The 110,834-nt window shown below is 68.8% G+C and carries 114 protein-coding genes and 2 tRNA genes (1 of these 116 only partly in view); 37 read left to right on the top strand and 79 right to left on the bottom strand.

The genetic code is table 11. The annotated features are described in order from the left end of the window. The 3 genes from MXC99_RS16265 to MXC99_RS16275 all read left to right on the top strand — a co-directional run. Nucleotides 1-788, top strand: the 3' end of a protein-coding gene (locus MXC99_RS16265) for an alkaline phosphatase D family protein (protein WP_247726459.1). It extends 1,294 nt beyond the left edge of the window; 788 of the gene's 2,082 nt are visible here — the last part of the coding sequence; its start codon lies beyond the left edge, outside the window; the stop codon is at nt 786-788. A gap of 118 nt (nt 789-906) precedes the next feature. Further along, a complete protein-coding gene (locus MXC99_RS16270; protein ID WP_247726460.1) occupies nt 907-1,758 on the top strand; it encodes a class I SAM-dependent methyltransferase in 852 nt (283 codons plus the stop codon). A gap of 93 nt (nt 1,759-1,851) precedes the next feature. Continuing rightward, nucleotides 1,852-2,892: a porin gene (locus tag MXC99_RS16275; RefSeq protein ID WP_247726461.1), complete on the top strand. Its 1,041-nt coding sequence runs from the start codon at nt 1,852-1,854 to the stop codon at nt 2,890-2,892. 102 nt (nt 2,893-2,994) lie between these two features. Here MXC99_RS16275 and MXC99_RS16280 read toward each other — a convergent pair whose 3' ends face one another. The 3 genes from MXC99_RS16280 to MXC99_RS16290 all read right to left on the bottom strand — a co-directional run bounded on the left by MXC99_RS16280 (nt 2,995) and on the right by MXC99_RS16290 (nt 4,894). Beyond that, on the bottom strand, nt 2,995-3,408 hold the full coding sequence (locus tag MXC99_RS16280; protein WP_247726462.1) for a type II toxin-antitoxin system HicB family antitoxin: 414 nt from the start codon (nt 3,406-3,408) through the stop codon (nt 2,995-2,997). Continuing rightward, a complete protein-coding gene (locus MXC99_RS16285) occupies nt 3,405-3,650 on the bottom strand; it encodes a hypothetical protein (protein ID WP_247726463.1) in 246 nt (81 codons plus the stop codon). Before MXC99_RS16285 ends, MXC99_RS16280 begins: the two co-directional genes overlap by 4 nt. Nucleotides 3,651-3,820: 170 nt before the next feature. Beyond that, entirely contained in the window at nt 3,821-4,894 is a 1,074-nt protein-coding gene (locus tag MXC99_RS16290; RefSeq protein ID WP_247726464.1) for a porin, read from the bottom strand. A 271-nt stretch (nt 4,895-5,165) separates the two neighbouring features. Between MXC99_RS16290 and rpoH the strand changes: the two genes are divergently transcribed. Continuing rightward, on the top strand, nt 5,166-6,017 hold the full coding sequence (gene rpoH / locus MXC99_RS16295) for an RNA polymerase sigma factor RpoH (RefSeq protein WP_247726465.1): 852 nt from the start codon (nt 5,166-5,168) through the stop codon (nt 6,015-6,017). A 56-nt stretch (nt 6,018-6,073) separates the two neighbouring features. Here the strand turns inward: rpoH and MXC99_RS16300 are convergent, their stop codons facing one another. The 12 genes from MXC99_RS16300 to MXC99_RS16355 all read right to left on the bottom strand — a co-directional run bounded on the left by MXC99_RS16300 (nt 6,074) and on the right by MXC99_RS16355 (nt 15,307). Further along, nucleotides 6,074-6,730: an SCO family protein gene (locus tag MXC99_RS16300; RefSeq protein WP_247726466.1), complete on the bottom strand. Its 657-nt coding sequence runs from the start codon at nt 6,728-6,730 to the stop codon at nt 6,074-6,076. Nucleotides 6,731-6,905: 175 nt separating this feature from the next. Beyond that, on the bottom strand, nt 6,906-7,802 hold the full coding sequence (cyoE, locus tag MXC99_RS16305; protein ID WP_247726467.1) for a heme o synthase: 897 nt from the start codon (nt 7,800-7,802) through the stop codon (nt 6,906-6,908). After that, nucleotides 7,799-8,890 carry a COX15/CtaA family protein gene (locus MXC99_RS16310; protein ID WP_247726571.1) on the bottom strand — a complete coding sequence of 364 codons (1,092 nt, stop codon included), beginning with the start codon at nt 8,888-8,890 and terminating at the stop codon, nt 7,799-7,801. Before MXC99_RS16310 ends, cyoE begins: the two co-directional genes overlap by 4 nt. Nucleotides 8,891-8,970: 80 nt before the next feature. After that, on the bottom strand, nt 8,971-9,657 hold the full coding sequence (locus MXC99_RS16315) for a hypothetical protein (RefSeq protein WP_247726468.1): 687 nt from the start codon (nt 9,655-9,657) through the stop codon (nt 8,971-8,973). Continuing rightward, entirely contained in the window at nt 9,623-10,543 is a 921-nt protein-coding gene (locus tag MXC99_RS16320) for an SURF1 family protein (RefSeq protein ID WP_247726469.1), read from the bottom strand. The genes MXC99_RS16315 and MXC99_RS16320 overlap by 35 nt, the downstream gene beginning before the upstream one ends. A 31-nt stretch (nt 10,544-10,574) precedes the next feature. Then, the gene (locus tag MXC99_RS16325) at nt 10,575-11,450 is read right to left on the bottom strand and encodes a cytochrome c oxidase subunit 3 (protein ID WP_247726470.1); all 876 of its coding nucleotides are present in this window, start codon (nt 11,448-11,450) and stop codon (nt 10,575-10,577) included. Between the two features lie 65 nt (nt 11,451-11,515). Continuing rightward, nucleotides 11,516-11,743: a DUF2970 domain-containing protein gene (locus tag MXC99_RS16330; protein WP_247726471.1), complete on the bottom strand. Its 228-nt coding sequence runs from the start codon at nt 11,741-11,743 to the stop codon at nt 11,516-11,518. Continuing rightward, nucleotides 11,740-12,360, bottom strand: coding sequence for a cytochrome c oxidase assembly protein (locus MXC99_RS16335; RefSeq protein WP_247726472.1), 621 nt, complete (start codon nt 12,358-12,360; stop codon nt 11,740-11,742). Before MXC99_RS16335 ends, MXC99_RS16330 begins: the two co-directional genes overlap by 4 nt. Further along, nucleotides 12,357-12,476 (bottom strand): cytochrome oxidase small assembly protein, encoded by a 120-nt coding sequence (locus tag MXC99_RS16340; protein ID WP_247726473.1) that lies wholly within the window; start codon nt 12,474-12,476, stop codon nt 12,357-12,359. The genes MXC99_RS16335 and MXC99_RS16340 overlap by 4 nt, the downstream gene beginning before the upstream one ends. A 5-nt stretch (nt 12,477-12,481) precedes the next feature. Beyond that, entirely contained in the window at nt 12,482-14,059 is a 1,578-nt protein-coding gene (gene ctaD / locus MXC99_RS16345; RefSeq protein ID WP_247726474.1) for a cytochrome c oxidase subunit I, read from the bottom strand. Nucleotides 14,060-14,106: 47 nt separating this feature from the next. Continuing rightward, nucleotides 14,107-14,931: a cytochrome c oxidase subunit II gene (gene coxB / locus MXC99_RS16350; protein ID WP_247726475.1), complete on the bottom strand. Its 825-nt coding sequence runs from the start codon at nt 14,929-14,931 to the stop codon at nt 14,107-14,109. 61 nt (nt 14,932-14,992) lie between these two features. Then, entirely contained in the window at nt 14,993-15,307 is a 315-nt protein-coding gene (locus tag MXC99_RS16355; RefSeq protein ID WP_247726476.1) for a hypothetical protein, read from the bottom strand. Between MXC99_RS16355 and MXC99_RS16360 the strand changes: the two genes are divergently transcribed. Next, nucleotides 15,302-16,915: a Na/Pi cotransporter family protein gene (locus tag MXC99_RS16360; protein WP_247726477.1), complete on the top strand. Its 1,614-nt coding sequence runs from the start codon at nt 15,302-15,304 to the stop codon at nt 16,913-16,915. The two genes, MXC99_RS16355 and MXC99_RS16360, sit on opposite strands and share 6 nt — an antisense overlap. Before the next feature lie 117 nt (nt 16,916-17,032). Then, a complete protein-coding gene (gene recQ / locus MXC99_RS16365) occupies nt 17,033-18,883 on the top strand; it encodes a DNA helicase RecQ (protein WP_247726478.1) in 1,851 nt (616 codons plus the stop codon). A 37-nt stretch (nt 18,884-18,920) separates the two neighbouring features. On the opposite strand, the gene MXC99_RS16370 is transcribed toward recQ, so the two are convergent. The 15 genes from MXC99_RS16370 to MXC99_RS16440 all read right to left on the bottom strand — a co-directional run bounded on the left by MXC99_RS16370 (nt 18,921) and on the right by MXC99_RS16440 (nt 36,629). Next, a complete protein-coding gene (locus MXC99_RS16370) occupies nt 18,921-19,268 on the bottom strand; it encodes an FKBP-type peptidyl-prolyl cis-trans isomerase (protein WP_247726479.1) in 348 nt (115 codons plus the stop codon). A 36-nt stretch (nt 19,269-19,304) separates the two neighbouring features. Next, nucleotides 19,305-19,871, bottom strand: coding sequence for a peptide-methionine (S)-S-oxide reductase MsrA (gene msrA / locus MXC99_RS16375; protein WP_247726480.1), 567 nt, complete (start codon nt 19,869-19,871; stop codon nt 19,305-19,307). Nucleotides 19,872-19,894: 23 nt separating this feature from the next. Next, on the bottom strand, nt 19,895-23,926 hold the full coding sequence (locus MXC99_RS16380) for a translocation/assembly module TamB domain-containing protein (protein ID WP_247726481.1): 4,032 nt from the start codon (nt 23,924-23,926) through the stop codon (nt 19,895-19,897). Nucleotides 23,927-23,938: 12 nt separating this feature from the next. Further along, on the bottom strand, nt 23,939-24,739 hold the full coding sequence (gene trpC / locus MXC99_RS16385) for an indole-3-glycerol phosphate synthase TrpC (protein WP_247726482.1): 801 nt from the start codon (nt 24,737-24,739) through the stop codon (nt 23,939-23,941). Then, a complete protein-coding gene (gene trpD / locus MXC99_RS16390; protein ID WP_247726483.1) occupies nt 24,736-25,776 on the bottom strand; it encodes an anthranilate phosphoribosyltransferase in 1,041 nt (346 codons plus the stop codon). Before trpD ends, trpC begins: the two co-directional genes overlap by 4 nt. A gap of 18 nt (nt 25,777-25,794) precedes the next feature. Then, a complete protein-coding gene (locus tag MXC99_RS16395; protein WP_247726484.1) occupies nt 25,795-26,382 on the bottom strand; it encodes an aminodeoxychorismate/anthranilate synthase component II in 588 nt (195 codons plus the stop codon). Nucleotides 26,383-26,484: 102 nt separating this feature from the next. Continuing rightward, the gene (gene trpE, locus MXC99_RS16400) at nt 26,485-27,957 is read right to left on the bottom strand and encodes an anthranilate synthase component I (protein WP_247726485.1); all 1,473 of its coding nucleotides are present in this window, start codon (nt 27,955-27,957) and stop codon (nt 26,485-26,487) included. A gap of 292 nt (nt 27,958-28,249) precedes the next feature. Beyond that, nucleotides 28,250-28,933 (bottom strand): phosphoglycolate phosphatase, encoded by a 684-nt coding sequence (locus MXC99_RS16405; protein WP_247726486.1) that lies wholly within the window; start codon nt 28,931-28,933, stop codon nt 28,250-28,252. After that, the gene (rpe, locus tag MXC99_RS16410) at nt 28,930-29,625 is read right to left on the bottom strand and encodes a ribulose-phosphate 3-epimerase (RefSeq protein WP_247726487.1); all 696 of its coding nucleotides are present in this window, start codon (nt 29,623-29,625) and stop codon (nt 28,930-28,932) included. Before rpe ends, MXC99_RS16405 begins: the two co-directional genes overlap by 4 nt. A gap of 62 nt (nt 29,626-29,687) precedes the next feature. After that, nucleotides 29,688-32,054 (bottom strand): GspE/PulE family protein, encoded by a 2,367-nt coding sequence (locus tag MXC99_RS16415; protein WP_247726488.1) that lies wholly within the window; start codon nt 32,052-32,054, stop codon nt 29,688-29,690. Between the two features lie 51 nt (nt 32,055-32,105). Next, nucleotides 32,106-32,873, bottom strand: a complete 768-nt coding sequence (locus tag MXC99_RS16420) for a 3',5'-cyclic-nucleotide phosphodiesterase (protein ID WP_247726489.1) — start codon at nt 32,871-32,873, stop codon at nt 32,106-32,108. A 120-nt stretch (nt 32,874-32,993) separates the two neighbouring features. Continuing rightward, nucleotides 32,994-33,653, bottom strand: coding sequence for an FHA domain-containing protein (locus MXC99_RS16425; RefSeq protein WP_247726490.1), 660 nt, complete (start codon nt 33,651-33,653; stop codon nt 32,994-32,996). Between the two features lie 126 nt (nt 33,654-33,779). Beyond that, on the bottom strand, nt 33,780-34,673 hold the full coding sequence (sucD, locus tag MXC99_RS16430) for a succinate--CoA ligase subunit alpha (RefSeq protein WP_247726491.1): 894 nt from the start codon (nt 34,671-34,673) through the stop codon (nt 33,780-33,782). Between the two features lie 12 nt (nt 34,674-34,685). After that, nucleotides 34,686-35,846 (bottom strand): ADP-forming succinate--CoA ligase subunit beta, encoded by a 1,161-nt coding sequence (gene sucC, locus MXC99_RS16435; RefSeq protein WP_247726492.1) that lies wholly within the window; start codon nt 35,844-35,846, stop codon nt 34,686-34,688. A 228-nt stretch (nt 35,847-36,074) separates the two neighbouring features. Next, nucleotides 36,075-36,629 (bottom strand): DUF2889 domain-containing protein, encoded by a 555-nt coding sequence (locus MXC99_RS16440; RefSeq protein ID WP_247726493.1) that lies wholly within the window; start codon nt 36,627-36,629, stop codon nt 36,075-36,077. A gap of 193 nt (nt 36,630-36,822) precedes the next feature. Between MXC99_RS16440 and MXC99_RS16445 the strand changes: the two genes are divergently transcribed. Beyond that, nucleotides 36,823-37,914: a type IV pilus assembly protein FimV gene (locus MXC99_RS16445; RefSeq protein WP_247726494.1), complete on the top strand. Its 1,092-nt coding sequence runs from the start codon at nt 36,823-36,825 to the stop codon at nt 37,912-37,914. Between the two features lie 32 nt (nt 37,915-37,946). Here MXC99_RS16445 and MXC99_RS16450 read toward each other — a convergent pair whose 3' ends face one another. Then, entirely contained in the window at nt 37,947-38,699 is a 753-nt protein-coding gene (locus MXC99_RS16450; RefSeq protein WP_247726495.1) for a Nif3-like dinuclear metal center hexameric protein, read from the bottom strand. Nucleotides 38,700-38,788: 89 nt separating this feature from the next. On the opposite strand from MXC99_RS16450, the gene MXC99_RS16455 reads away from it, so the two are divergent. Continuing rightward, nucleotides 38,789-39,946 carry a Do family serine endopeptidase gene (locus MXC99_RS16455; RefSeq protein ID WP_247726496.1) on the top strand — a complete coding sequence of 386 codons (1,158 nt, stop codon included), beginning with the start codon at nt 38,789-38,791 and terminating at the stop codon, nt 39,944-39,946. A gap of 22 nt (nt 39,947-39,968) precedes the next feature. Here MXC99_RS16455 and tatC read toward each other — a convergent pair whose 3' ends face one another. From tatC to hisB, 10 genes are all read right to left on the bottom strand, one after another. Continuing rightward, nucleotides 39,969-40,793 carry a twin-arginine translocase subunit TatC gene (gene tatC, locus MXC99_RS16460; RefSeq protein WP_247726572.1) on the bottom strand — a complete coding sequence of 275 codons (825 nt, stop codon included), beginning with the start codon at nt 40,791-40,793 and terminating at the stop codon, nt 39,969-39,971. Then, complete coding sequence (gene tatB, locus MXC99_RS16465) at nt 40,793-41,290, bottom strand: Sec-independent protein translocase protein TatB (RefSeq protein WP_247726497.1); 498 nt, start codon at nt 41,288-41,290, stop codon at nt 40,793-40,795. The genes tatC and tatB overlap by 1 nt, the downstream gene beginning before the upstream one ends. 97 nt (nt 41,291-41,387) lie before the next feature. Beyond that, entirely contained in the window at nt 41,388-41,627 is a 240-nt protein-coding gene (gene tatA, locus MXC99_RS16470; protein ID WP_075147116.1) for a Sec-independent protein translocase subunit TatA, read from the bottom strand. A 10-nt stretch (nt 41,628-41,637) separates the two neighbouring features. Beyond that, entirely contained in the window at nt 41,638-41,985 is a 348-nt protein-coding gene (locus MXC99_RS16475; protein WP_247726498.1) for a histidine triad nucleotide-binding protein, read from the bottom strand. Then, nucleotides 41,982-42,323, bottom strand: a complete 342-nt coding sequence (locus MXC99_RS16480; protein WP_107219980.1) for a phosphoribosyl-ATP diphosphatase — start codon at nt 42,321-42,323, stop codon at nt 41,982-41,984. The genes MXC99_RS16475 and MXC99_RS16480 overlap by 4 nt, the downstream gene beginning before the upstream one ends. Next, nucleotides 42,320-42,715, bottom strand: a complete 396-nt coding sequence (gene hisI, locus MXC99_RS16485) for a phosphoribosyl-AMP cyclohydrolase (RefSeq protein ID WP_107219979.1) — start codon at nt 42,713-42,715, stop codon at nt 42,320-42,322. Before hisI ends, MXC99_RS16480 begins: the two co-directional genes overlap by 4 nt. Beyond that, nucleotides 42,712-43,470 carry an imidazole glycerol phosphate synthase subunit HisF gene (gene hisF, locus MXC99_RS16490; RefSeq protein ID WP_247726499.1) on the bottom strand — a complete coding sequence of 253 codons (759 nt, stop codon included), beginning with the start codon at nt 43,468-43,470 and terminating at the stop codon, nt 42,712-42,714. The genes hisI and hisF overlap by 4 nt, the downstream gene beginning before the upstream one ends. 34 nt (nt 43,471-43,504) lie before the next feature. Then, nucleotides 43,505-44,254 (bottom strand): 1-(5-phosphoribosyl)-5-[(5-phosphoribosylamino)methylideneamino]imidazole-4-carboxamide isomerase, encoded by a 750-nt coding sequence (hisA, locus tag MXC99_RS16495; protein ID WP_247726500.1) that lies wholly within the window; start codon nt 44,252-44,254, stop codon nt 43,505-43,507. Between the two features lie 47 nt (nt 44,255-44,301). Continuing rightward, nucleotides 44,302-44,940, bottom strand: coding sequence for an imidazole glycerol phosphate synthase subunit HisH (hisH, locus tag MXC99_RS16500; protein WP_247726501.1), 639 nt, complete (start codon nt 44,938-44,940; stop codon nt 44,302-44,304). 88 nt (nt 44,941-45,028) lie between these two features. Further along, nucleotides 45,029-45,616 (bottom strand): imidazoleglycerol-phosphate dehydratase HisB, encoded by a 588-nt coding sequence (gene hisB, locus MXC99_RS16505; protein ID WP_247726502.1) that lies wholly within the window; start codon nt 45,614-45,616, stop codon nt 45,029-45,031. Nucleotides 45,617-45,763: 147 nt separating this feature from the next. On the opposite strand from hisB, the gene hisC reads away from it, so the two are divergent. Beyond that, entirely contained in the window at nt 45,764-46,837 is a 1,074-nt protein-coding gene (hisC, locus tag MXC99_RS16510; protein WP_247726503.1) for a histidinol-phosphate transaminase, read from the top strand. A gap of 16 nt (nt 46,838-46,853) precedes the next feature. Here the strand turns inward: hisC and hisD are convergent, their stop codons facing one another. Both hisD and hisG read right to left on the bottom strand, forming a co-directional pair. After that, complete coding sequence (gene hisD / locus MXC99_RS16515) at nt 46,854-48,188, bottom strand: histidinol dehydrogenase (protein WP_247726504.1); 1,335 nt, start codon at nt 48,186-48,188, stop codon at nt 46,854-46,856. Between the two features lie 10 nt (nt 48,189-48,198). After that, nucleotides 48,199-48,843, bottom strand: coding sequence for an ATP phosphoribosyltransferase (gene hisG / locus MXC99_RS16520; RefSeq protein ID WP_247726505.1), 645 nt, complete (start codon nt 48,841-48,843; stop codon nt 48,199-48,201). Between the two features lie 150 nt (nt 48,844-48,993). Between hisG and rnk the strand changes: the two genes are divergently transcribed. Beyond that, complete coding sequence (gene rnk, locus MXC99_RS16525; protein ID WP_075147106.1) at nt 48,994-49,401, top strand: nucleoside diphosphate kinase regulator; 408 nt, start codon at nt 48,994-48,996, stop codon at nt 49,399-49,401. A 123-nt stretch (nt 49,402-49,524) separates the two neighbouring features. On the opposite strand, the gene murA is transcribed toward rnk, so the two are convergent. Genes murA through MXC99_RS16575 form a run of 10 tightly spaced genes read right to left on the bottom strand, consistent with a single transcriptional unit; the run spans nt 49,525 to nt 56,651 of the window. Beyond that, nucleotides 49,525-50,775, bottom strand: coding sequence for a UDP-N-acetylglucosamine 1-carboxyvinyltransferase (gene murA / locus MXC99_RS16530; RefSeq protein WP_247726506.1), 1,251 nt, complete (start codon nt 50,773-50,775; stop codon nt 49,525-49,527). A gap of 7 nt (nt 50,776-50,782) precedes the next feature. After that, nucleotides 50,783-51,040 (bottom strand): BolA family protein, encoded by a 258-nt coding sequence (locus MXC99_RS16535; RefSeq protein ID WP_075147104.1) that lies wholly within the window; start codon nt 51,038-51,040, stop codon nt 50,783-50,785. Nucleotides 51,041-51,051: 11 nt separating this feature from the next. Further along, nucleotides 51,052-51,873 carry an ABC transporter permease gene (locus MXC99_RS16540; protein ID WP_247726507.1) on the bottom strand — a complete coding sequence of 274 codons (822 nt, stop codon included), beginning with the start codon at nt 51,871-51,873 and terminating at the stop codon, nt 51,052-51,054. Next, nucleotides 51,866-52,762: an ABC transporter ATP-binding protein gene (locus tag MXC99_RS16545; RefSeq protein ID WP_247726508.1), complete on the bottom strand. Its 897-nt coding sequence runs from the start codon at nt 52,760-52,762 to the stop codon at nt 51,866-51,868. The genes MXC99_RS16540 and MXC99_RS16545 overlap by 8 nt, the downstream gene beginning before the upstream one ends. Continuing rightward, nucleotides 52,759-53,052 (bottom strand): STAS domain-containing protein, encoded by a 294-nt coding sequence (locus tag MXC99_RS16550; protein ID WP_247726509.1) that lies wholly within the window; start codon nt 53,050-53,052, stop codon nt 52,759-52,761. The genes MXC99_RS16545 and MXC99_RS16550 overlap by 4 nt, the downstream gene beginning before the upstream one ends. Then, nucleotides 53,049-53,672 (bottom strand): MlaC/ttg2D family ABC transporter substrate-binding protein, encoded by a 624-nt coding sequence (locus tag MXC99_RS16555; RefSeq protein ID WP_432654261.1) that lies wholly within the window; start codon nt 53,670-53,672, stop codon nt 53,049-53,051. The genes MXC99_RS16550 and MXC99_RS16555 overlap by 4 nt, the downstream gene beginning before the upstream one ends. A gap of 15 nt (nt 53,673-53,687) precedes the next feature. Beyond that, entirely contained in the window at nt 53,688-54,533 is an 846-nt protein-coding gene (locus tag MXC99_RS16560) for an MlaA family lipoprotein (protein ID WP_247726510.1), read from the bottom strand. A gap of 32 nt (nt 54,534-54,565) precedes the next feature. Beyond that, a complete protein-coding gene (gene mlaD, locus MXC99_RS16565) occupies nt 54,566-55,042 on the bottom strand; it encodes an outer membrane lipid asymmetry maintenance protein MlaD (RefSeq protein ID WP_247726511.1) in 477 nt (158 codons plus the stop codon). Further along, the gene (gene mlaE / locus MXC99_RS16570) at nt 55,042-55,833 is read right to left on the bottom strand and encodes a lipid asymmetry maintenance ABC transporter permease subunit MlaE (RefSeq protein ID WP_247726512.1); all 792 of its coding nucleotides are present in this window, start codon (nt 55,831-55,833) and stop codon (nt 55,042-55,044) included. The genes mlaD and mlaE overlap by 1 nt, the downstream gene beginning before the upstream one ends. After that, entirely contained in the window at nt 55,830-56,651 is an 822-nt protein-coding gene (locus tag MXC99_RS16575) for an ABC transporter ATP-binding protein (RefSeq protein ID WP_247726513.1), read from the bottom strand. Before MXC99_RS16575 ends, mlaE begins: the two co-directional genes overlap by 4 nt. Nucleotides 56,652-56,897: 246 nt before the next feature. Between MXC99_RS16575 and MXC99_RS16580 the strand changes: the two genes are divergently transcribed. The 7 genes from MXC99_RS16580 (at nt 56,898) to MXC99_RS16610 (ending at nt 65,570) form a co-directional block, all read left to right on the top strand. Further along, the gene (locus MXC99_RS16580; RefSeq protein WP_247726514.1) at nt 56,898-58,535 is read left to right on the top strand and encodes a type II secretion system protein GspD; all 1,638 of its coding nucleotides are present in this window, start codon (nt 56,898-56,900) and stop codon (nt 58,533-58,535) included. Beyond that, nucleotides 58,532-60,217: a GspE/PulE family protein gene (locus tag MXC99_RS16585; protein ID WP_247726515.1), complete on the top strand. Its 1,686-nt coding sequence runs from the start codon at nt 58,532-58,534 to the stop codon at nt 60,215-60,217. The genes MXC99_RS16580 and MXC99_RS16585 overlap by 4 nt, the downstream gene beginning before the upstream one ends. After that, nucleotides 60,214-61,413: a type II secretion system F family protein gene (locus MXC99_RS16590; RefSeq protein ID WP_247726516.1), complete on the top strand. Its 1,200-nt coding sequence runs from the start codon at nt 60,214-60,216 to the stop codon at nt 61,411-61,413. The genes MXC99_RS16585 and MXC99_RS16590 overlap by 4 nt, the downstream gene beginning before the upstream one ends. 3 nt (nt 61,414-61,416) lie before the next feature. Continuing rightward, nucleotides 61,417-62,826 carry a hypothetical protein gene (locus MXC99_RS16595; RefSeq protein WP_247726517.1) on the top strand — a complete coding sequence of 470 codons (1,410 nt, stop codon included), beginning with the start codon at nt 61,417-61,419 and terminating at the stop codon, nt 62,824-62,826. Continuing rightward, on the top strand, nt 62,823-64,142 hold the full coding sequence (locus MXC99_RS16600; RefSeq protein ID WP_247726518.1) for a hypothetical protein: 1,320 nt from the start codon (nt 62,823-62,825) through the stop codon (nt 64,140-64,142). The genes MXC99_RS16595 and MXC99_RS16600 overlap by 4 nt, the downstream gene beginning before the upstream one ends. Beyond that, the gene (locus tag MXC99_RS16605; protein WP_247726519.1) at nt 64,130-64,858 is read left to right on the top strand and encodes a prepilin-type N-terminal cleavage/methylation domain-containing protein; all 729 of its coding nucleotides are present in this window, start codon (nt 64,130-64,132) and stop codon (nt 64,856-64,858) included. Before MXC99_RS16600 ends, MXC99_RS16605 begins: the two co-directional genes overlap by 13 nt. Before the next feature lie 67 nt (nt 64,859-64,925). Continuing rightward, entirely contained in the window at nt 64,926-65,570 is a 645-nt protein-coding gene (locus tag MXC99_RS16610) for a prepilin-type N-terminal cleavage/methylation domain-containing protein (protein WP_247726520.1), read from the top strand. Nucleotides 65,571-65,598: 28 nt separating this feature from the next. Here the strand turns inward: MXC99_RS16610 and MXC99_RS16615 are convergent, their stop codons facing one another. Beyond that, nucleotides 65,599-67,572, bottom strand: a complete 1,974-nt coding sequence (locus MXC99_RS16615) for a monovalent cation:proton antiporter family protein (RefSeq protein WP_247726574.1) — start codon at nt 67,570-67,572, stop codon at nt 65,599-65,601. A gap of 174 nt (nt 67,573-67,746) precedes the next feature. Between MXC99_RS16615 and MXC99_RS16620 the strand changes: the two genes are divergently transcribed. The 5 genes from MXC99_RS16620 (at nt 67,747) to MXC99_RS16640 (ending at nt 71,407) form a co-directional block, all read left to right on the top strand. Continuing rightward, the gene (locus MXC99_RS16620; protein ID WP_247726521.1) at nt 67,747-68,736 is read left to right on the top strand and encodes a KpsF/GutQ family sugar-phosphate isomerase; all 990 of its coding nucleotides are present in this window, start codon (nt 67,747-67,749) and stop codon (nt 68,734-68,736) included. Then, entirely contained in the window at nt 68,737-69,312 is a 576-nt protein-coding gene (gene lptC / locus MXC99_RS16625) for an LPS export ABC transporter periplasmic protein LptC (RefSeq protein ID WP_247726522.1), read from the top strand. Then, on the top strand, nt 69,309-69,854 hold the full coding sequence (lptA, locus tag MXC99_RS16630) for a lipopolysaccharide transport periplasmic protein LptA (protein ID WP_247726523.1): 546 nt from the start codon (nt 69,309-69,311) through the stop codon (nt 69,852-69,854). The genes lptC and lptA overlap by 4 nt, the downstream gene beginning before the upstream one ends. 32 nt (nt 69,855-69,886) lie before the next feature. Then, the gene (locus MXC99_RS16635; protein ID WP_247726524.1) at nt 69,887-70,663 is read left to right on the top strand and encodes an enoyl-CoA hydratase; all 777 of its coding nucleotides are present in this window, start codon (nt 69,887-69,889) and stop codon (nt 70,661-70,663) included. Nucleotides 70,664-70,840: 177 nt separating this feature from the next. Next, nucleotides 70,841-71,407: a phasin family protein gene (locus MXC99_RS16640; protein WP_247726525.1), complete on the top strand. Its 567-nt coding sequence runs from the start codon at nt 70,841-70,843 to the stop codon at nt 71,405-71,407. A gap of 64 nt (nt 71,408-71,471) precedes the next feature. Here MXC99_RS16640 and MXC99_RS16645 read toward each other — a convergent pair whose 3' ends face one another. The 10 genes from MXC99_RS16645 to MXC99_RS16690 all read right to left on the bottom strand — a co-directional run bounded on the left by MXC99_RS16645 (nt 71,472) and on the right by MXC99_RS16690 (nt 81,974). Beyond that, complete coding sequence (locus MXC99_RS16645) at nt 71,472-72,233, bottom strand: lysophospholipid acyltransferase family protein (protein ID WP_247726526.1); 762 nt, start codon at nt 72,231-72,233, stop codon at nt 71,472-71,474. Nucleotides 72,234-72,327: 94 nt separating this feature from the next. Further along, the gene (gmhB, locus tag MXC99_RS16650; protein WP_247726527.1) at nt 72,328-72,861 is read right to left on the bottom strand and encodes a D-glycero-beta-D-manno-heptose 1,7-bisphosphate 7-phosphatase; all 534 of its coding nucleotides are present in this window, start codon (nt 72,859-72,861) and stop codon (nt 72,328-72,330) included. Nucleotides 72,862-72,893: 32 nt separating this feature from the next. Next, nucleotides 72,894-74,999: a glycine--tRNA ligase subunit beta gene (glyS, locus tag MXC99_RS16655; protein WP_247726528.1), complete on the bottom strand. Its 2,106-nt coding sequence runs from the start codon at nt 74,997-74,999 to the stop codon at nt 72,894-72,896. Next, nucleotides 74,999-75,925: a glycine--tRNA ligase subunit alpha gene (gene glyQ, locus MXC99_RS16660; RefSeq protein WP_247726529.1), complete on the bottom strand. Its 927-nt coding sequence runs from the start codon at nt 75,923-75,925 to the stop codon at nt 74,999-75,001. Before glyQ ends, glyS begins: the two co-directional genes overlap by 1 nt. A gap of 111 nt (nt 75,926-76,036) precedes the next feature. Continuing rightward, on the bottom strand, nt 76,037-77,596 hold the full coding sequence (lnt, locus tag MXC99_RS16665) for an apolipoprotein N-acyltransferase (RefSeq protein WP_247726530.1): 1,560 nt from the start codon (nt 77,594-77,596) through the stop codon (nt 76,037-76,039). Further along, the gene (locus tag MXC99_RS16670; protein WP_247726531.1) at nt 77,596-78,435 is read right to left on the bottom strand and encodes an HlyC/CorC family transporter; all 840 of its coding nucleotides are present in this window, start codon (nt 78,433-78,435) and stop codon (nt 77,596-77,598) included. The genes lnt and MXC99_RS16670 overlap by 1 nt, the downstream gene beginning before the upstream one ends. Before the next feature lie 59 nt (nt 78,436-78,494). Further along, on the bottom strand, nt 78,495-79,259 hold the full coding sequence (ybeY, locus tag MXC99_RS16675) for an rRNA maturation RNase YbeY (RefSeq protein WP_247726532.1): 765 nt from the start codon (nt 79,257-79,259) through the stop codon (nt 78,495-78,497). Next, complete coding sequence (locus MXC99_RS16680; RefSeq protein ID WP_247726533.1) at nt 79,240-80,268, bottom strand: PhoH family protein; 1,029 nt, start codon at nt 80,266-80,268, stop codon at nt 79,240-79,242. Before MXC99_RS16680 ends, ybeY begins: the two co-directional genes overlap by 20 nt. Further along, nucleotides 80,269-81,621, bottom strand: a complete 1,353-nt coding sequence (gene miaB / locus MXC99_RS16685; protein WP_247726534.1) for a tRNA (N6-isopentenyl adenosine(37)-C2)-methylthiotransferase MiaB — start codon at nt 81,619-81,621, stop codon at nt 80,269-80,271. A gap of 50 nt (nt 81,622-81,671) precedes the next feature. Further along, nucleotides 81,672-81,974, bottom strand: coding sequence for a hypothetical protein (locus tag MXC99_RS16690; RefSeq protein ID WP_247726535.1), 303 nt, complete (start codon nt 81,972-81,974; stop codon nt 81,672-81,674). Nucleotides 81,975-82,201: 227 nt separating this feature from the next. On the opposite strand from MXC99_RS16690, the gene MXC99_RS16695 reads away from it, so the two are divergent. Continuing rightward, nucleotides 82,202-82,278 (top strand) — tRNA-Met (locus tag MXC99_RS16695). Between the two features lie 241 nt (nt 82,279-82,519). Here the strand turns inward: MXC99_RS16695 and MXC99_RS16700 are convergent. The 8 genes from MXC99_RS16700 to MXC99_RS16730 all read right to left on the bottom strand — a co-directional run bounded on the left by MXC99_RS16700 (nt 82,520) and on the right by MXC99_RS16730 (nt 90,234). Continuing rightward, nucleotides 82,520-86,380 carry a DUF3427 domain-containing protein gene (locus tag MXC99_RS16700; protein WP_247726536.1) on the bottom strand — a complete coding sequence of 1,287 codons (3,861 nt, stop codon included), beginning with the start codon at nt 86,378-86,380 and terminating at the stop codon, nt 82,520-82,522. A 742-nt stretch (nt 86,381-87,122) separates the two neighbouring features. Then, a complete protein-coding gene (locus MXC99_RS17075; RefSeq protein WP_432654262.1) occupies nt 87,123-87,470 on the bottom strand; it encodes an integrase core domain-containing protein in 348 nt (115 codons plus the stop codon). A 57-nt stretch (nt 87,471-87,527) separates the two neighbouring features. Continuing rightward, nucleotides 87,528-87,734: a DUF2442 domain-containing protein gene (locus MXC99_RS16710; RefSeq protein WP_247726537.1), complete on the bottom strand. Its 207-nt coding sequence runs from the start codon at nt 87,732-87,734 to the stop codon at nt 87,528-87,530. Further along, nucleotides 87,734-87,964 (bottom strand): type II toxin-antitoxin system MqsA family antitoxin, encoded by a 231-nt coding sequence (locus MXC99_RS16715; protein ID WP_247726538.1) that lies wholly within the window; start codon nt 87,962-87,964, stop codon nt 87,734-87,736. The genes MXC99_RS16710 and MXC99_RS16715 overlap by 1 nt, the downstream gene beginning before the upstream one ends. Then, entirely contained in the window at nt 87,961-88,239 is a 279-nt protein-coding gene (locus MXC99_RS16720) for a DUF4258 domain-containing protein (protein ID WP_247726539.1), read from the bottom strand. The genes MXC99_RS16715 and MXC99_RS16720 overlap by 4 nt, the downstream gene beginning before the upstream one ends. Nucleotides 88,240-88,389: 150 nt before the next feature. Further along, nucleotides 88,390-88,506, bottom strand: coding sequence for an AbrB/MazE/SpoVT family DNA-binding domain-containing protein (locus MXC99_RS17080; protein ID WP_432654263.1), 117 nt, complete (start codon nt 88,504-88,506; stop codon nt 88,390-88,392). Between the two features lie 12 nt (nt 88,507-88,518). Then, complete coding sequence (locus MXC99_RS16725; RefSeq protein ID WP_247726540.1) at nt 88,519-89,580, bottom strand: MBL fold metallo-hydrolase; 1,062 nt, start codon at nt 89,578-89,580, stop codon at nt 88,519-88,521. 48 nt (nt 89,581-89,628) lie between these two features. Next, nucleotides 89,629-90,234, bottom strand: coding sequence for a DUF938 domain-containing protein (locus MXC99_RS16730; protein WP_247726541.1), 606 nt, complete (start codon nt 90,232-90,234; stop codon nt 89,629-89,631). Nucleotides 90,235-90,391: 157 nt separating this feature from the next. Between MXC99_RS16730 and MXC99_RS16735 the strand changes: the two genes are divergently transcribed. Beyond that, entirely contained in the window at nt 90,392-91,009 is a 618-nt protein-coding gene (locus tag MXC99_RS16735) for a hypothetical protein (protein WP_247726542.1), read from the top strand. A 29-nt stretch (nt 91,010-91,038) separates the two neighbouring features. On the opposite strand, the gene MXC99_RS16740 is transcribed toward MXC99_RS16735, so the two are convergent. The 6 genes from MXC99_RS16740 to ftsY all read right to left on the bottom strand — a co-directional run bounded on the left by MXC99_RS16740 (nt 91,039) and on the right by ftsY (nt 98,446). After that, nucleotides 91,039-92,916, bottom strand: coding sequence for an ABC transporter ATP-binding protein (locus tag MXC99_RS16740; protein WP_247726543.1), 1,878 nt, complete (start codon nt 92,914-92,916; stop codon nt 91,039-91,041). Between the two features lie 229 nt (nt 92,917-93,145). Further along, the gene (ahpF, locus tag MXC99_RS16745) at nt 93,146-94,714 is read right to left on the bottom strand and encodes an alkyl hydroperoxide reductase subunit F (protein WP_247726544.1); all 1,569 of its coding nucleotides are present in this window, start codon (nt 94,712-94,714) and stop codon (nt 93,146-93,148) included. 138 nt (nt 94,715-94,852) lie between these two features. Continuing rightward, entirely contained in the window at nt 94,853-95,416 is a 564-nt protein-coding gene (gene ahpC / locus MXC99_RS16750; RefSeq protein ID WP_247726545.1) for an alkyl hydroperoxide reductase subunit C, read from the bottom strand. Between the two features lie 158 nt (nt 95,417-95,574). Continuing rightward, entirely contained in the window at nt 95,575-96,471 is an 897-nt protein-coding gene (ftsX, locus tag MXC99_RS16755) for a permease-like cell division protein FtsX (protein WP_247726546.1), read from the bottom strand. Next, a complete protein-coding gene (locus MXC99_RS16760; protein ID WP_247726547.1) occupies nt 96,468-97,163 on the bottom strand; it encodes a cell division ATP-binding protein FtsE in 696 nt (231 codons plus the stop codon). The genes ftsX and MXC99_RS16760 overlap by 4 nt, the downstream gene beginning before the upstream one ends. Beyond that, on the bottom strand, nt 97,160-98,446 hold the full coding sequence (ftsY, locus tag MXC99_RS16765) for a signal recognition particle-docking protein FtsY (protein ID WP_247726548.1): 1,287 nt from the start codon (nt 98,444-98,446) through the stop codon (nt 97,160-97,162). The genes MXC99_RS16760 and ftsY overlap by 4 nt, the downstream gene beginning before the upstream one ends. A gap of 161 nt (nt 98,447-98,607) precedes the next feature. On the opposite strand from ftsY, the gene MXC99_RS16770 reads away from it, so the two are divergent. The 5 genes from MXC99_RS16770 to MXC99_RS16790 are packed head-to-tail and all read left to right on the top strand — an operon-like array spanning nt 98,608 to nt 102,722. Continuing rightward, nucleotides 98,608-99,981 (top strand): M16 family metallopeptidase, encoded by a 1,374-nt coding sequence (locus MXC99_RS16770; RefSeq protein WP_247726549.1) that lies wholly within the window; start codon nt 98,608-98,610, stop codon nt 99,979-99,981. Between the two features lie 31 nt (nt 99,982-100,012). Next, nucleotides 100,013-101,431: a M16 family metallopeptidase gene (locus MXC99_RS16775; RefSeq protein ID WP_247726550.1), complete on the top strand. Its 1,419-nt coding sequence runs from the start codon at nt 100,013-100,015 to the stop codon at nt 101,429-101,431. Continuing rightward, nucleotides 101,428-101,967, top strand: a complete 540-nt coding sequence (rsmD, locus tag MXC99_RS16780; RefSeq protein ID WP_247726551.1) for a 16S rRNA (guanine(966)-N(2))-methyltransferase RsmD — start codon at nt 101,428-101,430, stop codon at nt 101,965-101,967. Before MXC99_RS16775 ends, rsmD begins: the two co-directional genes overlap by 4 nt. Continuing rightward, nucleotides 101,964-102,452 carry a pantetheine-phosphate adenylyltransferase gene (gene coaD / locus MXC99_RS16785; RefSeq protein WP_247726552.1) on the top strand — a complete coding sequence of 163 codons (489 nt, stop codon included), beginning with the start codon at nt 101,964-101,966 and terminating at the stop codon, nt 102,450-102,452. Before rsmD ends, coaD begins: the two co-directional genes overlap by 4 nt. An 18-nt stretch (nt 102,453-102,470) precedes the next feature. Next, nucleotides 102,471-102,722 (top strand): YfhL family 4Fe-4S dicluster ferredoxin, encoded by a 252-nt coding sequence (locus MXC99_RS16790; protein ID WP_107219915.1) that lies wholly within the window; start codon nt 102,471-102,473, stop codon nt 102,720-102,722. A gap of 32 nt (nt 102,723-102,754) precedes the next feature. Here the strand turns inward: MXC99_RS16790 and mutM are convergent, their stop codons facing one another. Continuing rightward, a complete protein-coding gene (gene mutM, locus MXC99_RS16795; protein WP_247726553.1) occupies nt 102,755-103,612 on the bottom strand; it encodes a bifunctional DNA-formamidopyrimidine glycosylase/DNA-(apurinic or apyrimidinic site) lyase in 858 nt (285 codons plus the stop codon). A gap of 253 nt (nt 103,613-103,865) precedes the next feature. On the opposite strand from mutM, the gene MXC99_RS16800 reads away from it, so the two are divergent. From MXC99_RS16800 to ychF, 8 genes are all read left to right on the top strand, one after another. After that, nucleotides 103,866-105,584: a tetratricopeptide repeat protein gene (locus MXC99_RS16800; RefSeq protein WP_247726554.1), complete on the top strand. Its 1,719-nt coding sequence runs from the start codon at nt 103,866-103,868 to the stop codon at nt 105,582-105,584. Beyond that, nucleotides 105,581-106,159: a lipoprotein insertase outer membrane protein LolB gene (gene lolB, locus MXC99_RS16805; RefSeq protein ID WP_247726555.1), complete on the top strand. Its 579-nt coding sequence runs from the start codon at nt 105,581-105,583 to the stop codon at nt 106,157-106,159. Before MXC99_RS16800 ends, lolB begins: the two co-directional genes overlap by 4 nt. After that, a complete protein-coding gene (gene ispE, locus MXC99_RS16810) occupies nt 106,141-107,019 on the top strand; it encodes a 4-(cytidine 5'-diphospho)-2-C-methyl-D-erythritol kinase (RefSeq protein WP_247726556.1) in 879 nt (292 codons plus the stop codon). The genes lolB and ispE overlap by 19 nt, the downstream gene beginning before the upstream one ends. Nucleotides 107,020-107,063: 44 nt before the next feature. After that, nucleotides 107,064-107,140, top strand: a tRNA-Gln gene (locus tag MXC99_RS16815). An 89-nt stretch (nt 107,141-107,229) separates the two neighbouring features. Continuing rightward, nucleotides 107,230-108,180 (top strand): ribose-phosphate pyrophosphokinase, encoded by a 951-nt coding sequence (locus tag MXC99_RS16820; protein WP_247726557.1) that lies wholly within the window; start codon nt 107,230-107,232, stop codon nt 108,178-108,180. A gap of 93 nt (nt 108,181-108,273) precedes the next feature. Continuing rightward, nucleotides 108,274-108,873: a 50S ribosomal protein L25/general stress protein Ctc gene (locus tag MXC99_RS16825; protein WP_247726558.1), complete on the top strand. Its 600-nt coding sequence runs from the start codon at nt 108,274-108,276 to the stop codon at nt 108,871-108,873. A gap of 44 nt (nt 108,874-108,917) precedes the next feature. After that, complete coding sequence (gene pth, locus MXC99_RS16830) at nt 108,918-109,601, top strand: aminoacyl-tRNA hydrolase (protein WP_247726559.1); 684 nt, start codon at nt 108,918-108,920, stop codon at nt 109,599-109,601. Continuing rightward, nucleotides 109,598-110,689 (top strand): redox-regulated ATPase YchF, encoded by a 1,092-nt coding sequence (gene ychF, locus MXC99_RS16835; protein ID WP_247726560.1) that lies wholly within the window; start codon nt 109,598-109,600, stop codon nt 110,687-110,689. Before pth ends, ychF begins: the two co-directional genes overlap by 4 nt. Nucleotides 110,690-110,834: the final 145 nt, after the last annotated feature.

Genomic DNA, 110,834 nt, shown 5'->3' on the forward strand with positions numbered 1-110,834 from the left:
TCGCCGGCGCGCTGGCCGCGCCGGGCAGCGCGGCCCACGACGCCTGCCTCGAGCGGCTGCAGGCCTTCGATGCCTGGCACTACGCATGGCCGACCACGCCACCGCTGGTGGTGATCGACACCCGCACCCACCGCTGGCGCTCCGAGCTCGCCGCCCGCCGCCCCTCCGGGCTGCTGGACTGGGAGGCGCTGACCGACCTCCAGCACACCCTGCGCGGCCACCCCGCGGTGCTGCTGGTATCGCCGGCACCGATCTTCGGCGTCAAGCTGATCGAAGTGATCCAGCGCCTGTTCACCTGGCTCGGCCACCCGCTACTGGTCGATGCGGAAAACTGGATGGCGCACCGCGGCGCGGCCCAGGCGATCCTCAACATCTTCCGCCACCGCAAGACGCCGCAGCACTTCGTCGTCCTCTCCGGCGACGTCCATTACTCCTTCGTCTATGACGTCGAGCTCCGCGGCCGGGTGCGCGGACCGGACATCTGGCAGATCTGCAGCAGCGGAGTGCGCAACGAATTCCCCCCGCGCCTGCTCGCCGTGCTCGACCGCGCCAACCGCTGGCTGTATTCGCCGCGCTCGCCACTGAACTGGCTCACCCGCCGGCGCCGGATGCGGGTGATCCCGCGCACTCCGGAAGGTGCCGCCCCCGGGCGCCGGCTGCTCAACGGCAGCGGCATCGGCCTCGTCGAACTCGATGCCGACGGCGCGCCGTGGCGCATCCGCGAACTCCTCGGCGACGGCCGCAGCGTGCGCTTCCTGCGCGCGGAAGACGAGTCACGCTGGGAGTGAGGCGCCCCGCCGGGCGCGTTCCCGAGCCGCGCCGCCGGATCGGGCTTGGTCCCGCCCCCCACCCGGGAGTACAGTCCGCGCCACTCCACTCTTTCCGCACAAGCTCCAGCACCCGCCCATGACCACCGCGCCCACCGCCCCGCCCGCCGCCCATTCCGAAATCCGCCCCGGGCAGTCGATCGAACTGCTCAAACAGCTCCACATCCTGACCCGCGACGGCAAGCTCAACCAGGACAGCCGACGCAAGCTCAAGCAGGTCTATCACCTCTACCAGTTCATCGAGCCGCTGCTCGCCGAGGCGCTCGCCGCCCGCCCCGAGATCGAGCTCGTCGACCACGGCGCGGGAAAGTCCTACCTCGGCTTCATCCTCTACGACCTGTTCTTCAGGCAGCACGCGCCCGCCGGACGCATCCACGGCATCGAGACCCGCGACGAGCTGGTGATGAGCTCGCGCCGGCTCGCCGACAAGCTCGGCTTTTCCGCCGGGATGCGCTTTCACAACCTGAGCGTGGCCGACTCGATCACGTCGGCGCGCCTGCCCGCGCGCATCGACCTCGTCACCGCGCTCCACGCCTGCGACACCGCCACCGACGACGCAATCCGTTTCGCCCTCGAAAAACAGGCCCGCTTCATCGTCCTGGTGCCGTGCTGCCAGGCCGAAGTCGCCGCCGTGCTGCGCAAGCACAAAGCGCAGGCACTCAGGCACAGCCTCGCCGAGCTGTGGCGCCACCCGCTGCACACCCGCGAGTTCGGCAGCCACCTCACCAACGTGCTGCGCTGCCTGCAGCTCGAAGCGCACGGCTACCAGGTCAGCGTCACCGAGCTGGTGGGCTGGGAGCATTCGATGAAGAACGAGCTGATCATCGCCCGCCGCCACGACCAGCCCGGCCGCCGCGCCGCCGAACGGCTCGCCGAGCTGCTCGCCACGCTCGGGCTGGAAGAGCTGGAAACGCGCTTTTTCAAACCCTGAGCAAGGCCGGCCCCGGCTGTAGCACCCATGTAACACCGTGTTGCGAAACTGCCCTTCCTGATTTCATTCCTTTCATCCGGTCAAGGAGAAACCATGAAGGCCAAGCTCATCACCCTGGCGCTCGCGGGCGCCGTGTCCACGCCGCTGCTGGCGCAGTCCAATGTCACCGTGTATGGCGTCGCCGACACTTACTTCGGCTACGCCAAGTACGACGACAACAAATTCACCGGGGTCAATAGCGGCGGCCTGTCGGGTTCGCGCCTCGGCTTCAAGGGCAGCGAAGACCTCGGCAACGGCCTGAAGGCGCTGTTCACCCTCGAATACACCCTGAGCCTGGACAAGAACGAAGGCGTCGGCACCGGCGGTGCACGTCAGCAGTTCGTCGCCCTGCAGGGCGGCTTCGGCTTTCTCGGCCTCGGCCGCCAGTACGCTCCCGGCTATTTCGTGAACAAGTACGACGCCACCGCCGGCTCGAGCGCGCTCAGCCCGCAGATCCAGCTCGCCAAGGCGGCCGGGGCGACGATCGACGCCGGCAGCGGCTCGCGCTTCGACAACGCGATCAACTACAAGTCGCCCGACTTCGGCGGCTTCAGCGTCAATGCGATCTACGGCTTCAACGAGACCAACCAGGACGACGACCGCCGCCGCAACGACAAGCTCGGCCTCGGTCTCGAATACAAGAACGGCCCCCTCGCCGCCGGCCTGACCTTCCAGCAGATCGAAGGCGGCGACGAGCGCGATGACCAGAAGGAATGGATGCTCGGCGCCGCCTACGATTTCGGCGCGCTGAAAGTGCTCGGCTCCTACCAGCAGGTCAAGGACGCCATCGGCAAGGCGGGCGACACCGACAAGATCGTCCAGCTCGGCGCCGTCGTCCCCGCCGGCAGCGGCAAGGTCCATGTCGCCTGGGGCAAGCTCGACGCCGACCAGGGCAGCGACTACGACGTCAAGTCCTGGGTGCTCGCCTACACCTACCCGATGTCCAAGCGCACCACGCTGTACACCGGCTTCCTGCGCAACGACAACGGCAGCCTGACCAAGCAGACCAACCTCGCCAGCAACAAGATCGACGGCGCCGATGTCTTCGGCGAAGACAGCGACAACTTCGTCGTCGGCCTGCGCCACACCTTCTGAGCCCGGCCGCGGCCACTTCGAACGGGCGCCTGGGCGCCCGTTTTTTTCGGGGGGGAGGGACGGCAGGGGAAAGTCGTGTCCTCGTAATCCCACCCGCCTGAATCAGGCACGGCTTTCGCGCCTTCCCAGTCCTTCTGCGATCAGCGTCAGCACCAGCGTATTGAGCGACACGCCTTCGGCCCTGGCGCGTGTGGTGAGCTTGGCGTGGATGGATTTCGGCACACGAGCGACGAACTTGCCGGACGCGCCCGGCGCGGCCGCATCGTCCGGGCTGAATGACGGTGCGGGAATGTCGCGCCCCATGTCGGCAAGTGCGGAAACCACGGCAATGAACGCATCGCGCCCATGTTCGACCGCCTCGGCCTCGGTTTCGCCATCGGACATGCAGCCGGGAAGATCGGGAAAAGTAATCAGGTAGCCGCCGCCGTCCTCCGCGGCAATCGGACTGATGATGTGCGCGTAAGCCTCGAACGGCCAGGGCGGAACGACGCGGGGAATGCTCTCGACTTCGCTCATGCTTGCGACTCCTTCACTTTATCAACCAGCGCCACGAAGCGGCGCACATATACCGGCTTGATCGGTCGGTGTGCCGGGACGCTCAGCATTTCCGTCACCGCCTCATGCGAGAAGACATGGTGACTGCCACCCTCGCACCGGACCGCCATGCCCAACTGCCGTGCAACCGTCTGAAGTTGCTCGATCCGCCAATCGCGCGGGTTGTTGCGCATGGCTTCAAGTAGCTTGGTGGCGGCATTCATAAAATGATAGTACTACTTGAAATATCATCAAGTAAGAAGACTGGCGAACGCAGAGTACCCATCTGAATCGGGACCCCACCTGGAAATAGCGCCCTTCGGTTTCCGCCGCCGTAGACGACAAAACGGGCCCGAAGGCCCGTTTTGATTTTCCAAGCTGTCGGAAAGACAGATCAGAAGGTGTGGTTCACACCGACCACGAAGCTGCTGGCGTTCTCGTCGGCGCCCTGGCCCGCGGTGCTGGCGAGGAGGCTGTGCGAGGTCGCGTCGTCGTTGCTGATGCGGGCGTAGCCGGTGTACAGCGTGGTGCGCTTCGACAGGCTGTGGAAGTAATACACCGTCCAGCCGTCGGCATCGGTGTCGTCGGTGTCGTTGTCGGCAGCGGCGTAGCTCAGGCGGACCGAGCCGGCGGCGCTGACCGGGACGATGGCGCCGAGCGCCCAGACGTCGTTGGTGTCGCCATCAACCCTGGCGTCGTCGACGCTGTTGTACATACCGGTGACCTTGACGACCTTGAAGTCGTAGGACGCACCGACGAACCATTCCTTCTTGGTTTCGTCGGAGCCGGCGATCGCGTAAGTACCGGCGGTGACCGCGCTGGCATCCTGCTTGACCTGGCTGTAGATCAGGCCAACGGAGAGCGGGCCGTTGTTGTACTGGGCGCCGATCTGGGCGAGGTCGCCGGCGGTGCGGTTTTCGTCCTGGTTGACTTCGTTGAAGCCGTAGATGGCGTTCACGGTCAGGCCGCCGAAGTCCGGCGAGATGTAGTTGATCGAGTTGTTGATGCGGGACGCGCTGCCGGCCTGGATGTTGGAGCCGTTGGCGCCGACAAACTTGTGGTAGGGGCTGAGCGGGACGATCGCCGAGGTATCGTACTTGGCGACGTAGAAGTAGCCCGGGGCGTACTGACGGCCGGCGCCGACGAAGCCGAAGCCGCCCTGCAGACCGACGAACTGCTGGCGCGCACGCAGGCCGCCGGCGGTGCCAACGCCTTCGTTCTTGTCGAGGTCGATGCTGTATTCGAGGGTGAACAGTGCCTTCAGGCCATTGCCGAGGTCTTCGCTGCCCTTGAAGCCGAGGCGCGAGCCGGCGATGCCGCCGCTCTCAATGCCGTTGAATTTGTTGTCGTCGTACTTGCCGAAGCCATAGTAAACGTCGGCGATACCATAGACGGTGACGTTCGACTGCGCGAAGACCGGGGCCGAAATCAGGCCGGCGACGGCCAGCGCGATCAGTTTCTTCTGCATGTGTTTCTCCTCAAATTGAAGTTGAGACCCAGGCGTTCGCCTCGGCCCTACTCACCTCTCTGGCGAGAAGTTGCAACGATTCTGCAAACCGCCCGCCGCCCTTGCAAGCCCGAGCGCACCGAAACGCCACATTCCGGGGATTCTTGTTGCAGGCGTGCAACAGAACACCCGGGTAAGCGGTGACGCGCTACGTCTCCCCCGGAACTCATCCCCTTCTTAGCACTCCCACGCCGCGAGTGCTAATATTTGCCCGAAAGGAGGAATCAAGCCCATGTCCCAAGCCCTGATGTTTCCCGTTCCCGCCGCCGGCAGTCTGGACCAGTACATCCAGACCGTAAACCGGATGCCGATGCTCAGCGAGCAGCAGGAAGTGGAGCTGGCGACACGCTTGCGCGAAGAAGCCGATGTGGAAGCCGCACGCCAGCTGGTGATGTCGCACCTGCGCGTGGTCGTGGCCATCGCCCGCGGCTACCTGGGGTACGGCCTGCCCCACGCCGACCTGATCCAGGAAGGCAACGTCGGCCTGATGAAGGCAGTCAAGCGCTTCGACCCGGCGCGCGGCGTGCGCCTGGTGTCGTTCGCGATCCACTGGATCAAGGCCGAGATCCACGAGTACATCCTGAAGAACTGGCGCCTGGTGAAGATCGCCACCACCAAGGCCCAGCGCAAGCTGTTCTTCAACCTGCGCAGCCTGAAGCGCGACAGCACCACGCTGAACCCCGGCGAAGTCGACGCCATCGCCACCCAGCTCGGGGTCAAGCCCGAAGAAGTAGTGGAGATGGAAACCCGCCTCGGCGGGCGCGACATCCCGCTCGATGCCGGCAGCGACGACGAGGACGAGCGCTTTGCCCCCATCGCCTACCTGCCCGACCCCCACGCTGAACCGTCCGAAGTGCTGGAGCAGGCCCAGCTCGCCTACCTGCAGGACCGCGGCCTGAAGAGCGCGCTCGCCGGGCTCGACGAACGCAGCCGCGCCATCGTCCAGCGCCGCTGGCTCACCGAAGACCGCAGCGCCACCTTGCATGAGCTGGCGGCCGAATACGGCGTCTCGGCCGAGCGCATCCGCCAGATCGAAGCCAAGGCGATGCAGAAGATGCGCGGCATGCTCGCCGCGGTGGCGTAACCCAGCGCGCTTCCCGCGCAGTCTCGAAGGCCGAAAGCCGGCGCCCGCTCCGGCGCCTACTTGCCGTCGAGCAGTGCCTGGATGTCGGCGACCACCACGTCCGCGGTTTCGCCATGGCGCAGGTACAGGCGCAGTCGGCCCTGGGGGTCGAAGACGTAGGTGCCGGCGCTGTGGTCGACGGTGTAATGACCTTCGAGATCGCCGCTCTTGCGGTAGAACACACGGAATTCCTTCGCCACCGCGGCGATTTCCTCGGCGCTGCCGGTGAGGCCGAGAAAGCGCGGATCGAACAGCGGCACGTATTCGGCGAGCAGCGCGGGGGTGTCGCGCTCGGGGTCGACGGTGACGAACACCACCTGCACGCGCTCGCCGTCGGCGCCGAGGCGGCCGATAACCTCGCTCATCCCCGACAGCGCGGTGGGGCAGACATCCGGGCACTGGGTATAGCCGAAGAACAGGGTCACGACCTTGCCGCGGAAATCGGCCAGGCTGCGCACCTGGCCGTGGTGATCGGTGAGGGTGAAGCCCTTGCCGTAGTCGGCGCCGCTGATGTCGGTGCTGCGGAACACCGGTTCGGGCGGCGCGCAGGCGGCGAGCACGCCGAGCGCGAGCAGCCCGAGCGCAGCCGCGCGCAACCGGCGCAGAAGGCGCGGATAGAGGGTGGAGGGGGTGGAGGGGGTGGAGGGGGTGGAGGGGGTGGAGCTGAAACCCATGGCAGGACCTGTGCTATCGCGATTCGGCAATCGTTCGATGGTAGCCCTTTGCCGCCCGCGCCGGAACCCGGTGCGACACCGTGCCGCAGCCCTTGCCCTGCCCGCCCAGCGGTGCCAGCCCCTGCCGCGCCCCCCCTGCCGTACCGCCCCTGCCATGCCCCCCTCGCACGCGCACTCACCACCGCAGGTAGTGGTCGGCCAGCAGCGCGGCGAACAGCCCGAACAGGTAGGTGATCGAGAAGCGGAAGGTGCGCCGCGCCCGCGCGTCACTGTAGCTGCGGTACAGCTGCCAGGCGCGGCGGATGAACTCCGCCCCCAGCGCCAGCGCCACCCCGAGGTAGAGCGCGCCGCTCATCCGGGTGGCGAACGGCAGCAGGGTGACGCCGAACAGGATCAGCGTGTACAGCAGCACCGACAGCCGGGTGAACGCCGGACCGTGGGTCACCGGCAGCATCGGCAGACCGGCGCGGGCGTAGTCGGCGCTGCGGTACAGCGCCAGCGCCCAGAAGTGCGGCGGGGTCCACGCGAAGATGATCAGGAACAGCAGCAAGGCGTCGGCCGGGACTTCCCCCGCCACCGCCGCCCAGCCGAGCACCGGCGGCATCGCCCCCGATGCCCCGCCGATGACGATGTTCTGGGGGGTGCGCGGCTTCAGGAACGCCGTATACACCACCGCGTAGCCGACGAAAGTGGCGAGCGTCAGCCACATCGTCAGCGGATTGACCGCCTGGTGCAGCACCGTCAGGCCGCAGCCGCCGAGCACGCCGGCAAAGGCCAGCGCTTCGGCCGGCGCCAGTTCGCCGCGCGGCAGCGGACGGGCGCGGGTGCGCGTCATGCGGGCGTCGAGCTGCTGTTCGAGCAGGCAGTTCATCGCCGCCGCCGCCCCGGCGACGCAGGCGATACCCACGGTGGCGGCGAATACGGTGAGCGCATCGGGCAGGCCCACGGGCACGGCGAGGAACATGCCGATCACCGCGCAGAACACGATCAGGGTATTCACCCGTGGCTTGGTCAGGGCGTAGAAGGCGCGCAGGCGGCTGGCGCGGGCAGCGTCCAGGGCGAACGTTTTCATCCTCTTTCCTCCTCGATCGTGTGCAGCGCGGCGGCCCCATCCCGTGCCCCGGCGACCGGCAGCGGGCGCGGCGCGCCGAGGCGGAACACGATCCACACCATCACCCCGAGCAGCAGCGCCGCGCCGGCGTTGTGCGCGGCGGCCAACGCCAGCGGCAGCGACAGCAGCACGTTGGCGATGCCCAGACCGAGCTGGAGCGCGAGCACGGCGAGCAGCGCCGCGCCCAGATCGACGGTGGCGCGGCGCCGGCACAGCGCCATGCCGAGCACGGCGAGCGCGCCGCCGGCGACGAGCGCGCCGAGGCGGTGCGACCAGTGGATGGCGGTGAGCGCGGCGTTCGACAGCAGCTCGCCCTCGGCCGTCATCCCCAGCTCGCGGACGACATGAAAGGCATTGGCGTAGTCCGCCGCGGGCGCGAAGCTGCCGTGGCAGGTGGGAAAATCAGGGCACGCAAGAGCAGCGTAGTTGGTGCTGGTCCAGCCCCCGAGGGCGATCTGGAGGACGAGCAGGACGAAGGCGAGGCGGGCCCCGGTACGCAGCCGCTCGATCCGCTCCAGCGCCCCGGCGCGGGGCGGGCGTACCCCCGCGGGCGCAACGGTGCCGATCCACAGCGCAGCGCAGGCGCGCAGCGTCAGCCAGCCCAGCAGCGCCAGCGTCGTCAGCCCGCCGAGCAGGTGGGCGGTGACGATCGCCGGCTTGAGCAGCAGGGTCACCGTCCATTTGCCCAGCAGGCCCTGGAACAGCACCACACCGAGCAGGCCGAAGGCCAGCCCGGGCGCGGCGCGCGGGCTGGCGCGCAGACGCCAGGCGAGCGCGGCGACGGCGACGATCAGCAGGCCGAGGCTGGCGGCGAGGTAGCGGTGGATCATCTCCTTCCACGCCTTGGGCAGGCTCACCGGGCCGTCGGGTGCGGCAGCCTGGGCGTCGCGGATCGCATCCGCGGCGTGCGCCGGACTAGGGGTGCCGTAACAGCCCGGCCAGTCCGGGCAGCCGAGGCCGGCATCGGCCAGGCGCACGTAGGCGCCGAAGACGACGACGACCAAGGTCAGCGCCAGCGCCGCGAGCAGCAGCCCACGATACAGCGCCAGGGCGCCGCCAGCAGGCGCCGTACGCGCCCCGGGTGCGGCGCCTGCTGGCGGCGGCGAGCGAAGGGAGGCGGAGCGGGCGCTCACGGCCGCGCCCCCGGGGGCGTGCGCCCGAGGCCGGAATACTTGAGCAGGCGCTGCAGGTCGCGGCTCAGCGCCTGCGCCGCAGCGGTGCGTCCGGGAGCGTCGTCGAAACGCATCATCCGCTGCCCCAGTGGATCGACCAGATAGATCGTGCCCGGCGCCGCCGGTGCCAGCACCTCCAGCCAGGCGGCATCGGCCCGGGCGAGGCGCAGCCCGCCGCCAGGCGGATGGGCGGACGGGGCACCGGCGGGGGCGCTGGAAAGGTGTTCGGCCGCGGGCTCGCCGCCGTCGGTGATCAGCCACACCCGGCCGACGCGCGCCATCTCCCTGGCCTGGGCGAGGTGCGCCTGGCGCGACACGTAGAGCGCGCGGGCGCAGGCAGCGTCGCAGGCCGCAGGGGCGGTGATGAGCAGCGTCCACCGCCCTTCCAGTTCGGCCCGCGCCAGCGCCGGCTGCCCGCCGGCGCCGTCGAGGACGGTGGCGGGCAAGGGTACGGGCGCGAGCAGGGTGCCGTGGTTCACCCGTCCCTGCGGCGGCCACAGGTAGAACATCAGGTAGGACGCCAGCACCGGCAGCACGCAGACCACGGCGAGCAGCAGCAGCGTGCGGCGCGCCCGGCGGCGCACCGCGGGCGGCAGCGGGGGCGCCGGTTCAGCGTCCGGCGCGGCGAAGGTCGGGCTGGTCATGGCGTCTCCGCAAGATCAGGCGCCGGGCATGGCCGGCGGTCAGCACGGCGGCGAGCGCCGCCAGGGCATACCACTGGAAGGCGTAGCCGCGATGGCGCTCGACGCCGGCCGCGGGCGGCAGCCAGGCGCGCGCCAGGCCGTCGGCCGCAGCCGACGTCTGCTGCACGATCCACGGCGCGATGCAGCCCGGGCCGTCCGCTCCGGCACGGGCGCCGGCGCACGGCGCGAGGCTGATTCCCGGCTGCACGCCGAGTCGCGCCGGGTCGAGCACCTGCCACCGCCGCCCATCCACGTCCGGCCCGCCCCGCGCCAGGGTGAAGGGCGAAGCCTCGGGCAGGTGCAGGCGCCCTTCGAGCGCCACGCGCCCGGCCGCGGCCGGCACTTCGGGCAGTTCGCCGCGGTCGGTTCCGGCCGCCACCCAGCCGCGATCGACCAACACCACACCCGAGCCGTCGGCCAGGCGCAGCGGCGTCAGCACGTGATAGCCGGCGCGGCCCCGGTGGGTGCGGTTGTCGAGGAACACGGTGGCCGCCGCCAGCCACTCCCCTTCCAGCCGCAGGGGCTGCCCGGGGCGCAGACCGGGGGCGCCGGGAGCGGCGGCGAGCGCCGCGTCGGCCGGGGCGCTCCGGGCCGGCCCCTGCGCGACGGCATCGAGCGCGGCCTGCAGTTCGGTTTTGTCCTGCGCGCGCCGCAGCTGCCAGTTGCCGAGTGCGACGGTGAGCGTGACCATCGCCACGCCCGCCAGCAGGGCGAGGCCGTCGCGCAGCCAGGCCCGCCCCGCCCCGCCCCCTCCTGCGGTCTTCTCTCCTGAAGCCTTCCTCCTTCCGGGAGCCTTGCCGCCTGGCGTGCACCCGGGCGGCAGTCCGCTGGCGCCTGGCGTCGACATCGATGTGCCCCCCTGCCCGATCACGATCCGCTCACAGCCAATACACGACGACGAACAGGATCAGCCACACGCCGTCGACGAAATGCCAGTACCAGGCCGCGGCCTCGAAGCCGAAGTGGTGCTCGGGACTGAAGTGTCCGGCGAACGCGCGCAACAGCATCACGATCAACATCAGCGCGCCGACCGTCACGTGCAGTCCGTGAAAGCCGGTGAGCAGGTAGAAGGTGGCACCGTAGATGCCGCTGTTGAGCCGCAGCCCGAGCTCGCTCCAGGCGTGGCCGTATTCGTAGGCCTGGAGGCCGATGAACAGCAGGCCGAGGGCGATGGTCAGCGCCAGCCCGAGCTTGAGCTGGCCGCGCCGCGCCTGCAACAGGCCATGGTGCGCCCACGTCAGGGTGGCGCCCGAGCTGAGCAGGATCAGGGTGTTGAGCGCCGGGATGCCCCAGGCCCCCATCGGCGTGAAGGGGTCGGCGCCGCTCGGCGTATACGGCCCGGCGGTGGGCCAGGCACCGGTGAAGCCGGGCCACAGCAGGGCCTCGTTGGCGCCCGCGGCGAGCCAGGGCACGGCGAGCACGCGGGCGTAGAACAGGGCGCCGAAGAAGGCGGCGAAGAACATCACTTCGGAGAAGATGAACCAGCCCATCGACCAGCGGAAGGAGCGCACCACCCGCCGCCCGTAGAGGCCGGACTCGGATTCATGCACGACCTGCCCGAACCAGCCGAACAGCATGTAAGCGAGAACCGCAACGCCGCCGAAGAACAGCCACGGCCCGGACGGCGCCCGGTTCAGCCACAGCGCCGCACCGGCGCCGAACAGCAGCAGCGCGACGGCGCCGATGATCGGGTAGATCGACGGCGCGGGGACGAAATAACGCTCCGCCGAATGCATTCTGGAAGCCTGGCTCATGGTCTGCTCTCCATTGCGTTCCCCGTTTCCCTGTCGGCCCCGCACCCCTGTCCGCCCCCGGCTGGCTAGGCGGCCCCGGCGCGCGCGAGCACCCACTGCACGATCGCCACCAGGCCGAGGACGAAGGCCAGCCCGGCGAGCACGCCGGCCACCACCACCGCCCTGGGGTCGAGCCGCGCCGCGTCCTCGTGCCAGGCGCGGCCCTTGCGGATCCCGGCGAAGGACCACAGCACCGCGCGCAGCGTTGCCCAGAACCCGGCGCGGTGCGGCGGCGGCCCGTCCCCGCCGCTCATGTCGCCCCTCCCCCCGGCCCGTTCACCGCAGCGGAAGTGCTGCGCCCCTGGAGCATGAAGAAGGTGTAGGACAGGGTGATGACCCTGATCTCGTCGGGCAGCGCCGGATCGACGACGAACACCACCGGCATGGTCCGCACTTCGCCCGGCGCCAGGGTCTGCTGGGTGAAGCAAAAGCAGTCCATCTTGTTGAAGTAGCGCGCCGCCCGCTGCGGGCCGTAGCTCGGCACAGCCTGGCCGGTGACCGCCACCGCGCCGGGGTTCGACACTTCGTAATCGACGTGCACGAGCTCGCCCGGATGAACCTCGATCGAGCGCTGCCGCGGCTGGAAGCGCCATGGCAGGTCGTGGAGGTTGGCGTCGAACTGGACGAGGATGCGGCGGCTGCGATCGACCTGGGAATTTCCCGCCGCAGGGCCGGCCAGGCGCGCCGCCGCGCGCGCGCCCTGCTCGGCCTCGGGGCGGAGGAAGTTGTTGATCCCGGTGACTTCGCAGATCTGCTCGTAGAACGGCACGAGCAGGAAACCGAAGCCGAACATCACCGCCGCCGACACCACCAGGCGCAGCAGCAGGCGGCGGTTGTCGGCAGCGCGGCGGTCGCGGACAGGGGCGTTCATCGGCCGAAGACCTGGTACTTGAGGATGACGAAGACGAAGAAGGCGGCGGCCACCGCGGCGAGCATCAGCCCGGTGCGGCGGTTGGCAGTCCTGCGGTCACGGTCGCTGGGGTGCATGATATTCAGCGCACGAGCGGCGCATCCTCGAAGGTGTGGTGGGGGGCGGGCGAGGGCACGGTCCATTCCAGGCCTTCGGCACCATCCCAGGCGCGGGCGGGGGCACGCTCGCCGCCGCGAATGCACCGGATCACGACGATGAGGAAGATCAGCTGCGACAGGCCGAAGCCGAAGGCGCCGACGCTGGCCAGCGCGTTGAAGTCGGCGAACTGCAGCGCGTAGTCGGGAATGCGCCGCGGCATGCCGGCGAGGCCGAGGAAGTGCATCGGGAAGAAGGTGATGTTGAAGAACACGATCGAGCACCAGAAGTGCAGCTTGCCCAGCGCCTCGCTCGGCATGTGGCCGGTCCATTTCGGCAGCCAGTAATAGGCCCCGGCGAAAAGCGCGAACAGGCTGCCGGCGACGAGCACGTAGTGGAAGTGGGCGACGACGTAGTAGGTGTCCTGGATCTGGATGTCGATCGGCGCGATGGCGCAGATCAGCCCGGTGAAGCCGCCGATCGTGAACACGAAGATGAAACCGGTGGCGAACAGCATCGGCGCCTCGAAGCTCATCGCCCCGCGCCACATCGTCGCCACCCAGTTGAACACCTTCACTCCGGTGGGCACCGCGATCAGCATCGTCGCGTACATGAAGAACAGCTGGCCGGCGGCGGGCATGCCGGTGGCGAACATGTGGTGGGCCCACACCGCGAACGACAGGATCGCGATCGAGGCGGTCGCGTACACCATCGAGGCGTAGCCGAACAGCGGCTTGCGGGCGAAGGCGGGAATGATCTGGCTGATGATGCCGAACGCCGGCAGGATCATGATGTACACCTCGGGGTGGCCGAAGAACCAGAAGATGTGCTGGTACATCACCGGATCGCCGCCGCCGGCGGCGTTGAAGAAGTGGGTGCCGAAGTGGCGGTCGGCCAGGATCATGGTCACCGCCCCGGCCAGCACCGGCATCACCGCGATCAGCAGGTAGGCGGTGATGAGCCACGTCCAGCAGAACAGCGGCATCTTCATCAGGCTCATCCCGGGGGCGCGCATGTTGAGCACGGTGACGACGATGTTGATCGCGCCCATGATCGAGCTCACCCCCAGGAGGTGGAGGGCGAAGATCGCCAGGTCCATCCCCATCCCCATCTGCACCGACAACGGCGCGTACAGCGTCCACCCCGCGGCGGTCGCGCCGCCGGGGACGAAGAAGGACGCGAGCAGCAGGATCGCCGCCGGCGGCAGCAGCCAGAAGCTCCAGTTGTTCATCCGCGCGAAGGCCATGTCGGAAGCGCCGATCATCAGCGGGATCATCCAGTTGGCGAAGCCGACGAAGGCCGGCATGATCGCGCCGAACACCATCACCAGGCCGTGCATGGTGGTGAGCTGGTTGAAGAACTCGGGCTGCACCACCTGCAGGCCGGGCTGGAACAGCTCGGCGCGGATGGTCAGCGCCATCACCCCACCGGAGAGGAACATGACGAAGCTGAACACCAGGTACATCGTGCCGATGTCCTTGTGATTGGTGGTGGTGAGCCAGCGCATCAGGCCGCTGGGGCCGGTGTGAGGGGCGTGCAGCAGATCGTGCGGGGCGGCGGCCATGCGGAAATCCTCCTGTCGGATGGCAGCGGGAGCAAAGCGGGGACGGCTCATCGCGGCGCCCGCGCCGCGTCCGCCAGCGCGCCGGGCGCGGCCTGCTGCGCCTGCACCCAGGCGCTGTAGCGCTCGGCCGACACCACGTGCACTTCGATCGGCATGAAACCGTGGTCGCGCCCACACAGCTCGGCGCAGTTGCCGCGGAACACGCCTTCCCGGTCGGCGCGGAACCAGGTATCGCGGATGAAGCCGGGAATGGCGTCCTGCTTGACGCCGAAGGCCGGCACCCACCACGAATGGATGACGTCGTTGGCGGTCAGCAGGACGCGGACCTTCTTGCCCACCGGGACCACCAGCGGTTTGTCGACTTCCAGCAGATAGGCTTCGCCCTTCGGTGCGGTGCCTTCGATCTGGGCGCGCGGCGTAGCCAGGCTGGAGAGGAAGCGGATGCCTTCGCCCTCGCCCTGGAGATAGTCGTAGCCCCACTTCCACTGGTAGCCGGTGGCCTTGATCGTGAGGTCGGGGTTGGAGGTGTCCTTCATCTCGATCACGGTCTTCGTCGCCGGCCATGCCATGCCGAGCAGGATCAGCACCGGAACGATCGTCCACGCGATCTCGACCGCGGTGTTCTCGTGGAAATTCGCCGCCACCGCGCCGCGCGACTTGCGGTGGCGGAACACCGCCCAGAACATCACGCCGAACACGCCGATGAAGATCAGCAGGCAGATCACCAGCATCAGGGTGTGGAGGTCGTGGATCTGCGCAGCGATCGAGGTGACCGGCGCCGGGATGTTGTAGCGGGCGGGCAGATCCTGCGCGAGCGCCGGCGTCGCGGTCGCGATCGCGATCCAGCCTGCTGTGCGGCCTGCACATGTCATGGCATCACCCCCAAGTCCGCTTCATTTTCGGCAGGTGCCAACGATGGTGCCATAGCGAAAATCATCGCTGCAACACGGTTTTTTGATAAAAGTCAATATAGTGCAGCGCACGATCTGCTAGCCCCCTCGAATCGCAAGGCTTCGGCAGGGCCATTCGGGGTTTTCCCATGGGTTTGTTTGCTGCATCGCAAAATCGATCTTTCCGGCATCCGCCCGGCCCCGCTCCACAATCGGCCGCGGCCGGATTACCCTTGGCGCAAGCCACTACCGGAGCCTTGCCCTGGACCCCGCCGCCCTCCCCCTTGCCGCCTTCGACGCCTTCGATGCCGCCGCCGCCCTCGTCGGCGGCATCGGCCTGTTCCTGATCGGCATGCACATGCTCACCGAAGGGCTCAAGCTCGCCGCCGGCCGCGCCCTCCCCGCCCTGCTCGAGCGCGGCACCGCGACCCCGGCGCGCGGCCTCGCCGCCGGCATGCTGATGACCGCGGCGGTGCAGTCATCGACCGCGGTGACGGTCGCCAGCATCGGCTTCGTCAACACCGGCCTGCTGTCGCTGAAGAACGCGATGTGGGTGATCTTCGGCTCCAACGTCGGCACCACGATGAACGCCTGGCTGGTGGCGGCGCTCGGCTTCAGCTTCAGGATCGAGTCCTTCGCCCTGCCCTTCGTCGGCGTCGGCGCGGTGCTGATGCTGGCCGCGCGCAGCGTGCGCCCGCGCGCACTGGGCCAGGCCCTGTCCGGCTTCGGCGTGCTGTTCCTCGGCATCGATGTGCTCAAGGACGCCTTCTCCGGCTTCGGCGCGGCGATCAGCCTGCAGGACTACGTGCTGCCGGGGGTGGCGGGCTGGCTGACCCTGGTCGCCATCGGCGCCGTGCTGACGGTGCTGATGCAGGCCTCGGGCGCGGTCATCGCACTCATCATCACCGCCGCGCAGGGCGGGCTGATGTCGGTGGAGGCGGCCTGCGCGATGGTGATCGGGACCAACATCGGCACCACCTCGACCGCCATCCTGTCGGCGATCGGCGCCACCTCCAGCGCCCGCCGCCTGGCCGCCGCCCACGTCATGTTCAACCTCGTCACCGGCAGCGTCGCGCTGCTGATGCTGCCGCTGCTGATCGGTCTGCTCGGACTGCTGCGCACATGGTTCGAGCAGCCGGCGACGCCGGCGGTGACGGTGGCGATGTTCCACACCGCATTCAACCTCCTCGGCGTGCTGCTGATGGTGGTGCTGGCCGCGCCGATGCTGCGCTTCCTGTCGCGCCGGTTCCGCAGCCAGGAAGAGGAAATCGCCCGCCCCCGCCACCTCGACCCGCCTTCGCTGGCCGTGCCCGACCTCGCCCTCCATGCCCTGCGCCAGGAGCTGGGCCGCACTCAGTCCTTCGCCACCACCGCGCTGACGGCGGTGGCCCGGGTTCCGCCCGACGCGCCCTGGATCGAGCGCCAGGCATCGACGCTGGACACCCTCGCCCCGGCGATCACCGCCTACATCGGCAAGCTCGGCAGCGCGACCCTGCCGGCGGCGCTGGTCGAAGCCCTCGCCCACAGCCTGCGCACCCTGCAGTACCAGGAAAACGCGGTCGCCGCGGTGCGCCAGGCCGGCAGCCTGGGCGCGACCCTGGGCGCCGCGCCCGGCGCCGCTCTCGACGCGGCCGTCACCGCCTTCCGCCAGGCGGTGGCGGCACTCGCAATGAGCGCCGATGCGAGCCGCGGTGAATTCAGCGCCGCCGCGGTCGATGTCCTGCTGGAGGACGTCGAAGCACGCTACCAGGCGCTCAAGGAAGCGCTGCTGCTGCACGGCGCGCACGCCCGTCTCGACATCGCCACCATGCAGGACTGGCTGCGCCTGGCCAGCCTGCAGCGGCGCGCCACCGAGCAGGTGGCCAAGGCCGCACGCATGCTGGCGGTGCTCGACGGCGACCTGAGCCCGCAGCAGGCCGCGGAAGCAAACGCCGTCGATGACGGCAACGGCCACCCCGACAGCTGAGAGGGGGCGGCGGCACTGCGACGCCGGCCAGGCGGATGACCTTTCCTGCGGCGGCGGGGAACTCCGGCGCGCGCGGGAGCGACCGGGATGCGCCGGGACAGCGCTAGAATGCGGCCCATGTTTGCCGACACTCCCTCCCCGCCGCCGCCGGCCGACGGCGGCCGCGCCCAGCAGGTCCTCGCCCACGTTTTCGGCTATTCCGCCTTCCGCGGCGAGCAGCAGGCGATCGTCGAACACGTCGCCGCCGGCGGCGACGCCCTGGTGCTGATGCCCACCGGCGGCGGCAAGTCGCTGTGCTACCAGATTCCGGCGCTGCTGCGCGACGGCACGGCGATCGTGGTGTCGCCGCTGATCGCGCTGATGCAGGACCAGGTCAGCGCGCTGGTCGAAGCCGGAGTGAAGGCCGCATTCCTCAACTCCAGCCAGGACGCCGACACCGCGCGCGCGGTGGAGCGCGCGGCGTACATGGGCGAGCTCGACCTGCTCTACGTCGCCCCCGAGCGCCTGATGACGCCGCGCTTCCTCGACCAGCTCGACCATCTGCGCGATACCCACCGCCTGGCGCTGTTCGCGATCGACGAGGCGCACTGCGTGTCGCAGTGGGGGCACGACTTCCGCCCCGAGTACCTGCAGCTGTCGATCCTGCCCGAGCGCTATCCGGCGATTCCGCGCATCGCCCTGACCGCCACCGCCGACCGCCAGACGCGCGAGGAAATCGCCCAGCGCCTGAACCTCACCCACGCGCGCCGCTTCGTCTCCAGCTTCGACCGCCCCAACATCCGCTACACGATCGTCGACAAGGACGACCCGCGCCGCCAGCTGCTCGCCTTCATCCGCGAGGAATGTCCGGGACAGGCCGGCATCGTCTATTGCCTGTCGCGGCGCAAGGTCGAGGAAACCGCGGCCTGGCTGCGCGAGCATGGCATCAACGCCCTGCCCTACCACGCCGGCATGACGCAGGAGATCCGCGCCGAGCACCAGACGCGCTTCCTGCGCGAGGACGGCTTGGTGATGGTGGCGACGATCGCCTTCGGCATGGGGATCGACAAGCCCGACGTGCGCTTCGTCGCCCATCTCGACCTGCCGCGCTCGATCGAAGGTTATTACCAGGAAACCGGCCGTGCCGGGCGCGACGGCCTGCCGGCGCAGGCGTGGATGGCGTGGGGGGCGCAGGACGTGGTCCAGCAGCGGCGGATGATCGACGAGTCGGAGGCGAGCGAGGAGTTCAAGCGCCTGGCGCGCAACCGCCTCGAGGTGCTGGTCGGCCTGGTCGAGGCGACGACCTGCCGCCGCCAGCACCTGCTCGCCTACTTCGGCGAGGACTCCGCCCCCTGCGGCAACTGCGACAACTGCCTCTCCCCGCCGCAGACCTGGGATGCCACCGAGGCCGCGCGCAAGGCCTTGAGCTGCGTCTATCGCACCGGCCAGCGCTACGGCGCCGGCCACCTGATCGACGTGCTGCGCGGCGAGCTGACCGACAAGGTGATCGAGCGCGGCCACCAGGCCATCACCACCTTCGGCATCGGCAGCGAACTCGACGAGAAGCGCTGGCGCACGGTGTTCCGCCAGCTGGTGGCGCGCGAGCTGGTCGCCGTCGACCACGAGCGCTACAACGCGCTGCGCCTGACCGACGCCGCCCGCCCGCTGCTGCGCGGCGAGGCCGGATTCCACCTGCGCCTGGAGCGCGAACGCAGCCGTTCGCGCAGCCGCCGGCGCGCCGCGACCCCGATGGACATCCCGGGCGGCATTCCGACCACGCTCTTCGACCGCCTGCGCGCCTGGCGTGCGGCCACCGCGAAGGAGCGCAACGTGCCCGCCTACGTCGTGTTCCAGGACGCCACCCTGCGCGAGATCGCGATCGCCCGGCCACGCTCGCAGGGCGAACTGGCCGGGATCAGCGGCATCGGTGACCGCAAGCGCGAAACCTACGGCGAAGCGATCCTGGACATCGTCGCCACAACCCGCTGAACACGCCCGCCGGGCAGGCCCGGGCGGGCGGCGGAGCTTACAGCACTTTCAGCAGCTCGACTTCAAACACCAGGGTGGCATTGGGCGGAATCACGCCGCCGGCGCCGCGGGTGCCGTAGCCCAGCTCGGGCGGAATGGTCAGCTTGCGCCGGCCGCCGACCTGCATACCCTGCACGCCTTCGTCCCAGCCGCGGATGACGTGGCCGGCGCCGAGCGGGAAGTGGAAGGGGTCGTTGCGATCCTTGCTGGAGTCGAACTTGCGCCCGTCGGTCAGCCAGCCGGTGTAGTGCACCGCGACCATCTTGCCTTGTTCGGCGGTGTCGCCGCTGCCGAGCTCGAGCTCTTCGATGACGAGGCCGCTGGCGGTGGTGGTGGTCTGGGTCATGCCTGTTTCTCCTGGGGTTGGTCGAGGGGGAGGATTCTACCTGCTGGGGTTGCGGCGGCGGGCGGCGAAGCGCTCGCGGAACTTCGCGATCTTGGGCGCGACCACGTACTGGCAGTAGGGCTGGTCGCTGTTGCCGGCATAGTAGTCGTGGTGCTCGGGCTCGGCCATCCAGAACTTCGGCGCAGGTTCGACCCGGGTCGCGATCGCCTTCGGGAACAGGCGCCGCTCGCCCATCTCCTCGATCAGCGCGAGCGCGGTGTGGAGCTGCTCCTCGCTGGTGACGAAGATCACCGAGCGGTATTGCGGGCCGATGTCGTTGCCCTGGCGGTCGACGCTGGTCGGATCGTGGATCGCGAAGAAGATCTCGAGCAGCTCGCGGTAGCTGCGCCGCGCCGGGTCGAACTCGATGCGCACGACTTCGGCGTGACCGGTGCCGCCGGCGCAGACCTGGCGGTAGTCGGGCAGCTCGACGTGGCCGCCGCAGTAACCGGGCACCACGGTGACGACGCCTTCGACGTCCTTGAACACCGCCTCCAGGCACCAGAAGCAGCCGCCGCCGAGGATTGCGGTTTCGAGTACGGGGTCTTGCCGGATTTCACTCATCGGAATGGACTCCATGCACAGGTTCAGCGGAAGGAGAAACCGTAACTCAAATCGAGCGCGGTGTCGGTGCCGCCGCGCACGATCACCGACACCCGGCGCGACAGCTGGTAGCTCAGCTTGACCAGGGTCGCCGCCCCGCCCAGGCTCTGCTCGAAGGACAGGAACAGGTCCGGCCCGAGGCGCTTGCCCAGGCTCAGCACCTGGCCGCTCACCGAAGGGCCGGCGGCGATCGTCGAGCCGCTGCCGACGACCCGGCTGCTGGGCGCGCGCGCGGTGCTGGTGAGCTCGCCCTGGCCGATCGAGAACGCGTCGAAGCCCAGGCTGCGCGACAGCTCTTCGGTCATGCCGCCGCCGGGGCCGCCGAGCAGGGCCGCGGCCGCCGGCAGCAACAATCCGAGGTCGGCGCCCGAAGCGGCGTCGGGCGCACGCCCGAGCACGATCCAGGAGAGCTTCTCGGGGTCGGGAACGTCGGGCTCGGACACCAGCCGCACCTGCGGCCGCCGGGCGCTGCCGCTGACCGCGACGCCGGCCTCCACCGCCAGCCCCTTGCGCAGGGCGACGATATCGAGCCCGGGGGCATCGAGCGGTCCCTGGAAGTTGACCGTGCCGCGCTCGATCACCAGGCGCTGGCCATAGCCGCGATAGCTGCCGCCGACGGTGGAGATCGTCCCCACCGCCGACAGCGGGCGCTCGGGGTCGAGGCGGACGCGCAACTCGCCGGCGAGCCGGGTTTCCAGGCCCAGCGCCGACAGGTAGAGCGCCTCGCCCAGGCCGACGCGGACGTCGGCGGTGACGGCGAACGCGCCGCTGCCGGCCGGCGGGTCGCGGCCGAGGACGACGACGTCGTCGGACAGGCTCGGCGGCGGCGACTCGGCGAACTCGAGATAGCCAGCGTCGGCCTCGAAGCCGGCCTCCAGCGCCAGCGAACTCCAGCTGCTGCGCGCGGTACCGCGGCCCGACAACAGCATCCAGCGGTCTTCGCGCTGCAACAGCGGCAGACGGTCGGCCTCGAAGCGGAAGTCGCCCGCGCCACTGTCGAGCGCGATCTCGCCGCGGGCGGTGAAGCGGCCGGGAGTGGCGGTGAGGCGCTCGAAGGGAATGCGGCGGTCGCGCAGGCGCACCCGGTTGGGCGAGACGAACGCGAGCCGCGTCAGGCGCAGGCGGTCGTCGTCGAAGTCGAGGTCGAACTCGCCACCGGACAGGATCAGGCCCTGGTCGATCAGGGTGAAGCCGAGCTCGCGGCCCTGGAGGGTGCCGCTGGCGCGCGGCGCGGCAAGCGTGCCGGCGATTTCGAAGCGGCCGTCGATGCGCCCGGCGGTGTCGACGTTCTCGCGCACGAGCCGGCCCAGCCAGGCGATGGAAGGCATGTCGAGGCGGGCCGCAGCGCGGACCGGAGTCTCGGGCGGCACGCTCCAGCGGCCGTCGGCGCTGCGCCGGGCATTCAGGGCGGCTTCGCCGTGGACGCGGCCGAACTCGCGGCCGCGCACGTCCACCGTCAGGTCCAGGCGCTCGCCGCGCGCCGCGAGCACGGCGTCGAGCCGCTCCAGGCCGAGCCGGGTGCGGATCTCGCCTTCGACGCTGAGGTCGCCCGATTCGCGGAACAGGCGCGCCTCGCCAGCGAGCGTGCGCCCCATTTTCAGGTCCCAGCGCGCGCCCAGGGTCAGCGGGTCGGCATTGCGCCGCGGACGGCCGTCGGCGCGCTTCGAGTCCGGCGCCAGCACCAGGCCGCTGAGTTCGCCGCGCAGCACGGTTGCGGCCGGCGACCATGCCGTCTCGAGCAGGCGGATGCGGCCGCGGCTGCCGGCGTCGATCTCGGCCGCGCCCAGCATCACGCCGTCGGCGGCCAGTTCGAGCGCGGCCGGAGCCGCCAGGCGGGCGGTGAACGCCTGCGCCGGACCGGCGGGTTGCGGGCCGGCGGGTTCGGCGCCGGCGAGTTCGAGCGCGGCAAGCTCGCCGGCCCAGCGCAGGCGCGGGCCTGCGCCGATCCCGCCCTGCAGCACCAGGCGCACGCTGGCGCCCGGATCGTCGCGCCCGGCGCCGCCGGGCGCGACCGCGCTGAGTTCGAGACGGTGGCGCGCGCGCGTGCCCTCGGCGCCGAGGCGGGCGTGTTCGATCCAGTCGGACTGGGGCCGGCCGTCGTCCCCGGCGCCGGCGGGGCCGAGCCCGGACAGGCCGAGCGCGAGCGCGAAGGAGCCGTCGATGCCGGCATCGAGCCGCGCACTGCCGTTGATTCCCGCCAGGCGCAGCTCGCCCGGCAGCACCAGGTCTTCGCCGAAGAACTGCAGCTCGCCATTGGGCGCATCGAGCGTGCCGCCCACCCGCCCCTCGGCCGCGGCGCGCCCGCCGAGGCCGAAGCCGAGCGCGCCCAGCGCCGGCGCATCGAGGCGCAGCGCCAGGTTGTCGTGCGCGGCGCCGAGCGCACCGTCCGCTTCGACGGTGTTGCCCGCCAGCCGGGCGGCGAGACGCACTTCCGGCAGGCGACCGCCTTCGAGGCGCAGGCGGCCTTCGCCGCTGAGCGGGCGGCCGTCGAGGACGCTGTCGTGGATGCGGAACTGCAGCGTCGCCGCCTGCGGCAGGCCGGCCGCCGGCAGTTCGGCGGCGGCCTCCAGGTCGAGGTTCAGGCGCGCGGATGGGGCCGCGGTGGACAGTGCGCGCGGATCGATGCCGGCAAGCGCGAGTGCGGCCACGATCCGGCCGGAGTCGGAGCCGGAGTCGGAGCCGGAGTCGGAGCCGGAGTCGGAGTGGGCGTCGGCAGCCGCAGGCGGCGCGGCACCTGCGCCCTCGCCCTCCCCGCCTGCCCTGGCCGCCGCGGGCGGTTGCCAGGCGACCCGCCCGGTGATCCGCCCCGCGCCCGCCAGGCGGAGGTCGAGGGCATCGAGGGCGATCTCTTCGCGGCGCCAGTCGAGCACCGCGGAAAGGCTTTCCAGCGGAATGCCCCCGGCATCGGCCGCGGCAGGCCGGCGGTTATGCACACGGATCGGCCCGGCGAGCCGCCCCACGGGCAGCCCTGCGATCCCCTCCACGGCCGGCCCGTCCCCGCCCGCGGGCGGCGCAAGCTCGGCGTCGAGATCGAGCGCCGCACGCGGCGCGCCGTCGACGAAAGCGGCGGGGTCGAGTCCGTCGACCCGGAGCGAGAGCCGGCGCAGCGGGACGGGGTCGAAGCTCGCGGCCTCGAGCTCGACTCGGGCCTGCACGCCTTCGCCCCGGGCCTCGAGCGCGATCCGCGGTTCGAGCAGGGTATGGGCGAGGCCGAGCTGCACGGCGAGTGCGCGCCCCTCGATGACGCCGTCGAACTGTCCCGTGCCTTCGAGCGCGAACGGCGCCGCGCCGTCGACGGCGAGGGCGAGGCGGGCCCTGCCCTGGGGCAAGGTCAGCGACAGTTCGCGCAGGCGGTGGTGGCGGCCGTCGCTGTCGAGCGCGGCTTCGAGCGCGCTGAAGCGCAGGCCCGGGGCGGCATCCTCGGCGGCAGCGGCTTCAGCGGCGGGCGGCGGGTCGCCGGCGACCGCCCCGGGGGGCGGGTGCGGCGCTTCTTCCTGCGCCCCGGCGGCCGGCTCGGGCGCCGGCAGTTCGCGCATGGCAAAGGTTCCGACCGCGAGCCGGCGCAACTCGATCGCGAACGGCAGTTCGAGCGCTGCGGGGGGCCGCAGGGGGTCGGACTCCGCTTCAGCCGCGGCCCGGGCGAGGTCCACCCGGTCGACCGTCAGATGGGTGATTTCGAGCCGGCGCTCGAGCAGCGCGGCGGGCGACCAGGCGAGCGAGACGTCCTTCAGCTCGAGCTGGAGTCCGGGGCTGCGGTAGGCGAGCGTATCGATGTCGAGACGCCCGAGCACGCGCCCGCGCGCGCCCTCGACCTGCAATGCGCCGCCGCTCGCCCCGCGGGCGAAGGCAAGGCCGGCATCCAGCCCGGACTGGGTACCGAGCAGCCACGCGCCGGCCCCGAGCGCGGCGGCAAGCGCCAGCGCCACGCCCCCGCCCAGCCCCTTCAGCCCCCGCCGCCAGCGCGGCGAACGGGGCGGCGGGCTTGCCCGCGCTGCGGCCGGTGCGTTCTCGCCCATGGCCGCGGCGGCTCAGCCCCCGAACAGCGCCCGCAGCGCCGCGCCGGGGTCGTCGGCGCGCATGAAGGCTTCGCCGACGAGGAAGGTCTGGACCGCATGCGCGCGCATCAGGGCGACGTCTTCCGGCGTCAGGATGCCGGATTCGGTGACGACGATGCGCCCGGTGGCGCCGGTGGCGATGCGCGGCGACAGCTCGAGGGTAGTCTGCAGCGAAACGTCGAAGGTGCGCAGGTTGCGGTTGTTGATGCCGATCAGCGGGGTCTGCAGCTGCAGCGCACGCTCCAGCTCGGAGCCGTCATGGACTTCGACCAGCACCGCCAGGCCGAGGGCGATGGCGAGCTGCTCGAGGTCGCGCATGCGTGCGCCGTCGAGGCAGGCGGCGATCAGCAGGATCGCGTCCGCCCCCATCGCGCGCGCCTCGAACACCTGGTAGGGATCGACGATGAAGTCCTTGCGCAGCACCGGCAGCGCACAGGCGGCGCGGGCGGCCTGCAGGTATTCGGGCGCACCCTGGAAAAAGGAGCGGTCGGTGAGCACCGACAGGCAGGCGGCGCCGGCGGCCTCGTAGGCGGCGGCGATCTCGGCGGGGCGGAAATCGGCCCGGATCACGCCCTTCGACGGGCTCGCCTTCTTGATTTCGGCAATCACCGCGGGACGCCCGGCGGCATGCCGGGTGCGGATCGCGGCGACGAAATCGCGCGCCGCAGGCTGGGCCTCGGCGAGGGCGCGCATCGCGGAGAGCGGGGTGTGCGCGGCGGCGGCGGCGACTTCGGCGGCCTTGACCGCGCAGATCTTGTCCAGGATGTCGCTCATGCTGCAGCTCCGAAGCGGCGGGTAAAGCGCACGAACTCATCGAGCTTGTGCCGCGCCGCGCCGCTGGCGAGGGTCTCGCGCGCCCGCTCGATGCCGGCGCCGATCGAGTCGGCCAGATTGGCGGTGTACAGCGCCGCCCCGGCGTTGAGGGCAACGATGTCGCGCGCCGGGCCGTCGCGGTTTTCCAGCGCGCCGAGCAGCACCGCGCGCGACGCCTCGGCATCGGCCACGCGCAGGTTGCGGGTGCCGGCCATCTGCAGGCCGAAGTCTTCGGGGTGGATTTCGTACTCGTGCACCTGGCCGTCCTTGAGCTCGCCGACCAGAGTGGCGGCGCCGAGGCTGAGTTCGTCCATGCCGTCCAGGCCATGCACGACGAGGACGTGGTTGGCGCCCAGGCGCTGCATCACCCGCGCCTGAATGCCGACGAGGTCGGGATGGAACACCCCCATCAGGGTGTTCGGCGCCCCGGCCGGGTTGGTCAGCGGGCCGAGGATGTTGAAGATCGTGCGCACGCCCATTTCGCGCCGCACCGGGGCGACGTTCTTCATCGCGCTGTGGTAGTTGGGGGCGAACATGAAGCCGACGCCGGTTTCCTCGACGCAGGCGGCGACCTGCTCGGGCGACAGGTTCAGGTTGACCCCGAGCGCTTCGAGCACGTCGGCGGCGCCGGACTTGGACGACACGCTGCGCCCGCCGTGCTTGGCCACGCGCGCGCCGGCGGCGGCGGCGACGAAGATGGTGGCGGTGGAGATGTTGAAAGTATGCGAGCCGTCGCCGCCGGTGCCGACGACGTCGAGGAAGTGCTCGTGCGGCGGCGCGACATGGACCTTGGTCGCCATCTCGCGCATCACCGTGGCGGCGGCGGTGATCTCGCCGATGGTTTCCTTCTTGACGCGCAGGCCGGTGAGGATGGCGGCGGTCATCACCGGCGAGATCTCGCCGGCCATGATCTGGCGCATCAGCGACAGCATCTCGTCGAAGAAGATCTCGCGGTGCTCGATCGTGCGTTGCAGGGCTTGCTGGGCGGTCATCGTCATCGTGGGGGCTCCCGGAAGTCAGGCGGCGGCGGACAGGCGCGCGCTGCGGTCGAGGAAGTTCTGCAGCAGCGCGTGGCCGCATTCGGTGAGGATCGACTCGGGGTGGAACTGCACACCCTCGACGTCGAGCGTCTTGTGGCGCACCCCCATGATCTCGCCGTCGTCGGTCCACGCGGTGACTTCCAGACAGTCGGGCAGAGTCGACCGTTCGATGGCGAGCGAGTGGTAGCGGGTGCACGTGAGCGGGTCGGGGAGGCCGCGGAACACCCCGGCGTCGAGGTGGTGCACGGCCGAGGTCTTGCCGTGCATGAGCTTCTTGGCATGGACGATGCGCCCGCCGAAGGCGGCGCCGATGCTCTGGTGGCCGAGGCAGACGCCGAGGATCGGCAGGCGCCCGGCGAAGGCCTGGATCGCCGCCACCGAAATGCCGGCTTCGGCCGGCGTGCACGGGCCGGGCGAGATCACGAGGTGCTCGGGCTTCATCGCCTCGATCTGGCCAAGGGTGATTTCGTCGTTGCGGAACACCTTGACCCGGGCGCCGAGTTCGCCGAAGTACTGCACGAGGTTGTAGGTGAAGCTGTCGTAGTTGTCGATCATCAGCAGCATGTTGGTTCCCTTCGCACGCACCGGCCGCGAGCCGGTGCCGTCAGTATGGACGTCGATGGCGGCGCGCCAGGATGCGCGCCGCGGCAAGGCGCGGCCCCGGCCTCAGGCCCGGGTATCGAGCCCGCCTTCGGCCATCTCGGCGGCGCGCAGCATGGCGCGCGCCTTGTTGCGGGTTTCCTGCCATTCCGATTCGGGGTCGGAGTCGGCGACGATGCCGGCGCCGGCCTGGACGTGGATGTGACCGTCCTTGAGTACTGCGGTGCGGATCGCGATCGCCAGATCCATGTCGCCGTGGAAGCCGAGATAGCCGACCGCGCCGGCATACAGGCCGCGCTTGACCGGCTCGAGCTCGTCGATGATTTCCATCGCCCGCACCTTGGGCGCCCCCGACACCGTGCCCGCGGGGAAGGTGGCGCGCAGCACGGCGAGCGCGTCGAGCCCGTCCTTCAGGCGCCCTTCGACGTTGGAGACGATGTGCATGACGTGCGAGTAGCGCTCGATGGAGAACTGCTCGGTGACCTTGACCGTGCCGGTCTCGGACACCCGCCCGGCGTCGTTGCGGCCCAGATCGAGCAGTTGCAGATGCTCGGCGCGCTCCTTCTCGTCGGCGAGCAGGTCCGCTTCGAGGGCGAGGTCTTCGGCCACGCTGGCACCGCGCGGGCGCGTGCCGGCGATCGGGCGCACGGTGACGACCTCGTCCTCGAGCCGGGTGAGGATTTCGGGCGAGGCGCCGACGACGTGGAAGTCCTCGAAGTTGAAATAGAACATGTAGGGCGACGGATTGAGCGAGCGGATCGCGCGGTAGAGCGCCATCGGGCTGGCGCTGAAGGGCTTGCTCATGCGCTGCGAGAGCACGACCTGCATGACATCGCCATCGACGATGTACTGCTTGGCGCGGCGCACCGCGTCCTTGAAGGCGTCCTCGCCGAAGCTGGACTCGGCGGGCGCGGACGGCGCGCACGCATCTTCGGGGATCTGCACCGGAGCACGCAGGCGGGCGAGGAGTTCGCGCAGGCGCTTGTGGGCGCGTTTCCAGGCACCGGGCACTTCGGGCTCGGCATAGACGACGAGGGTGAGCTTGCCGCTGAGGTTGTCGACGATCGCCACTTCTTCGGACAGCAGCAACAGGATGTCGGGGGTGCCGAGGGCGTCGGGCTTGTCGGTCTTCGCCAGGCGAGGCTCGATGTAGCGCACGGTGTCGTAGCCGAAGCAGCCCACCAGGCCGCCGGCGAAGCGCGGCAGATGCTCGCGCGGCGGCACCTTGATGCGGTTCATGAACTCGGCGACGAAGTTGAGCGGGTCGCCGTAGTCGCGGCGCTCGACCAGGCGGTTGCCGGTGAGCAGCAGCGCCGAGCGGCCATAGACCTCGATCCGGGTCGGCGAGGACAGGCCGATGAAGGAGTAGCGCCCGAAGCGCTCGCCGCCCTGCACCGATTCGAGCAGGTAGGTGTAGGGCTCGTTGGCGAGCTTCAGGTAGATCGAGAGCGGGGTGTCGAGATCGGCGAAAGTCTCGAGGGTGACCGGGATGCGGTTGTAGCCCTCGGCAGCGAGGGCGTTGAATTCGTGTTCGAGCATGGGTGCTCCACTTCTGCAGGATGGACGTCGGACGGTGCGGCGGGTGCGGGAATGTGCCGGAAAGCCGGCCTCACCGGATCGGGTCGATGAGGCGCGCTGCGGCCCCGCGAGAAAGTTTCGCGTTCAGTGGCCCAAAGGCCAACGCCAGCCGCCGCGCCAGCGGGGCTGGACGGGGAGCGGAGTGGCGGGTGCGGGCCTAACCCTGGATGCGAGCGTCACGATGTCGTTGAGTCGTGGAAGTGAAGGGGGGATCCCGGTACTGCCGCAGGGCAGGCCTGGGCGCTGCCAGCCCTTATGCCGAAGCGATGTAATCGAGTGCCTGCAGCGCGTTCGATAGTAGCCCATCGCATTCGATGGTGTCCACCGGCATGCCTTCGCTGTAGCCGTAGGTGACGAGCAGCACCGGCATCCCCGCGCCCTGCGCGGCAAGCGCGTCGTTGGCCGAGTCGCCGATCATCAGCGCCTCTCCGGCGCTGACCCCGATCCGCGCGCAGGCGAGGTGGAGCACGGCCGGATCGGGCTTTTTCACCGCCAGGGTGTCGCCGCTGACCACGGTGTCGAAGTAGCCGGCGATGCCGGTGCGCGCGAGCAGCGGCAGGGTGAAGGCTTCGGCCTTGTTGGTGACCACCGCAAGGCGCAGACCGCGCGCGCGCATCGCCTGCAGGGTGGCGTCCACACCCGGGTAGAGGCGGGCGTGGATGCCATTGACCACGGTGTAATGGCGGCGGAACACCGGCAACGCGGCGGCGATCTCGGCCTCGCTCGCGGCGCTGTCTTCGGTCAGGCAGCGGCGCACGAGGTTGGGGATGCCCTTGCCGACGAAGCGGTGGATCTCGTCCTGCGGGCGCAGCGGCCGTCCCAGCTCGGCGAGCATGCGGTTGGCCGCCTCGGCGAGGTCGGCGATGGTGTCGAGCAAGGTGCCGTCGAGGTCGAACAGCACCGCGCGCGGCGCGAAGCGCGGCTTTGCCGCGCTCACGCCGCCACCTTCGCCAGCTCGGCGCGCAGCGCGGCGATCACCGAATCGTAGCGGTTGGGGTCGCTGTCGCGGCCGGCGCCGAACACCGCCGAACCGGCGACGAAGGTGTCGGCGCCGGCGCGGGCGATGTCGGCGATGTTGTCGACCTTCACCCCGCCGTCGATCTCGAGCAGGATGCGGCGTCCGCTCCTGGCCTCGTAGGCGTCGAGCCGGGCGCGCACCGCGCGCAGCTTGTCGAGCGTTTCGGGAATGAAGGCCTGGCCGCCGAAGCCGGGATTGACGCTCATCAGCAGCACCACGTCGAGCCGGTCCATGACGTGGTCCATGTGGTGCAGCGGGGTGGCGGGATTGAACACCAGCCCGGCCTGGCAGCCGGCATCGCGGATCAGCCCGAGACTGCGGTCGATGTGCTCGGAAGCTTCGGGGTGGAAGGTGATGATGTCGGCGCCGGCGCGGGCGAAGTCGGGAATGATGCGGTCGACCGGCTTCACCATCAGGTGCACGTCGATCGGCGCCGTGGTGTGGGGGCGGATCGCCTCGCACACCAGCGGGCCGATGGTGAGGTTGGGCACGTAGTGGTTGTCCATCACGTCGAAGTGGATCCAGTCGGCGCCGGAGGCGATCACGCGCGCGACCTCGTCACCGAGGCGGGCGAAATCGGCGGACAACAGGCTGGGGGCGATGCGGAACATGGACGGTCTCCGATGAAGGGGCAGGCCCGGATTCTAACCGTCCGCTCCCGCCAGCGCCCGCTTCAGCGCACGCAGACCTTGCGTACCTGGTGCATGTCGGTGATCCCGGCGAGCACTTTTTCGATGCCGTCCTGGCGCAGCGTGCGCATGCCTTCGGCGAGCGCCTGGCCGAGAATCTGGTCGACCCGGCCACGCTCCTGGATCAGGCGCTTGATCGCGTCCGAGCCGGGCATCAGCTCGTGCAGGCCGACGCGACCTTTGTAGCCCTGGGTACAGTGCTCGCAGCCGACCGCGCGGTAGAGCGTAAACCGGCCGTCCCGGTCGGCGGCTTCGGCACGCCAGCGCGCGACGATGCGGTCGCGGGCGGCGTCCGGATCGACGCGGAAATCCGGCGTGCGGTGCAGGTCCTCGCAATATTCCTCGAGCAGGCGCTGGAGCTCGTCCTTGCCGGGGTGGTAAGCCTCGCGGCACTTCAGGCACAGGCGCTTGGCCAGACGCTGGGCGAGCACGCCGATCAGGGCGTCGGCGAAGTTGAACGGGTCCATGCCCATGTCGAGCAGGCGCACGACCGACTCGGGCGCGCTGTTGGTGTGCAGCGTGGACAGCACCAGGTGGCCGGTCAGCGAAGCCTCGATGCCGACCGCCACCGTTTCGCGGTCGCGCATCTCCCCGACCATGATGACGTCCGGGTCGGCGCGGAGAAAGGCGCGCATCATGGTGGCGAAGTCGATTCCGACCTTGCGGTTGACCTGCACCTGGCGCAGGCCCTTCTGGGTAATTTCGACCGGATCCTCGACGGTCCAGATCTTGCTGTCGGGCGTGTTGATGTGACGCAGGATGGAATGCAGCGTGGTGGTCTTGCCCGCGCCGGTGGGGCCGCACACGAAGAAGATGCCGTAGGGGCGGGCGATCAGGACCTGCAGGCGCTCGAGGTTGAACGGCAGCAGGCCGAGGCGCTCGAGCGGAATCGGCTCGCTGCCGGCGAGCAGGCGCATCACCACGTCTTCCATGCCGCCCTGGGTGGGCAGGGTCGCCACCCGCAGCTCGATGTCGAGGGGGGCGAACTTGCGGAAGCGGATCTTGCCGTCCTGCGGCCGGCGGCGCTCGGAGATGTCGAGGTCGCACATGATCTTGATGCGGGTGACGAGCGCGCTGCGGTAGCTCGCCGGCACTTCGATGTAGGGCACCAGCGAACCGTCCTTGCGGAAACGGACGAGGGTCTTCTCGCGCCCCGGGCGCGGCTCGATATGGATGTCGGAAGCACCTTGGCGATAGGCTTCGACGATGATCTTGTTGACCAGCTTGACCAGTTCGTTGTCGGCCGCGGCGGTAACGTCGTCGCGCAGCGTGCCGCCTTCGTCCTCGCTTTCGTCGAGGCCGGAGAGCAGCTCGGACACCGGGGCATCGTCGAGTTGCTCGCCGAAATACTGGGCTACGGTGCGCTCGAATTCGCGCACCGTGGTGACGCGGAAAATCAGGCGCTTGTTCACGAACACGTTCTGGGCGATGCCCGAGTTGCGGATCTGCTCCGGATCGACACACAGGATCACGATCCCTTCGCCCGTTTCCTCGTAGGGCAGCCACAGGCTTTGCTCGACGTATTCGCGCTTGATGTTGCGCAGCAAGTCGATCGGTTTGACATGGTTGTCGCGGAAAGGCTGGTAGGGGACGCCGGAAAAACGCGCCGCCGCCTCGCCGAGCGCGGCCGGCGACAGGCCGAGGGCGTCGGTCAGCACCGCCTCGGTCGAGCACCCGCGGGCGCGCGCCTCGCGTGCCGCCTCGATCAGCTCGGCCGCGGTGATGCGCCCGTCCGCAACCAGTGCGTCGAAACGCGAGCGCAGCCGCGCCGCCTTGCCGCGGCGGTCGCGGAAGGCGGCCCCGAGCGTCTGCGCGAGGACCAGCGCCCCCTCCTCCGCGATCTTCGGGAAGGGCTGGCCGCTGCGCGTGTTGATGAACTGGATCACGCCCAGGATACGGCCGGCACCGGAGTCGCGGAGCGGAGCCACCAGCATCTGGCGCGAACGGAAGCCGCTGCCGGCGTCGACTTCCTTGCGGAACCGCAGCTTCGGCGAGATCCCGCGCAGCTCGGCCTCGTCATAGGCGTCGCCGATGTTGAGCAGGTCGCCACACAGGGCGGCGTAGCCGGCGATGCTGTTTTCGTCCAGCGCCAGGCGCAGGCTCCGCACTCCCTGCAACCCGGTCTTCACCAGCGTGGCGATCGAGCCGCCGCCGTCCTCCAGCGCGTAGATGCTGAGCCGCTCGGCACCGAACAGGTCGCACAGCTGCGGTGCCAGTTCGAGCACGAGGGCATCGACATCGGGGCTCGCCTGGATGCGCTGGATCAGGGCCTGGAGCCCCTTGAAAAACGCCAACCGGTGCCCGACGGCACTGGAATCCGGCTGCTGCTCTGGAGTGAAGAGATCGCTCATTGTCGATGGTTTCGCTTGCAAGATGGCGGGGCGGCGCGCCCGCGACGCGGGTCAGAATTCGAGCACCTGTCCCTGCTGCAGCTGCCGCGGCCGCAACCGCCCGCCCCCGGCGCCGATCTGCGCCATGATGCGCGCGGCACCGCCGGGCTTCAGGTGGCTGACGTGGATTTCCGGGCTGACGGTGAGTTCGGTCAGCAAGGCCTGCAACAGGCTCGGGCACAGGTGGCGGGAGGCCGCTGCCAGGTTCTGTTGCTCGTCGGGAAAAGCCGCCTCGATGACCAGGTGGCGCAGGGCCGGGCAAGCGTTGATCGCGGCGACCAGTTCCGCGCAGTACGCGGTGTCGCCGGAAAACACCAGTTGTCCGGCACCACTGTCGAGGCGGTAGCCGACCGCCGGCACGGTATGGCGGACAGGCAGCGCGGTGATCGTCCGCCCGCCCAGGCGGCGGCCTTCCCCTTCGGCGATCGGGGCGAAGCGCAAATAGGGTGCGGCACGGTCGGGAAGGGCCGAAAAATCGGGCCAGATGTGCCAGTTGAAGATATGCGCGCGGAGGATGGCGACCGTCTCCGGCGTTGCATGCACGGTCAGCGGCCGCTCGCGCAGCTCACCCACCGCTTCGATCAGCAAGGGCAGGCAGGCGATGTGGTCGAGGTGGGCGTGGGTCACGAAGACATGGTCGATGCGCAGCAGGGCCGCGAACGGCAGATCGCCTACCCCCGTCCCGCAATCGATCAGGATGTCGTCATCGGCAAGGAGGGAGGTGGTGCGCGCGTGCCGATCGCCGATGCCGCCGCTGCAGCCGAGTACCGTAAGTTTCATCGCCTTTCCCGGTCGCAGCCCCGGCTGCGACGGCGCAGCGGGGATGTCCGCCGCGCATCCTCGCAGGGTGCCACCGCGCGGGCGGACCGGGGTAGGCAGGAATTCACGCTGCGCGGCTCCTCAGGAGCGGAAAAAGAATTCCATCTTCACCCCGGCGAGTTCGACGATGTCGTGCTCGCCGAGCGGGTGAGGCCGGGCGTCGAGTGCCCGGCCATTGACGAGGGGGAAGGACGCCCCTTCGACATGGGTGATGAAGTAGCCGCGCGGCCGGCGCGTGATCACCGCGACCTGCCGACCGGGCTTGCCGAGCGTGGTGAGCGGCTTCGTCAACGGCAGCTCGCGGCCAGCGCCGGCGCCGTTCAGGATCTGGATCACGCCGATGCGGTCGGGCCCGGGGCCGGCGGCCGGGCCGGCATCGGGAATCGGACCGGACATCTCGAAAGGCTTGAGCGCGGCGGCATCGACGACATCGGCGGCGGCGCCGGGCGCGGCGCAGTCGGCGATGAACTTCAGCCGGTACTTGCCCAGCTCGATCACGTCGTTGTTCTGCAGCACCTGCTTCTTGACCGGCTGGCCGTTCAGGTAGGTGCCGTTGGTGCTGTTCCGGTCCTCGAGGAAAGCGTCGCCGAGAATGCAGGTGATGACGGCGTGCTGGCCGCTGATGGCGAGGTTGTCGATCTGGATGTCGTTGTCGGGCTTGCGGCCGATCGTCGTGCGCTCTTTGGAGAGCACAAGCTCCTTGAGAACGAGGCCGTCCATGCTGAGGATCAACTTCGGCATAGTGCTTTACCCGTGAGGTGGCTGCGCGGCGGGGTGGAAGGCCGATTCTACGCCCCCGCCGATACCCCGTGGACGAAAAAGCGCCGGACCGGCCGGCGCTTTTCGGTGCAACGGAAGAAACGACGCTTAGAGCATCGCCTTCAGCAGCTTGCCCATCTCGGAGGGGTTGCGCGTGACCGTGAAGCCGCACTCTTCCATGATCGCGAGCTTGGCGTCGGCGGTGTCGGCGCCGCCCGAGATCAGCGCGCCGGCGTGGCCCATGCGCTTGCCCGCGGGCGCGGTGACGCCGGCGATGAAGCCGACGATCGGCTTCTTCATGTTGGCCTTGCACCACTGCGCGGCTTCGGCTTCGTCCGGACCGCCGATCTCGCCGATCATGATCACCGCGTCGGTGTCGGGATCGTCGTTGAACATGCGCATCACGTCGATGTGCTTGAGACCGTTGATCGGGTCGCCGCCGATGCCGACCGCCGACGACTGGCCGAGACCGATTTCGGTGAGCTGGGCGACGGCTTCATAGGTCAGCGTGCCGGAGCGCGAGACCACGCCGATGCGGCCCTTGCGGTGGATGTGGCCGGGCATGATGCCGATCTTGATCTCGTCGGGCGTGATCAGGCCGGGGCAGTTGGGGCCGAGCAGCAGGGTTTCCTTGCCGCCCTTGGCGACCTTCTGCTTCATCTTGTTGCGCACGATCAGCATGTCGCGCACCGGGATGCCTTCGGTGATGCAGATCGCCAGGTCGAGGTCGGCCTCGCAAGCTTCCCAGATCGCGTCGGCGGCACCCGCGGGCGGCACGTAGATCACCGACACGGTGGCGCCGGTCTCGGCCGCAGCCTCCTTCACCGAAGCGTAGATCGGGATGTCGAAGATCTTCTCACCGGCCTTCTTCGGGTTCACCCCGGCGACGAAGCAGTTCTTGCCGTTGGCGTACTCCTGGCACTTCTCGGTGTGGAACTGGCCGGTCTTACCGGTGATCCCCTGGGTGATGACTTTGGTGTCTTTGTTGATCAGGATGGACATTCGAAGCTCTCCTTACTTGACCGCAGCGACGATCTTGGTCGCGGCTTCCGCCATGGTGTCGGCGGCGATGATCGGCAGGCCCGACTCGGCGAGGATCTTCTTGCCGAGGTCTTCGTTGGTGCCCTTCATGCGCACCACGAGCGGGACGGAGAGGTTCACTTCCTTGGCTGCGGCGACGACGCCGGCGGCGATGGTGTCGCAGCGCATGATGCCGCCGAAGATGTTGACCAGGATCCCCTTGACCTTGGGGTTCTTGAGCATGATCTTGAACGCTTCGGTGACTTTCTCGGTGGTGGCGCCGCCGCCGACGTCGAGGAAGTTGGCCGGCTCGGCGCCGAACAGCTTGATCGTGTCCATCGTCGCCATCGCCAGACCGGCGCCGTTCACCAGGCAGCCGATGTTGCCGTCGAGGCTGATGTAGGCGAGATCGAACTTGGATGCTTCGATCTCGTCCGCGTCTTCTTCGTCGAAGTCACGGAAATCGACGATGTCCGGGTGACGGTAGAGCGCGTTGGAGTCGAAATTGAACTTGGCGTCCAGGGCCTTGATATTGCCGTTGCCTTCGAGGATCAGCGGGTTGATTTCCGCCAGCGAGGCATCGGTTTCCATGTAGCAGGTGTACAGGCGCTTGAGCGTATCGACCGCCTTGGCGACCGAGGCCTCGGGCACGCCGATGCCGCGGGCGAGGTTCTCGGCCTGGCCGTCGGTGAGGCCGACGAGCGGATCGACGAACTCCTTGAGGATCTTCTCGGGCGTGCTGTGCGCGACTTCCTCGATGTCCATGCCGCCTTCGGAGGAGGCCATGATCGCGACCTTCTGCGTGGCGCGATCGGTCAGCGCGGCGACGTAGTATTCCTTCTGGATGTCGGCGCCTTCCTCGATCAGCAGGTTGCGCACCTTCTGACCTTCCGGGCCGGTCTGGTGCGTGACCAGCTGCATGCCCAGGATGTCGCTGGCGTGCTGGCGCACTTCGTCGAGCGAGCGCGCGAGCTTGACGCCACCGCCCTTGCCGCGGCCGCCGGCGTGGATCTGCGCCTTGACCACCCAGATCTTGCCGCCCAGCTCTTCAGCCGCCTTCACCGCCCCGTCGACCGACACGCAGTGGAAACCGCGCGGCGTCACGACACCGTACTTCCTCAGTAGTTCTTTTGCCTGATACTCATGAATCTTCATGGTTGCCCTTCGATCGAAGTCACGACGAGGCAGCCCGTCGCGAACAGGTTGATGGCATGCTTCGGAGCTTGCACTCCACGTCGGGCGCTGTCTCCCTCGAGCGCGACCCTCCGCGCCGGATCCAGGTAAACGGACCCGGTCCCCGGCGCGCGCAAAGCTGCGCGTCGACCGCAAGACCCCATAATTATAACCGGTTTTGCGCAGTGCACCGCGGAACCGATCCGCAGCTCAGACTTCGCTTCGCGCGCCCCGATACCACTTCGGGTAGTACAGCCGCACGGCCTCGGCCGAGCTCTCGAGCGCATGGCAGCGGTCGATCTGGAAGGGCCTGCCGGTGGTGTCTTCGCTGTCGCTGCGGAACGAAGCGGCGGTCTGGATCGCCGCCGTGGGCAGGGACAGCAGCATTTCGGTGAGGTGGGTGCAGCCGCGCACGTCGGCGAACATTTCCCCCACGGTGCGACGGAAGCCGCGCACCAGGTTGAGGCCGACGAGCTTGCGGTAGACCGGCCCGATGGTGTCGCACTGGCCCGGGTAGGGCACGCCGTCCGAACAGGCGGCGGCGTCGACGATGTTGAAGTCCTCGTCGAGCGTGACCCTGATCCGCATCAGGTGGACGGGTTCTCCCGCCGGCCGCAGTCCGGACCCGAGCTGGTAGTCGATGCCCTTGATGTCGGTGATCGAGGCATCGAGTTCGAGCAGGCCGTCGGCGCGCTGGAAACCTTGGATTTCGATGTTCCGGCGGTGAATCGGACGCCGGGGCAGAGCGGGGGCGGGAAGCGGCATGGTCGGCGAAACGTACGGCTGCGTATCGAAACCGGATCTTAACCGATTTCCCCGGGCGCACCGGCCGCACTCCCACCGTGGGCGCAGCGGAAAAATTCACGCTGCGGCGGAATTGCGGCATAGTCGCTGGAATCGCGCATGAGAGTCTGATAAAAGCCTTGCACCGATCAACCTGCCGCCGGACGCGCGGAACATGAACGACAGACGGATCACGCCCGCCCTCGCGCTCGCCGCGGCCCTGTTCCTGCCGGTCGCCCCGGCGGCGTCCGCAGCCCCCGCGGAAGCGGGCGGCGCAGCCGTGACGGCCGATACCGACGCGCGCGCGCGCGAACTCGCGGCCGCGATCGAGCGCAGCATCGCCGTCGAAAGCGAGCTGCTCGACCGCATCCGCGATCTCGAGGAGGCCCGAAGCGAGCTCGAGCGTCGCATCGCCGCCGCCCATGCATCCCCCGCCGTCGCCCCCGGCGCACCGGCCGCTTCGGCACCGGTGGCGGCCGCTGCCCCGCCCGGCCCCGAGCCATTTCCGCCGACAGCGCCCCCCGCCACGACCGCGGCAAGCCGCGCCCCCTACCTCCCTGGCGCGCTGGCGGCAGTCGCCCTGCTGCTGGCCGGATGGGTGTGGGTGCGGCGCCGGCGCGGCGCGGCCTTCGCCCCGGCACCTGCCGCCAGTGCAGCATCGACGCCCGCCACCGGCAGCGGCGCGCACCCGGCACCCGAGTCCGGTGCCGCCCCGTCCGTCCTCGACTGGAGCGCCCACGGCGAAACACGCAAGCCGGCGGCGCCGAGCGCGGAGCCGAACAGCGAAGAGCACAAGTCGGCGGTGGAGCTGGCGGAGATCATGATGAGCTTCGGCCGCATGCACGGCGCCGCCGAAACCCTCGCCGAATTCATCCGCGGCAACCCCCGACAGGCCGTGACGCCGTGGCTGAAGCTGCTCGAAGTGTATCGGGCCGCCGGCCTGCGCATCGAGTTCGACACCATCGCCAAGGAGCTCAACAAGACCTTCAACGTCAATGTCGTCACCTGGCAAAACTACGACGAACTGCGCGCCTCCACCACCCGCATCGAAGACATGCCGCACATCGTCAGGACGCTGCAGGAGAACTGGCGCACCCCCGCCTGCCAGCTCTACCTGCAGCAGCTGTTGCGCGACAATCGCGAGGGCACGCGGGCCGGCTTCCCGTTTACGGTGATCGACGAAATCCTGCTGCTGTCGGCGATCCTCGACGACGAACTCGGCCCCTGCCCGGCGGCGTCCGGGGCCGCTGCGGCCGGGCAGGCCTGAAGCGGCCCCGGTCCGCGGCACATCGCCGCAGCTCAGACCGGATTGGGCAGATCGACGAAATCGGCGTGCAGGCCGAATTGTTCGGCCAGGTGGCGGGCCACCGCGCGGACACCGTAACGCTCGGTCGCATGATGGCCGGCGGCGACGTAGGGCACTCCGGATTCGCGCGCCAGATGCACGGTCTGCTCGGACGCCTCGCCGGAAACGTACAGATCCGCCCCGGCGGCGATCGCCTGCTCGAAAAACCCCTGCGCCCCCCCGGTGCACCACGCCACCCGCCGCACCGCGCGCGCGCCGTCTCCCACCAGCAGGGGGTCCCGTCCCAGCCGGGCCGCGATCGAGCGCGCCAGCCCGGCGGCGCTTTCGCCTTCCCGGCTTCCCGGACTGCCGATCCAGCCCAGCGCCTGATCGGCGAAACGGCCATCCGCGCACCATCCCATCAGGCGCCCGAACTGGGCGTTGTTGCCCAGTTCGGGATGAGCGTCGAGCGGCAGGTGGTAGGCGAACAGGCTGATGTCGTTGGCCAGCAGGGTGCGCAGACGCTGGCGGCGGATGCCGGTGATGCGACCGTCCTCGCCTTTCCAGAAATAGCCGTGATGCACGAAGACCGCGTCATAGTCGCCGTCGCGGGCGAGATCGAGCAAAGCCTGGCTCGCGGTGACGCCGCACAGCACGCGCGCGACCTCGGCGCGTCCTTCCACTTGCAGGCCGTTTGGGCAATAATCCTTCAATCCCGCAGCGTCGAACAAGGCTTCCAGGCGCCTGTCCAGTTCGATGAGTCGCATTCGTTTTCCACTCCCCGGCTGTGGCCGGCGTCGATCCGCTTCGCCCGCCGCCGGCCGGTTTTCGATTCCCGCCCATTGAGCGAGTCATTATGCGCCGTCTGTGGCTGATCTTCGCGCAAGCCGTGACCGTCAGCGTCGCCGTGCTGTTCGTCGTCAATACGCTCAGGCCCGAATGGCTGCGCGATACGGCGCCGGCCTCGGTGGTCGCGATCCTGGAAGCGCCGGCCGGCACCGAGCGCACCCCCGCCGCCGGCTCCTATGCGGCGGCGGCGCAGCGCTCGATGCCCGCGGTGGTCCATGTCTTTACCAGCAAGAAAGGCCGCAGCCAGCGCCACCCCCTGCTCGACGATCCGCTGTTCCGCCACTTTTTCGGCGAACGCCTGCCGAACGCCCCGGAGCAGCGTGAATCCGGCCTCGGCTCCGGCGTCATCGTCAGCCCGGAAGGCTACGTCCTGACCAACAACCACGTCATCGAAACCGCCGACGCGATCGAGATCGCCCTCAACGACGGTCGCCAGTTTCCCGCCCGCCTGGTTGGCCGCGACCCGGAAACCGATCTCGCGGTGCTGCACATCGACGCCGACGCCGGCCTGCCGGCGATCACGTTCTCGGCCGGCGACAGCCTCACCGTCGGCGACGTCGTGCTCGCCATCGGCAACCCGTTCGGCGTCGGCCAGACGGTGACGATGGGCATCGTCTCCGCGCTCGGGCGCAAGCAGCTCGGCATCAACACGTTCGAGAACTACATCCAGACCGATGCCGCGATCAACCCGGGCAACTCGGGCGGCGCGCTGGTCGACAGCACCGGACACCTGGTCGGCATCAACACCGCGATCTATTCGCGCTCGGGCGGCTCGCTCGGCATCGGCTTCGCCATTCCGGTGTCGATCGCGCGCAACGTCCTCGAACAGATCGTCGCCACCGGCGAAGTCACCCGCGGCTGGGTCGGCGTGGAAATCCAGGAGCTGACTCCGGAGCTGGCCGAATCGTTCGGTTACCGGGATGCCGAGGGCGCATTGATCGCCGGCGTCCTGCGCGGCAGCCCGGCGGATCGCGCCGGCATCCGCCCCGGCGACGTGCTGGTCGGCCTCGACGGCAAGGAGGTGCGCGATCCGAAATCGATGCTCGACATGGTGGCCGCCCTGCCGCCCGGGCAGCGGGCCGTCTTCCGCATCCGTCGCGGCGCCCAGAAGCTCGAGCTCGCAGTCGAGGTGGGGCGGCGGCCGACGCCGCCGGCGAGCCGCTGAGCCGGCGACGGCGCGCGGCGCTTCAGCCCTTCCCGCCCGGACGGTCGTCCGCTTCGAGGCTTCGCTCCGGCTCCCCGTCCGGCCCCTGCAGCGCGGCTGGAGCCGGCACCTGTGCAGCCTCCGCTCGTGCTGCGGGCCGGGTGATCATTTTCGCCAGCACGATGCCGAGCTCGTAGAGCAGGCACATCGGCACCGCCAGCATGAACTGCGAAATCACATCCGGCGGGGTGACGATGGCGGCGATGACGAACGCGGCGACGATCACGTAGGGCCGCATCTCGCGCAGTTTGGCGACATCGACGACGCCGGCCTTCACCAGCAGGATCACCGCCACCGGAACCTCGAAAGTGATGCCGAAAGCGAGGAACATCGACATCACGAAGGACAGGTACTGCTCGATGTCCGGCGCCGGCACGATGCTCTTGGGCGCGAATTCGGCGATGAACTTGAACACCATGCCGAACACGAAGAAGTAGCAGAACGCCATCCCGATCAGGAACAGCAGCGTGCTGCCCAGCACCAACGGTAGCGCCATGCGCTTTTCGTGGGCGTAGAGGCCGGGGGCGATGAAGGCCCAGGCCTGGTACAGCACCCAGGGCAGCGCCAGCACGAAGGAAACCATCATCGTCACTTTCACCGGGACGAAGAAGGGCGTGACCACGCCGGTGGCGATCATGTTCGTGCCCTCGGGCAGCGTGTTCATCATCGGTCGGGCGAGGAGGTCGTAGATGTCGCCCGCCCACGGCATCAGGCAGACGAAGACGACGGCCACCGCGATCAGGGCGCGGATCAGGCGGTCGCGCAACTCGATGAGGTGGGCGATGAAGGTTTCCTGTTGTGCGCTCATCATGCCTTGGCCTTGTCGCCGGGGGGCGCCGGCTGCGGCGCAGCCTCGCCGAGCCCGAGGTCGAGCTGGGAGTCGTCGCTCGCCCGGGGCGGGGGCTCCTGGGGAAGGGAGGGGTGCGAAGCGGAGGCCGCTCCCGGCGGGGAGGTGCCCGCCGCGGAAGATTCGGCCTGCGGCGCCGGCTGCCCGGCGACCGAGGCCGGCAGCATCGAGCGCAGCTCGCCGACGGTGCGCCCGGCTTCGGATTCGACGCTCGCCACGCCGGAGCGTACCGAGGACTCGACCTCCTGCGCCTGCTGGCGGACCTGTTCCTGCAGCTTCTTGAGCTCCTCGAGCTGCATCTCGCGCTGGATGTCCGACTTCACATCGGACACGTAGCGCTGCACCCGTCCGAGCAGGTGGCCAGCGGTGCGCGCGACCTTGGGCAGGCGCTCGGGCCCGACCACGACCAGCAGCACGACGCCGATCACAATGAGTTCAGAAAAACCGAAATCGAACATGGCTGCTCGCCCCAGACGCGGATTGCCGCCGGCGACCCGCAGGAAAACGAAGGGGCGCTCCCGTCAGGGCGCCCCTCCCGCACTCGGAACGCAGGGATCAGGAACGGCCGTTGTCGACCTTTTCCCGCGCTTCGCCGTCGATCGTCTGGCCGTTGACGATCTTCTGCTGGGGGGCGTCGGCGGAGGAGGCGCTGCTGTCGCCTTCCTTCATGCCATCCTTGAAGCCCTTCACCGCGCCGCCGAGATCGGAGCCGATGTTGCGCAGCTTCTTGGTCCCGAACACCAGCAGGACGATGACCAGCACGATCAGCCAGTGCCAGATGCTGAAAGAACCCATACCGCTCTCCTTAACGCTTCAACATGGGCGGCAAGGGGTCGGGCCCGCCCAGAATATGGAGGTGCAGATGATACACCTCCTGCAGGCCGACCCTTCCGGTATTGACGATGGTGCGGAAACCGTCGGCACAGCCGTGCTCGCGGGCGATCCGCCCCGCTGCAACCATCAGACGCCCCATCGCCGCCTCGTGTTCCGGTTCGAGCTGGGCCATCGAGTCCACGTGCGCCTTGGGAATCACCAGGATGTGCACCGGAGCGAGCGGGTTGATGTCGTGAAAGGCGAGGATGTGCTCGTCCTCGTACACTTTCCGCGAAGGGATCTCGCCGCGCACGATGCGGCAGAAAATGCAGTCGCTCATCCCCGGACCTCCACCTGCGCGGTACGCGATTTCTTCTCGTCGATGCCGGACACGCCTTCGCGGCGGCGGAACTCGGCGATCACGTCCTCCACCGACAGGCCGTGGTGCGCCAGCAGCACCAGCGAATGGAACCACAGGTCGGTCACTTCCCACACCAGGTGCAGGCGGTCCTGGTCCTTCGCCGCCATGATTGTTTCGGCAGCCTCTTCGGCGACTTTCTTGCAGATCGCGTCGGTCCCCTTGGCGTAGAGGCTGGACACGTAGGAGGCGTCGGGGTCTGCCTGCTTGCGCGCCACCAGGGTGTCGGAGACGCGGCGCAGCACTTCGATATCGATCACTTGTAGATCTCCTGCGGGTCTTTCAAAACCGGTTCGACGGCCTGCCAGTGGCCATCGGCGAAATACTTCTGGAAAAAGCAGCTGTGCCGCCCGGTGTGGCAGGCGATGCCGCCGACCTGCTCGATCCTGAGCAGCACGACGTCGTTATCGCAGTCGATGCGGATGTCGACTACCTTCTGCACGTGGCCGGACTCCTCGCCCTTGTGCCACAGCTTGCGCCGCGAGCGCGACCAGTAGACTGCCTCGCCGGTCTCGGCGGTGCGCTGCAAGGCGTCGCGGTTCATCCAGGCGAACATCAGCACGTCGCCCGAGGACGCCTCCTGCGCGATCACCGGCACCAGGCCGTGCTCGTCCCACTTGACTTCGTTGAGCCAGCGCGTGTTCTCGCTCACAGGCGCACCTCGATGCCGCGCGCGCGCATCAGCTCCTTGGCCTCGCGCACCGTATGCTGACCGAAATGGAAGATGCTCGCCGCCAGCACCGCGTCGGCACGTCCTTCGGAGACGCCTTCGGCGAGATGCTCGAGGGTGCCCACGCCGCCGCTGGCGATCACCGGAATGCACACCGCGTCGGACACCGCGCGCGTCAGCGCGAGGTCGAAGCCGCTCTTGGTGCCGTCGCGGTCCATGCTGGTGAGCAGGATCTCGCCCGCGCCCAGGGCCTCGACCCGGCGCGCCCAGTCGATCGCATCCAGGCCGGTGTTGTTGCGCCCGCCGTGGGTGAATACCTCCCACTTGCCCAGCGCGGTCTGCTTGGCGTCGATGGCGACGACGATGCACTGGCTGCCGACGCGGCTGGCGGCGTCATGGACCAGTTGCGGGTTGTTGACTGCCGCGGTGTTCATGCTGACCTTGTCAGCGCCGGCGTTGAGCAGGCGGCGCACGTCATCGACGACGCGCACGCCGCCGCCGACGGTGAGCGGAATGAAGACCTGCTCGGCGACTTGCTCGACGACGTGGAGGATGATGTCGCGCTCGTCGGAGCTGGCGGTGATGTCGAGAAAGGTGAGTTCGTCGGCGCCCTGCTCGTCGTAGCGGCGGGCGATCTCCACCGGGTCGCCGGCATCGCGCAGCTCGACGAAATTGACCCCCTTGACGACGCGGCCGGCCTTCACGTCCAGGCAGGGAATGATGCGCTTGGCCAGCATCAGCGACACTCGGCGGAAGGGGGCATGGGAAGGCTCATTCGGTCACACCGTTCAGTTCGTCGGCACGCGCCTGGGCCGCGGCAAAATCGAGCGTGCCCTCGTAGATCGCGCGCCCGGTGATTGCGCCCATGATGCCTTCGTCCTCGACCGCGCACAGCGCGTCGATGTCGGCGAGGTCGGTGATGCCGCCGCTGGCGATGACCGGAATGCGCAGCGCGCGTGCCAGGCGTACGGTGGCCTCGATGTTGACTCCGGAGAGCATGCCGTCGCGACCGATGTCGGTGTAGATGACCGCCTCGACGCCGTAGTCCTCGAACTTCTTCGCCAGATCGACGACATCGTGGCCGGTGAGCTTGGACCAGCCATCGACCGCCACTTTGCCGTCCTTGGCATCGAGGCCGACGATGATGTGGCCGGGGAAGGCGCTGCAGGCGTCGTGCAGGAAACCGGGGTTCTTCACCGCGGCGGTACCGATGATGACGTAACTGATGCCGTTGTCGAGGTAGTGCTCGATGGTATCGAGGTCGCGGATGCCGCCGCCGAGCTGGACCGGGATGTCGTCGCCGACTTCGTCGGTGATGGCACGGATCGCGGCGCCGTTCTTGGGCTTGCCGGCAAAAGCGCCGTTCAGGTCCACCAGATGCAGGCGGCGGGCGCCACGCTCGAGCCAGTGGCGCGCCATCGCGCCCGGGTCTTCGGAAAACACCGTGGCGTCGTCCATTTCGCCCTGTTTCAGGCGTACACAGTGACCGTCCTTGAGGTCGATGGCGGGAATCAGCAGCATACCGGGATCAGTTGAAGTGAAGCGGGGTGAGAATGGGCCGCAGGCGCTCAGGGCTGCCAGCGGATGAAGTTGGCGAGCAGGCGGAGACCGGCTGCGGCGCTCTTTTCCGGGTGGAACTGGGCGGCGAAGATATTAGCCCGCGCTACCGCACTGGTAAACCGCAGGCCGTAATCGGTCTCGGCCGCAGTCAGCGCGGCGTCGGCCGGAGCGACGAAATAGCTATGCACGAAATAGAAGCGCTCGCCGTCGGCGATCCCCTCCCACAGCGGATGGGGGGCACGCTGCCAGACTTCGTTCCAGCCCATGTGCGGCACTTTCAGCCGGCTGCCGTCGGCAGCGACCATGCGCGCAGGCGGGAAACGGACGACCTCGCCGGGGAGGATGCCGAGCCCGGGCACGTCGCCTTCGGCGCTGTGTTCGAACAGCATCTGCTGGCCGATGCAGATCCCGAGGAAGGGTTTTTCCGCCGCGGCCCGGAGCACCGCCGGACGCAGGCCGCGGGCATCGAGCTCGCGCATGCAGTCGGGCATCGCCCCCTGCCCCGGGAACACGACCCGTTCGGCGGCGGCGACCCGCGCCGGATCGGAGGTAATGAAAACTTCATGGCCGGGGGCGACGTGCTCGATCGCCTTCGCGACCGAACGCAGGTTGCCCATGCCGTAATCGATGATGGCCACGGTGGTCATCGTGTGGACTCGCTATCGGGAAAATGGGCGGCCGCGGGGCGCGGCGGCCGGTTCATGGTCACAGAAAGGCTGCCCGGAACCCTGGCGCTCAGAGCGCGCCCTTGGTCGAAGGAATGGTGCCGGCAGCGCGCTCGTCATGCTCGGCCGCCATGCGCAGGGCGCGGGCGAAGGCCTTGAACACGGTCTCGCACTGGTGATGGGCATTGTCGCCGCGCAGATTATCGACGTGCAGCGACACTCCAGCGTGGTTGACGAAACCCTGGAAGAATTCGCGCACGAGATCCACGTCGAAGTTGCCGATGCGGGCCCGGGTGTAGTCGACGAAGTAGTGCAGCCCGGGGCGGCCGGAGAAATCCACCACCACCCGCGACAGCGCCTCGTCCAGCGGCACGTAGGCATGGCCGTAGCGGCGCACGCCCTTCTTGTCGCCGAGCGCCTTCGCGAACGCCTGCCCGAGCGTGATGCCGACATCCTCGACGGTGTGATGGTCGTCGATGTGGGTATCGCCCTCGCACTGGATGTCGAGATCGATCAGGCCGTGGCGCACGATCTGGTCGAGCATGTGATCGAAGAAAGGCACGCCCGTGTCGAGCCGGCCTTTTCCCGTTCCGTCGAGATCGATGCGTACGGTGATCCGGGTTTCGAGGGTATTGCGAGTGACTTCGGCTTGCCGCATGGCTGGCTGTTGGCTTCAGAATGGGAGGTTCGGGCCATGATACCATCGCCCGGCAACATGGCTGCAAAACGCGGCCTGTGCGGTGGACAGCGGCAGCGCTTCGGCGTTGCCGATTCGCCACTCGAACCCCTGACCGCAGACACATCCATGAGCCGCTACTGGAGCGCCGTCGTCCACGGCCTGACCCCTTATGTTCCGGGCGAGCAGCCCAAGCTCGACAACCTGGTCAAGCTCAACACCAACGAGCACCCCTATGGTCCCTCGCCGCGCGCTCTCGAAGCGATCCGCGCCGCCACCGGCGAGGCCCTGCGCCTGTACCCCGACCCCAACGCCGACGCCCTGAAAGCGGCGCTCGCCGGGCGCCACGGCCTCCAGCCGCAGCAGATCTTCGTCGGCAACGGCTCGGACGAAGTCCTCGCCCACGCTTTCATGGCCTTGCTCAAGCACGAGCGGGCGCTGTGGTTCCCCGACATCACCTACAGCTTCTATCCGGTGTATTGCGGCCTGTACGGCATCGCCCACCGCACCGTGCCGCTCGCCGCCGACTATTCGATCCGCGTCGAGGACTATCTGCCGCAGGGCGAGAACCGTGCCGGAGCGATCATCTTCCCCAATCCCAACGCCCCCACCGGCCGCGCCCTCGCCCTGGCCGAAGTCGAGCGCATCGTCGCCGCCAACCCGGAGGCGGTGGTGCTGGTCGATGAGGCCTACGTCGATTTCGGCGGCGAGAGCGCGATCGCGCTGGTGGACAAGTACCCGAACCTGCTCGTCGTGCACACCTTTTCCAAGAGTCGCTCGCTCGCAGGCCTACGCGTCGGCTTCGCCGCCGGCCACGCCGGGCTCGTCGAAGCCCTCGAACGGGTCAAGAACAGCTTCAACTCCTATCCGCTCGACCGCCTGGCGATCGCCGGCGCGGTGGCTTCGGTCGAGGACGAAGAGCACTTCCGCGCGAGCTGCGGCAAAGTCATCGCCACCCGCGAGACCCTGCTCGGGCAGATGCGGGCGCTGGGATTCGAAGTCCTGCCTTCGGCGGCCAACTTCATTTTCGCCCGTCATCCGGCGCGGGACGGGGCCGAACTGGCGGCCGAACTGAGAAAGCGCGCGATCATCGTGCGCCACTTCAAGGCGCCGCGCATCGACCAGTTCCTGCGCATCACGGTGGGAACGGACGCGCAGTGCGCCATCCTCGTCGGCGCACTGGCGGAAATCCTCCGCGGCTGAGCCGCCTCCGGCCCGGTCAGGGCTGCAGCCGCATCTCCGCCGAGCGCGCGTGCGCCTGCAGGCCTTCGCCATGGGCGAGGATCGACGCCACCCTGCCCAGATGCTGGGCGCCGGCCTGCGAGATATTGACGATGCTGGTGCGCTTCTGGAAGTCGTAGGTGCCCAGCGGCGACGAGAAGCGCGCGCTGCGCATCGTCGGCAGCACGTGGTTGGGACCGGCGCAGTAGTCGCCGAGCGCCTCCACCGCCCAGTGGCCGACGAAGATCGCGCCGGCGTGGCGGATGCGGTCGATCCAGGCTTCGGCGTCGTCGAGCGCCAGTTCGAGGTGCTCGGGGGCGATGCGGTTGGCGAGCGCGCAGGCCTGCTCCAGGTTGTCGACGCGGATCAGCGCGCCGCGGTTGGCGAGCGACTTCGCGATCGTGTCGCGGCGCGGCATCGTCGGCAACAGGCGGTCGATCGCGTCGTGCACCGCGTCGATGAAGGCGGCGTCGGTGCACAGCAGGATCGACTGCGCCAACTCGTCGTGCTCGGCCTGCGCGAACAGGTCCATCGCCACCCAGTCGGCATGACCGGAGCCGTCGGACAGGATCAGCACCTCGGACGGGCCGGCGACCATGTCGATGCCGACGGTGCCGAACACCCGGCGCTTGGCCTCGGCGACATAAGCGTTGCCCGGGCCGACGATCTTGTCGACCTGCGGGATCGTCTGCGTGCCGTAGGCGAGCGCCGCCACCGCCTGCGCGCCGCCAATGGTGAACACGCGATCGACCCCGGTGATCGCGGCGGCAGCCAGCACCAGCGGATTTTTCTCGCCGCGCGGAGTGGGCACGACCATGATCAGCTCGCCGACGCCGGCGACCTTGGCCGGGATCGCGTTCATCAGCACCGAACTGGGATAAGACGCGCGCCCGCCCGGAACATAGAGGCCGACGCGGTCGAGCGGCGTGACTTTCTGCCCCAGGCGGGTGCCGTCGGCCTCGGTGAAGGTCCAGGACTCGCCCTTCTGGCGCTCGTGATAGGCGCGTACGCGCTCCGCGGCGATAGAGAGCGCCTCGCGCTGCGCGGACGGCAGGCGCTCGAGCGCGGCATCGAGTTCGGCCTTCGGCAGCTCCAGCGCCGCCATCGAATGCACCTCCAGACCGTCGAAGCGGCGGGTGAATTCGACCACTGCAGCGTCACCGGTAGTGCGCACCGCGCGCAGGATCTCGGTGGCGGCGGCATCGATGCGTTCATCGGCTTCGGATTCGAAGGCGAGCAGCGCGTCGAGGGTGGAGAGGAATTCGGGCTCGCGCGCGTCGAGGCGACGAATCGCCGTGCGCGCAGACGCGGGGGTGGCGGAAATCGGACTCATCGGAGCCTCCTCAGGGCCGGATCGCGCCGGCGAAGGCGTCCAGCACCGGCTGCAGCAGTTCGCGCTTGAGCTTGAGCGAGGCCTGGTTGACGATCAGGCGCGAACTGATCGGCATGATGTCCTCGACCTCTTCGAGATTGTTCGCGCGCAGCGTGCCGCCGGTCGAGACCAGATCGACGATCGCGTCGGCCAGCCCGACCAGCGGCGCCAGCTCCATCGAGCCGTAGAGCTTGATCAGGTCCACATGCATGCCCTTGCCGGCGAAATGGGCCTTGGCGGCATTCATGTACTTGGTGGCGACGCGGATGCGCCCGCCCGGCCGGGTGGCGGCGACGTAATCGAAGCCTTTCTGCACCGCAACGCACAAGCGGCACTTCGCGATGTTCAGATCCAGCGGCTGGTACAGCCCCGCGCCGCCGTGTTCGAGCAGCACGTCCTTGCCTGCGATGCCGAGGTCGGCGGCGCCGTACTGGACGTAGGTCGGGGTGTCGGTCGCGCGCACGATGACCAGGCGCACATCGGGGCGGTTGGTGCCGATGATCAGCTTGCGCGAGGACTCGGGATTGTCGGTCGGCACGATGCCGGCGGCTGCCAGCAGCGGCAGCGTTTCTTCGAAGATGCGCCCCTTGGACAGGGCGAGCGTGATGCTGGACACGGGGAAAGCCTTGATCGATCGGGCCATCATTGTAACCCGGCGCCGCTTCTGTTAGCCTTTCGGCGACGGGCTGAACCGCAAGAGGCGGTTCGGCCTTTTGTTTTGTTCCGCGGCCGCCCCGGCGCACATTTCGAGCAGGAAACCCGTAGCATGAAACCGTCGATCATCGTCTCCAGCAGCGACCTCGAGCGCCTCGAAGGCCTGCTCACCCTTCCCGCCTTCCGCAGCCGCAGCGACCTCGACGGCCTGCGCGCGGAACTCGAGCGCGCCGACGTGCGCGAACCGGAAGAAATGCCGGCCGACGTCATCACGATGAACAGCCGCGCCCGCTTCCTGGAGGAAAACACCGGGCGCGAGTACGAGCTGACCCTGGCCTACCCCAAGGACGCCGACGCCGAAGCGCACCGGGTGTCGATTTTCTCGCCCGCCGGCAGCGCCCTGCTCGGCCTGTCCAGCGGCCAGACGATCGACTGGAAGACGGTCGACGGCAAGACGATCCGCCTGAAAGTGCTCGAAGTCACCTGGCAGCCCGAAGCCAACGGCCAGTTCGACCTCTGAGCATCCCAAGCGCCCCTCAAACAGGGGAAGGGCAGCGGAAGGCGCCCTCGAAGAAAACCCGGAATCCGGCCATATCTTTCCTTGAGCGCACTGGCCGCGACCGGGGCTGGCGCCCCGGCGGTTTCAGGTCAGGCGCCTGACCTTCGCCCCCAGCGCCGCCAGCTTGGCTTCCAGCCGCTCGTAGCCACGGTCGAGATGGTAGATGCGCTCGATCGTGGTCTCGCCCTCGGCGACCAGGCCGGCGACCACCAGGCTGGCCGAGGCGCGCAGATCGGTGGCCATCACCGTCGCCCCTTCGAGCTTCGCCACGCCCTGCACCACCGCGGTATTGCCATCGATGCGGATGTCGGCCCCCAGGCGCTGGAGCTCGACCGCATGCATGAAACGGTTCTCGAAGATCGTTTCGCGGATCATCGCCACCCCGCTGGCGACACAGTTGATCGCCATGAACTGGGCCTGCATGTCGGTGGGGAAAGCCGGGTAGGGCGCGGTGCGCAAGCTCACCGCGCCGAGCCGCGCCGGCGCCTTGAGGCGGATCGCGTCGCGTTCGGAGACGATCTCGCAGCCGGCGTCCATCAGCTTGTCGATCACCGCATCGAGATAGCACGACGACGTGCCGGTGAGCCGGACCTCGCCGCCGGTGACCGCGGCCGCGCACAAGTAGGTCCCGGTCTCGATGCGGTCGGGCATGATGCGGTGGGTCGCGCCGTGCAGGCGATCGACGCCGCGGATGCGGATCACGTCGGAACCGGCGCCGGAAATCTGCGCTCCCATCGCCACCAGGCAGTTGGCCAGGTCGACGACCTCGGGCTCGCGCGCGGCGTTCTCGATCACCGTTTCGCCGGCGGCGAGCGTCGCCGCCATCATCAGGTTCTCGGTACCGGTGACGGTGACCATGTCGGTGAACAGGCGCGCGCCCTTCAGCCGCGGCACGGTGGCGTGCACATAGCCGTGCTCGACGCGGACCTCGGCCCCCATCGCCTGCAGGCCCTTGATGTGCTGATCCACCGGGCGGGCACCGATCGCGCAGCCGCCGGGCAGCGACACCCGGGCCTCGCCGCAGCGCGCCACCAACGGGCCGAGCACGAGGATCGAGGCGCGCATGGTCTTGACCATCTCGTAGGGCGCGACCGGATTGTCGAGGCCGCCGGCGTCGAGGGTCACAGTGTGCCCCTCGCGCGCGACCTTCACTCCCATCTGCCCGAGCAGCGCCAGCAGGGTGTCGATGTCGTTGAGGCGCGGCACGTTGGTGAAGGTCACCGGCTCGGCGCTCAGCAGCGCCGCACACAGGATCGGCAGCGCCGCGTTCTTGGCGCCGGAAATGGCGATCTCGCCGTGCAGGCGGGCCCCGCCTTCGATCAGCAGCTTGTCCATGCGAATGTCACATCCCCAGCTCGCCGCGACCTTCCTCCCACTGCGCGGGAGTGAAGGTCTGCAGCTGCAGGGCGTGGATCTCGTTGCCCATCAGGGGCCCGAGGGTGGCATACACCGCCTGGTGCTGGCGCACCTTGGTCTTGCCCTCGAACGCGGCGCTGGCGACGATGCCGCGGAAATGGACGCCGTCGTCGCCCTCGATGAAGACGAACTCGCAGGGCAAGCCCTGCTCGATCAGACGCTTGATCTCGCTTGCTTCGAACATGATGAATCCTTTCAGGAACGCAGCTTGTAGCCCCGGGCAAGCATCGCCAGGGTGAGGGCCGCGAGGGAGACGAAACACAGGCACACCACGCCCAGCGACAGCCAGGGCGAAGTGTCCGATTGACCGAAGAAACCGTAACGGAAGCCGTCGATCATGAAGAAGAACGGGTTGAAATGCGATACGTCCTGCCAGAACCGCGGCAGCGAGTGGATCGAGTAGAACACGCCCGAGAGCATCGTCAGCGGCAGGATGAGGAAGTTCTGGAAGGCGGCGAGCTGGTCGAACTTGTCCGCCCAGATGCCGGCGATGACGCCGAAGGAGCCGAGGATCACCCCGCCCATCACGGCAAAGGCCAGCACCCACAACGGATGGGCGAGCGGCAGCTCGACGAACGGCGAAGCGACCGCCAGCACGCCGGCCCCCACCATCAGCCCGCGCAGGGTCGAGGCGATGACGTAGGCGGCGTAGAACTCACGGTAGGACAGCGGCGGCAGCAGCACGAAGATGATGTTGCCGGTGATCTTGCTCTGGATCAGCGACGACGAGCTGTTGGCGAAGGCGTTCTGCAGCACCGACATCATCACCAGACCCGGCACCAGGAAGCTGGTGTAGGCGACATCGCCATAGACGGTGACGTGGCGCTCGAGCACGTGGGAGAAGATCAGCAGGAACAGCAGGGCGTTGAGCACCGGCGCGGCCACGGTCTGGAAGCCGACCTTCCAGAAGCGCAGCGTTTCCTTGTAAAGCAGGGTGCGGAAGCCGGCCAGCGGCGACTCCGCCGCCAACGGCTCGATGCGCGGCGGCACGACCGCGCGCGGGGACGGTTCAGGCACGATGCATCACCTCGACGAAGACGCGCTCGAGATCGGGTTCGCCGAGCTGCAGCTCGCTCACGCCGGCGCCGGCCTCGCGCAGACGGGCGAGCAGTCGCTCGACATCGGCATAGCTGTCGAAGGCGAGCTCGATCCAGCCTTCCGCGCCCTCCACCCCACCGAGGGCAAGCGCGGCCGCCGGCGCCTCGGCGCGCACGCGCAGGGTGTGGGTGGCAAAACGCCGTAACAGATTTTCGGTGGTGTCGAGCGCCACCACCTTGCCGGCCTTGAGCATGGCGATGCGCCCGCACAGGGTTTCGGCCTCTTCCAGGTAATGGGTGGTGAGCACGATCGTGTGGCCGTCGCGATTGAGCTTGCGGATGAACTGCCACAGCCCCTGGCGAAGTTCCACATCCACGCCCGCGGTGGGCTCGTCGAGGACGATCACCGGCGGCCGGTGCACCAGGGCCTGGGCCACCAGCACGCGCCGCTTCATGCCCCCCGACAGCATCCGCATGTTGGCCCCGGCCTTGTGGCTCAGGTCGAGGCTGGCGAGGATCTCGTCGATCCAGTCGTCGTTGCGGCGGATGCCGAAATAGCCCGACTGGATGCGCAGCAGCTCGCGCACCGAGAAGAAGGGGTCGAACACCAGTTCCTGCGGCACCACACCGAGGTTGCGGCGCGCGCTGCGGTAGTCGGCGACGACATCGCAGCCCATGATCTCGAGGCTGCCGCGGTCGGCGCGCACCAGGCCGGACAGCGCCGAAATCAGCGTGGTCTTGCCCGCGCCGTTGGGCCCGAGCAGGCCGAAGAATTCGCCCTGGGCGATCTCCAGGTCCACCCCGCCGAGTGCCTGCAGCGCACCGTAGTGCTTGGTGACGCCGCGAATGCGGATCGCGGGCAGCATCATGCCTCACCTTCGCGTGGCAGCACCGCATCGAGGTCGTACAGCGCCGCGAGGCTCGCCAGCCCCTGCGGCAGGTTGCGCAATTTCAGGCTGTGCCCTGCCGCGCGTGCGGCGCGCAGCCAGTCGAGCAGCAGCGCGAGCGCGGCCGAATCGGCTTCGGTGACGGCGGCGAAATCGACGACGAGATCGCCCTCGCCCGCCCGCCGCCGCCCCTCGTCGAGCAGCGCGGGGGCGGTACGCATCGTCAACGCCCCTTGCGGGGCGAACCGCGCGGCGGCCCCGGCTCCGTTCATGAACGCTTCTGCTCGTCGACGAGCGCGCGGTTGCGCGCCTCGAGCGAGGCGATCAGGCCGTCGATGCCGCCGCTGCGGATTTCCTGGGCGAAGCTGCTGCGGTAGTTGGTCACCAAGCTCACACCAGCGACGACGACATCGAACACTTTCCAGCCCTGCGCGCCCTTTTCCAGCATGTAGTCGATGCCGATCGGCTGGGCGCCGGACTGGCGCACTTCGGTGCGGATCTGCACCCGGGTATCGGCCGGAGTGAAGCGCGAAGGCAGGAAAGCGATGACCTGGTCGCGATACTGGGTCAGCGCATTCGAGTAGGTGCGCACCAGCAGGGTACGGAAGGCTTCGGTCAGGCGCTCCTGCTGCTCGGAACTGGCCTCGCGCCAGTCGCGCCCGACCGCGAGCATGGTCATGCGGCGGAAGTCGAAATGCGGCAACACCCGCGCATCGACCAGTTCGATGACGCGCTGGGTGTCGCCGGCCTGGATCGCCTTGTCGCGACGCACGATCTCCAGCACTTCGTTCGTGACATCGCGCACGAGGACGTCGGGCGCCGTGACATCGGCCATCGCCGCCGGCAACAAGCCGGCGAACAGGAAACAGCACAGGGCAAGCAGTTTTTTCATGATCTTTCGCCTACTTCATCGATTGTGCGGAAGTGCCGCCGGCCTCGACCGCGCCCCCCGGAGCCGGGCCAGTTCCAGGCTCGCCACCGCGGCAACGGCGGCCACATCGATTCCGTCGCCGAGCGGGGATGCCGACAGGTCGTCGAAATCTTCGTACACCCGCTCCCGCTTGCCATCACTGACCTTGTAACGGCGTTGTTCGAGGTAGAAGTCGCGGACATAGGCGTATTTGTCCAGCGTCGCCTCCTCGAGCGTGCGCTCGGCACCGAGCAGGGTGTGACGGGTGTGGACGATGCGCACGCCGGTCAGGGTATTGCGCGTCGGCACGTGACCGATCCGAAGCGGGCTGTCGCCCTCGATGTCGGCCGGCAATGCCAGGGCATCGCGCACCGTGCGCGGGCCGAAGAACGGCAGCACGATATAGGCGCCCTCGCCTACTCCCCAGTGTCCGAGGGTCTGGCCGAGGTCCTCGTCGTGCTTGGCCAGGCCCGCCTCGCTGGCGATGTCGAGCACGCCGAGCACCCCCCAGGTCGAGTTGAACGCGAAACGCATGAAATCGCCCAGCGACTCGGCCACCTTGCCTTGCAGCAGGTTGTTGAGGCCGATCCAGGGGTCGGCCAGGTTGCCGAAGAAATTGCCGATACCGGTCCGCAGCGGCACCGGCACAACGGACGCGTACGCCCGGGCCGCGGGTTCGAGGGCGACCTTGTCGACCTGCTCGTTGAACGCGAACATCGCCCGGTTATAGCCTTCGAGCGGATCGCCGGGCGTCGCCGTGGTGGCGCAGCCGGCGAGCATGGCTGCCGCCAGCGCGATTGCCGCCAGGCCCCGGTGGCGAAGGAAACGGAATTGCACCTGCATCGGCGGTGATCTCCAGGATGGTCGCTGCGGGCTTACTGCGCCGTCGCCGGCGGCGTGTCCGCTGCACGATCGAACATGAACTGGCCGATCAGCTTTTCCAGCACCATCGCCGACTGGGTAATCAGCACGCGGTCGCCGTCCTTCAGCACCTCGACATCGCCCCCCGCTTCGAGGCCGACATACTGCTCGCCGAGCAGGCCGGAGGTGAGGATCGAAGCCGTGGAGTCCGCCGGGAAGGCGTAGCGGCGGTCGATCTCGAGATCGACCACCGCGCGGTAGATTTCGGGGTCGAAGCGGATGCCGGAGACACGGCCGACGAGCACGCCCGCGCTCTTGACCGGGGCGCGCACTTTCAAGCCGCCGATATTGTCGAACGGCGCCACCACCCGGTACGCGTCGCCCGCGTTGAAGCCGGACGAATTGCCCACCCGCAGCGCCAGGAAAACCAGCGCCGCGAACCCCAGCGCCACGAAAATGCCGACCCACAGGTCGAGCGCGGTACGACTCATCATAGCCCCCGGAACATGAAGGAGGTGAGCACGAAATCGAGCGCCAGGATCACCAGCGCCGAAGTGACGACCGTGCGGGTAATGGCGCGCGACACGCCTTCCGCGGTCGGATGGCAGTCGTAGCCCTCGAACACCGCGATCAGGGACACCACGAAACCGAAGACGAAGGACTTGATCACCCCGTTCACGACGTCGTAGCGGATCTCCACCGCAGCCTGCATCTGCGACCAGAAGGCGCCGTCATCGACGCCGATGACGACGACGGTGATCAGCCAGCCGCCGAACACCCCCATCGCCGAAAACAGCGCCGCCAGCAGCGGCATCGACAGCACGCCGCCCCAGAAACGCGGTGCCACCACGCGCGCGACCGGATCGACCGCCATCATGTCCATCGCCTTCAACTGCTCGGTGGCCTTCATCAGGCCGATCTCGGCGGTGATCGCCGAACCGGCACGGCTGGCGAACAGCAGCGCGGCGATCACCGGGCCGAGTTCGCGCAGCAGGGAAAGCGCCACCATCACCCCGACCGCATCGGCCGAACCGTAGCGCTGGAGGATGTCGTAGCCCTGCAGGCCGAGCACGAGGCCGACGAACAGGCCGGACACGCAGATGATCAGCAGCGACAGCACGCCGCTGAAGTACAGCTCGCGGACGGTCAGGTGGATGCGCCGCAGCGGCTGACCGGAAGCGAGCAGGACCGCGGCCAGGAAACGAGTGGCGAAACCCAGCCGCCAGATGCCGTCGATGGTGAGGGCACCGACATGGCGCAGCGCGGCGAGCACGCCGTTCATGCCGCCGCCTCGCCGAACAGGCTCTCGATCGGCGGCGCCGGATAATGGAAGGGTACGGGGCCGTCGGCCTCGGCATGAACGAACTGGTGCACGAAAGGATCGGACGAAGCCCGGATCTCGTCCGGCGTGCCCTGGGCGACGATGCTCCCGCCGGAGACGAAATAGATGTAATCGACGATCGCCAACGATTCGTGCACATCGTGGGTCACCATCACCGTCGCCGCACCGAGCGCGTCGTTGAGGCGGCGGATGAGCTGGCCGATGATGCCGAGCGAAATCGGATCGAGTCCGGCGAACGGTTCATCGTACAGGATCAGCATCGGGTCGAGCGCCACCGCGCGCGCCAGCGCCACCCGGCGCGCCATGCCCCCCGACAGCTCGCCCGGGCGGAGGCGCGCGGCACCGCGCAGGCCGACCGCCTGCAGCTTCATCAGCACCAGATCGCGCACCATGCCGGAAGGCAGCTCGGTGTGCTCGCGCAGCGGGAAGGCGACGTTGTCGAACACGCTCATGTCGGTAAACAAGGCGCCGAACTGGAACAGCATGCCCATCCGCCGGCGCAGTGCGTACAGCTCGCCCAGCGGCAGCTTGGCGACGTCGTGCCCGTCCACTTCGACGGCGCCGGCCGAAGCCCGCAACTGCCCGCCGATCAGGCGCAGCAAGGTGGTCTTGCCGCAACCGCTCCCGCCCATGATGGCCACCACCTGCCCGCGATGCACGCGCAGGTCGATGCCGCGCAGCACTTCGCGCTCGCCATACGCAAAACGCACGTCGCGCAGGGAAACCAGCGGGGAGGCCGAGACGGAAGGAGGGGACACGTCGAAATAAAGGGGATTCGTGAACGAAAAATTATATCAGAGAAGAACCGGCTCACGAGCCTCCCTGCTGCAATGCAGCAACCCTTTCCCGCACATGGTTTTCCCCGCAATGGCGGCCCGTTCATGGCCGCCGTGATCACCGCAAGAAAGCCCGGCCACCCCTCTATTTATCCTAAATAAATATTCCATTTATTTATTCACGGATATAGCATCATGCAAATGAGATGATTGTTGCGATTACACCAAATGCATATCCGGATCGCCACTGCAGCACTCGCCTTGCTTGCCGCATGCACTCCGCTCCAGCCCCGCCAGCCACCGAGCGGGCATCTGGGCAAGACAGTGGACGCGCCCCTTACGCCCGCGGCAGCCCCATCCACACGCCCTTCCCGCGCTGCCGCCCAACCGCCCGCCATCGTCGCCGCACGCCCCTCAGCCGCCTCCCCGGAGGCGGAAGCCGCCACCTATTCCGTCGCTGTCCACGACCTCCCGGTCGCCCAGCTTCTCCTCGCCATCGGGCGCGATGCCGGACTCGAGCTCGACCTGCATCCCGGCCTCGAAGGCCACATCACCCTCAATGCCATCGACCAGCCCCTCACCCGCCTGCTCGAACGCATCGCCGAACAGGCCGAAATCCGCTACCGCCTCGAAGGCCGCCATCTGGTCGTCCGACCGGACACTCCTTTCATCCGCAGCTACACGCTCGACTACGTCAACCTCGATCGCGACATGCGCGGCACCGTGGCGACCAGCACCCAGATCGCCACCTCATCCGCCGGCGCACGCACGGAAGCGACCGGCAACGCTTCCATCACCCAGATCGAGACCCGTGCCGGCAACAACTTCTGGTCTGCCCTGGAAGCGAACCTGAACACCTTCCTCGACGCCGCCGCTTCGCCCCGATGTGTCCAGGCGGACGGCTGCGGCAACACCAACGTCATGATCAACCGTGAAAGCGGAGTGCTGATGGTGCGCGCCACCGCCCGCCAGCACGAACAGCTGGCCGACTTCCTCGGCCGGGTACAGGAGGCGGCACGCCGCCAGGTCATGATCGAAGCCACGGTCGTCGAAATCACCCTTGCCGACGGCTACCGCCAAGGCATCGACTGGAGCCGCCTCGATCTTCCGGGATGGACCGTTCGCCCGCGCGGCAGTAACGACGGCACCACCGCCCAACCCACGATCGGCTACCTGTCTGCGCGCCACGACGTCCGGATCGAACTGCTGGAGACATTCGGCACCGTCAAAGTGCTGTCCAGCCCCCGCCTGTCGGTCCTCAACAACCAGACCGCGATGCTCAAGGTGGTCGAAGAGGTGGTCTATTTCATCGTCGACAGCACCACCACCGAATACGACGACCGCAAGCAGGCCCGTATCACCGCCACCACCACGCCGCAGTCGGTATCGGTCGGCATGGTGATGGCGGTGACGCCGCAGATCGCCGCCAGCGGCGACATCACTCTCAACGTGCGCCCGACCATCGCCGGCATTTCCGGCTTCAAGGATGACCCCAACCCGACGCTGCGCGACATTCCGAACCGGGTGCCGCAGATCCGCACCCGCGAGATCGAGTCCATGCTGCGCCTGCGCAGCGGCGAGATCGCAGTGCTCGGCGGGCTGATGGAGGACCGCATCGACCACGACACCGGGCGCATCCCCCTGCTCGGCCACCTTCCCCTGCTCGGCGAGCTGTTCACCCGCCGCGACAGCACCGTGCGGCGGACCGAACTGCTGATCTTCCTGCGTCCGGTGCTGATCGACGACCCGAGCACGGCGGGCGATTTCACCCCCTATGCGGCACACCTTCCGGCCGCCGCCTTCCTCGATGGCGGATCGACGCCCGCCCCCCGCCCCGCCCTCCCCGCATCCCGGAGCCGGCCATGAGCGCATCGGCCTCGCTCGGCCAGAGCCTGCTCGCCGCCCGCCTGATCGGCGAGGACCAGCTGCGCATCGCCGAACACGAGCGGCTCCAGCATGGACGCTCCCTGGGGCAGGTGCTGGTGGAGTTGGGCTTCGTCAGCGAGGCCGCGCTACGCACCACCCTCGCCGCCCGCAGCGGCCTGCCTCCGGTGGATCTGAGCAATGCCCTTCCCGCGCCCGATGCGCTCGCCCGCATCCCCCAGGCGCTGGCCCGCCGCCACCGCCTGCTGCCCCTGCACTACGATGGTGTCCGCCGCCACCTGGTCGTCGCCACCGCCGATGCCCACGACATCGTCGCCGTCGATCGCCTGCGCAGCGCCCTCGAGCCCGGAACGCAGATCGAGCTGCGCCTCGCCGGCGAAGGCGAAATCGGCCGCGCCATCGAACAGCACTACGGCCAGGCCGGCTCGATCGACGAACTCGTGCGCGCCCTCGAGCTGCGCGATGACGAGCATGCCGGCGCGCGCGACCCCGGGCTCGTCATCCGCCTCGTCGACGCCCTGCTCGCCGACGCCGTCGCCCATGCCGCATCCGACGTGCACTTCGAACCCGAAGCCGGCTTCCTCCGCATCCGCCACCGCACCGACGGCACCCTGCATCAGGTGCGCGCCCTCCACAAGTCGTACTGGCCGGAGCTGGCAGTACGGATCAAGGTCATGGCCGGGCTCGACATCGCCGAATCGCGCAGTCCCCAGGACGGGCGCATCCGCCTCGCCGTCGGCGGACGCCCGATCGACTTCCGCGTCGCCACCCAGCCCACGCTGCACGGCGAAAACATCGTGCTGCGCATCCTCGACCGCGACAAGGGCATCGTCGCGCTCGACGCCCTCGGACTGGATGCACCCCAGCACGCCGCGCTCGGGCGCATCCTCGACCGCCCCGAGGGGCTGGTGCTGGTCGTCGGCCCCACCGGCAGCGGCAAGACGACGACGCTGTACTCGATCCTCAGCCACCTCAACAGCGAGGCGGTCAACATCATGACCCTCGAAGATCCGGTCGAATACCCGCTGGCGCTGATCCGCCAGACCCAGGTCGGCGAGGCCTCCCGCCTCGGCTTCGCCGACGGCGTGCGCGCCCTGCTGCGTCAGGACCCAGACATCCTGCTGATCGGCGAGATCCGCGATGCCGACACCGCGACGATGGCCCTGCGCGCCGCGCTCACCGGCCACCAGGTGTTCGCCACCCTCCATGCCAACTCCGCGCTCGGCGCACTGCCGCGCCTGTTCGACATCGGCCTGCGCGCTGCGCTGCTCGCCGGCAATCTGGCCGGCATCATCGCCCAGCGCCTGCTGCGCCGGCTCTGTCCGGCCTGCCGCGAAACGGTCGCCGCATCGCCTCAGGACTGCGCCCGCCTCGGCCTTCCCGCCGACGCCCCGCCGCCGCTGTACCGGGCGCGCGGCTGCCCGGAATGCGACTTCCGCGGCTACCGCGGACGCTTCGCGATCATGGAAGTGCTTCCTTTCGACCGCCACCTCGACGCCCTGCTCGCCGCCGGTGCCGGCACCGACGCGCTGTACACCGCCGCCCGCGAGCGCGGCTGGCGGACGCTGGCCGAGGACGGCATGCGCCGCGTCCTCGACGGCAGCACCTCGGTGTCCGAACTCGCACGCGTCGTCGACCTGTCCGGACTCGGAGCGCCGCGATGAGCCTCTACCGCTACCGCGCCCTCGCCGCCAACGGCCGTCACGTGCGCGGCGAACTCGAGGCCGGCGATCTCGCCGAGCTCGAACACCGCCTGCGCCCCCTCGGGCTGATGCTGATCAACGGCGAACCGCGGCGGCGCGCCCGTCGCCCCGCCGTGCGCGTGCCGCGCCGCGAACTGATCCATTTCTGCTTCCACCTCGAGCAGCTGCTGAGCGCCGGCATCCCCCCCTTCGACAGCCTGGCCGCCTTGCGCGACGCCAGCCCCCATCCCCGCACCCGCGCCATGGTCTGCGCACTGCTCGCCGCGGTCGAGCGCGGCAAGCCTTTGTCCGACGCCGCCGCCGCGCTCCCTGGCGCTTTTTCCCCGGTGGCGGTCGGCCTGCTGCGTGCCGGCGAAGCCGCCGGCACCCTGCCGCAGGCAGTCCGCGACATCGGCGCCGCCCTCGCCCGCGACGACGAACTCGCCACCCACGCCCGGCGGATCGCGATCTACCCGGCCATCGTCGGCGGCATCCTGCTGCTTGCGGTCGTCGTCGCCCTCACCGAGCTCGTGCCCGAACTCGAGAAGCTGGCACGCAGCACCGGCCAGGCCCTGCCGCTGCAGACCCGGATCCTGGTCGCCTTGTCGCACGCCGTGCGCGACTGGGGCTGGGCGCTATTGCTCGCCCTCGCCAGCGCCGCCAGCGCCGCTGCCTGGGCGCTGGCGCGCTCGGCCGCGCTGCGCCTGCGCGCGGATGCACTCCAGCTCGCCCTGCCGCTGGTCGGCGAGATCCTGCGCAAGCTCGCCCTCGCCCGCTTCGCCGCGCTCTTCGCCACCCTGTATGGCGCCGGAATCAACGTCCTCGACACCCTGCACACCACCGAAGAGGCGGTCGGCAACCGCGCCCTGCGCGCCGGGCTGCGCGCGGCCGGGCACAGCATCGAACAAGGATCGACGATCTCGGACGCCTTCGCCGCCGCCGGCGTATTTCCCCCTTTGGTGACGCGGATGCTGAAGCTCGGCGAGCACACCGGCGCGCTCGACCGCGCCCTGGACAACGTCGCCACCCTCTATCGGCGCGACGTCAGCGAGAGCATCGCCCGCCTGCAGGCCGCGGCCGAACCCGCCCTGACCCTGGTCATGGGCGGCCTGCTGCTGTGGATCGCGAGCGCCGTGCTCGGCCCGATCTACGCCCTCACCAGCCACCTGCCGGGATAGCCGATGCGACACCGCCCCCTGCTCTTCAGCGTCGACGCGCTCGGCCTCGAATCATGGCGGACCGATCGAAGCGGCATCGCCCGGATCGCCCGTTTCGCCCCCGGCGAGCACGCCGCATTCGCCGCCTGGCTGACCGGGCGGCGGCGCGGGGAAGCCTGCCGCATGGTGGTGAATTTCGCCGACGAAAGCTTCGAGGCCGAAGATCTGCCGCGGGTGCGCGGCGCCGACCGCCGAGCGCTGCATGCCCGCCGGCTCGGCGCCTGGTTTCCGCACCCTGCCTTCGCCCGCGCGCAGGTGCTCGGCCCGGCGGGCGCCGACGCCCGCCTCGAGCACGTGCTGTTTTCCGGCCTGAATCGCCCCGCGCAGCTCGAACCCTGGCTGGAGGCGGTGCGTGCCGCCGGCCTCCGCCTCGAGCGCGTGGTACCCGCCGCCCAGCTGATCGCCCATCTGGCACCGCCTTCCGCCACGCCCCCCGCCGCACGGCTGCTCGTCGTGTTTACCCGCGCCGGCATGCGCATCTGCGAAGTCCACGGCAAGACCCTGCATTTCTCCCGTCTCGTCGGCCAGTGCACGCTGGCGAGCGCACGCCATGGCACGCAGTGGGTGGACGAAATCGGCCTTACCCGCAGCTACATCCTCGCCCGCGGCCGGATCGGCGCCGACGCTCCACTCGAGGCGACCGTGCTCACGCCGCCGGGCGCCCTCGCCCCCGCCGACGAAGCCCAGGCACGGCCCGGCTCCACATCGCCACCGATCCACATCGCCTTCCCGGCACCGTTCGCAGCGCTGCGCGCATGCGACGAGGAAGGGGCACCGCTCGCCGACGGCGAGTTCAGCGGGGCCCTCCTGCATGGCCTCTCGAGTGCCCCCGCGGCACTCGGCTGGCCGCTCGGAAGTCCCGCCGGCGCCGGGCTGCACCCCCCGGCCCGGCGCCGCACGGCGACCCTCGCAGCCGCACTCGCCCTCGCCGGGCTGGCGCTGGGCGCACACCCCTGGTGGTCCGCCGGGCAGGGTGCAGTCGACACGGCAGCTCTCTCGCCACCGCCCGGAACGGCGCCGAGCCCCTCCCCCCTCCCTCCCGCCGGCGGCAACACCGCGCCGCCCGCCACACTCCCGATCATGCCGCCTGCCGAAGCGGCGGTCCCCACGCCACGCCGTCGCATCGACGGCATCCTGCGCCGCCCCGACGGGCGCGATTTCATCTGGCTCGACGGTCGTCTCCTCGAACTGGACGAAACCGCGCTGTCGCTGGCTCCTGGCCCTTCCCCGAGCCTCACCCCCCGCGGTGCCCAGCAGCTCCGCCTGCACCCCGGCGACTACTGGCCACCGGCCGATCCCGGCACCGCAACGCCTCCCCCGGCAGAACCGCCGGACACGCTCCGGATCCGCATCCGCGGGGGACAAGCGCGGTGAGCCCGCCCGCCCCGGCAGCCTCCATCCGCAGGCCGTCGATCCCCCGCTGCGCCCGGGCCGGCAACGCCGCCTGGCCGCAGCCCGGCGCCCCCAAACTGCGCGGTTACGGGCTGGTGGCCGCGCTGTCGCTGGCGGCGCTGTTCGGCGCCGGCGGGCTGCTCGCCGGCGGGCAGCTGCGCACCCACGCCGTCGCCCGCGCCCACCTGCGCAGCATGGAGGCGCTCGCGCTCGCACGCGAAGCCTTGCTCGGCTATGCGCTCAGCTACGGCGAGCACCACGCCGACAAAGATTATGGTTTCCTCCCCTGCCCGGACGGCGGCAACAGCGGCTCCACCCCGCCCGGCGCCTGCGGGGCACGCGACGTGGGTGCGCTCGGACGCCTGCCCTGGCGCACGCTCGGCCTGCCCGACCTGCGCGACGGCTGGGGGCAATGCCTGTGGTATGCGGTCGGCGGCAGCGTGAAGAACAACCCCAAGCCGCTCACCCTGAACTGGGACAGTCCCGGCCAGCTCGCGCCCCACGCACCGGACGGGCGCGCACTGCGCGCCGCCGGGCCCGATGGCCTGGCCGTCGCGGCGATCTTCGCCCCCGGCCCCGTGCTGCCCGGCCAGGACCGTCCACCCGGCGCGAAGAGCGGCTGCGGCGGCAGCGACTCGGCGGAGGCCGACCTCGCGCACTATCTCGACCACGGCTACACCGCCCGCTTCAGCGCCACGATGCCGGTCACGCAGGGCGCACCGATCGGCGAGGACGCCGGGCTGACGACCGACCTGGTGGTCTGGATCGGCATCGACGACATCTTCGACGCCCTGCGCCGTCGTGCCGATCATGGCGCACATATCGACGCCCTCATCGACACCGCCGCCGACGCCCTCGCCGCCCGGCTCGGCGAAGCCGACTTCCTCGCCGCCCACACTTCCGCCACGCCCGGCGTCCTCGACATCGGCCCGCTCCCGAGCGCCGCCGCGCTCGGCCTGCCGGCGGAGGAACGCTCCCGGCTCGATCGCTGGCGCGACCAATTCCGCTTCGCCGTGTGCCGGACGGGCGAACCCTGCATCGCCCTCGCTCACGATGCCCCGCCCGCCACCGCGGGCTGTCGTGGCGTGCTGCTGTTCGGCGGAGAGCGCATCCGCAGCGGCTCCGGGCTGCAGCAGCGCGACACTCCGGAACGACGGGCCGATCCCGCCCAGTACCTCGAAGCCGACAACGCCGCCAACTTCAGCCACGGCACTCCGTCTTTCAGCGGCGCCCGCCACTTCGAGGTGGATGACCCCCTGCAGCCCGCCACCCGGGACGTAATCCGATGCCTGCCCTGAGCCCCGCCTCCGCTTCCCACTCCGGCTCCGCACAGCCCTTCCGGGCCTCTTCCCTGCGGCCGTCCGAGCGCGGTTTCACGCTCGCCGAGCTCGCCCTCGTGCTCCTCATCGTCGGCCTGCTCGGCGGCAGCCTGCTGATGCCTCTGGGCAGCCGCATCGAAGCCCGCGACCGCCAGCTCACCCTCGAACGCCTGCGCGACATCCAGCACGCCCTGACCGGCTTCGCCATCGTTCACGGCCGCCTGCCCTGCGCCAGCACCGAAGTCGATCCGCACAGCCCGCACTACGGCCTCGAGGATTCCGCCCCTTGCAGCTTCGCCGGCGAAGGGCGGCTGCCCTGGCGCACGCTGGGCATGCCCGCCCACGATGCCTGGGGCAGTCCCCGCCACCGGCCGCAGGACGGCTGGGCCGGGCACTGGCATTACCGGGTCGACCCGAACTTCGCCGCCGGTCCGATCGACGCCGCCACCTTGCCGACGGCCAACCTGCAGATCCGCACACTCGACGACAGCCCTCTCACCACCAGCACTTCGCAGGCGGTGGCGATCGTCTATTCGACCGGCCCCAACCGCAACGCCGACGGCCACAACGCCACCTACTCGGCCTCGTCCCCGGTGTATCAGGCCGGAGAAGCGGGCGCCGGGTTCGACGACCTGCTGACCTGGATCGGCCGTCCCCTGCTCGTTGCCCGCCTCGCCCAGGCCGGACGCCTGTAGCGCCGCCCCGGACCGTCACCGAGCACCGAATCCTGTTTCGCCCCTCCCATCCCCAAGGAGAACGACCATGTCCCCTCGCCAAGCCGGATTCACCCTCGTCGAAATCGCCGTCGTGCTGCTGATCATCGGCCTGCTGCTGAGCGGCGTCCTGAAAGGCCAGGCGCTGCTCGACAGCGCCCGGGTGAAGAACCTCGCGCAAGACTTCGCCAGCATTCCCGCGCTGATCCACGCCTACCAGGACAAGTACCGCGCGCTGCCCGGCGACGATGGCGCCGCGGTGCGCCACCTGTGCCTCGACGGCAGCGCATGCACGACAGCGGGCGACGGCAACGGCGCCATCGATGGCAGCTGGCATGCCGAGGGCGAAACCGAAACCTTCCGCCTGTGGCAGCACCTGCGCCTGGCCGAGCTCGCCGGCGGCAGTACGACCCCGACCGACCCCGGCTACCTGCCGCGCAATGCCTTCGGCGGCCGGATCGGCGTGCAGCGCGGCGGAGACGCGGCGGCGCTCGGCATTCCCGGCAGCCTGGTGGTGTGCTCGGCGGGGATTCCCGGCAAGCTCGTGCACCAGCTCGACCTCGGCGTCGATGACGGCGACCCCACGAGCGGCGCGATGCGCGCCGCCAGCGGCGAGATCGCCGCACCGACCCTCGTGTCGGCGACGAACCCGCTCGACGAAGCCGGCAGCTACACCGTCTGCGCCCGCTTGTAAACGTCTTCAGCCGTAGCGGTGCCTTCGTTCAGGACACCCCACCCAGCAGGCGCTGCTCAGCGGTTTCCAGCCCGCCCGGCAGGCCGAGCAGGACCACCACATCGCCCGCCTCGATACGCGTTTCCGCGCTGGGCGACAGGCCGCGGATGCCACGCCGGCGCACCGCCGAGACCGAAACGCCGAATTCGTCGAGGGCGAACTCGCCGAGCACGCGCCCGACCACCGCCGCCCCCGGCGGCACCGTCACCGATCGCAGGCGGGCGCCACCGGCCTCGCCCGCTTCGCCGACATCGCTACTGCCATGGAAAAAACCGCGCATCAGTGCGTAACGCTGGCTGCGGATGTCGCGAATGCGGCGCACGACGCGGTTAAGCGGCACCCCGATCAGCGCCAGGGCGTGGGAGGCGAGCATGATGCTGCCTTCGAAGGCCTCGGGCACCACCTCCGCCGCCCCCGCCTGGGCGAGCTTCTCCATCTCGGCCTCGTCGCTGGCGCGCACCACCACCGGTAGATCGGGACGCAGCGCCTGGGCATGGTGGATCACCCGCAGTGCGGCCTCGGCTTCGGCGAAGGACACCACCAGCGCACTTGCACGCATGATCCCCGCCGCTGCCAGCGTTTCGCGCCGCGCCGCATCGCCATAGACCACGGTATCGCCCGCCGCCGCGGCCTCGCGCACGCGCTCGGGGTCGAGGTCGAGGGCGACGTAGCCGACCCCTTCCTGTTCCAGGAAGCGCGCCATGTACTGCCCGCTGCGGCCGTAACCGCAGATGATGATGTGTTTCTGGGTGTTGAGCGACTGCGCCGCCACCCGGGTCAGCTCCATCGAGCGCAGCAGCCATTCGGAAGCCACGAAGCGCATCACCAGGCGGTCGCTGAGCTGCACGATCAACGGCGCGGCGAGCATCGACAGCACCAGCGCCGCCACCGCCGCCTGCGCCAGGGGGTGCGGCATCAGCTCCAGGCCGAGGATCTGCGACAGCAGCACGAAGCCGAATTCGCCCCCCGCGCACAGCCACAGGCCGGTACGCATCGCGGTGCCGGGAGCGGCGCCGAAAGCGCGCGAAGCAGCGAACACGACGGCGAACTTGGCCGCCAGCAGCGCGCCGAGCAAGCCGAGCACGGCGGGCAGGTTGCGCACGATTTCCATGACGTCGAGGAGCATGCCGACGGTGACGAAGAACAGGCCGAGGAGGACGTCGCGGAAGGGCTTGATGTCCTCCTCGACCTGGTAGCGGTACTCGGTCTCGGAGATCAGCATCCCGGCCAGGAAAGCGCCCAGCGCCAGCGACAGCCCGACCCGTTCCGACAGCCAGGCCAGCCCGAGCGTGATCAGCAGCACGTTGAGCATGAACAGCTCGGTCGAGCGCCGCCGCGCCACCAGGGTGAACCACCAGCGCATCAGGCGCTGGCCGAACACCAGCACCAACAGCAGCAGCACCACCGCTTTCAGCGCCGCGAGCGCGAGCGTGAACATCAGCTCTTCGGCCGGGCGCGACAGCGCCGGCAGCAGGATCAGCAGCGGCACCACGGCGATGTCCTGGAACAACAGCACGCCGATCACCTCGCGCCCATGGCGGCTGTCGAGCTCGAGACGGTCGGCGAGCAGCTTCGACAGGATCGCGGTCGACGACATCGCCAGCGTGCCGCCAAGGGCGAAGGCGGCGATCCAGCCCAGCCCGAGCAGCCGCCCGAGCACGGTGACCAGCGTGATGCTCGCCATCACCTGCACCAGCCCGAGGCCGAACACGATGCGCTTCATCGCGAACAGGCGCGGCAGCGAAAACTCGAGGCCGATCGAGAACATCAGGAACACCACGCCGAACTCGGCCAGGTGGCGCGCCCCGGCGGACTCCTGCATCAGGTTCAGCGCATGCGGCCCGCCGAGCGCGCCGACCAGCAGGTAGCCCAGCACCGGCGGCAGGTCGAGGCTGCGGAACAGGGCCACCACGACCACAGCGGCGGCCAGCAGCAGGACCACGAATTCGAGGGTATCGAGCATGAAGGCGTGAAGGAGCAGAAAATCCCGGGAGCGCCGGGCGGCATCCCGACTGTTATACAATCTCGGGCTCATGATGGAAGCCTGCGTCCGCTTAGGTCCGCTTAGGTCCGCTTACGTCCGATCACGCCCGCACCCTGCCGCCGCCCCTTTCCGCCAGTCTAAAGCATCGATTTCATGGACCCAACTCCCGCCCCCGCCGACAGCCGCGCGGTCGCGCTCGCCCGCCGCGTGCTGCGCATCGAGGCCGACGCCGTCGCCGCGCTGGCCGGGCGCATCGGCGCCGAATTCGAGCGCGCGGTCGACATCATCCTGAAGCGCAACGGCCGGGTCATCGTCACCGGCATCGGCAAGTCCGGCCACATCGCGCGCAAGCTCGCTGCCACGCTGGCGAGCACCGGCACCCCCGCGTATTTCGTGCATGCGGCCGAAGCCGCCCACGGCGACCTCGGCATGATCACGCCCGAAGACGTGGTCATCGCCCTGTCGAACTCGGGCAGCAGCGAGGAAGTACTCACCATCGTGCCCCTGGTCAAGCGCCAGGGCGCGCGCCTGATCGCCATGACCGGCAAGGCGGACTCCCCCCTCGCACGCGAGGCCGACGCCCACCTCGAGGCGGCGGTCGCCGAGGAGGCCTGCCCGCTCAACCTCGCCCCCACCGCCAGCACCACCGCCGCCCTCGCGCTGGGCGACGCGCTCGCAGTCGCGCTGCTCGACGCGCGCGGCTTCGCCGCCGAGGACTTCGCCCGCTCGCACCCGGGCGGCGCCCTCGGGCGGCGCCTGCTCACCCATGTCGGCGACGTCATGCGCCCGGCGGCCTCGGTACCGATGGTCGCGGCCGAAGCGCCGCTCACCGCGGCACTGCTGGCGATGACCGCCGGCGGCATGGGCATGACCGCGGTCACCGGCAGCGACGGGCGACCGCAGGGCATCTTCACCGACGGCGACCTGCGCCGCGCCCTCGAAAAAGGCTGCGACGTGCGCAGCGCCCAGGTCGGCGCGGTGATGACCCGCGCTCCGCGCACCATCGGCCCGGCCGCACTCGCCGCCGAAGCGGCCGAAATCATGGAGCGCCAGCGCATCAGCCAGCTGTTGGTGGTCGATGCCGACGGCAGCCTGGTCGGCGCCCTAACCACCCACGACCTCATGCTCGCCAAGGTGATCTGATTGATCGACACCTGGCGCCTCTACCCGGTCCTCGCCCTGACTCTCCTGGCCGGGGCCTCGATGTGGCTCGAGCGGGCCACCCGCTCCGAGGAACAGGCCGGCGCGCGCGCGCAGAGCGGGCCGGATTTCATCGCCACACAAACCCGCGTCGTCGGCTTCGCCGAAGACGGCAGCCTGCGCTACGAACTGCTCGCCGAGCGCCTGGAACACGATCCCCGCGACGATGTCACCCGCCTCCAGCAGCCCCGCCTGCACCTGCACAGCGCGCAACGCGAGACCCGGATCAGCGCGCAGCGTGCCGACGTCTCGCCCGGAGGCGAACGCGTCGACCTGGCCGGCGAAGTCCACGTCCGCCGTTCCGGCACCGCCTCCGAGGCCCCGCTCGGTCTCGACTCCGACACCCTCACGGTATGGCCCGACGCCCACCGCGCGCACACCGACTCTCCGGTGCAACTGAGCCGCGGCGCTGCGCGCGCCACCGCGCTCGGCCTGCGCGCCGACAATCTGTTCGGCACGCTCGAACTGGTCGGTGAAGTGCGCTCCACCTTTCCGCGCCGTCAAGGACCCCCCTCATGAAACATCTGCTTGCCGCCGCCCTCGCTGCCTGCGTTGCCTGCGCCGCCCCCGCCTTCGCGGAGCGGAGCGACCGCGAGCAGCCGGTCAATATCGAAGCCGACCGCCTCACCGTCGACGACCGTAACAAGGTGCATGTCTTCGAAGGCAACGTCGTCCTCACCCAGGGCACCCTCAGCATCCGCGGCGACAAGCTGGTCGTCACCCAGGACGCCGCCGGCTTCCAGAACGGCGTCGCCACCGCCGCCGGGGAACGTCTCGCCAGTTTCCGCCAACGCCGCGAAGGCAGCGCCGAATACGTCGAAGGCGAAGCCGAACGCATCGAATACGACAGCCGCACCGAGCAGGCCCGCCTGTTCAACCGCGCCCGGGTCCGCAGCGGCGGCGACCAGGTCAGTGGCCACTACATCGAATACGACGCGATCACCGAAAACTATCTCGCCACCAACGCGCCGCAGGCGGGAAGCCCCGGCACGGCCCCGGGCGGGCGCGTGCGCGCCGTGATCCAGCCCAAGAACGACGGCCAGCCCGCGGGCGCGCAGTAAGCGGCCACGACATCCATCACCCAGGAGGAAGCATGACTTTCGAACTCATCATCGCCGAGCAGCGGGGCCGGGTCGGCCTCATCACCCTGAACCGGCCCCAGGCCATGAATGCGCTCAACGACCAGGTGGTGAACGAAATCACCGCCGCGCTCAACGACTTCGAGGCCGACGACAACATCGGTGCGATCGTCATCACCGGCTCGGACAAGGCCTTCGCCGCGGGCGCCGACATCGGCGCGATGGCCCAGTTCTCCTATATGGACGCCTACAAGAGCGAGTACATCACGCGCAACTGGGAGCGGGTCAAGACCTGCCGCAAGCCGGTGATCGCCGCAGTGGCCGGCTTCGCCCTGGGCGGCGGCTGCGAACTGGCGATGATGTGCGACATCATCATCGCCGCCGACAGCGCGAAGTTCGGCCAGCCCGAAGTCAAGCTCGGCATCCTCCCCGGCGCCGGCGGCACCCAGCGCCTGCCGCGCGCGGTCGGCAAGGCCAAGGCGATGGACCTGTGCCTGAGCGCGCGCCTGATGGACGCGACCGAGGCCGAGCGCGCCGGCCTGGTGTCGCGGGTGGTTCCTGCCGACAAACTGCTCGACGAGGCGCTCGCCGCCGCCGCCACCATCGCCGGCTTCTCCCTGCCGGTGGTCATGATGATCAAGGAGTCGATCGGGCGGGCGTTCGAAAGCGGCCTCAACGAAGGCCTGCTGTTCGAGCGCCGGGTATTCCACGCCGCCTTCGCGCTCAACGACCAGAAAGAAGGGATGGCCGCCTTCGTCGAGAAGCGCAAGCCGAACTTCCGCCACGATTGAGCGGAGCCCGGGGGCCTGGCTGGAGGCTGACAGCCGATTGGCACAACCAATCGGTTTTCATTGTGCGATGCACAAACTTCCCTTGACAGTGCGGTGCGGGGCCGTATAATCCACATCATGTTGCATCGCAGCAAAGTCATTTCCCAGCTGCAGCAGACTTTCACCAAGGAGAGCCCCATGAGCACTTTCATCACCCCCGAGCAGTTCGCCAGCACCAACAAGGCCGGCATCGAAACGCTGCTGACCCTGGCCAACGCCGCCTTCGCCAGCGCCGAGCGCCTGGCCGCCCTGAACCTGAACACCGCCCGTTCGATCCTGGAAGACGGCGTCGCCAACACCAAGGCCCTGCTCGGCGCCAAGGACGTGCAGGAACTGGTGAGCCTGCAGGCTGCGCTGGCCCAGCCGATCGTCGAGAAAGCCGTCGCCTACGCGCGCAGCGTCTATGAAATCACCTCGCAGAGCCAGGAAGAAGTCTCGAAGGTGATGGAGAGCCAGGTCGCCGAGCTGAACAAGGGTGTCGCCAGCGCGCTCGACAACGCTGCCAAGTCCGCCCCCGCCGGCTCCGACGTCGCCGTCGCCGCGGTGAAGTCGGCGATCGCCGCCGCCAACAGCGCCTACGACAACATGAGCAAGGCCGCCAAGCAGGTCGCCGAGATCGCCGAAGCCAACGTGGCCGCCGCGACCAACGCCACCGTCAAGGCGGTCAGCTCCGGCGCCAAGGCTGCGGCCAAGAAAGCCGCCTGATCGCTTCGGCAGCCGGATCGAAGAAGGCCCCGCATCGCGGGGCCTTCTTGCGTTCACCCGGCACCTAATCCGGCGCCCGAGCCGCTGCCTCCGCCCGGGTATCCGCCCCGGCATAGTGGTGGCCGAACAAGCGCCGCATCTCGCCTTCGATCCATTCTTCGGCGCGGCGGTTGATCTCCTCCGCCTTCACGCCCTTGACCTCGATCAGCGGACCGATGCTGACGGTGATCTCTCCCGGGCGCTTGACGAAGGCGTTGCGCCGCCAGAACTCGCCGGCATTGTGGGCCACCGGCACCACCGGCACTCCGGCACGCTTGGCGAGGATCGCGCCTCCCGGCTTGTAACGCCGCACCACGCCGGGTGCAACCCGCGTGCCTTCGGGGAAGACGGCTACCCACAAGCCTTCGTGGAGGCGCTTCCGGCCCTGTTCGACCACCTGTGACAAGGCGTCCTTACCGGCCGCACGGTCGATCGCGATCCCCGGAATCCTTCCCAGCGCCCAGCCAAAAAAGGGCACGCGCAGCAGTTCGCGCTTGAGCACGTAGCACAGCGGCGGAAAGATCTGCTGCAGCGCGATCGTCTCCCACGCCGACTGGTGCTTGGACAGGATCACCGCCGGGCCGGCGGGAATGTTCTCGGCGCCGATCACCCGGTAGCGGATCCCCAGCACATGGCGGACCACCCACATCATCAGCGGCACCCAGGACGTGATCAGGCGGTGACGGGTCATCGGCGGCAGCCAGAAGATCAGGATCGCAAGCACTGCGTAAGGCACGGTGATGACGGCGAGCAGGACCGCGAACAGAAAGGAGCGAAGCAGATGCACGGGGAGCACTCCGTGGGAGGATGGGCAGGACGCGGCGCCCGCGGCAGGGGCGGGCGCGACCGGCGGGGCGTGCGGACGGGACGGCCCGCCCGGCTCAGGTGGTGAGTTCGGTGGCGATGGCGTCGAGATCGGGGTAGATCAGGGTGCCGGCAGGCAGGTCCGGGTTTTCGCGGGTCAGCTGCCCCTTGCCGGTGAGCACCAGGTAGGGCGTGCACCCGACCGCGGCGCCGGCCTGCAGGTCGCGCAGGCTGTCGCCGACACAGGGCACCTTGTGCAGGTCGACGTTGAAGCGCTCGGCGATCTGCAGGAACAGGCCCGGCCTGGGCTTGCGGCAATCGCAGGTGGAATCCGCCGGATGCGGGCAGAAGAAGATCGCATCGAGACGGCCGCCGATCTGGGCGAGGCTCTTCACCATCTTGTCGTTGATCGCGTTCAGCGTGTCCATGCCGAACAGGCCGCGGCCGACCCCGGACTGGTTCGAGGCCACGACCACGCGCCAGCCCCACTGGTTCAGGCGCGCGATCGCCTCGAGCGAGCCGGGAATCGGCTTCCACTCTTCGGGCGACTTGATGAACTGCTCGGAATCGAAATTGATGACCCCGTCGCGGTCGAGAATGATGAGCTTCATCGGCAACCTCCGTGATGCGGACCGCGTTCCGGTCAGGCCGACAGGCGCGAGATGTCCGCCACCTGGTTCATCAGCCCGGCCAGCCGCGCCAGCAAGGCGAGCCGGTTGTGCCGCGTCAGCGGCTCCTCGGCCATCACCATGACGTCCTCGAAGAAGCGGTCCACCGCCGCGCGCAGCCCGGCGAGCACGCACAGGGCATCGGCGTAGTCCTCGTTGGCGACGTGGGAGTCGACCAGCGGTGCGACCTCGATCAGCTGGTGGAACAGCGCCTTCTCGGCCTCTTCCTGGAGCAGCGCGAGGTCCGGTTCGCCCGGGGTGACCGCGGCCTTTTTCAGGATATTGACGATGCGCTTGTTGGCCGCGGCCAGGGCCTCGGCTTCGGGCAGCGCACGGAAGGCCTCGACCGCGGCGAGCTTGGCCGGCACCAGGTCGATGCGCGCAGGCTTCAAGGCGAGCACGGCGTCGATCACGGCGCCGTCGCGACCGGTCTCGCGGAGCAGGTTCTTCAGGCGCTCGAGCATGAAGTCCTGTAACTGGGCGGCGAAGCCTTCGGCGCCGAGCAGCCCCGGCTTGAAGCCGGCGGCGGCGGCTTCGATCAGCTTCGGCAGCTCCAGCGGCAGCGGCGTCTCGATCAGGATGCGCAGCACGCCGAGGGCGGCGCGGCGCAGCGCGAACGGGTCCTTGTCACCGGTCGGCAGCAGGCCGATGCCGAAGAAGCCGACCAGGGAATCGAGCTTGTCGGCCAGCGCCACCGCGGCGGCGACGTTGCCCGCGGGCAGCGCGTCGCCGGCGAAACGCGGCTGATAGTGGGCCTGGATGGCGTCCGCCACCACCGGCCCCTCGCCGTCGGCGAGGGCGTAGTAGCGCCCCATGATGCCCTGCAGCTCGGGGAACTCGCCGACCATGTCGGTGACGAGGTCGGCCTTCGCCAGACGCGCGGCGCGCTTTGCCGCGGCGACGTCGCCGTGCAGTTGCGCCGCGATCGCGCCGGCCAGCGCCTCCAGGCGCTCGACGCGCTCGAGCTGGCTGCCGAGCTTGTTGTGATAGACCACCGGCGCCAGGCGCGGCAGACGGGCCTCGAGCTTGTGCTTCTTGTCCTGCTCGAAGAAGAAGCGCGCGTCGGACAGGCGCGGGCGCACCACGCGCGCGTTGCCGGAGACGATGTTCGAGGGATCGGCCACGCGCATGTTGGAGACGATCAGGAAGCGGTTGAGCAGGGTTCCGGCCGCGTCGAACAGGGGGAAGTACTTCTGGTTGGCGCGCATCGTCAGGATCAGGCACTCCTGCGGCACGGCAAGGAATTCGGCCTCGAACTGGCCGACGTACACCGTCGGATGCTCGACCAGCGCGGCGACCTCGTCGAGCAGGTCGGCGTAATCTTCCTTGCTCGCACCGAGCCGCGCGCCCTGCTTCGCCGCCTCGGCCAGCAGCTGGCACTCGATGTCGGCGCGGCGTTCGGCGAAGCAGGGAATGACCTTGCCCTCGGCGAGCAGGGTCGGCTCGTAGGCGTCGGCGGTGGCGAGTTCGATGTCGCCGCGGCTCATGAAGCGGTGGCCGCGGGTCGTGCGCCCCGCATCGAGGTCGAGCACGCGACCGGGCACCACCTCGGCGCCGTGCAGGAAGGTGAGCTTGTGCACCGGGCGCACGAAGGTGGCGTCGCCGTCGCCCCAGCGCATCACCTTCGGAATCGGCAGCGCCTTCACCGCATCGTGGACGATGGCCGACAGCACTTCGGCGAGCTTTGCCCCGGGCACGACGGCGGTGTGGAACAAAGCCTCGGCCTTGCCGTCGATGCGGCGCTCGAAGCCGGCCACGGCATCGGCGGCGATGCCCTTGGCCTCCATCTTCTTGCGCAGCGCGGGGGTCGGCTTGCCCTCGGCGTCGAGCGCCACCGACACCGGCATCAGCTTCTCGGTGACTTCCTTCGCCGCCGCTTCGGCCGCGACCTGCGCCACCGTCACCGCCAGCCGGCGCGGGCTGGCGAAGCTGCGAAAAGCCGCATCCGCCGACGCCAGCCCCTTCGCCACGAGGCCCTCGGCAATTCGGGTGGCGAAGGTCTCGCCCAGGCGCGGCAAGGCCTTCGGCGGCAGTTCTTCGGTGAGCAGCTCGACGAGGAGCGTTGCGGTCGCGCCGGTCATCACGCGGCCTCCTTGGTGGCGTTGAGCATCGGGAAGCCGAGGGCTTCGCGGGATTCGAAATAGGCCTGGGCGACGGCGCGCGACAGGTTGCGGATGCGGCCGATGTAGGCGGCACGCTCGGTCACCGAGATGGCGCCGCGGGCATCGAGCAGGTTGAAGGTATGGGCGGCCTTCAGCACCATCTCGTAGGCCGGCAGGGCGAGGCCGAACTCCATAATGCGCTTCGCCTCGGATTCGTAACTGGTGAACAGCGAGAACAGGAAGTCGACGTTGCTGTGCTCGAAGTTGAAGGTCGACTGCTCGACCTCGTTCTGGTGATAGACGTCGCCGTAGGTGACCGCGCGCCCGTCGGGGCCGACCGACCACACCAGGTCGTAGACGTTTTCCACGCCCTGCAGGTACATCGCCAGGCGCTCGATACCGTAGGTGATCTCGCCCAGCACCGGCCTGCAGTCGAGGCCGCCGACCTGCTGGAAGTAGGTGAACTGGGTGACCTCCATGCCGTCCAGCCACACTTCCCAGCCCAGACCCCAGGCGCCCAGGGTGGGGTTTTCCCAGTCGTCCTCGACAAAGCGGATGTCATGGGCGCCGGTATCGATGCCGAGCGCGCGGAGCGAATCGAGGTAGAGTTCCTGGATGTCCAGCGGCGAGGGCTTGAGCACCACCTGGAACTGGTAGTAGTGCTGCAGACGGTTGGGGTTTTCGCCGTAGCGGCCGTCCTTGGGCCGGCGCGAAGGCTGGACGTAGGCCGCGTTCCACGGCTCGGGGCCGATCGCACGCAGGAACGTGGCGGTATGGCTGGTGCCGGCGCCGACTTCGAGGTCGTAGGGCTGCAGCAGCACGCAGCCGCGCTCGCCCCAGAACTGCTGGAGGGTGAGGATGACTTGCTGGAAGGTCGGATTGACGAGTCGGGAGTGGGTGGTCATGGTCTCGGAGGCCTTGCAGCCGTGCAGCGCACGCAAAGGCGGTGATTTTACCGGGGTTCGGCGGACAAGGGGCGAGGGAAAGACGGCTCGTGCCGACGCCCCGCCTCCCCTCTAAGGTGCCGGAGGAAGGCTGCCGCCTTCCGGAAGCGGCCGGGCGCGGTTGCGGACGAGGCGCGATGCCATTCCCAGCACCGTCAGCAAGGCGAGGCCCAGCGCCACCCGGTCCCCCCAGCGCGCATAAGGCGTCTGTCCCGCGTAGCCCTGCACCGTCGCACGCAGCACGCCGCGCTCGAACCCGGGCAGCACCGCGGCGACACTGCCGTCGGGAAGGACGACTGCGGTCATCCCGGTGTTGGTCGAACGCAGCATCGGCCGTCCGGTCTCCAGCGCGCGCACGCGCGCGATCTGCAGGTGCTGGGGCTGGGCGAGCGAGTCGCCGTACCAGGCAAGGTTGGAGAGGTTGAGCATCAGCGTCGCGGCCGGCAGCGCGCGGATCAACTCGGCGCCGAACAAATCCTCGTAGCAGATGTTGAGCGCCACCTGCTGGCCGTCGAGCCGCATCGGCGGCTGCTCGGGCGCGCCCCGGGTCTGGTCGGACATCGGAATGCTGGCGAGGCGGTAGAACCAGCCGAACAGCGGCGGCGAATACTCGCCGAAGGGCACCAGATGCCGTTTGGCATAGTGCTGGGGCTCGCCCCCGCCCAGGCTCATAGCGGCGTTGAAGATCCGCCCCGCCTCGTCGCGATGGAAGACGCCGAGCACGAGCTGGCCGCCGGCTTCACCGGCAAAGCGTTCGAGGAGCGCGAGATAGCCTTCGGGCAGGTGGTCGACGAGCGTCGGCAGGGTGGTTTCGGGGAGGACGACGATAGCCGGCGGGTCCGCACCGGCGAAGGCGGCGCGCACCAGTTCCAGATTGACCCGCAGCACTTCGGCGAAGCGCTCGGGGTCCCACTTCATGCTTTGCTCGAAGCGGGTCTGCACCAGCGCGACCTCGACCGGCGCCCCGGCCGGCGTCGTCCATCCACGGCCGAGCAGCCCGCTGCCGACGAGCAGCAGGCCACCCAGCAGCACCGCCGCGCCCCCGGCACGGGCCGGGCGACGCCAGTCGGCAAAGGCGAGCAAGGCGCCAGCGAAGGCGAGCAGGCCGCCCACGCCATACACTCCGATCAGCGGCAGGAAGCCGGCGAGCGGACTGGGCGGCGTCTGCGAATAACCGATCGCGAGCCACGGGAAGCCGGTAAACAGCACCCCGCGCAGCCATTCCGCGAGCAGCCACAGGGCACCGAACAGCGCCGCCGACCCCAACGCCCCCGCCCGCCCCGACGCCGAGCGGCGCTCGCCCCGGCCGCGCAGACGGACGAAGGCGGCCCCCGCCAGCGCCGGATAAAGCGCGAGGTAGGCGCAGAACAGCGCGATCGCGAGCGCGGCGAGCGGCGCCGGCATGCCGCCGTAGCGCTCGAGCGCGACATACAGCCAGGACACGCCGGCGCCGAAGGCACCGAACCCCCAGCAGAAGCCGAGGCGGAAGCCGTCGGCCGCGCCCCCGGCGCGCCCGAGCAGGGCGGCGAGCACCGCCAGACTGGGCAGCGCGAGCGGGAACAGGCCGAACGGGGCGAAGGCGAACACCGCCCCCCCTCCGGCGAGCAGCGCGACAAGGGCCGGGCGCCGCATCACTCGGCGGCGGTTTCGGCTCGCGCCTGGCGCTCGACCACCAGGGTGTGCACCCGCCGGCTGTCGGCGCGCAGGACCTGGATCTTCAGGCCTTCGAGTTCCACTTCTTCGCCGCGCTTGGGCAGGCGGCCGAAGTGGCGGATGACGAGGCCGCCGACGGTGTCGTATTCGTCGTCGCTGAAGTGGGTGGCGAAGGCCTCGTTGAAGTCCTCGATCTCGGTCGTGGCCTTGACCCGGTAGCGGCCGCTGTGGTCGAGGCGGATGTTGTCACCGGCCTCGTCGAAGTCGTACTCGTCTTCGATGTCGCCGACGATCTGCTCGAGCACGTCCTCGATCGTGACCAAGCCGGCGACGCCGCCGTACTCGTCGACGACGATCGCCATGTGGTTGCGTGACACGCGAAACTCGCGCAGCAGCACGTTGAGGCGTTTGGACTCGGGCACGAACACCGCCGGGCGCAGCATGTCGCGCAGGTCGAACTCGCGCCCGGCGTAGTAGCGCAGCAGGTCCTTCGCCAGCAGGATGCCGGCGACGTCGTCCTTGCCGTCGCCGATCGCGGGAAAGCGCGAGTGCGCGGTATCGATGACGAAGTTGGCGATGGTTTCGATCGAATCGTCGAGATGGATGCAGTCCATCTGGGCGCGGGGGATCATCACGTCGCGCACCTGCATGTCGGGCATCTGCAGGGCGCCTTCGATGATCGAGAGGGCGTCGGCGTCGATCAGGTTGCGGTCGAACGCCGAATGCAGCAGCGCGAGCAGTTCGTCGCGATCTTCCGGTTCGCGCGAGAGAAAGGCCGAAAGTCGCTCGAGTAACGAAGGTTTAGGGGGGCTGTCCATGTTGTGTTTCGGGATCTCCGCTTCAGACCGGGCCGCGGTGCACAAGGCGCGCGCACGGCTCAGGCATAGGGATCAGCATAACCGAGGCCGCGGAGGATTCCGGTTTCGAGTTGTTCCATTTCCACGGCCTCGGCTTCGGTCTCGTGATCGTAGCCTTGGAGGTGCAACATACCATGCACGACAAGGTGAGCGAAGTGGGCCTCCAGGGTCTTGCCCTGCTCGGCCGCCTCGCGCACCACGACCGGCACGCACAGCACCAGGTCGCCGGCCAGCGGCAGTGCGGCGGCCGCGGGCAGCCCGGCCGGGCCTTCGCCTTCGGCATACGCGAAGGTGAGCACATTGGTGGCGTAATCCTTGCCGCGATACTCGCGGTTGAGCTCGCGCCCCTCGGCCTCGCCCACCAGGCGGACCGCGACTTCCGCGTCGCGCTGGAGCGCGGCCTGCGCCCAGCGCCGGATCTGGTGTTTTTTCGGGATGCCGGCCTTGTCCTGACCCTCGACCGCCTTCTGCACCGCCAGCGTCAGCACCGGCGGCGCAGTGCGCGGCGGGCGCTCGGGCGGATCTTCGAAGTGCACGTCCTGATGGACATCGACGCGCACGGTGAGCAGGTTGCAGGCGCCCGGCTGCAACGACAGCATCGGCACCGCAGCCTCGTCGTCGGCATCGGTCTCGATCTCGAGATCGCCCCAGGCGCTCCCGGGAAAGGCCAGCAACAGCTTGCGGCCGTCGCCGAAATCGATTTCCAGGCGCTCGGCCTTGATCCGGGTCGCCTTGCCCCGGGCGTCGAAGGCGGTGATTTTCGGGTCAGTCGCCGGTTTCGCCATCTTTGCTCTCCTCGTCCTGTGCCTGTGCGCGAGTCGCAGTCGCAGCCCTGGCGCGCGCCACGCGCTCAGCCTCGTTGTCGTAAGCTTCGACGATGCGTGCGACAAGCGGATGACGCACGACGTCTTCCTTGCTGAACTCGGTGAACGCGATGCCGCGCACCTCCCCCAGCACCGCACGCGCTTCCTTCAGGCCGCTGCGCTGGCCGCGCGCCAGATCCACCTGGGTGAGGTCGCCGGTGACCACCGCCTTGGCGCCGAAACCGATGCGGGTGAGGAACATCTTCATCTGCTCGGGCGTGGTGTTCTGCGCCTCGTCGAGGATGATGAAGGCGTTGTTGAGGGTGCGCCCGCGCATGAAGGCGAGCGGCGCGATCTCGATCAGGCTGCGCTCGAAGAGCTTGCCGACGCGATCGAAGCCCATCAGGTCGTAGAGCGCGTCGTAGAGCGGGCGCAGATAGGGGTCGACCTTCTGCGCCAGGTCGCCGGGCAAGAAGCCGAGGCGCTCGCCGGCCTCGACCGCCGGGCGGGTGAGGATGATGCGCTCGACCAGGTCGCGCTCGAAGGCGTCGACCGCGCTCGCCACCGCGAGGTAGGTCTTGCCGGTGCCGGCCGGGCCGATACCGAAAGTGATGTCGAACTCCTGGATGTTCTTCAGGTATTCCACCTGGCGCGGCGTGCGCCCGTGCAGCTCGGTGCGCCGGGTCATCAGCACCGGCGCCGGCTGCAGCGGATCGCCGCCGCTGCCGCGGCTGCCGACCTCGATCAGGCCGAGCTGCACGTCGTCGAGCGACAGGTCCTGGTCGGCACGCTCGTAGAAGTGCTTCAACGCCATCTCGCCGCGCAGCACCTGGGAAGGGTGGCCGGTCAGGGTGAATTGCTCGCCGCGCCGGCTCACCGTGATGTCGAAGGCGTTCTCGATCTGGCGCAGGTTTTCGTCGAGCACGCCGCACAGCCGGGACAAGCGCAGGTTGTCCACCGGTTCGAAGAAGACTTCCAGGGTTTTCGCCATTCAGGATTCCCGGGTGAGGATCTCGCCGCGCAGGCTGTGGGGCAGCGCGGCGGTGATGCGCACATCGACGAACTGGCCGATCAGGCGGTCGCGGGCGGACGAATCGGAGGGAAAGTTGACCACGCGGTTGTTGTCGCTGCGGCCCATCATCTCGGCCTCGGCGTTCTTCTTCGCTGCGCCTTCCACCAGGATACGCTGCACCGTGCCGACCATGGCCTCGCTGTTGGCCTGATACTGCGCGTCGATGCGCTGTTGCAGGCGGGCGAGCCAGGCGAGCTTGGTCTGCTGCGGCACCGGATCTTCGAGGTCGGCCGCCGGCGTGCCGGGGCGCGCGCTATACACGAAGCTGAAGGAGCCGTCGAAGCCGACGTCCTCGATCAGCTTCATGGTTTTGTCGAAGTCTTCCTCGGTCTCGCCGGGAAAGCCGACGATGAAGTCCGAGGTCAGCGCCAGATCCGGCCGCGCCGCGCGCAGCCGGCGCACCACCGACTTGAACTCCAGCGCCGAGTAGCCGCGCTTCATCGCCGCCAGCACGCGGTCCGAACCCGACTGCACCGGCAGGTGGAGCTGCGACACCAGCTTCGGGATCTTCGCGTAACAGTCGATCAGGCGCTGCGTCATCTCGCGCGGGTGCGAAGTGGTGTAGCGGATGCGCTCGATGCCGGGGATTTCGGCCACGCATTCGAGCAGGAAGGCAAAGTCGCCCTGTTCGCCGTCCTCGCGAGTGAGTTCGCCGCGCCAGGCGTTGACGTTCTGCCCCAGCAGCGTGACTTCCTTCACCCCCTGCGCCGCCAGCCCGGCGACTTCGGCCAGCACATCCTCGAGCGGGCGCGACACCTCGTCGCCGCGGGTGTAGGGCACGACACAGAAGGTGCAGTACTTGGAGCAGCCCTCCATGATCGAGACGAAGGCGCTCGCGCCCTCGACGCGCGCCGGCGGCATGGCGTCGAACTTCTCGATCTCGGGGAAGGAGATATCCACCTGCGAGCGCCCGCTGCGCTTGCGCGCCTCGATCAGGTCCGGCAGACGGTGCAGGGTCTGCGGGCCGAACACCACGTCCACATAGGGCGCGCGCCGGATGATCGCCTCGCCTTCCTGGCTGGCGACGCAGCCGCCGACGCCGATGATCAGCCCGGGCTTCTTCTGCTTGAGCAGCCGCACCCGGCCGAGGTCGTGGAACACCCGCTCCTGCGCTTTCTCGCGCACCGAACAGGTGTTGAAGAGGATCACGTCGGCCTCTTCCGGGTCGTCGGTCTTGACCAGTTCTTCGTCGGCACCGAGCACATCCGCCATCTTGTCGGAGTCGTACTCGTTCATCTGGCATCCGAACGTGCGGATGTAGAGCTTTTTCATGATGGAAGGGAAATCACTGCAGGGCTGGGGGCGCGGCCATCGGTGACGGATCAGCGCCCCGGCAGCGGCGTGGCGGCCTCTTGCGGGGTCAGGATCCACACCCGATGCACCTGGCCATTGTTGTCGAGCAGCACGCGCACCGTGTGCTCGCCGCGGACGTATGCAGGCAACACGATGCGATTGCCGGTGTCGCGGATCTGCGCCCCCGGGCTCAGCCGCAGCGCCCGGTCCCCGATCTGGACCAGCCCCGCGGGCGAAAAGCGCATCTTCACCTTCGCCGCCTCGTCCGGAATCATCCGCGGCAGGGCCGCAGACACCAGGCTCGGCAGCAGGCCGAAGGCGGAAACCAGCAAGACGGAGAGCGGAAGCGCGCGCAAAGACAGACCGGAAAGATCCGGAACCGTGAGGAACAGGCGTCGAATGATCCCCGATCACCCCTCCCGTGTCAATGCAAAAGCCTTATAAATCAAGCCTTCCGCGAAAGGCGGCCGGCACGCCCGCCAGACCATGCAAGGGCGACGCACTGCATCGAGGCTATTGACGCGGACAGCGCGGACCCGCTATATTCGCGCGCTCGGTTGGTGATGTAGCTCAGACGGTTAGAGCGATGGATTCATAACCCATAGGTCGGCGGTTCGATTCCGCCCATCACCACCAACCAAATCAAGCAGCAAAAAGGCCGACCCTGCGTCGGCCTTTTTGCTTTTGATCCGCGGGTCGGAGCCATCGCCGGGTTTCGGGCGGGGATGCTTCCCACGATTCCGGCAGCTGAGACCGCTCATCGCCCCATCCATCCTATCCTCTAACACCCATCCCGGAGCCCACCTTGCGGCAAACCTGCTCAACCCGGCATTTGAGCAGGACCAACACGCTGGAAGCCAGCTCCGCTGTGGCCGACTTATCCCACTTCAAGCAAAACGCTCATCGGCGCGCTCCCGCTGTGCGCCTTGTACCGAACCCTTCCGCAATACATGAATGGCGCTGCCTTTCCGCCTGACAACTTCGTTTCCCGCACGAAAAGATATAGCGTGATGCCCATTTTCTCGTGCTCGATAACCTCCCGGCCGCGCTTGCTCTCCGGTGTCGTCGAGTTCTGGCTCGACCATTGGAACGTGTGCTCGTCGACCCACCGATCCAGGTAGCGGTGATCTTCCGACTTGCCCTGCTTGTTGAGGGTAACGAGGAGCACGTGAGCGTTCCGCTCGGGTAGCACAACATGCCCGCTGTTCCAGTTTCCGGGGTTGAAGATCTCGCCGAACAACGCTGGAATGTCCTCGCGCATGAAGGATTCGCCCACAGCAAGCTCAAGCGGATCAATGACTGCCTTCAGGCGCGCGAGTGTGCGTAGCTCGTCGGCCATTTCGGGCGTGACGTGGATGTCTTCGTAATCCGGATTATTAGCAACGAGGACGTAGCTGCCATCACGGTGTTTGGTGACGACGCGCAGAAGATATTGATCGTCCCCTGCTCGACCCTGACGCTCGATCGCCATGATGCTGCCGGTAATCGAGCCGGCGCTGGCCGGACTGACGAGTTCGAGGAGCAGATAGTCGCCGTCGCGGATCGGGTGCTTGCCGCCGTTCATCGAATTGCCCGACGCGCGGGCAATAAAGTGGCGGGTAGGGTCGAGGCGGCCGTAGCCGGGACCTATGTGGCGATGCTCTTCAGCGTCGGCGCTTGCGGTGCGGAAGTGGCCGCAAGCGATGCGCAGATTGGGAAAATAGGGAAGCTCGTCCCCTTCCGGACGTTCACGCCGGAAGGGGATCACGTTGTCGGGGATGGTCGTAGACGCGCGCCGCGCTTCATAGGCAGCAAGGCGATAGTCGATGAGCTCCTGCATCATTTCCGTCAGCGTTTCCCGCTGTTCGGGCGCGACCTGGAAAGAGGGCTCGAAGTGATCGTTTCGAGTGCGGAACAGGTTACTTTTCCCCGCAGATTGGTTGCCGCCGATCCAGGCATTCACCGGATTGTCGCGCCAGTAGCGTTGCCAGCCGACACTCGTTCCGTCTTGGGTGTCTTCAAGGGGGTCGGGAAGGTCCGCGAGCAGCGGCCGGCGGCGTTGCATGATCTGCCATGAGCGTTCGGCCAGTTGCGCGAGGGCAGGCGCAATACGCCAGCCGTCGAGTTCCTGGAAGGCTTCGAGCAGGACCATCTTGAAGCTTTTGGTCATCGAGGTGGTTTCGAGTTCGCGCAGCATGCCTTGGTGGGTATCGAGGAGGGCGGATTCTGCCTCGTCGAGATCCGCCATTGTTTGCACGAACCCGAACCAACTCGCGTATTCCTTCCGCATTCGCCCAAGGTTAGCGCCGCTGCGATAAAACTCCGCCAGCGTCGGGCGACGCCCCAACCCCTCACGCAGGGCCTCGTAGTCGCGGGCGATGCCATCCCCATCGAGCGACTTGAGGAAGTCAATCAACTCCAGTTCAAAATTGATGTAGCAGCCCGTTGGCAACTCGAGCCGGCGAGCTTCAATCTTCCGCGCGAACTCGGCCAACTGCTTGTACGCGCTACCGATCTGTCCGAGCGCCTGCGGCTTATGCAGGAAGCTGTGGTGGTTTCCTATGAAGTCGAGCACCACCAGGCGCTCCTTGCCTTCAGCCCGGCGCAGGCCACGGCCGAGTTGTTGCAGGAAGAGAATTTTCGATTCAGTGGGCCGCAGCATCAGGACGGTGTCGATCGCGGGTAGATCAACACCTTCGTTGAAAAGATCGACCGAGAAAATCACCGCAAGCCGACCGTCGGCGAGTTGCTCCAGCGCTTCACCGCGTGCGAGTTCGGAGCCGGCGTAGACGGCGGCAGCTTCGATGCCTTGCAGGCGGAACTGCGTCGCCATGAACTCCGCGTGGCGGATCGACACGCAGAAGGCAAGGGTTCGCTGCTGGGCACGCTTACGCCATTCCTCGATGGCATGACGGGCTCGGGCGAGGGTTGCCAGTTTGTTCGACAGCCTGTCCGGGTCGAAGCGACCGTTGCGCCAGGGGATCTCCTTGTAATTGACCGACTCGTCCCAGATTCCGTAGTAATGAAAGGGCGCAAGCAGCCCGGCTTCTATACCCGCAAACAGGTTGCGGTCGAAGACGAGGTTGTCGTCGCATAGGGACAGAATATCCGACTGATCGGTGCGATCCGGTGTAGCAGTAAGCCCAAGCAGGAATTGCGGCGCGAAATGGGCTAGCAACCGCCGATAGGTGGGCGCTGCAGCGTGGTGAAATTCGTCGACGACGATGTAGTCGAAGTGCTGCGGCGCGAAGCGCTCAAGATGAGCATTACGGCCGAGCGTCTGCACCGAAGCGCACAGCACGTCGACCTGGGTGTCGCGGGTCTGCCCCATGTAAAAGCCAACGTGCGCGCGGGGGCGGATGCGCACAAAGGTATCAGCGGCCTGGTTGAGGATCTCCTCGCGATGGGCGACGAAGAGTACTCGGCGGGCCCCCATCTGCTCAGCGTCAAAGGCAGCGAGCCAGGTCTTTCCGAGGCCCGTGGCAAGCACGACGAGGCCACGCCGGTAACCCTCGCGGCGGGTGTGGGTGAGCGCTGCGAGGGCTTCGCTCTGAATCGGCGTCGGGGTGGGCGATTTTTCGTTATCGTCGACACTCAGCTCGGCGGGACGCGGCGGCAAGCGGCGCATTTCATAGCGGTCGATCCAGGCGTCAGTGAGCTCGAACGCGCGTAAGTCGTGGAAGATCTCTTCGAAGCGGGCCCGTGCCTCAAGAAAACCGTCATCGCCGGGGTAGTCGACGCGGTAGTTCCACTCCAGCCCATCGGTCAGCGCAGAACGACTGATGTTGCTGGAACCGACGAAGACGGTTCCGTGCAACTCGCTCTGCTCCGCGAAGTGAGTGAAGAGATAGGTCTTGAGGTGGAAGCTGCACCCGCGTGCCTCGAATATTCGCACTTGGGCGCCTTGCCCCTGCAACAAAACCAGCAGTCGCAATGCCTTCGGGTCGGTGATATCGAGGTAGTCGCTGGTGAGGATGCGGACGCGCGCCGGCAATCTCGATTCCGCTGCCTGGCGGGCAAGAGCGTCGTGCAGGTCAGGCAGCAGCAGGCGCAGGCCGCTCGGCTGCACGAAGGACACCGCGAGGTCGATCTCGTCCGCGCGCGCGATGGAGCGGCAGAGCTGAGACAGCAGCGGATGTTGCGGATCACCGGTGAAGAGCCGGCCGGTGGGTATCGTTTTGCGCCGCAGCAGCCCATTGAGCCATTTCTCGTTGCGCTCGGGTCGTTGATCCCGCGTGATCCAACATTCAACTGACTCCACTTCCGGCAGACCAGCGCTCCATTCACCGAGTCGTTCCTCGGTCGCGTCAGTGAAGTGGCGCTCGCCGTCGTGGCGTTCACCTTCGCCGTGCTTGAAGCTGAGATAGAACACACCGCCCGGCTTGAGGCCCGCCCACAAGCGTGCCAGCGTATGTGGCAGGTCGGCGTCAACAACATGCAGCAGACTAGCGCACGCCCATATCCCATCGTAGTGGCTGCGTTCGGTGACGTCCTCGAAGCGGCGCACCGCTACCGGTTGTCCGATGTGCATCTGCGCAAGGCGGACAAGTTCGGCAGACGCATCAAAAGCACGCACCCGAAAACCCGCTTCCAGAAAGGCTTTACTGTCACGCCCCACTCCGCAGCCAGCATCGAGGATCAGCCCGCCCATTGGGACGTGCGCGAGGAAACGGCCGCGCAGCTCCGACATGTCCACGCTCAGCGTGTCCTCGGCAAAGTGGGCTGCGTTCTTGTCGTAGTAGCAGATGGAGGAGGACATGGGCGGGCTCGCCTCAGCGGGGAGCCGGGCAGGGTAAGCGGTTGTGATGCTTGTGCATGTTAGAGAGCCTCAGATTGCTGATAAGGCGGACAGCAACGCTGGCGGAACCCATGCGCAGCGCGGCGGCAGGTCTCCGGGCTTCCATCGAAGCGGATGTTGCCGGGTGCGAGAGCCCGATAGCGTGCGAGATCCCTCGTGGCCACGGCAGGGGCGACGTCGAATCTTCCCGAGATGTCCGCGCGGGACACCTCGCCAAGGAAGAAGAGTCTGAAATCTAAGTGGACGAGGCGCTCCTTTTGCGCTCCTCCCGGCTCCTGCACGTCTGTTCCCAACGGATTCTCGCGGCTCTCATGATGACGTTGGATTCTAGCGGCGACATCCACAGCGGTATAGATCATGATCTTTTTGATCAGGTGGGGTTTCCGGGTGCAGCCACCACGCTGTGCAGTGCGATCGACAGAATCACGGGGAAAGGAGCGAATCATGAACGAAGTAGAGCTTCGCACCACCGTTCGGCACAACATGAGAGGAGCGCCCCCCGCCCCCCTCAAGAAGCCACAGCCCGCTGGCCCTGCTGGAATTTCGCAAAATTGCACCCATGCCCAAGCGCAAGCTCGAACAGGTGACCGAGCACATCACCAAGCATCTGGAGCGCTACGTCGCACTCGAAGCCTGCTTCGATGCTGCAGACATCAAGACCCCGGAACGTGTCAATGACTTTGCGTCACCGTGCTTCATGAATTTACTGTGGAAGCCGGGGTGTTCGAGTCGTCGGTTTCTCCTTTGCGGGTGGATTGATCCAGACTGCGGTCGGCAGCACCGGTGGTGCAGGGCAGCGCCCCTTGAATCGCTTCGGGTTTGCCAAGAAGGCGGCATCCAGGGTGTTCTGCCGGAGCGCCCGTGCAGCCTGCGCGTGGTCGTAATGGACGCTGCTCGGGGTCATGTAGCCGATACCCGAGTGCCGGTGCTCGGTGTTGTACCAGGCGAAGAAGGTCTGGCAGCGGGCGCGGGCGTCGGCACCGCTGTCGCGCGCTTGACGAGCGGTTTGCCCCGGCTTGGTTTCACCGTGTTTGCAGATCGGGTATTTCATGCCGCACGCTCGCCGCGCTGCGCCCGCATCAGATCGAGCAGGAATTCAGGTGCCAGATCAGCGCCGTTCGCCCAGGCCACCGTCCGCATGACCGGATGCAGGCCCGCAGTGCGCCGTGGCGAACAGCGCCGGATCACGCAGCGCCCCGAACACTTCGCCTTCCAGTTCGGCAGACAGGTCGACTTCGCCCGCCGCACCGTTGTTGAAGCGCCGAAACAGCCTGCAGCCCGGCAGCGGCTTCACTCCAGCGGCGTACAGGATCATCACGCGGCCATCGCGAAGCGTCGAATGTCGACCTCCACGCCCGCCGCCGCGGCTTGCTCGGCCTGGCGCAGCAGTGCAGCGGTCACGGCTTCGTCGTGGAAGGTTTCGCCGCAGTTGTCGCACACGTCACCCGGCACGGCCCGGAACACCACGGCCATGCCGTCGCGTTCGAGCGTTACCGTCGTCAGGCCCGGCTTAGTCTCGCCGTGTTTGCAGATCGGGCATTTCATGATGCTCTCCTCGTTGCAAAGTCGTCCGCCCACAGCGCGGGGTCGGGTCGATAGACGGTGATGATGATGCGCTCGCCGTCGTCCTGGTTGTCAGCAAACACGATGTGCAGCGGCCTGCCGTCCGAGTAGCCCAACCACAAGCGGCTTGGATAGGGGGTGTCGGTTGGATATTCCTCGATCACCCACCCATCGGCCAGCGCCGCTGCCACGTCAGCGGTCGATATGCCGCGCTCGAACATGCGCTTCACCGCGTGCTGTCGGTAGATCAGCCTCATGCTGCGCTCCGTTTGGTCGGCAGCGTCACCACGTCCGCCGCATCCTTCAGGCCGCCCGCTTCGATCTTGAACTCTTCGGTGAAGCGCTGCTGCGCCTTCTTCGTTTCCATCAACACCTCCGTAACGCCTCATTGTGAGGCAAAAGGGTGTCTAGGAAACCCGGGGCGATTCAAAGTTCACCTTGTCCTGGCACCGCAGGTCGAGCGCTTCGCGCACATCGATGGGGATGGTCACCTGTCCTTTGCTGGTGAGCGTGGCGAGCGACATCAGAACTTCCTTTCAGAAATCGGACGCGGGCTCGGTTCCGTGTGCCGGCTCATCGTCGATCCCGCAGCCGAAGCGGAGCTGGTCGCCGTTGCCGACGTAGCGTCCGCCTGCCGAGCCGGAACCGCCGCTGCCGCACACCACCGGGTAGCCGAGTTCGATCATCTTTTCCACCGCGGCCGCTCCGGTGCAGTGGTTGCAGGCGATCCGCTCGAAACCGTACTCGGCCAGGTTCCGGATCGCCGCCTGCGCCGCGTCGTCGAGCGGCCCGAACGGGGCGAGGTGCAGGCCGCCATACAGGCCGTGGAGGCGCTCGCCACCGGCCAGGCGGTCGCGCGCGAACTGCACGAAACGCTCGACCCCCTGATGACAGCAGCCGGTGATGCAGACGATGCCCTTGCCGACGACATTGACGTACAGCGACTGCTCGCCGCGCACGCCGAGCGCGATCGGCAGGTCGAAGGCGACCGCAGCGACGCCGTCGGCCAGCCGATGCACTTCGTCCGCGCCGTGCCAGAGCAGCCGGCCGGTGTGGGCAATGCCGTTGCGCGCGCCGGCGGGAGCGAACGCCCCCCCGCGCAGGAAGGCCCGCCCTTCGTCGCGCAGGCTCGCCGGCAGCGCGATGGCGATGTCCGGCCGCAGCCGCAGCACTGCCTCCAGCCCCCAGAAATGATCGAAGTGCTCGTGCGAAATCAGTAACAGGTCGATTTCACCCCGGCGCAGCAGCGCATCGACGCCGGTCGCGGCAAAGCGCTCCGCCATGTAGTCCGGGTCCCAGCCGGTGTCGAGCAGGATCCGGTACCCGCGCCCGTCCACCGCCTCGATCTCGATCAGGCTCGCACTGCCGGCGCCGTTGCCCGGCTGCCAGGCGGTCTCCCACTGGTTCGCCTGCATTCCGCCAGCCGCCTTCATGTCGCCCAGCAACGCACCGGTGTCGTGCCACCCGGTTTCGGAAATGCAGGTGATGCGCAGCGAACGGCACACGCCGATATCGACCCGCCCGGCGCCGGCCGGGCTGCCCGCCGCCGGCGCCTCGCCACCCGCCCGTGCCGCGCGCCGCGTATCCGATTCGTCCATTGGATGCTCCCTTCGTAGCGGATGGGCCTGTGCCCCGGCACCATCCGTTCAGCCGCGCCGGAACACCAGGCTGAAATTGTTTGCCGGCATGTCGATCACTTCGTCGAGGCGGAAACCGCAAGCCAGCGCCTGTGCCTCGACCGCTTCCAGGTCGCGTACCGCGAAGCGCGGATCGATGCCGCGCAGCCACGCATCGAAAGCGGCGTTGCTGGGCGCGGTGTGGGCACCGCCACGCCGGTACGGACCGTAACAGTAGACCACTCCGGCGGCCTGCAGCACGTTCGCCGCGCCGCGGAACAAGGCCGCGGTGGACGACCAGGGCGAATAGTGCAGCACATTGATCGCCACCACCGCATCGGCCTGCGCCACCGGCCACGCCGCTGCCCCCAGATCGAGGTGCAGCGGCTGCGCCAGATTGGGCAGAGCGGCATGCCGGACCCAGGCCGCGATCGAGCCGAGCGCGGCCGGGTCGGCATCGCTCGGCTGCCAGTGGAGGAAGGGCAGATGGCGGGCGAAATGCACCGCATGTTCTCCGCTGCCGCTGCCGATCTCCAGCACCCGCCCCGTCGCCGGCAGCACGCGCTGCAGGATCGGCAGGATGAAGTCGCGGTTGCGGGCGGTGGCGGGGGCGAACTGGCGCGGATCGGTATCCATGGCCTGGCCGGCAGGGTGGTTGAAGGAAGGCGCTGAAGGACGGCGCCATCGGGCTCATTATTCCCCATTCCGCCGGCCCTGAGGCACATCAAGGCCGGGCGCAGGCGCAGCGCCGACAATCCGCGCTTCACCCTCACCGACACGCCCCGGAGCGACCATGACCGATCCACGCTTTCCCGCCTTCTACGCCGAAGTGCCGCGCCTGCGCGTGCGCGACCCGCTGGCCGAGTTCCTCGGTGCCGCCGAAGGCGGCCTGCTCGAATACGGCTACGCCGACGCGGTGAAGCTCGCCGGCCACTCCTGCCCGACCGTGGCCTCGGCCTACGCCCTCACCCATCACGCGCTCACCCGGTTGTACCCGGACGGGCTGCCGGTGCGCGGCGGGGTGCGGGTGGAGTTCGCCGATCGCATCGACGACGGCGTCACCGGCGTCGTCGCCGCGGTCGCCGGGCTGCTCACCGGGGCGGCGCAGGACGGCGGCTTCAAGGGCATCGGCGGGCGCTTCGTGCGCCGCAACCTGCAGGCGTTCGGGCTGGAGCGCCCGCTGACGATGCGCTTCGTGCGCGTCGACAGCGGCACCGCGCTCGATGCCGGCGCCGAGCTGTCGAAAGTGGCCCCCGACCCGCAGATGCCACTGCTGCTGCAGCGCTGCGTCCACGGTCAGGCCGACGCCGGCGAAGCGCGCCGCTTCGGCGAACTGTGGCAGCAGCGCGTGGCGCGCATCCTGCTCGAGCACTGGGACGACCCCGAAGTGTTCCACCTGCGCCCGGCCTGAGCCGTGGCGCGCGCGGGGGACGCCGGCGATCACACCGGCATCGCCGCATCCTCGTCCGCGTCCTCGGGTTCGGCGCCGAGAAAGCCGCCGCTCTGGTGTGCCCACAGCCGGGCGTAGAGCCCACCGTGGGCGAGCAGGCTGCGATGGTCGCCTTCCTCGACGATACGGCCTTTGTCCATCACCACCAGGCGGTCCATCGCCGCGATCGTCGACAGGCGGTGGGCGATCGCGACCACGGTCTTGCCTTCCATCAGCCGGTACAGGCTTTGCTGGATCGCGGCCTCGACTTCGGAGTCGAGCGCGCTGGTGGCCTCGTCCAGCAGCAGGATCGGCGCATCCTTGAGCATCACCCGGGCGATCGCGATGCGCTGGCGCTGGCCGCCGGAGAGCTTGACCCCGCGCTCGCCGACATGGGCGTCGTAGCCGCGCCGCCCCTTGGGGTCGGTGAGGCCGAGGATGAACTCGTGCGCCTCGGCGCGACGGGCGGCGGCGATCATGTCGGCGTCGGTGGCATCGGGGCGGCCGTAGAGGATGTTGTCGCGCACCGAGCGGTGCAGCAGCGAGGTGTCCTGGGTGACCATGCCGATCTGCGCGCGCAGGCTGTTCTGGGTGACCGCGGCGATGTCCTGGCCGTCGATCAGGATGCGGCCCGATTCGAGGTCGTAGAAGCGCAGCAGCAGGTTCACCAGCGTCGACTTGCCCGCCCCCGAGCGGCCGACGACGCCGATCTTCTCGCCCGGGCGGATGACCAGCGAGAAATCGTCGATCACCCGCCGCGCCTGCGGCCCGGTGGCGCCGTAGGCGAACACGAGGTGCTCGAAGCGGACTTCGCCGCGGCTCACCACCAGCGGCTTCGCCTCCGGGCGGTCGACCACCGCATGCGGGCGGGACAAGGTGTTGATCCCGTCCTGCACCGTGCCGACGTTCTCGAACAGCTGCGCCGCCTCCCACATCACCCAGTGCGACATGCCGTTCAGGCGCAGCGCCATCGCCGTCGCCGCGGCCACCGCGCCGACCCCGATCGCGCCCTGCGCCCAGAGCCACAGCGCCACCCCGCTGGTGGCGAGGATCAGCCCCATCGACAGGCTGTGGTTGACGATCTCAATGCTGCTCACCAGGCGCATCTGCGCGTGCACGGTGTGCATGAATTCCTTCATCGCCCCGCGCGCGTAGCCGGCTTCACGCCCGGCGTGGGAGAACAGCTTCACCGTGGCGATGTTGGTATAGGCATCGGTGATGCGCCCGGTCATCAGCGCGCGGGCGTCGGCCTGGGTGCGCGACACTTTCGACAGGCGCGGCACGAACCAGCGCAGGGTCGCGAGGTAGAGCGCCAGCCAGCAGAGGAAGGGCAGCAGCATCCAGGCATCGAAGCTCGCCACCACCAGGGTCAGGGTGGCGAAGTAGATGGTCACGAAGACCAGGATGTCGGTCATGATCAGGCAGGTGTCGCGCACCGCGAGCGCGGTCTGCATGACCTTCGCCGACACCCGGCCGGCGAACTCGTCCTGGTAAAAGCTCATGCTCTGGCCGAGCATCAGGCGGTGGTAGTTCCAGCGCAGGCGCATCGGGAAGTTGCCCGCCAGGGTCTGGTGCTTGAGCATCGTCTGCACCGCCACCAGGGCGATGCTGCCGACGATGATGGCGGCGAGCAGCAGCAGGGTGGTGCCCTCGTCCGTCCATAGCCGCGCCGGCTCCACCGTCGCCAGCCAGTCGACGACGCGGCCGAGCATCGCGAACAGCAGGGCCTCGAACGCGCCGATGGTGGCGGTCAGCAGCATCATGCCGAGAATGAACGGGCGCAGGCCTTCGGTGCCCGCCCACAAAAAGGCGAAGAAACCGCGCGGCGTGGCGCCGGGAACGGCATCGGGATAGGGGTCGACGTGACGCTCGAACCAGCTGAAAAGCACGTGAAAGTCTCCTTGACGGGCTCCGGGCCGCCCCCGCGCCATCCGCGTCGGCGCGCGCGCTGCAATCTCGGTGGCCGCATCGGCGGCACCTGCCGCCCGCGCGTAAAGCGGATCGAGGGGCGCGCTGCAGCCCAAACCAGGGCTCAGACAGGCGCAGTGTGCCGCGGGTGCCCGCAACACGCAAAAAGCCCCGCTCGAAGCGGGGCGCGTGCGCGAACGCAAGGGGCGCTCAGGCCGGTGCGCTGGCCCGGATCAGGTGATCGAAAGCCGACAGCGAAGCCTTCGCCCCTTCGCCCATGGCGATGATGATCTGCTTGTATGGCACCGTGGTGCAGTCGCCGGCGGCGAAGATGCCCGGCACCGAAGTCTGGCCCTTGGCATCGACGATGATCTCGCCGAAGCGGGTGAGCTCGAGCGTGCCCTTGGCGAAATCGGTATTGGGCAGCAGGCCGATCTGGACGAAGATGCCTTCGAGCGCGATACGGCGCACTTCGCCACTGGCGCGGTCCTTGTATACCAGACCGTCCACCTTGTCGCTGCCGGTGACCTCGGTGGTCTGCGCGCTCTTGATCACCGTCACGTTGGGCAGGCTGTGGAGCTTCTTCTGCAGCACGGCGTCGGCGCGCAGCTCGTCGGCGAACTCGAGCAGGGTGACGTGGGCGACCACGCCGGCGAGGTCGATCGCGGCCTCGACGCCGGAGTTGCCGCCGCCGATCACCGCCACGCGCTTGCCCTTGAACAGCGGGCCGTCGCAGTGCGGGCAGTAGGCCACGCCCTTGCCGCGGAACTCCCGCTCGCCGGGCACGTTCATCTCGCGCCAGCGCGCGCCGGTGGCGACGATAACGGACTTCGCCTGCAGTACCGCGCCGTTGTCGAGCTTCACTTCATGCACGCCCGCGCCCGGTACCAGCTGCGCGACGCGCTGCAGGTTCATGACATCGACGTCGTATTCGCGGACGTGCTCCTCGAGGCTGGCGACCAGCTTCGGGCCCTCGGTGTACTTCACCGAGATGAAGTTCTCGATCGCCATCGTATCCATCACCTGGCCGCCGAAGCGCTCGGCGACGACGCCGGTGCGGATGCCCTTGCGCGCAGCGTAGATCGCGGCGGCCGCGCCGGCCGGGCCGCCGCCGACGACGAGCACGTCGAAGACGTCCTTGGCCGACAGCTTCCCGGCATCGCGCGCCGCGGCGCCGGTGTCGACCTTGGCCAGGATCTCGCCCAGCTCCATGCGCCCCTGGCCGAAATGCTGGCCGTTGAGGAAGATCGTCGGCACCGCCATGATCTTGCGCGCCTCGACTTCGTCCTGGAACAGCGCGCCGTCGATCATGGTGTGGCGGATGTTGGGGTTGAGCACCGCCATCAGGTTCAGCGCCTGCACCACCTCCGGGCAGTTGTGGCAGGACAGCGAGATGTAGGTCTCGAACACGTACTCGCCGTCGAGGGCGCGGATCTGCTCGATCAGCTCGGGCGCGGCCTTGGGCGGGTAGCCGCCGACCTGCAGCAGGGCCAGGATCAGCGAGCTGAACTCGTGCCCCATCGGCAGCCCGGCAAAGCGCACGCGCCCCGGCTCGCCCGGGCGGGCAAGCGCAAACGAAGGCTTGCGCTCGCCCGCCTGAGCGCCGGGCGCGCCCGACTCGACGACGGTGATCTTGTCGCTGAGCTCGGCGAGTTCGCCGAGCAGGGCCCGCATTTCACGCGACTTGTCGCCCTCGTCCAGCGACGCGGCGATCTCGATCGGCTGCGTGACCTTGTCCAGGTAGGCTTTGAGTTGGGTCTTGATGTTGGCGTCGAGCATGGTGAGGTCGTCCGTGAGGTCAAGCGGGAGTACGGCTTCGGGGAGCAACAGGCGCGCCCCGACATGAAACAGCCGGCACGGGGCCGGCTGGGGAGCATTGCGCCCGGGCGTCCTGCGCCCGGGGAGGCGTGCAGCGGCTCAGATCTTGCCGACCAGATCGAGCGACGGCGCCAGCGTGGCGTCGCCTTCCTTCCACTTCGCCGGGCACACTTCGCCCGGGTGGTTGCGGACGTAGATCGCGGCCTTGACCTTGCGCAGCAGCTCCTGGGCGTCGCGACCGATGCCGCCGGCGTTGATCTCGACGATCTGGACCTTGCCGTCGGGGTCGATCACGAAGGTGCCGCGATCGGCCAGCCCGGCGTCCTCGATCAGCACGTCGAAGTTCTTCGACAGCACCCAGGTGGGGTCACCGACCAGCGGGTACTTGATCTTGTGGATGGTGTCCGAGGTGTCGTGCCAGGCCTTGTGGGTGAAGTGGGTGTCGGTCGACACGCCGTAGATCTCGACGCCCAGCTTCTGGAACTCGGCGTAGTTATCGGCGAGATCGCCCAGTTCGGTCGGGCACACGAAAGTGAAGTCGGCGGGGTAGAAGAAGACCACCGACCACTTGCCCTTCAGGTTGGCTTCGGTGACGTCGACGAACTGGCCATTGTGGTAGGCGGTGGCTTTGAACGGCTTGACTTCGGTGTTGATCAGCGACATTTGCGATTCTCCAGCTGAGGTTGTGGGAAGCGTTGGGTGGAACTCGATGGGATGCAGTCTAAGGGATCCGGATGAATTGCACTAATTGATTATCGAGATAATCACGATTGCAAAATACTATCGAGCTCGACTCCGCCTCTCCCCGCCGGCCCGCCGCCTCAGGTTCCGGCCAGATGCCGCCGCACCGAAATCACCGCCCCCAGCCAGCCGAGGAAGGCGGCGAACGCCACCATCGACAGCGCCGCGCGCCCATCCGGTCCGGCGAGCACGAACACCGCGCCATAGGTTTCCGCCAGCGCCGCCACCGGCCGGGCGAGCGCGTGCACACCCGCCCACACCGTCCCCAGCGCCACCAGGCCGCCGAGCGCCCCCTGCAGGCCGCCGAACCAGTAGAACGGGCGGCGGATGAAGGGGTCGGTGGCGCCAAGCAGGCGGCTGACCGCGATCTCCTGGCTCTGGGTGAGGATCTGCAGGCGAATGGTGTTGAACGTGACGATCACCAGCGCGAAGCCGAGCAGCCCTCCCAGCATCAGCGCCGTCGAACGCCCCAGCCCGAGCAGGGCGTGGAGGCGCTCGACCCAGGCCGCATCGAGCTGCACGTGCGCGACCTCGGGCCACTCCCGCATCCGCGCCGCGAGACGCTCGAACGCTGCCGGGTCCTCACCGCGCGGCGCGATCACGAACGCATCGGGCAGCGGATTGGTGCCGAGGCCGCCGAGCACATCCCCCAGCCCCGCGGCCTCGAGCTGGCCCACCGCCTCGTCGCGCGACACGAAGCGGTAGCTGGCGAGATCGGCCTCGGCGTTCAGCCTGCGCTCGATCGCCTCGACCTCGGCAGGCTTTGCCGCGACGTCGAGGAAGAGGCTGATCTCGGGCGTTCCGGAAACGCCTCGCACCAGCGAAGCGACGTTGTCCAGCAGCAGGAAAGCCCCTCCCGGCAGGGACAGGGCGATGCCCACCACCAGCGCCGAGAGCGAAGTGCCGAGCGGCTGGGCGAGCAGCCGGCGCAGGGCATGGCCGACGGCCCGTGCATGCAGGTAAAGCCAGTGTTTCATGCGGGCACCTCCGCCGCCGGACGCCCGGCCGGACTCGAATCTTCGGCGAGCAGGCCTTTCGCCAGCACCAGGCGGCGCGGGTGGCTGGCGGCGAAGAGGCCGGCATCGTGGGTCGACACCAGCACGGTAACGCCGGCGTCGTTGAACGAGCGGAACAGCAGGGCGATGTCCGCCGCATAGGCCGGGTCGAGGTGGGCGGTGGGCTCGTCGGCGATCAGGATCGACGGTCGATTGACGATCGCGCGCGCGATCGCGACGCGCTGCTGTTCGCCGCCCGACAGCCCGGCCGGCATTTCCTCGCCGCGGCCGTCGAGGCCGACGCGCTCCAGCGCCGCGGCCACGCGCTTCGCCGCGTCGCGCGGCGGATGCCCGGTGATGACCAGCGGCAGCATGACGTTGTCGAATACGCTGCGGTCGAACAGAAGGCGGTTTTCCTGCAGTACGAGGCCGAGGTTGCGGCGCAGGTAGGGAATCGCCGCCGGCGGCAGATGGGAGACGTCCTGGCCGTTGATCAGTACCCGCCCCGCGGTGGGGCGCTCGATCACCGGGATCAGCTTGAGCAGCGTGCTCTTGCCCGCCCCCGAATGCCCGGACAGCACCACCAGCTCGCCGTGACGGATCTCGAAACCGACCCCGGCAAGCGCGGTATAGCCGCCCGCATAGCGCTTGGCGACGTCCTCGAAGACGATCATGCGCGCCCGCCCGCGCCGTTCCGGACGGCCGCGGCGCCGGGCTCGAACAGCGCATCGACGAACTCGCGCGCAGCGAACGGCTGCAGGTCGTCGATCCCCTCGCCGACGCCGATGAAGCGCAGCGGCTTCGGGCACTGGCGCGCGATCGCCGCGAGCACGCCGCCCTTGGCGGTGCCGTCGAGCTTGGTCACGACCAGGCCGGTGACCCCGATCGCCTGGTCGAAGGCCTTCACCTGGGCGAGCGCGTTCTGGCCGATGTTGGCGTCGAGCACGAGCAGGACTTCGTGCGGCCCGGTGGGGTCGGCCTTGGCGATCACCCGGCGGACCTTGGCGATCTCTTCCATTAGGTGGAGCTGTGTCGGCAGGCGCCCGGCGGTGTCGGCGAGGACGACGTCGATCTTGCGCGCACGCGCGGCGTTGATCGCGTCGAAAATCACCGCTGCCGCATCGCCGCCGTCCTGCGCGACCACGGTGACGTTGTTGCGCTCGCCCCAGGTCATCAGCTGCTCGCGCGCAGCGGCGCGGAAGGTGTCGCCGGCGGCGAGCAGCACGCTCTTGCCGCGGGCCTGGAAATACTTCGCGAGCTTGCCGATCGAGGTCGTCTTGCCGGAACCGTTGACCCCCGCGATCATGATGATGAAGGGCTGGTGGCCGTCGACCTGGAGCGGCGCCTCGAGCGGGGCGATGATCTCGTGCAGGCCGTCGGCGAGCGCCTTCTGCAACTGGTCGGCGGTTTCCAGACGGTCGCGCTTCCAGCGCCGGCGCAACTCGTCGATCAGGTGCTGGGTGGCATCCACGCCGCAGTCGGCCATCAGCAGGGTGGATTCGAGTTCCTCGAGGAGATCCTCGTCGATCTTGCGCAGGCCGAACAAGCTCGCCAGCCCGCCGCCGATCTGCTGGCGGGTGCGGGCGAGACCGGCCTTGAGGCGCTCGGCCCAGGATTTTTTCGCGGCCGGCACGGGCGCCTGGGGGGGGGCCGACCCTTCCTCCGCGGCCGCCTCGATCGCAACGGCCGCTGCCTCCACGTCGACCTCCGCCGCCGCCGTGGCCGGCACGGGCGTTGCAGCCACTCCGGGGGCGGATTCGGCCGCCGGCGCAACTGCAGCGGCGGTCGCGGCGGCAGGCGCAGCAGGCTCACCGGATCGAGCCGGCGTGGCCGCGGCGGCCTCTTCAGGCACCTGCGCAGGTGTCTGCGGCAGTTCGTTCTGCGCCTCGGCCGGCGGGGCAGCGGGCGCGGCCTCGTCTTCGCGCCGGCCGAACTTCTTTTTCAGGAAACCAAACATGAAAGGCTCGGGTCACAAGGGTCGTTTTGCGTCGGCAGGCTCCGCCCGCAACCATGGGCGCCCCCCGCCGATCACGCTAAGATGCGGTTCCCCGAGTGGCCGGTGCACTGTCGCCGGGCCTCGCGGAGTGCCGCGAATTCTAACAGATGCAGGACATCTCCATGTTTCGTCAGACCTTTGCCCGCGCGCTGCTGGCTGGCGCAGCGCTTGCCGCCGCACTGGCCCCGCCCGCATTCGCCAACCCGTACGAGACGACCCTTGCCAACGGCATGAAGCTGATCGTCAAGGAAGACCGCCGCGCGCCTTCGGTGGTGCACATGGTGTGGTATCGCGCCGGCGCGATCGACGAGCCCAGCGGCGTATCCGGCGTCGCCCACGTCCTCGAGCACATGATGTTCAAAGGGACGAAGACGCTCGCCCCCGGCGAATTCAACCAGCGCGTGGCCGTGCTCGGAGGGCGCGACAACGCATTCACGAGCAAGGATTACACCGCCTACTTCCAACAGGTCCCGCCCGCCCATCTCGGCACGGTGATGGCGCTCGAAGCCGACCGCATGCAGAACCTGGTGCTCGGCGACGAGGAATTCGCCCGCGAGATCGAAGTCGTCAAGGAAGAACGCCGCCTGCGCACCGACGACCAGCCGCGCGCGCTGGTCCATGAGCAGCTGATGGCGACCGCCTTCCAGGCCCACCCCTACCGCCGCCCGGTGATCGGCTGGATGACCGACCTCGAGGCGATGCAGGCCGAAGACGCGCGCGCCTGGTACCGGCGCTGGTACGCACCGAACAACGCCTGGCTGGTGGTGGTCGGCGACGTGGACCACCAGGAAGTGTTCCGCCAGGCCGACCGGCATTACGGCGCGATCGCCGCGCGCGCCCTGCCCGAGCGCCGGATCTCGGCCGAACCCGCGCAACGCGGCCCACGCAGCGCGGTGGTGAGGGCGCCGGCCGAACTGCCCTACCTGGCGATGGCGTGGCAGGTACCGGCGCTGCGCGACCCTGCCGCCGACCGCGAAGCCTATGCCCTGCAGGTGCTGGCGGCGGTGCTCGACGGCCATGACGGCGCCCGCCTCAACCGCCAGCTGGTGCGCGATGCCCGGCTTGCGGTATCGGCCGGCGCCGGCTACGACGGCAGCGGGCGCGGCCCCGCGCTGTTCTACCTCGACGGCGTGCCCGCGCCCGGCCACACCATGGATGAACTCGAAGCGGCGCTGCGCACCGAACTGCAGCGCATTCGCGACACCGGGGTGAGCGCGGCCGAGCTTGCCCGGGTGAAGACACAGGCGGTCGCCAGCCGCGTCTACAAGCGTGACTCGCTGATGGGCCAGGCGATGGAAATCGGCTTCCTGGAGGCAGCCGGCCTGTCCTGGCGCGACGAGGAGCGCCTGCTCGAAGGCCTGCGCGCGGTCACCGCCGAAGAAGTGCAGGCGGTGGCACGGCGCTATTTCAGCGACGACAGTCTCAGCATCACCCGTCTCGAACCGCAGCCGCTGGCCGAACAACGCCCGCGCGCGCCCTTCGCCGCCCACCGTTGACCCGCACCCGGTCAGGAACCCCGACTCTGCCATGACTGCCACCCCGATTTCCTTCGCGCGCGCGATCCCGCGGCAAGCGCCGGCGCCCGCGCGCATCGCACGCTTCGCCGCCATTGCCGGTCTCGCCCTCGCCGTCCTCCTCGGTCTCGCCGCGCCGGCACAGGCCGCCCCGCAGATCCAGCACTGGACCGCGCCCACCGGCGCCCGGGTGCATTTCGTCGAAAGCCGCAGCCTGCCGCTGGTCGACATCCAGGTCGATTTCGCCGCCGGCGCGGCCTACGACCCACCGGCCAAGGCCGGCCTCGCCCAGCTCGCCCAGGCCTTGCTCGGCGCCGGGGCGGGCGGGCTCGACGAACAGACCATCGCCGAGCGCGAAGCCGACCTCGGCGCCCGCCTCGGCGGCGGCATCGACGACGACCGCGCCAGCCTATCGCTGCGCAGCCTGTCCACCGCGGCCGAGCGCGACGCTGCGGTCGATCTCGCCGCCACGCTGCTGGCCCAGCCCGCCTTCCCTGCCGAAATCCTCGAACGCGAACGCCAGCGCACCATCGCCGCGCTGCGCGAAGCGCTGACCCAGCCCGCCACCCTCGCCGCGCGCCAGTTCAGCGCCGCGGTATACGCCGGCCACCCCTACGGCCGCCAGGTCACGCCAGAGTCGCTGAGCGCGATCACCCGCGACGATCTGGCGGATTTCCACCGCCGCCACTATGCTGCGGCCCGCGCCTCGGTCGCCATCGTCGGCGACGTCGATCGCGCCACTGCCGAGCGCATCGCCGTGCGCCTGACCGAAGCCCTGCCGCGGGGCGGAGCCGCCGCCGCCCTGCCGCCCCCGGCCCCGATCGACGCCGCGACGTTCCGCATCCCCCATCCCTCGGCGCAGACCCACATCCTCCTCGGCCAGCCCGGGATGGCGCGCGAGGACGCCGACTACTTTGCCCTGCTGGTCGGCAACTACGTGCTCGGCGGCGGCGGCTTCGTCTCGCGCCTGACCAAGGAAGTGCGCGAAAAGCGCGGCTTCGCCTACAGCGTGTACAGCTATCTGTCGCCGCAGCAGGTCGCCGGCCCGTTCCAGATCGGCCTCCAGACCCGCGGCAGCCAGGCCGAGGAAGCGCTCGCGGTGGTGCGCGACACGCTCGCCCGTTTCATCGCCGACGGACCGACGGCGGAGGAGCTGCAGGCCGCCAAGGACAACCTGATCAACGGCTTTGGCCTGCGCCTGGACTCCAACGCCAAGCTGCTCGACCACGTCGCGATGATCGGCTTCTACCGCCTGCCGCTGGACTGGCTCGAAACCTATCCGCAGCAGGTCGCCGGCGTCGATGCCGCCGCCGTGCGCGCGGCCTGGCAGCGTCGCATCCACCCCCAGCGGCTCGTTACCGTGATCGCCGGCGGCGACGGCGACCGCGCGGCGAACGGCGAGCCCGCCGCCGCGCAGGCCCCGGAGCGATGAGCCGGGTGCGCATCGTCGGCGGGCAGTGGCGCTCGCGCCTGCTCGAAGTCGCCGCCGTGCCCGGCCTGCGCCCGACCCCCGACCGCGTGCGCGAGACCCTGTTCAACTGGCTCGGCCAGGACCTCGACGGCCAGCACTGCCTCGATCTGTTCGCCGGCACCGGCATCCTCGGCTTCGAGGCGGCTTCGCGCGGCACCGCGACGGTCGTGCTGGTCGAGCACGACCCCCGTGCCCTCGCTGCGCTGCACAAAACGGCACAGGCCCTGCAAGCATCGCAAGTGGAGATCGTGCGCGGCGATGCGGTAAGATTCGTCCGGACAACGCCGCGCACCTTCGACGGCGTGTTCCTCGATCCACCTTACAGGCAGGGCTGGCTCGAGCGGGTGGCGCCCTGGCTCGACCGGGTCGTGCGACCGGGCGGATGGCTTTATGTCGAGGCCGAAGCCGCGGTGGAACACCTGGGCGACTGGCACACTGTGAAGCGGGGCCGCGCCGGACAGGTCCACTTCCATCTGATGCGCAGGAGCCAGGCATGAAGGAAACGGTAGCGGTTTACCCGGGCACGTTCGACCCGTTCACCCGCGGCCACGAAGACCTCGTACGACGCTCGTCGGTGCTGTTCGACCGCGTAGTCGTCGCGGTCGCGCGCAGCAGCAGCAAGAATCCGATCTTCTCGCTCGACGAGCGGGTCGACATCGCGCGCGCGGCGGTCGCCGCCTTTCCCAATGTCGAAGTCGCCGGCTTCGACTGCCTGCTGATGAAGTTCCTCAAGCAGCAGGGCGCGCGCGTGATCCTGCGCGGCCTGCGCGCGGTGTCGGACTTCGAATACGAATTCCAGATGGCGGGGATGAACCGCAAGCTCTATCCGGACGTCGAAACCGTGTTCCTGACGCCGGCCGAGGAATACATGTTCATCTCCGCCACGATGGTGCGGGAGATCGCCCGCCTCGGCGGCGATGTGAGCAAGTTCGTGCAGCCCCAGGTGCTGACACGGCTGCAGGACAAACTGAACTCAAAGTAAAGGCAAGGAAGCAATACCATGGCTCTGATGATTACCGACGAATGCATCAACTGCGACGTCTGCGAACCGGAGTGCCCTAACGGCGCCATTTTCCAGGGCGAGGAAATCTACGAAATCGACCCGAACAAGTGCACCGAATGCGTCGGCCATTTCGACGAACCGCAGTGCCAGCAGGTGTGCCCGGTCGACTGCATCCCGCTCGACCCCAAGCGCCAGGAAACCAAGGAAGAGCTGATGGCGAAGTTCCTGAAACTGACCAAGAAGGCCTGAAGTCGCCGCTCGGCGCCGCTTCCGGTACGACATCAGGCGGGCTTCGGCCCGCCTTTTTCATGTGCACCGGCCCCACGCTGGCGCTGGCAATGCGGACAGAAGAAGGTCGCACGCTGCCCGCTGACGACACGGTGGATCGCCGCCCCGCACTGCGGGCACGGTTCGCCGCCACGGCCATACACCGCGTACTGCTGCTGGAAGTAGCCGGGCCGCCCATCACCGCCGACGAAGTCGCGCAGCGTGCTGCCGCCTGCGGCGATGGCCGCGCACAGCGTCTCGCGCACCGCCGCCACCAGTCGCGCGCAACGCTGCGGGCCGAGCCGGCCGGCCGGCTCCAGGGGGTGGATGCGGGCGCGGAACAGGCTTTCCGACGCATAGATGTTGCCCACACCGACCACCCGCCGACCATCCATCAGGACGTGCTTGATCGGCGCCCGCAGGCCGCGCGTGACGCGGTGGAGCCAGGCGCCGTCAAACGCCGCGGACAGCGGCTCCGGCCCCAGCCCGGCGAGCAGCGGATGCAGCGCGGCGACGCCCGGCTGCCACAGCACGAGGCCGAAACGGCGCGGATCGCGCAGGCGCAAGGCCTGCCCGCCGAACACGAAATCGACGTGATCGTGCGCGCCGGGCGGCATTCCGGCCGGGACCAGGCGCAGGCTGCCGGACATGCCCAGATGGACGATCAGCGTGCCGTCGCCGAAATCGAACAGCAGGTACTTCGCCCGCCGCCGCACCGCCAGCAGCCGGCGCCCGACGAGCCGGCGGTCCAGATCCGCCGGCAACGGCTGGCGCAACCTCGGGTTGCGCACCACCAGCGCGTCGAGCATCCGCCCTTCAAGGTGGGGACGGATTCCGCTGCAGGTGGTCTCGACTTCGGGCAACTCAGGCATCGGACAGGCCTCCGGGAAAAGGGGCGGCGGGCCGGGAATGACCGCCGCGGGGGCATTCGGCTTGCAGGCGCGGCGCCGATCTGCATACCATGGAGCGAACCCGATTCTAGTGCAGCGTTCCAACCACTCCAATCGACCGCGCCCGTCGCGACGGCGCCTCCCCACTCCCATTCATCCCTCCCACTCGCCCCTCCGATCCACCCCCGCTGCGGCGCGCCAGCCATACCCCACCGAAGTCCGTCGGACCACCCCAATGAAGAACTCCCTCTCCCGCCTCGCCCGTTCGCTGTGCTTCACTCTCACGCTCGCCCTGGGCGGTGCTGCCGCTGCGGCGAACGGCGAACCCGGCGGGGACGACCCCCTTCCGGCGCAGGAACTGACCCCGTCCACCCTCTACCATTTCCTGCTCGCCGAAATCGCCGGTGCGCGCGGCCAGATCGGGCTTTCCGCCCAGCTCTACGTCGACCTCGCACGCGCCACCCGTGATCCGCGCATCGCCCGCCGCGCGACCGAGATCGCGCTGTACTCGCGCGACCTGCGGCTGACCACCGAGGCCGCGACGATCTGGGCCGAGTCCGCCCCCCAGTCGGAGGAAGCGCGCCGGGTACTGGCCAGCGCGCGCAACGCCGGCGGCGACGGGGACCTCGACCTCGACGCCATCCAGATCCAGCTCGCCCGCGTCCTTGCCCAGTCCTCCGGCCGGCTGGCGCAAAACCTGCTCGGACTCAACCGCGCGCTCGCCGGCATACCCGACAGGCAGGCGGCGAAAACCATCATCAACCGCCTCACCGAACCTTACCTCGACCTGCCCGAAGCCCATATCGCGCGCGCGCAGGCGGCACTCCTCGGCCAGGCCCCGATGGAAGCGCTCGCCGCGGTCGATCGCGCCCTTGAACTCAACCACGGCTGGGAGCCGGCCGTGCTCCTCAAGGCGCAGATCCTGCAACAGGCCGGCGCCGGCGACGAAGCGCTCCGCCAGCTCGAAACCGAACTGGGGCGCAAGCCGGACAGCGTGATCCTGCGCCAGGCCTACGCCCGCGGCCTGGTCGGGGCCCAGCGCTTCGACGAGGCACGCAGCCAGTTCCGCCGCCTGCTCGAGGCCCACCCGGGCGACACCGAACTGCGCTACGCCGTCGGCCTGCTGTCGCAGCAGCTCGGGGACGATGCCGACGCGGAGGCGAACTTCCGCCTCGCACTCGATGGCGGCCATCCGCAGCCGGACCTGATCCGCCTGCAACTGGGGCAGATCGCCGACGCCCGCGGCGACGGCGAGCACGCGCGCGAATGGTTCGGACAGATCAGCGACGAGCGCCACCTGCCCGAGGCGGTGATCCGCAGCGCGCACAGCCTCGCCCGCGAACACCGTCTCGACGAAGCGCGTGCCCTGCTCCAGGCGCAGGACGGCGAAGCTTCGCTGCGGCGCCGCTTCGCCATCGCCGAGGCCCAGCTGCTGCGCGATGCCGAGCGTCCCGCCGAAGCCCTCGGCGTGCTCGACGCGGCACTCGCCACGCTGCCCGACGACCCCGACCTGCTGTACGAAGCCGCCATGCTGGCCGAACGTCTGGACCGCATCGACCTCATGGAAACCCGCTTGCGCCGCATCATCGCGCTCCAACCCGACCATGTGCATGCCCACAACGCGCTGGGCTACTCGCTCGCCGACCGCAACCTGCGCCTGGACGAAGCCGAAGCACTGATCGGCCGTGCCCTCGAGCTCGCCCCCGACGACCCGTTCATCCTCGACAGCATGGGCTGGGTGCGTTTCCGCCGCGGCGACATCGACTCCGCGCTCGAGCATCTCGAACGCGCCTACGCGCTGCGCCGCGACGCCGAGATCGCCGCCCATCTGGGCGAAGTGCTGTGGGCCCTCGACCGCCGCGACGATGCGAAGCGGATTTTCGGCGAAGCCCTCGCCGCCCATCCCGACAACCGCCTGCTCAACGAAACCGTGTTGCGGCTGGACGCCCGATGAGCGCGGCACGCACTCTGCTCGCAGCGCTCGCCGGCGCCCTCGCGCTCGGCGCCTGCGCGCCCCTGCCCGCGCCCGCCGACCATCCTGCAGCCGTCCGCCACGCACAGCCCGCATTCCTCCTCGAAGGCCGGATGTCGGCCACCGACGGCCAGCAGGCCGCGAGCGGCCGCATCGAATGGGAGCATGCGCCGCACGCCGACCGCCTGACCCTGCTCAACCCGCTCGGCCAGATCGCCGCCCGGCTCGACAGCGATGCCGCCGGCGCCACCCTGCTTACCGCCGACGGCCAGCGTATCGTCGCCGCCAGCGCCGACGCCTTGCTGCCGCAAGTGCTCGGTGTCGAAGTGCCGGTGGCGCGTCTCCGGCTCTGGGTGCAGGCCGCTCCCGGCGCCGGCGCCGAAATCCGCCAGCGCGACGGCTACGGCCGCCCGCAACTGCTCATCGACCAGGGCTGGCGCATCGATTACCTGGCCTACACCGACGACAGCGCCGGCGCCCCGCCCGCCCGCCTCGACATTTCACGCGGCGACCACCGCATTCGCCTGATCATCGATTCATGGACCGCCTACCCCTGACCGCACCGTCGACGACCGATCCGGCCCGTCTCGAGGGCTGCCCCGCACCGGCCAAGCTCAACCTGTTCCTGCATGTGACAGGGCGCCGGGCCGACGGCTACCACCTCCTGCAGACCGCCTTCCGCCTGCTCGACTGGGGCGACACCCTCGATTTCACCCTGCGTGCCGACGGCCTCGTCCGCCGCACCACCACCCTGCCCGGCGTTCCCGCAGAGCAGGATCTGGTCGTGCGCGCCGCCCGCCTGCTGCAGGCCCACACCGGCTGCAGCCTGGGCGCGGAGATCGCCGTGCACAAGGCCTTGCCGCTGGGGGGCGGCATCGGCGGCGGCAGCTCCGACGCCGCCACCACCCTGATCGCCCTCAACCGGCTATGGCGGACCGGACTGTCGCGCCCCCAGCTACAGGCGCTCGGGCTGCAGCTGGGGGCCGACGTGCCGGTTTTCGTGTTCGGCCGGGACGCTTTCGCCGAAGGCATCGGCGAAGCGCTGCAGCCGCTGAGCCTGCAGCCGGCCTGGTACGTCGTGCTATCGCCGGGAGTATCGGTGCCGACCGCCGAAATTTTTTCAGCGAAGGACTTGACGCGCGATACACCTCCAATCAGAATGGCGGACTTCGCAGCGAGCACTACCCGAAATGACTTGCAGCCAGTGGCCTGCAGCCGTTACCCGGAAGTGCGAGACGCGATCGAGTGGCTGACGCAATACGCGCCGGCCACGATGACAGGATCGGGCGCCTGCGTGTTTGCGGAAGTCCCCTCGGAAGCCGGGGCCGACCGTATCGCGAAAAGCTGTCCGCCACACTGGAAAGCCTGGAAAGTGCGAAGCCTGACTCGCCATCCGCTTTACGAGTGGTTAGAATAGCGCCCGCTTCGTCGAACGATCCGTTTCACGGCGAAACAGTTTATTGGGGAGTCGCCAAGTCGGTTAAGGCACCGGATTTTGATTCCGGCATTCGAGGGTTCGAATCCTTCCTCCCCAGCCACACAACGACGGGCAGGCCACGAGCCTGCCCGAGTCGTTTCCACGCGGCATTTTTTGCGCGTTGTTTCTTACGGCATCGGAGTAGCAGAAATGCCCCACGGCAGCCTGATGGTCTTCACCGGTAACGCCAACCCCAAACTTGGCGCCGACGTGACGCGACGTCTGGGGATCTCCCTCGGTTCGGCCACCGTCGGCCGCTTCTCGGATGGCGAGGTCAACGTCGAACTGCTCGAGAACGTGCGCGGCAAGGACGTCTTCGTCCTCCAGCCGACCTGCTCGCCGACCAACGACAACCTGATGGAACTGCTGGTGCTGGTCGATGCGTTGAAGCGCGCCTCGGCCGGCCGCATCACCGCCGCCCTGCCCTACTTCGGCTACGCCCGCCAGGACCGCCGCCCGCGCTCGGCGCGGGTACCGATCACGGCCAAGGTCGTCGCCAACATGCTCCAGGCCGTCGGCGTCCAGCGCCTCTTGACGATGGACCTGCACGCCGACCAGATCCAGGGCTTCTTCGACATTCCGGTCGACAACGTCTATGCCGCCCCGGTCCTGCTCGCCGACCTCGACAAGCAAAAGTACGACGACCTGCTGGTGGTCTCGCCCGACGTCGGCGGCGTGGTCCGCGCCCGTGCCTTCGCCAAGCGCATGGAGTGCGACCTGGCGATCATCGACAAGCGCCGGCCGAAAGCCAACGTCTCCGAAGTGATGAACATCATCGGCGAAGTCGAAGGCCGCACCTGTGTGATCATGGACGACATCGTCGACACCGCCGGCACCCTGTGCAAGGCGGCGAGCGCGCTGAAGGCCAACGGCGCCAAACGCGTGCTGTCGTACTGCACCCACGCCGTGCTCTCGGGCGCCGCGGTGGCGCGCATCGGCGACTCCGACCTCGACGAACTGGTCGTCACCGACACCATCCCGCTGCGCGAGGACGCCCGCGCCTGCCCACGCATCCGCCAGGTTTCGGTGGCCTCGCTGCTGGCCGACACGATCCTGCGGATCAGCAACGAAGAGTCGGTCTCGTCGCTGTTCATGGAATGATTTTCCCCTCCGCGCCCGCCTCCGGGCGAGACGCGGATTTTGCCGTTTCCGCCTGGTCGCGGGCGGAGATCTTCACCACTCAGGAGCAACACCATGCAAATCGAATTCAAGGCGAGCAAGCGTGACGCGCAGGGTACGGGTGCGAGCCGCCGCCTGCGTCGCGCCGGCCAACTGCCGGGCATCATCTACGGCGGCACGGGCGAAGCCCAGCCGATCGTGATGGACCACAACGAGCTCTACCACCTGCTGCGCAAGGAAGCCTTCCACGCCTCGGTGCTGAGCATCGACGTCGACGGCAGCAAGGAAATCGCCGTGCTGCGCGACACCCAGTGGCACCCGTTCAAGCAGCAAGTGCTGCACATCGACTTCCAGCGCGTGGCCGCCGACCAGAAGATGCACCTCAAGGTGCCGCTGCACTTCAGCGGCGACGACGTCAGCCCGGCGGTCAAGCTCGGCGGCTGCATGATCTCGCACGTGATCAACGAAATCGACGTCCAGTGCCTGCCGAAGGATCTGCCCGAGTTCGTCGGCGTCGACCTCTCCGCCCTCGAGGCCGGCCAGTCGGTGCACGTGTCGCAGCTCGTGCTGCCGGCCGGTGTCGAGCTGGTTCAGCACGGCGAAGGCGACCCGGTCGTGGCCACCGCGGTCCAGGTCAAGGGCGCCGCCGCCGAAGGCGAAGGCGAAGCGGCGTAAGCCCCTTCCCCTGCCTAGCCCCGCATGCCGGAGACCGATCACCGATGACCGCTGCGCCTTCGCGCCCCCTGCGTCTCGTCGTCGGTCTCGGCAACCCGGGGGCCGAATACTCCGAAACCCGGCACAACGCCGGGTTTCGGTTTTGTGAGCGCCTCGCCGACCAGCTCGGCGTGCGCTTCGCACACGAATCCCGTTTCCACGGCTTGGTCGCCAACGCGCGCGCAGCCGGCGTCTGGCTGCTGATGCCGCAGACCTTCATGAACCGCTCCGGCCAGGCCATCGGCGCGCTGGCGCGCTTTTACCGCATCGAGCCGGCCGAGATCCTCGTCGTCCATGACGAACTCGACCTTCCCCCCGGCCAGCTGCGGCTGAAGTTCGGCGGCGGACTGGGCGGTCACAACGGCCTGAAGGACAGCTCCGCCCACCTCGGCACCCACGACTACTGGCGCCTGCGCATCGGCATCGGTCACCCGGGCGAGCGCAGCGAAGTGGTGAACTTCGTGCTCAAGCCGGCGCGGCGCGAAGAGCAGGCGCTGATCGACGAGGCGATCGACAAGGCGCTCGTCGCCTGGCCCCAGCTCGCACGCGGCGAGCTCAACACCGCCGCAACCCGCCTCAACGCCCGCCCGGCCCCGCCCAAACCTCCGAAACCGCCCAAGGCGCCCAAATCCGCGGCCGCACCCGACGGCGCGGCCTCGGCAACTCCCAAGGACGAACCCCAGCCATGAGCCTGAAATGCGGAATCGTCGGCCTGCCCAACGTCGGCAAGTCGACCCTGTTCAACGCCCTCACCAAGGCCGGCATCCAGGCCGAAAACTATCCCTTCTGCACCATCGAGCCGAACGTGGGCATCGTCGAAGTACCCGATCCGCGCCTTAGCGCGCTGTCGGCGATCGTCAAGCCGCAGAAGGTGCAGCCGGCGATCGTCGAGTTCGTCGACATCGCCGGCCTGGTCGCCGGCGCCTCCAAGGGCGAAGGCCTGGGCAACCAGTTCCTCGCCAACATCCGCGAGACCGACGCCATCGTGCACGTCGTGCGCTGTTTCGCCGACGACAACGTGATCCACGTCGCGGGCAGCGTCGACCCGATCCGCGACATCGAAGTCATCGACACCGAACTCGCGCTCGCCGACCTCGCCACGGTCGAAAAGGCGCTCACCCGCTACAAGCGCCCCGCCGCCGCCGGCGACAAGGACGCCAAGATCCTCGTCGCGGTACTGGAGAAGTGCTTCGCCCAGCTCGACCAGGGCAAGCCGGTACGCGCGCTCGAGCTGTCGAAGGAAGAATGGGCCAGCCTCAAGCCCTTCTGCCTGATCACCGCGAAGCCGGTCCTCTACGCCGCCAACGTCGCCGAAGACGGCTTCGACGACAACCCTCATCTGGATGCGGTGCGCACCCACGCGCAGGCCGAAGGCGCCGAAGTCGTCGCCCTGTGCGCCGCGATCGAAGCCGAGATCGCCGACCTCGACGACGCCGACAAGAAGGACTTCCTCGAGTCCATGGGGCTGGAAGAGCCCGGCCTCGACCGCCTGATCCGCGCCGGTTACAAATTGCTCGGCCTCCAGACCTACTTCACCGCCGGAGTGAAGGAAGTGCGCGCCTGGACGATCCACGTCGGCGACACCGCACCGCAGGCCGCGGGCGTGATCCACACCGACTTCGAGCGCGGCTTCATCCGCGCCCAGACCATCGCCTACGAGGATTTCATCCAGTTCAAGGGCGAGGCCGGGGCCAAGGAAGCGGGCAAGATGCGCGCCGAGGGCAAGGACTATGTGGTCAAGGACGGCGACGTGCTGAACTTCCTGTTCAACGTCTAGAGCCAAGCAGGCCATTTCTCAGGGTTTCACAAGATTGCTTCGAAGCCCTTAAACAACGCTATAGCCCCGGTAAATCCGGGGTTTTGCGTTTCTATGGCTTGCATGCGATTGCTCGACCTTGCCCGTGCAAAGTGACTACGCAGGT

The organism is Thauera aromatica (assembly GCF_023093595.1).
Taxonomy (GTDB): domain Bacteria; phylum Pseudomonadota; class Gammaproteobacteria; order Burkholderiales; family Rhodocyclaceae; genus Thauera; species Thauera aromatica_A.

Coding starts and splice junctions, on each gene's coding strand:
- mlaE (WP_247726512.1), bottom strand. CDS start 55,833: ATGAACGGCGTGCTCGCCGCGCTGCGCCATGTCGGTGCCCTCACCATC.
- rpoH (WP_247726465.1), top strand. CDS start 5,166: ATGTCCCAAGCCCTGATGTTTCCCGTTCCCGCCGCCGGCAGTCTGGAC.
- MXC99_RS17075 (WP_432654262.1), bottom strand. CDS start 87,470: ATGAAATACCCGATCTGCAAACACGGTGAAACCAAGCCGGGGCAAACC.
- MXC99_RS16715 (WP_247726538.1), bottom strand. CDS start 87,964: ATGAAATGCCCGATCTGCAAACACGGCGAGACTAAGCCGGGCCTGACG.
- tatC (WP_247726572.1), bottom strand. CDS start 40,793: ATGAGCGCACAACAGGAAACCTTCATCGCCCACCTCATCGAGTTGCGC.
- ahpF (WP_247726544.1), bottom strand. CDS start 94,714: ATGCTCGACGCCAACATCAAGACCCAACTCAAAGCCTACCTGGACAAG.
- MXC99_RS16800 (WP_247726554.1), top strand. CDS start 103,866: ATGAAGAACTCCCTCTCCCGCCTCGCCCGTTCGCTGTGCTTCACTCTC.
- MXC99_RS16535 (WP_075147104.1), bottom strand. CDS start 51,040: ATGTTCGAAGCAAGCGAGATCAAGCGTCTGATCGAGCAGGGCTTGCCC.
- pth (WP_247726559.1), top strand. CDS start 108,918: ATGACCGCTGCGCCTTCGCGCCCCCTGCGTCTCGTCGTCGGTCTCGGC.
- MXC99_RS16550 (WP_247726509.1), bottom strand. CDS start 53,052: ATGAACGGAGCCGGGGCCGCCGCGCGGTTCGCCCCGCAAGGGGCGTTG.
- trpE (WP_247726485.1), bottom strand. CDS start 27,957: ATGCTCGAACACGAATTCAACGCCCTCGCTGCCGAGGGCTACAACCGC.
- lptA (WP_247726523.1), top strand. CDS start 69,309: ATGAAACATCTGCTTGCCGCCGCCCTCGCTGCCTGCGTTGCCTGCGCC.
- MXC99_RS16760 (WP_247726547.1), bottom strand. CDS start 97,163: ATGATCGTCTTCGAGGACGTCGCCAAGCGCTATGCGGGCGGCTATACC.
- MXC99_RS16440 (WP_247726493.1), bottom strand. CDS start 36,629: ATGCCGCTTCCCGCCCCCGCTCTGCCCCGGCGTCCGATTCACCGCCGG.
- hisH (WP_247726501.1), bottom strand. CDS start 44,940: ATGACCACCGTGGCCATCATCGATTACGGCATGGGCAACCTGCGTTCG.
- ctaD (WP_247726474.1), bottom strand. CDS start 14,059: ATGGCCGCCGCCCCGCACGATCTGCTGCACGCCCCTCACACCGGCCCC.
- MXC99_RS16425 (WP_247726490.1), bottom strand. CDS start 33,653: ATGCCGAAGTTGATCCTCAGCATGGACGGCCTCGTTCTCAAGGAGCTT.
- MXC99_RS16445 (WP_247726494.1), top strand. CDS start 36,823: ATGAACGACAGACGGATCACGCCCGCCCTCGCGCTCGCCGCGGCCCTG.
- MXC99_RS16710 (WP_247726537.1), bottom strand. CDS start 87,734: ATGATCCTGTACGCCGCTGGAGTGAAGCCGCTGCCGGGCTGCAGGCTG.
- MXC99_RS16580 (WP_247726514.1), top strand. CDS start 56,898: ATGCATATCCGGATCGCCACTGCAGCACTCGCCTTGCTTGCCGCATGC.
- hisD (WP_247726504.1), bottom strand. CDS start 48,188: ATGAGTCCGATTTCCGCCACCCCCGCGTCTGCGCGCACGGCGATTCGT.
- MXC99_RS16275 (WP_247726461.1), top strand. CDS start 1,852: ATGAAGGCCAAGCTCATCACCCTGGCGCTCGCGGGCGCCGTGTCCACG.
- MXC99_RS16670 (WP_247726531.1), bottom strand. CDS start 78,435: ATGGACAGCCCCCCTAAACCTTCGTTACTCGAGCGACTTTCGGCCTTT.
- MXC99_RS16395 (WP_247726484.1), bottom strand. CDS start 26,382: ATGCTGCTGATGATCGACAACTACGACAGCTTCACCTACAACCTCGTG.
- ispE (WP_247726556.1), top strand. CDS start 106,141: ATGGACCGCCTACCCCTGACCGCACCGTCGACGACCGATCCGGCCCGT.
- MXC99_RS16315 (WP_247726468.1), bottom strand. CDS start 9,657: ATGACCAGCCCGACCTTCGCCGCGCCGGACGCTGAACCGGCGCCCCCG.
- lnt (WP_247726530.1), bottom strand. CDS start 77,596: ATGCGGCGCCCGGCCCTTGTCGCGCTGCTCGCCGGAGGGGGGGCGGTG.
- MXC99_RS16775 (WP_247726550.1), top strand. CDS start 100,013: ATGACTGCCACCCCGATTTCCTTCGCGCGCGCGATCCCGCGGCAAGCG.
- ychF (WP_247726560.1), top strand. CDS start 109,598: ATGAGCCTGAAATGCGGAATCGTCGGCCTGCCCAACGTCGGCAAGTCG.
- MXC99_RS16420 (WP_247726489.1), bottom strand. CDS start 32,873: ATGAAACTTACGGTACTCGGCTGCAGCGGCGGCATCGGCGATCGGCAC.
- MXC99_RS16325 (WP_247726470.1), bottom strand. CDS start 11,450: ATGAGCCAGGCTTCCAGAATGCATTCGGCGGAGCGTTATTTCGTCCCC.
- hisA (WP_247726500.1), bottom strand. CDS start 44,254: ATGCTGCTGATTCCCGCCATCGACCTCAAGGACGGTCACTGTGTACGC.
- MXC99_RS16285 (WP_247726463.1), bottom strand. CDS start 3,650: ATGAATGCCGCCACCAAGCTACTTGAAGCCATGCGCAACAACCCGCGC.
- msrA (WP_247726480.1), bottom strand. CDS start 19,871: ATGAGTGAAATCCGGCAAGACCCCGTACTCGAAACCGCAATCCTCGGC.
- MXC99_RS16735 (WP_247726542.1), top strand. CDS start 90,392: ATGACCGATCCACGCTTTCCCGCCTTCTACGCCGAAGTGCCGCGCCTG.
- ftsX (WP_247726546.1), bottom strand. CDS start 96,471: ATGAAACACTGGCTTTACCTGCATGCACGGGCCGTCGGCCATGCCCTG.
- MXC99_RS16620 (WP_247726521.1), top strand. CDS start 67,747: ATGGACCCAACTCCCGCCCCCGCCGACAGCCGCGCGGTCGCGCTCGCC.
- MXC99_RS16615 (WP_247726574.1), bottom strand. CDS start 67,572: ATGCTCGATACCCTCGAATTCGTGGTCCTGCTGCTGGCCGCCGCTGTG.
- MXC99_RS16640 (WP_247726525.1), top strand. CDS start 70,841: ATGAGCACTTTCATCACCCCCGAGCAGTTCGCCAGCACCAACAAGGCC.
- ahpC (WP_247726545.1), bottom strand. CDS start 95,416: ATGTCGCTGATCAACACCGAAGTCAAGCCGTTCAAAGCCACCGCCTAC.
- MXC99_RS16330 (WP_247726471.1), bottom strand. CDS start 11,743: ATGAGCGGCGGGGACGGGCCGCCGCCGCACCGCGCCGGGTTCTGGGCA.
- MXC99_RS16825 (WP_247726558.1), top strand. CDS start 108,274: ATGCAAATCGAATTCAAGGCGAGCAAGCGTGACGCGCAGGGTACGGGT.
- MXC99_RS16380 (WP_247726481.1), bottom strand. CDS start 23,926: ATGGGCGAGAACGCACCGGCCGCAGCGCGGGCAAGCCCGCCGCCCCGT.
- recQ (WP_247726478.1), top strand. CDS start 17,033: ATGTTTGCCGACACTCCCTCCCCGCCGCCGCCGGCCGACGGCGGCCGC.
- MXC99_RS16605 (WP_247726519.1), top strand. CDS start 64,130: ATGCCTGCCCTGAGCCCCGCCTCCGCTTCCCACTCCGGCTCCGCACAG.
- MXC99_RS16360 (WP_247726477.1), top strand. CDS start 15,302: ATGCACATGCTCACCGAAGGGCTCAAGCTCGCCGCCGGCCGCGCCCTC.
- MXC99_RS16595 (WP_247726517.1), top strand. CDS start 61,417: ATGCGACACCGCCCCCTGCTCTTCAGCGTCGACGCGCTCGGCCTCGAA.
- MXC99_RS16720 (WP_247726539.1), bottom strand. CDS start 88,239: ATGAGGCTGATCTACCGACAGCACGCGGTGAAGCGCATGTTCGAGCGC.
- rnk (WP_075147106.1), top strand. CDS start 48,994: ATGAAACCGTCGATCATCGTCTCCAGCAGCGACCTCGAGCGCCTCGAA.
- hisF (WP_247726499.1), bottom strand. CDS start 43,470: ATGCTGGCCAAGCGCATCATTCCCTGCCTGGACGTGAAGGCCGGCCGC.
- MXC99_RS16545 (WP_247726508.1), bottom strand. CDS start 52,762: ATGATGCTGCCCGCGATCCGCATTCGCGGCGTCACCAAGCACTACGGT.
- tatB (WP_247726497.1), bottom strand. CDS start 41,290: ATGTTCGATTTCGGTTTTTCTGAACTCATTGTGATCGGCGTCGTGCTG.
- gmhB (WP_247726527.1), bottom strand. CDS start 72,861: ATGAAGCTCATCATTCTCGACCGCGACGGGGTCATCAATTTCGATTCC.
- sucD (WP_247726491.1), bottom strand. CDS start 34,673: ATGTCCATCCTGATCAACAAAGACACCAAAGTCATCACCCAGGGGATC.
- MXC99_RS16340 (WP_247726473.1), bottom strand. CDS start 12,476: ATGCACCCCAGCGACCGTGACCGCAGGACTGCCAACCGCCGCACCGGG.
- ybeY (WP_247726532.1), bottom strand. CDS start 79,259: ATGGCGAAACCGGCGACTGACCCGAAAATCACCGCCTTCGACGCCCGG.
- MXC99_RS16725 (WP_247726540.1), bottom strand. CDS start 89,580: ATGGACGAATCGGATACGCGGCGCGCGGCACGGGCGGGTGGCGAGGCG.
- MXC99_RS16555 (WP_432654261.1), bottom strand. CDS start 53,672: ATGAAAAAACTGCTTGCCCTGTGCTGTTTCCTGTTCGCCGGCTTGTTG.
- MXC99_RS17080 (WP_432654263.1), bottom strand. CDS start 88,506: ATGTCGCTCGCCACGCTCACCAGCAAAGGACAGGTGACCATCCCCATC.
- mlaD (WP_247726511.1), bottom strand. CDS start 55,042: ATGAGTCGTACCGCGCTCGACCTGTGGGTCGGCATTTTCGTGGCGCTG.
- MXC99_RS16730 (WP_247726541.1), bottom strand. CDS start 90,234: ATGGATACCGATCCGCGCCAGTTCGCCCCCGCCACCGCCCGCAACCGC.
- MXC99_RS16320 (WP_247726469.1), bottom strand. CDS start 10,543: ATGTCGACGCCAGGCGCCAGCGGACTGCCGCCCGGGTGCACGCCAGGC.
- cyoE (WP_247726467.1), bottom strand. CDS start 7,802: ATGAAAACGTTCGCCCTGGACGCTGCCCGCGCCAGCCGCCTGCGCGCC.
- MXC99_RS16590 (WP_247726516.1), top strand. CDS start 60,214: ATGAGCCTCTACCGCTACCGCGCCCTCGCCGCCAACGGCCGTCACGTG.
- MXC99_RS16450 (WP_247726495.1), bottom strand. CDS start 38,699: ATGCGACTCATCGAACTGGACAGGCGCCTGGAAGCCTTGTTCGACGCT.
- MXC99_RS16270 (WP_247726460.1), top strand. CDS start 907: ATGACCACCGCGCCCACCGCCCCGCCCGCCGCCCATTCCGAAATCCGC.
- glyS (WP_247726528.1), bottom strand. CDS start 74,999: ATGACCGGCGCGACCGCAACGCTCCTCGTCGAGCTGCTCACCGAAGAA.
- coxB (WP_247726475.1), bottom strand. CDS start 14,931: ATGACATGTGCAGGCCGCACAGCAGGCTGGATCGCGATCGCGACCGCG.
- MXC99_RS16700 (WP_247726536.1), bottom strand. CDS start 86,380: ATGTCCTCCTCCATCTGCTACTACGACAAGAACGCAGCCCACTTTGCC.
- hisB (WP_247726502.1), bottom strand. CDS start 45,616: ATGCGGCAAGCCGAAGTCACTCGCAATACCCTCGAAACCCGGATCACC.
- rsmD (WP_247726551.1), top strand. CDS start 101,428: ATGAGCCGGGTGCGCATCGTCGGCGGGCAGTGGCGCTCGCGCCTGCTC.
- rpe (WP_247726487.1), bottom strand. CDS start 29,625: ATGTTCCGCATCGCCCCCAGCCTGTTGTCCGCCGATTTCGCCCGCCTC.
- MXC99_RS16680 (WP_247726533.1), bottom strand. CDS start 80,268: ATGGCGAAAACCCTGGAAGTCTTCTTCGAACCGGTGGACAACCTGCGC.
- murA (WP_247726506.1), bottom strand. CDS start 50,775: ATGGACAAGCTGCTGATCGAAGGCGGGGCCCGCCTGCACGGCGAGATC.
- miaB (WP_247726534.1), bottom strand. CDS start 81,621: ATGAAAAAGCTCTACATCCGCACGTTCGGATGCCAGATGAACGAGTAC.
- glyQ (WP_247726529.1), bottom strand. CDS start 75,925: ATGACCACCCACTCCCGACTCGTCAATCCGACCTTCCAGCAAGTCATC.
- MXC99_RS16585 (WP_247726515.1), top strand. CDS start 58,532: ATGAGCGCATCGGCCTCGCTCGGCCAGAGCCTGCTCGCCGCCCGCCTG.
- trpC (WP_247726482.1), bottom strand. CDS start 24,739: ATGAGCGACATCCTGGACAAGATCTGCGCGGTCAAGGCCGCCGAAGTC.
- MXC99_RS16820 (WP_247726557.1), top strand. CDS start 107,230: ATGCCCCACGGCAGCCTGATGGTCTTCACCGGTAACGCCAACCCCAAA.
- MXC99_RS16610 (WP_247726520.1), top strand. CDS start 64,926: ATGTCCCCTCGCCAAGCCGGATTCACCCTCGTCGAAATCGCCGTCGTG.
- MXC99_RS16290 (WP_247726464.1), bottom strand. CDS start 4,894: ATGCAGAAGAAACTGATCGCGCTGGCCGTCGCCGGCCTGATTTCGGCC.
- MXC99_RS16475 (WP_247726498.1), bottom strand. CDS start 41,985: ATGAGCGACTGCATTTTCTGCCGCATCGTGCGCGGCGAGATCCCTTCG.
- trpD (WP_247726483.1), bottom strand. CDS start 25,776: ATGACGATGACCGCCCAGCAAGCCCTGCAACGCACGATCGAGCACCGC.
- MXC99_RS16790 (WP_107219915.1), top strand. CDS start 102,471: ATGGCTCTGATGATTACCGACGAATGCATCAACTGCGACGTCTGCGAA.
- MXC99_RS16635 (WP_247726524.1), top strand. CDS start 69,887: ATGACTTTCGAACTCATCATCGCCGAGCAGCGGGGCCGGGTCGGCCTC.
- mutM (WP_247726553.1), bottom strand. CDS start 103,612: ATGCCTGAGTTGCCCGAAGTCGAGACCACCTGCAGCGGAATCCGTCCC.
- MXC99_RS16280 (WP_247726462.1), bottom strand. CDS start 3,408: ATGAGCGAAGTCGAGAGCATTCCCCGCGTCGTTCCGCCCTGGCCGTTC.
- MXC99_RS16300 (WP_247726466.1), bottom strand. CDS start 6,730: ATGGGTTTCAGCTCCACCCCCTCCACCCCCTCCACCCCCTCCACCCCC.
- sucC (WP_247726492.1), bottom strand. CDS start 35,846: ATGAAGATTCATGAGTATCAGGCAAAAGAACTACTGAGGAAGTACGGT.
- ftsY (WP_247726548.1), bottom strand. CDS start 98,446: ATGTTTGGTTTCCTGAAAAAGAAGTTCGGCCGGCGCGAAGACGAGGCC.
- MXC99_RS16455 (WP_247726496.1), top strand. CDS start 38,789: ATGCGCCGTCTGTGGCTGATCTTCGCGCAAGCCGTGACCGTCAGCGTC.
- MXC99_RS16415 (WP_247726488.1), bottom strand. CDS start 32,054: ATGAGCGATCTCTTCACTCCAGAGCAGCAGCCGGATTCCAGTGCCGTC.
- MXC99_RS16770 (WP_247726549.1), top strand. CDS start 98,608: ATGTTTCGTCAGACCTTTGCCCGCGCGCTGCTGGCTGGCGCAGCGCTT.
- MXC99_RS16335 (WP_247726472.1), bottom strand. CDS start 12,360: ATGAACGCCCCTGTCCGCGACCGCCGCGCTGCCGACAACCGCCGCCTG.
- hisC (WP_247726503.1), top strand. CDS start 45,764: ATGAGCCGCTACTGGAGCGCCGTCGTCCACGGCCTGACCCCTTATGTT.
- MXC99_RS16560 (WP_247726510.1), bottom strand. CDS start 54,533: ATGCAGGTGCAATTCCGTTTCCTTCGCCACCGGGGCCTGGCGGCAATC.
- tatA (WP_075147116.1), bottom strand. CDS start 41,627: ATGGGTTCTTTCAGCATCTGGCACTGGCTGATCGTGCTGGTCATCGTC.
- MXC99_RS16370 (WP_247726479.1), bottom strand. CDS start 19,268: ATGACCCAGACCACCACCACCGCCAGCGGCCTCGTCATCGAAGAGCTC.
- coaD (WP_247726552.1), top strand. CDS start 101,964: ATGAAGGAAACGGTAGCGGTTTACCCGGGCACGTTCGACCCGTTCACC.
- lolB (WP_247726555.1), top strand. CDS start 105,581: ATGAGCGCGGCACGCACTCTGCTCGCAGCGCTCGCCGGCGCCCTCGCG.